The 115,343-nt window shown below is 71.1% G+C and carries 102 protein-coding genes and 1 tRNA gene (2 of these 103 cut by a window edge); 43 read left to right on the forward strand and 60 right to left on the reverse strand.

All coding sequences use genetic code 11. From position 1 onward, the window contains the following. From glgX to BA175_RS08120, 4 genes are all read left to right on the forward strand, one after another. A protein-coding gene (glgX, locus tag BA175_RS08105; protein ID WP_069170616.1) for a glycogen debranching protein GlgX crosses the window boundary here: on the forward strand, positions 1-1,653 show its 3' portion. 582 nt of this gene lie to the left of the window's left edge; 1,653 of the gene's 2,235 nt are visible here — the last part of the coding sequence; its start codon lies off the left edge, out of view; its stop codon occupies positions 1,651-1,653. A gap of 286 nt (positions 1,654-1,939) precedes the next feature. Further along, positions 1,940-3,871, forward strand: coding sequence for an ABC transporter ATP-binding protein (locus BA175_RS08110; protein ID WP_254667835.1), 1,932 nt, complete (start codon positions 1,940-1,942; stop codon positions 3,869-3,871). Next, positions 3,868-5,739, forward strand: coding sequence for an ABC transporter ATP-binding protein (locus BA175_RS08115; protein ID WP_069170617.1), 1,872 nt, complete (start codon positions 3,868-3,870; stop codon positions 5,737-5,739). The genes BA175_RS08110 and BA175_RS08115 overlap by 4 nt, the downstream gene beginning before the upstream one ends. Before the next feature lie 383 nt (positions 5,740-6,122). Beyond that, positions 6,123-8,165, forward strand: coding sequence for a M4 family metallopeptidase (locus tag BA175_RS08120; RefSeq protein WP_069170618.1), 2,043 nt, complete (start codon positions 6,123-6,125; stop codon positions 8,163-8,165). Positions 8,166-8,288: 123 nt separating this feature from the next. On the opposite strand, the gene BA175_RS08125 is transcribed toward BA175_RS08120, so the two are convergent. Beyond that, on the reverse strand, positions 8,289-10,079 hold the full coding sequence (locus BA175_RS08125) for an ATP-binding SpoIIE family protein phosphatase (RefSeq protein WP_069172004.1): 1,791 nt from the start codon (positions 10,077-10,079) through the stop codon (positions 8,289-8,291). A gap of 195 nt (positions 10,080-10,274) precedes the next feature. Next, positions 10,275-12,953, reverse strand: a complete 2,679-nt coding sequence (glgP, locus tag BA175_RS08130; protein ID WP_069170619.1) for an alpha-glucan family phosphorylase — start codon at positions 12,951-12,953, stop codon at positions 10,275-10,277. Positions 12,954-13,654: 701 nt separating this feature from the next. On the opposite strand from glgP, the gene BA175_RS08135 reads away from it, so the two are divergent. The 4 genes from BA175_RS08135 to glgB all read left to right on the forward strand — a co-directional run bounded on the left by BA175_RS08135 (position 13,655) and on the right by glgB (position 21,786). Beyond that, on the forward strand, positions 13,655-15,736 hold the full coding sequence (locus tag BA175_RS08135; protein ID WP_069170620.1) for an alpha-1,4-glucan--maltose-1-phosphate maltosyltransferase: 2,082 nt from the start codon (positions 13,655-13,657) through the stop codon (positions 15,734-15,736). After that, the gene (gene treS / locus BA175_RS08140; RefSeq protein WP_069170621.1) at positions 15,733-17,439 is read left to right on the forward strand and encodes a maltose alpha-D-glucosyltransferase; all 1,707 of its coding nucleotides are present in this window, start codon (positions 15,733-15,735) and stop codon (positions 17,437-17,439) included. Before BA175_RS08135 ends, treS begins: the two co-directional genes overlap by 4 nt. Before the next feature lie 249 nt (positions 17,440-17,688). Continuing rightward, on the forward strand, positions 17,689-19,125 hold the full coding sequence (locus BA175_RS08145; protein ID WP_069170622.1) for a maltokinase N-terminal cap-like domain-containing protein: 1,437 nt from the start codon (positions 17,689-17,691) through the stop codon (positions 19,123-19,125). 54 nt (positions 19,126-19,179) lie between these two features. After that, positions 19,180-21,786, forward strand: a complete 2,607-nt coding sequence (gene glgB, locus BA175_RS08150) for a 1,4-alpha-glucan branching enzyme (RefSeq protein ID WP_079159453.1) — start codon at positions 19,180-19,182, stop codon at positions 21,784-21,786. A 247-nt stretch (positions 21,787-22,033) separates the two neighbouring features. On the opposite strand, the gene BA175_RS08155 is transcribed toward glgB, so the two are convergent. Beyond that, the gene (locus tag BA175_RS08155; protein ID WP_069170623.1) at positions 22,034-23,284 is read right to left on the reverse strand and encodes a hypothetical protein; all 1,251 of its coding nucleotides are present in this window, start codon (positions 23,282-23,284) and stop codon (positions 22,034-22,036) included. Positions 23,285-23,930: 646 nt separating this feature from the next. Between BA175_RS08155 and BA175_RS08160 the strand changes: the two genes are divergently transcribed. After that, positions 23,931-24,992 (forward strand): hypothetical protein, encoded by a 1,062-nt coding sequence (locus BA175_RS08160; RefSeq protein ID WP_069170624.1) that lies wholly within the window; start codon positions 23,931-23,933, stop codon positions 24,990-24,992. A 56-nt stretch (positions 24,993-25,048) separates the two neighbouring features. Here the strand turns inward: BA175_RS08160 and BA175_RS08165 are convergent, their stop codons facing one another. The 4 genes from BA175_RS08165 to BA175_RS08170 form a co-directional block, all read right to left on the reverse strand. Next, complete coding sequence (locus tag BA175_RS08165; RefSeq protein WP_254667836.1) at positions 25,049-26,248, reverse strand: methyltransferase domain-containing protein; 1,200 nt, start codon at positions 26,246-26,248, stop codon at positions 25,049-25,051. Between the two features lie 2 nt (positions 26,249-26,250). Then, on the reverse strand, positions 26,251-26,388 hold the full coding sequence (locus tag BA175_RS31085; protein WP_175420771.1) for a hypothetical protein: 138 nt from the start codon (positions 26,386-26,388) through the stop codon (positions 26,251-26,253). 111 nt (positions 26,389-26,499) lie between these two features. Beyond that, on the reverse strand, positions 26,500-26,628 hold the full coding sequence (locus BA175_RS32105; protein ID WP_302622486.1) for a hypothetical protein: 129 nt from the start codon (positions 26,626-26,628) through the stop codon (positions 26,500-26,502). 103 nt (positions 26,629-26,731) lie between these two features. Beyond that, positions 26,732-26,944, reverse strand: coding sequence for a hypothetical protein (locus BA175_RS08170; RefSeq protein ID WP_069170625.1), 213 nt, complete (start codon positions 26,942-26,944; stop codon positions 26,732-26,734). A 773-nt stretch (positions 26,945-27,717) separates the two neighbouring features. Here BA175_RS08170 and BA175_RS08175 point away from each other — a divergent pair. Both BA175_RS08175 and BA175_RS08180 read left to right on the forward strand, forming a co-directional pair. After that, positions 27,718-28,542, forward strand: coding sequence for a helix-turn-helix domain-containing protein (locus BA175_RS08175; protein ID WP_069170626.1), 825 nt, complete (start codon positions 27,718-27,720; stop codon positions 28,540-28,542). 11 nt (positions 28,543-28,553) lie between these two features. Beyond that, complete coding sequence (locus BA175_RS08180) at positions 28,554-28,763, forward strand: DUF397 domain-containing protein (RefSeq protein WP_069172007.1); 210 nt, start codon at positions 28,554-28,556, stop codon at positions 28,761-28,763. 153 nt (positions 28,764-28,916) lie between these two features. Here the strand turns inward: BA175_RS08180 and BA175_RS31090 are convergent, their stop codons facing one another. The 3 genes from BA175_RS31090 to BA175_RS08195 form a co-directional block, all read right to left on the reverse strand. Further along, positions 28,917-29,147: a DUF6119 family protein gene (locus BA175_RS31090; protein WP_069170627.1), complete on the reverse strand. Its 231-nt coding sequence runs from the start codon at positions 29,145-29,147 to the stop codon at positions 28,917-28,919. Between the two features lie 293 nt (positions 29,148-29,440). Beyond that, positions 29,441-29,782, reverse strand: coding sequence for a thioredoxin (gene trxA / locus BA175_RS08190; protein WP_069170628.1), 342 nt, complete (start codon positions 29,780-29,782; stop codon positions 29,441-29,443). After that, complete coding sequence (locus tag BA175_RS08195; protein WP_069170629.1) at positions 29,779-30,198, reverse strand: MerR family transcriptional regulator; 420 nt, start codon at positions 30,196-30,198, stop codon at positions 29,779-29,781. Before BA175_RS08195 ends, trxA begins: the two co-directional genes overlap by 4 nt. Positions 30,199-30,396: 198 nt before the next feature. Between BA175_RS08195 and BA175_RS08200 the strand changes: the two genes are divergently transcribed. Continuing rightward, on the forward strand, positions 30,397-30,669 hold the full coding sequence (locus tag BA175_RS08200) for a type II toxin-antitoxin system Phd/YefM family antitoxin (protein ID WP_069170630.1): 273 nt from the start codon (positions 30,397-30,399) through the stop codon (positions 30,667-30,669). Beyond that, positions 30,662-31,114 carry a PIN domain-containing protein gene (locus tag BA175_RS08205; RefSeq protein ID WP_069170631.1) on the forward strand — a complete coding sequence of 151 codons (453 nt, stop codon included), beginning with the start codon at positions 30,662-30,664 and terminating at the stop codon, positions 31,112-31,114. The genes BA175_RS08200 and BA175_RS08205 overlap by 8 nt, the downstream gene beginning before the upstream one ends. Positions 31,115-31,206: 92 nt before the next feature. Here BA175_RS08205 and BA175_RS08210 read toward each other — a convergent pair whose 3' ends face one another. Further along, a complete protein-coding gene (locus BA175_RS08210) occupies positions 31,207-32,574 on the reverse strand; it encodes a cation:dicarboxylate symporter family transporter (RefSeq protein WP_069170632.1) in 1,368 nt (455 codons plus the stop codon). 158 nt (positions 32,575-32,732) lie between these two features. Here BA175_RS08210 and BA175_RS08215 point away from each other — a divergent pair, with 158 nt between their 5' ends. The 3 genes from BA175_RS08215 (at position 32,733) to BA175_RS08225 (ending at position 35,863) form a co-directional block, all read left to right on the forward strand. Continuing rightward, positions 32,733-34,403: a sensor histidine kinase gene (locus tag BA175_RS08215; RefSeq protein WP_069170633.1), complete on the forward strand. Its 1,671-nt coding sequence runs from the start codon at positions 32,733-32,735 to the stop codon at positions 34,401-34,403. After that, positions 34,400-35,074, forward strand: a complete 675-nt coding sequence (locus BA175_RS08220) for a response regulator (protein ID WP_069170634.1) — start codon at positions 34,400-34,402, stop codon at positions 35,072-35,074. Before BA175_RS08215 ends, BA175_RS08220 begins: the two co-directional genes overlap by 4 nt. Before the next feature lie 165 nt (positions 35,075-35,239). Further along, positions 35,240-35,863 carry a helix-turn-helix domain-containing protein gene (locus BA175_RS08225; protein WP_069170635.1) on the forward strand — a complete coding sequence of 208 codons (624 nt, stop codon included), beginning with the start codon at positions 35,240-35,242 and terminating at the stop codon, positions 35,861-35,863. A 362-nt stretch (positions 35,864-36,225) separates the two neighbouring features. Here BA175_RS08225 and BA175_RS08230 read toward each other — a convergent pair whose 3' ends face one another. Next, the gene (locus tag BA175_RS08230) at positions 36,226-37,251 is read right to left on the reverse strand and encodes an ATP-dependent 6-phosphofructokinase (RefSeq protein ID WP_069170636.1); all 1,026 of its coding nucleotides are present in this window, start codon (positions 37,249-37,251) and stop codon (positions 36,226-36,228) included. Positions 37,252-37,745: 494 nt separating this feature from the next. Between BA175_RS08230 and pta the strand changes: the two genes are divergently transcribed. From pta to pyk, 3 genes are all read left to right on the forward strand, one after another. Then, positions 37,746-39,818 carry a phosphate acetyltransferase gene (pta, locus tag BA175_RS08235; RefSeq protein WP_069170637.1) on the forward strand — a complete coding sequence of 691 codons (2,073 nt, stop codon included), beginning with the start codon at positions 37,746-37,748 and terminating at the stop codon, positions 39,816-39,818. A gap of 41 nt (positions 39,819-39,859) precedes the next feature. After that, the gene (locus tag BA175_RS08240; RefSeq protein WP_069172008.1) at positions 39,860-41,062 is read left to right on the forward strand and encodes an acetate kinase; all 1,203 of its coding nucleotides are present in this window, start codon (positions 39,860-39,862) and stop codon (positions 41,060-41,062) included. A gap of 74 nt (positions 41,063-41,136) precedes the next feature. Continuing rightward, positions 41,137-42,564: a pyruvate kinase gene (gene pyk, locus BA175_RS08245; protein ID WP_069170638.1), complete on the forward strand. Its 1,428-nt coding sequence runs from the start codon at positions 41,137-41,139 to the stop codon at positions 42,562-42,564. Positions 42,565-42,667: 103 nt separating this feature from the next. Here the strand turns inward: pyk and BA175_RS08250 are convergent, their stop codons facing one another. From BA175_RS08250 to BA175_RS08265, 4 genes are all read right to left on the reverse strand, one after another. Continuing rightward, positions 42,668-43,990 (reverse strand): hypothetical protein, encoded by a 1,323-nt coding sequence (locus BA175_RS08250; RefSeq protein ID WP_069170639.1) that lies wholly within the window; start codon positions 43,988-43,990, stop codon positions 42,668-42,670. After that, a complete protein-coding gene (locus BA175_RS08255) occupies positions 43,980-44,537 on the reverse strand; it encodes a DUF6114 domain-containing protein (RefSeq protein ID WP_069170640.1) in 558 nt (185 codons plus the stop codon). Before BA175_RS08255 ends, BA175_RS08250 begins: the two co-directional genes overlap by 11 nt. A 94-nt stretch (positions 44,538-44,631) precedes the next feature. Further along, positions 44,632-45,273: a DUF6230 family protein gene (locus tag BA175_RS08260; protein WP_069170641.1), complete on the reverse strand. Its 642-nt coding sequence runs from the start codon at positions 45,271-45,273 to the stop codon at positions 44,632-44,634. Between the two features lie 598 nt (positions 45,274-45,871). Beyond that, a complete protein-coding gene (locus BA175_RS08265; protein WP_079159456.1) occupies positions 45,872-46,852 on the reverse strand; it encodes a tetratricopeptide repeat protein in 981 nt (326 codons plus the stop codon). Between the two features lie 317 nt (positions 46,853-47,169). Here BA175_RS08265 and BA175_RS08270 point away from each other — a divergent pair, with 317 nt between their 5' ends. Further along, complete coding sequence (locus BA175_RS08270; RefSeq protein WP_069170643.1) at positions 47,170-47,853, forward strand: TetR/AcrR family transcriptional regulator; 684 nt, start codon at positions 47,170-47,172, stop codon at positions 47,851-47,853. On the opposite strand, the gene BA175_RS08275 is transcribed toward BA175_RS08270, so the two are convergent. The 5 genes from BA175_RS08275 to BA175_RS08295 all read right to left on the reverse strand — a co-directional run bounded on the left by BA175_RS08275 (position 47,829) and on the right by BA175_RS08295 (position 51,501). Beyond that, positions 47,829-49,529: an acyl-CoA mutase large subunit family protein gene (locus BA175_RS08275; RefSeq protein ID WP_069170644.1), complete on the reverse strand. Its 1,701-nt coding sequence runs from the start codon at positions 49,527-49,529 to the stop codon at positions 47,829-47,831. The genes BA175_RS08270 and BA175_RS08275 overlap by 25 nt on opposite strands. Before the next feature lie 83 nt (positions 49,530-49,612). After that, a complete protein-coding gene (locus tag BA175_RS08280; RefSeq protein WP_069170645.1) occupies positions 49,613-49,945 on the reverse strand; it encodes a DUF3817 domain-containing protein in 333 nt (110 codons plus the stop codon). A gap of 77 nt (positions 49,946-50,022) precedes the next feature. Then, positions 50,023-50,532, reverse strand: a complete 510-nt coding sequence (locus tag BA175_RS08285) for a MarR family winged helix-turn-helix transcriptional regulator (RefSeq protein ID WP_069170646.1) — start codon at positions 50,530-50,532, stop codon at positions 50,023-50,025. 328 nt (positions 50,533-50,860) lie between these two features. Then, the gene (locus BA175_RS08290; RefSeq protein ID WP_069170647.1) at positions 50,861-51,154 is read right to left on the reverse strand and encodes an MTH1187 family thiamine-binding protein; all 294 of its coding nucleotides are present in this window, start codon (positions 51,152-51,154) and stop codon (positions 50,861-50,863) included. Next, the gene (locus tag BA175_RS08295) at positions 51,151-51,501 is read right to left on the reverse strand and encodes a DUF3817 domain-containing protein (RefSeq protein ID WP_069170648.1); all 351 of its coding nucleotides are present in this window, start codon (positions 51,499-51,501) and stop codon (positions 51,151-51,153) included. The genes BA175_RS08290 and BA175_RS08295 overlap by 4 nt, the downstream gene beginning before the upstream one ends. A 209-nt stretch (positions 51,502-51,710) precedes the next feature. Between BA175_RS08295 and BA175_RS08300 the strand changes: the two genes are divergently transcribed. The 4 genes from BA175_RS08300 (at position 51,711) to BA175_RS08315 (ending at position 54,341) form a co-directional block, all read left to right on the forward strand. Further along, complete coding sequence (locus BA175_RS08300) at positions 51,711-52,340, forward strand: AIM24 family protein (RefSeq protein WP_069170649.1); 630 nt, start codon at positions 51,711-51,713, stop codon at positions 52,338-52,340. Next, a complete protein-coding gene (locus BA175_RS08305; RefSeq protein WP_069170650.1) occupies positions 52,340-52,990 on the forward strand; it encodes an AIM24 family protein in 651 nt (216 codons plus the stop codon). Before BA175_RS08300 ends, BA175_RS08305 begins: the two co-directional genes overlap by 1 nt. Continuing rightward, positions 52,987-53,769 carry an AIM24 family protein gene (locus BA175_RS08310; RefSeq protein ID WP_069170651.1) on the forward strand — a complete coding sequence of 261 codons (783 nt, stop codon included), beginning with the start codon at positions 52,987-52,989 and terminating at the stop codon, positions 53,767-53,769. The genes BA175_RS08305 and BA175_RS08310 overlap by 4 nt, the downstream gene beginning before the upstream one ends. Before the next feature lie 95 nt (positions 53,770-53,864). Further along, the gene (locus tag BA175_RS08315; protein ID WP_069170652.1) at positions 53,865-54,341 is read left to right on the forward strand and encodes a MarR family winged helix-turn-helix transcriptional regulator; all 477 of its coding nucleotides are present in this window, start codon (positions 53,865-53,867) and stop codon (positions 54,339-54,341) included. Between the two features lie 216 nt (positions 54,342-54,557). Here BA175_RS08315 and meaB read toward each other — a convergent pair whose 3' ends face one another. Next, on the reverse strand, positions 54,558-55,529 hold the full coding sequence (gene meaB / locus BA175_RS08320) for a methylmalonyl Co-A mutase-associated GTPase MeaB (protein ID WP_069170653.1): 972 nt from the start codon (positions 55,527-55,529) through the stop codon (positions 54,558-54,560). A 30-nt stretch (positions 55,530-55,559) separates the two neighbouring features. Continuing rightward, positions 55,560-56,762: an acetyl-CoA C-acetyltransferase gene (locus BA175_RS08325; RefSeq protein ID WP_079159457.1), complete on the reverse strand. Its 1,203-nt coding sequence runs from the start codon at positions 56,760-56,762 to the stop codon at positions 55,560-55,562. A 295-nt stretch (positions 56,763-57,057) separates the two neighbouring features. Between BA175_RS08325 and mce the strand changes: the two genes are divergently transcribed. The 7 genes from mce (at position 57,058) to BA175_RS08360 (ending at position 67,040) form a co-directional block, all read left to right on the forward strand. After that, on the forward strand, positions 57,058-57,486 hold the full coding sequence (gene mce, locus BA175_RS08330; protein ID WP_069170655.1) for a methylmalonyl-CoA epimerase: 429 nt from the start codon (positions 57,058-57,060) through the stop codon (positions 57,484-57,486). Positions 57,487-57,730: 244 nt separating this feature from the next. Next, a complete protein-coding gene (gene scy / locus BA175_RS08335; RefSeq protein ID WP_069170656.1) occupies positions 57,731-61,558 on the forward strand; it encodes a polarized growth protein Scy in 3,828 nt (1,275 codons plus the stop codon). Between the two features lie 352 nt (positions 61,559-61,910). Then, positions 61,911-62,849, forward strand: coding sequence for a cellulose-binding protein (locus tag BA175_RS08340; protein ID WP_069170657.1), 939 nt, complete (start codon positions 61,911-61,913; stop codon positions 62,847-62,849). 85 nt (positions 62,850-62,934) lie between these two features. Next, entirely contained in the window at positions 62,935-63,939 is a 1,005-nt protein-coding gene (locus BA175_RS08345; RefSeq protein WP_069170658.1) for an ATP-binding cassette domain-containing protein, read from the forward strand. 5 nt (positions 63,940-63,944) lie between these two features. Continuing rightward, positions 63,945-64,724, forward strand: coding sequence for an ABC transporter permease subunit (locus BA175_RS08350; protein WP_069172009.1), 780 nt, complete (start codon positions 63,945-63,947; stop codon positions 64,722-64,724). 295 nt (positions 64,725-65,019) lie between these two features. Continuing rightward, a complete protein-coding gene (locus tag BA175_RS08355; protein WP_069170659.1) occupies positions 65,020-66,171 on the forward strand; it encodes an ABC transporter ATP-binding protein in 1,152 nt (383 codons plus the stop codon). Further along, complete coding sequence (locus BA175_RS08360) at positions 66,168-67,040, forward strand: ABC transporter permease subunit (RefSeq protein WP_069170660.1); 873 nt, start codon at positions 66,168-66,170, stop codon at positions 67,038-67,040. The genes BA175_RS08355 and BA175_RS08360 overlap by 4 nt, the downstream gene beginning before the upstream one ends. An 11-nt stretch (positions 67,041-67,051) precedes the next feature. On the opposite strand, the gene BA175_RS08365 is transcribed toward BA175_RS08360, so the two are convergent. Further along, positions 67,052-67,381 (reverse strand): ATP/GTP-binding protein, encoded by a 330-nt coding sequence (locus BA175_RS08365; protein WP_069170661.1) that lies wholly within the window; start codon positions 67,379-67,381, stop codon positions 67,052-67,054. 212 nt (positions 67,382-67,593) lie between these two features. On the opposite strand from BA175_RS08365, the gene BA175_RS08370 reads away from it, so the two are divergent. Then, complete coding sequence (locus tag BA175_RS08370) at positions 67,594-68,625, forward strand: LLM class flavin-dependent oxidoreductase (RefSeq protein WP_069170662.1); 1,032 nt, start codon at positions 67,594-67,596, stop codon at positions 68,623-68,625. A 97-nt stretch (positions 68,626-68,722) separates the two neighbouring features. Here BA175_RS08370 and BA175_RS08375 read toward each other — a convergent pair whose 3' ends face one another. After that, positions 68,723-69,115 carry an SCO5389 family protein gene (locus BA175_RS08375; protein ID WP_014154035.1) on the reverse strand — a complete coding sequence of 131 codons (393 nt, stop codon included), beginning with the start codon at positions 69,113-69,115 and terminating at the stop codon, positions 68,723-68,725. A gap of 264 nt (positions 69,116-69,379) precedes the next feature. Between BA175_RS08375 and nucS the strand changes: the two genes are divergently transcribed. Beyond that, positions 69,380-70,051 (forward strand): endonuclease NucS, encoded by a 672-nt coding sequence (gene nucS, locus BA175_RS08380; RefSeq protein WP_069170663.1) that lies wholly within the window; start codon positions 69,380-69,382, stop codon positions 70,049-70,051. A 159-nt stretch (positions 70,052-70,210) separates the two neighbouring features. Here nucS and BA175_RS08385 read toward each other — a convergent pair whose 3' ends face one another. From BA175_RS08385 to BA175_RS08395, 3 genes are all read right to left on the reverse strand, one after another. Beyond that, positions 70,211-72,700 (reverse strand): ATP-binding protein, encoded by a 2,490-nt coding sequence (locus tag BA175_RS08385; RefSeq protein WP_069170664.1) that lies wholly within the window; start codon positions 72,698-72,700, stop codon positions 70,211-70,213. Positions 72,701-72,913: 213 nt separating this feature from the next. Beyond that, positions 72,914-73,237 carry an STAS domain-containing protein gene (locus BA175_RS08390; protein WP_069170665.1) on the reverse strand — a complete coding sequence of 108 codons (324 nt, stop codon included), beginning with the start codon at positions 73,235-73,237 and terminating at the stop codon, positions 72,914-72,916. Positions 73,238-73,467: 230 nt separating this feature from the next. Next, positions 73,468-74,316, reverse strand: a complete 849-nt coding sequence (locus BA175_RS08395) for a 3-hydroxyacyl-CoA dehydrogenase family protein (protein ID WP_069170666.1) — start codon at positions 74,314-74,316, stop codon at positions 73,468-73,470. A gap of 423 nt (positions 74,317-74,739) precedes the next feature. Here BA175_RS08395 and BA175_RS08400 point away from each other — a divergent pair, with 423 nt between their 5' ends. Further along, on the forward strand, positions 74,740-75,312 hold the full coding sequence (locus BA175_RS08400; RefSeq protein ID WP_069170667.1) for a cob(I)yrinic acid a,c-diamide adenosyltransferase: 573 nt from the start codon (positions 74,740-74,742) through the stop codon (positions 75,310-75,312). Here BA175_RS08400 and BA175_RS08405 read toward each other — a convergent pair whose 3' ends face one another. Continuing rightward, positions 75,313-75,897, reverse strand: coding sequence for a hypothetical protein (locus BA175_RS08405; RefSeq protein WP_069170668.1), 585 nt, complete (start codon positions 75,895-75,897; stop codon positions 75,313-75,315). Positions 75,898-76,048: 151 nt separating this feature from the next. Between BA175_RS08405 and BA175_RS08410 the strand changes: the two genes are divergently transcribed. From BA175_RS08410 to BA175_RS08420, 3 genes are all read left to right on the forward strand, one after another. Further along, positions 76,049-77,245, forward strand: a complete 1,197-nt coding sequence (locus BA175_RS08410; RefSeq protein ID WP_069170669.1) for a sensor histidine kinase — start codon at positions 76,049-76,051, stop codon at positions 77,243-77,245. Beyond that, positions 77,242-77,892 (forward strand): response regulator, encoded by a 651-nt coding sequence (locus tag BA175_RS08415; RefSeq protein ID WP_069170670.1) that lies wholly within the window; start codon positions 77,242-77,244, stop codon positions 77,890-77,892. Before BA175_RS08410 ends, BA175_RS08415 begins: the two co-directional genes overlap by 4 nt. Before the next feature lie 170 nt (positions 77,893-78,062). Then, a complete protein-coding gene (locus BA175_RS08420; protein WP_069170671.1) occupies positions 78,063-79,949 on the forward strand; it encodes a glycoside hydrolase family 18 chitinase in 1,887 nt (628 codons plus the stop codon). A 248-nt stretch (positions 79,950-80,197) separates the two neighbouring features. On the opposite strand, the gene BA175_RS08425 is transcribed toward BA175_RS08420, so the two are convergent. The 24 genes from BA175_RS08425 to BA175_RS08540 all read right to left on the reverse strand — a co-directional run bounded on the left by BA175_RS08425 (position 80,198) and on the right by BA175_RS08540 (position 105,680). Then, positions 80,198-80,644 (reverse strand): DUF2550 domain-containing protein, encoded by a 447-nt coding sequence (locus BA175_RS08425; RefSeq protein WP_069172010.1) that lies wholly within the window; start codon positions 80,642-80,644, stop codon positions 80,198-80,200. Positions 80,645-80,785: 141 nt separating this feature from the next. Further along, positions 80,786-81,160, reverse strand: a complete 375-nt coding sequence (locus tag BA175_RS08430; protein WP_069170672.1) for a F0F1 ATP synthase subunit epsilon — start codon at positions 81,158-81,160, stop codon at positions 80,786-80,788. Between the two features lie 109 nt (positions 81,161-81,269). Then, positions 81,270-82,712, reverse strand: a complete 1,443-nt coding sequence (gene atpD, locus BA175_RS08435) for a F0F1 ATP synthase subunit beta (RefSeq protein WP_069170673.1) — start codon at positions 82,710-82,712, stop codon at positions 81,270-81,272. After that, positions 82,712-83,653, reverse strand: a complete 942-nt coding sequence (locus BA175_RS08440) for a F0F1 ATP synthase subunit gamma (protein WP_069170674.1) — start codon at positions 83,651-83,653, stop codon at positions 82,712-82,714. Before BA175_RS08440 ends, atpD begins: the two co-directional genes overlap by 1 nt. A 3-nt stretch (positions 83,654-83,656) precedes the next feature. After that, complete coding sequence (gene atpA / locus BA175_RS08445; protein WP_069170675.1) at positions 83,657-85,228, reverse strand: F0F1 ATP synthase subunit alpha; 1,572 nt, start codon at positions 85,226-85,228, stop codon at positions 83,657-83,659. A 145-nt stretch (positions 85,229-85,373) separates the two neighbouring features. Then, positions 85,374-86,189, reverse strand: coding sequence for a F0F1 ATP synthase subunit delta (locus BA175_RS08450; protein WP_069170676.1), 816 nt, complete (start codon positions 86,187-86,189; stop codon positions 85,374-85,376). Further along, on the reverse strand, positions 86,186-86,731 hold the full coding sequence (locus BA175_RS08455) for a F0F1 ATP synthase subunit B (protein ID WP_069170677.1): 546 nt from the start codon (positions 86,729-86,731) through the stop codon (positions 86,186-86,188). Before BA175_RS08455 ends, BA175_RS08450 begins: the two co-directional genes overlap by 4 nt. Before the next feature lie 42 nt (positions 86,732-86,773). Continuing rightward, positions 86,774-87,019: an ATP synthase F0 subunit C gene (atpE, locus tag BA175_RS08460; RefSeq protein WP_069170678.1), complete on the reverse strand. Its 246-nt coding sequence runs from the start codon at positions 87,017-87,019 to the stop codon at positions 86,774-86,776. A gap of 75 nt (positions 87,020-87,094) precedes the next feature. After that, positions 87,095-87,910, reverse strand: a complete 816-nt coding sequence (gene atpB / locus BA175_RS08465; RefSeq protein ID WP_069170679.1) for a F0F1 ATP synthase subunit A — start codon at positions 87,908-87,910, stop codon at positions 87,095-87,097. Between the two features lie 227 nt (positions 87,911-88,137). Further along, positions 88,138-88,575 (reverse strand): hypothetical protein, encoded by a 438-nt coding sequence (locus BA175_RS08470; RefSeq protein WP_069170680.1) that lies wholly within the window; start codon positions 88,573-88,575, stop codon positions 88,138-88,140. A 262-nt stretch (positions 88,576-88,837) separates the two neighbouring features. Continuing rightward, the gene (locus BA175_RS08475; protein ID WP_175420781.1) at positions 88,838-90,223 is read right to left on the reverse strand and encodes an MraY family glycosyltransferase; all 1,386 of its coding nucleotides are present in this window, start codon (positions 90,221-90,223) and stop codon (positions 88,838-88,840) included. An 84-nt stretch (positions 90,224-90,307) separates the two neighbouring features. Then, a complete protein-coding gene (glyA, locus tag BA175_RS08480; RefSeq protein WP_069170682.1) occupies positions 90,308-91,606 on the reverse strand; it encodes a serine hydroxymethyltransferase in 1,299 nt (432 codons plus the stop codon). Between the two features lie 158 nt (positions 91,607-91,764). After that, positions 91,765-92,406 carry an arsenate reductase/protein-tyrosine-phosphatase family protein gene (locus BA175_RS08485; RefSeq protein WP_069170683.1) on the reverse strand — a complete coding sequence of 214 codons (642 nt, stop codon included), beginning with the start codon at positions 92,404-92,406 and terminating at the stop codon, positions 91,765-91,767. Next, entirely contained in the window at positions 92,403-93,050 is a 648-nt protein-coding gene (locus BA175_RS08490) for an L-threonylcarbamoyladenylate synthase (RefSeq protein WP_069170684.1), read from the reverse strand. Before BA175_RS08490 ends, BA175_RS08485 begins: the two co-directional genes overlap by 4 nt. A gap of 70 nt (positions 93,051-93,120) precedes the next feature. Continuing rightward, positions 93,121-93,966 carry a peptide chain release factor N(5)-glutamine methyltransferase gene (gene prmC, locus BA175_RS08495; protein WP_069170685.1) on the reverse strand — a complete coding sequence of 282 codons (846 nt, stop codon included), beginning with the start codon at positions 93,964-93,966 and terminating at the stop codon, positions 93,121-93,123. Between the two features lie 66 nt (positions 93,967-94,032). After that, positions 94,033-95,109: a peptide chain release factor 1 gene (gene prfA / locus BA175_RS08500; RefSeq protein ID WP_069170686.1), complete on the reverse strand. Its 1,077-nt coding sequence runs from the start codon at positions 95,107-95,109 to the stop codon at positions 94,033-94,035. A gap of 134 nt (positions 95,110-95,243) precedes the next feature. Beyond that, the gene (gene rpmE, locus BA175_RS08505) at positions 95,244-95,468 is read right to left on the reverse strand and encodes a 50S ribosomal protein L31 (RefSeq protein WP_069170687.1); all 225 of its coding nucleotides are present in this window, start codon (positions 95,466-95,468) and stop codon (positions 95,244-95,246) included. Positions 95,469-95,955: 487 nt separating this feature from the next. Then, on the reverse strand, positions 95,956-98,013 hold the full coding sequence (rho, locus tag BA175_RS08510; protein ID WP_069170688.1) for a transcription termination factor Rho: 2,058 nt from the start codon (positions 98,011-98,013) through the stop codon (positions 95,956-95,958). A 398-nt stretch (positions 98,014-98,411) separates the two neighbouring features. Continuing rightward, entirely contained in the window at positions 98,412-99,329 is a 918-nt protein-coding gene (gene thrB / locus BA175_RS08515; protein ID WP_069170689.1) for a homoserine kinase, read from the reverse strand. A gap of 458 nt (positions 99,330-99,787) precedes the next feature. Continuing rightward, entirely contained in the window at positions 99,788-100,858 is a 1,071-nt protein-coding gene (gene thrC / locus BA175_RS08520; protein ID WP_069170690.1) for a threonine synthase, read from the reverse strand. A gap of 6 nt (positions 100,859-100,864) precedes the next feature. Then, complete coding sequence (locus tag BA175_RS08525; RefSeq protein ID WP_175420782.1) at positions 100,865-102,166, reverse strand: homoserine dehydrogenase; 1,302 nt, start codon at positions 102,164-102,166, stop codon at positions 100,865-100,867. 95 nt (positions 102,167-102,261) lie between these two features. Further along, positions 102,262-103,653 carry a diaminopimelate decarboxylase gene (gene lysA, locus BA175_RS08530; RefSeq protein ID WP_069170691.1) on the reverse strand — a complete coding sequence of 464 codons (1,392 nt, stop codon included), beginning with the start codon at positions 103,651-103,653 and terminating at the stop codon, positions 102,262-102,264. Between the two features lie 24 nt (positions 103,654-103,677). Continuing rightward, positions 103,678-104,856 (reverse strand): ArgS-related anticodon-binding protein NrtL, encoded by a 1,179-nt coding sequence (gene nrtL / locus BA175_RS08535; RefSeq protein ID WP_069170692.1) that lies wholly within the window; start codon positions 104,854-104,856, stop codon positions 103,678-103,680. Positions 104,857-105,197: 341 nt separating this feature from the next. Then, positions 105,198-105,680: a response regulator gene (locus BA175_RS08540; protein ID WP_254667837.1), complete on the reverse strand. Its 483-nt coding sequence runs from the start codon at positions 105,678-105,680 to the stop codon at positions 105,198-105,200. Between the two features lie 136 nt (positions 105,681-105,816). Between BA175_RS08540 and BA175_RS08545 the strand changes: the two genes are divergently transcribed. Then, positions 105,817-105,888 (forward strand) — tRNA-Arg (locus BA175_RS08545). A 410-nt stretch (positions 105,889-106,298) separates the two neighbouring features. Here the strand turns inward: BA175_RS08545 and BA175_RS08550 are convergent. Beyond that, on the reverse strand, positions 106,299-106,640 hold the full coding sequence (locus BA175_RS08550) for a type II toxin-antitoxin system VapC family toxin (RefSeq protein ID WP_368073312.1): 342 nt from the start codon (positions 106,638-106,640) through the stop codon (positions 106,299-106,301). 287 nt (positions 106,641-106,927) lie between these two features. After that, positions 106,928-107,611 carry an ATP-binding protein gene (locus BA175_RS08555; protein ID WP_254667838.1) on the reverse strand — a complete coding sequence of 228 codons (684 nt, stop codon included), beginning with the start codon at positions 107,609-107,611 and terminating at the stop codon, positions 106,928-106,930. A 200-nt stretch (positions 107,612-107,811) separates the two neighbouring features. Between BA175_RS08555 and BA175_RS08560 the strand changes: the two genes are divergently transcribed. From BA175_RS08560 to BA175_RS08570, 3 genes are all read left to right on the forward strand, one after another. Next, the gene (locus BA175_RS08560; RefSeq protein WP_069170695.1) at positions 107,812-108,696 is read left to right on the forward strand and encodes a helix-turn-helix domain-containing protein; all 885 of its coding nucleotides are present in this window, start codon (positions 107,812-107,814) and stop codon (positions 108,694-108,696) included. Beyond that, positions 108,693-108,896, forward strand: coding sequence for a DUF397 domain-containing protein (locus tag BA175_RS08565; protein ID WP_069170696.1), 204 nt, complete (start codon positions 108,693-108,695; stop codon positions 108,894-108,896). The genes BA175_RS08560 and BA175_RS08565 overlap by 4 nt, the downstream gene beginning before the upstream one ends. A gap of 411 nt (positions 108,897-109,307) precedes the next feature. Beyond that, a complete protein-coding gene (locus tag BA175_RS08570; protein WP_254667839.1) occupies positions 109,308-109,943 on the forward strand; it encodes a hypothetical protein in 636 nt (211 codons plus the stop codon). Positions 109,944-110,044: 101 nt separating this feature from the next. Here BA175_RS08570 and BA175_RS08575 read toward each other — a convergent pair whose 3' ends face one another. Beyond that, on the reverse strand, positions 110,045-110,362 hold the full coding sequence (locus BA175_RS08575) for a helix-turn-helix domain-containing protein (protein WP_069170697.1): 318 nt from the start codon (positions 110,360-110,362) through the stop codon (positions 110,045-110,047). Further along, the gene (locus tag BA175_RS08580; RefSeq protein WP_069170698.1) at positions 110,359-110,721 is read right to left on the reverse strand and encodes a type II toxin-antitoxin system RelE/ParE family toxin; all 363 of its coding nucleotides are present in this window, start codon (positions 110,719-110,721) and stop codon (positions 110,359-110,361) included. Before BA175_RS08580 ends, BA175_RS08575 begins: the two co-directional genes overlap by 4 nt. 118 nt (positions 110,722-110,839) lie before the next feature. On the opposite strand from BA175_RS08580, the gene BA175_RS32295 reads away from it, so the two are divergent. Continuing rightward, entirely contained in the window at positions 110,840-111,214 is a 375-nt protein-coding gene (locus BA175_RS32295; RefSeq protein ID WP_438947322.1) for a DUF397 domain-containing protein, read from the forward strand. Positions 111,215-111,300: 86 nt separating this feature from the next. Here the strand turns inward: BA175_RS32295 and BA175_RS08585 are convergent, their stop codons facing one another. Further along, positions 111,301-113,157 carry a DUF262 domain-containing protein gene (locus BA175_RS08585; protein WP_069170699.1) on the reverse strand — a complete coding sequence of 619 codons (1,857 nt, stop codon included), beginning with the start codon at positions 113,155-113,157 and terminating at the stop codon, positions 111,301-111,303. Between the two features lie 428 nt (positions 113,158-113,585). On the opposite strand from BA175_RS08585, the gene BA175_RS08590 reads away from it, so the two are divergent. Beyond that, positions 113,586-113,846: a hypothetical protein gene (locus tag BA175_RS08590; RefSeq protein WP_254667840.1), complete on the forward strand. Its 261-nt coding sequence runs from the start codon at positions 113,586-113,588 to the stop codon at positions 113,844-113,846. A gap of 511 nt (positions 113,847-114,357) precedes the next feature. Here the strand turns inward: BA175_RS08590 and BA175_RS08595 are convergent. Beyond that, positions 114,358-115,089, reverse strand: a complete 732-nt coding sequence (locus BA175_RS08595) for a DUF7873 family protein (RefSeq protein WP_069170700.1) — start codon at positions 115,087-115,089, stop codon at positions 114,358-114,360. A gap of 76 nt (positions 115,090-115,165) precedes the next feature. Then, on the reverse strand, positions 115,166-115,343 hold the final stretch of the coding sequence (locus BA175_RS08600) for a DUF488 domain-containing protein (protein ID WP_069170701.1). 359 nt of this gene lie beyond the right edge of the window; the window shows 178 of its 537 coding nt (coding positions 360-537); the start codon falls outside the window, past its right edge; the stop codon is at positions 115,166-115,168.

Genomic DNA, 115,343 nt, shown 5'->3' on the forward strand with positions numbered 1-115,343 from the left:
TCGGTCATCTACGAGCTGCACGTCCGCGGCTTCACCAAGCTCCACCCGGACATCCCCCCGCACCTGCGCGGCACCTACGCCGGACTCGCCCACCCGGCCGCCGTCGGCCACCTCCGGCGTCTCGGCGTGACGGCCGTCGAGCTCCTGCCCGTCCACCAGTTCGCCCACGAGGACCACCTGCTGCGGCGCGGACTGCGCAACTACTGGGGCTACAACTCCGTCGGCTACTTCGCCCCGCACGCCGGCTACGCGGCGAGCGGCACGGCGGGAGGGCAGGTCGGCGAGTTCAAGAAGATGGTGCGCGCGCTGCACGCCGCAGGCATCGAGGTCATCCTCGACGTGGTCTACAACCACACCGCGGAAGCCGGCGAACTCGGCCCGACGCTCTCCCTGCGGGGCATCGACAACCGCGGCTACTACCGCCTGCAGCCGGACGCCCGCCGCTACGCGGACTACACCGGCTGCGGCAACACCCTGGACGTCGTGCAGCCGCAGGTCCTGCGGCTGATCACGGACTCGCTGCGCTACTGGGTGACGGAGATGGGGGTCGACGGGTTCCGCTTCGACCTCGCGGCGGCCCTCGCCCGCTCGATGCACGACGTCGACATGCTCTCCCCGTTCCTCGCGGTGATCGCCCAGGACCCGGTGCTGCGCCGGGTCAAGCTGATCGCCGAACCCTGGGACGTCGGCAACGGCGGGTACCAGGTGGGCGCCTTCCCACCCCTGTGGACCGAGTGGAACGACCACTACCGCGACGCCGTACGGGACTTCTGGCGCGGCGCGCTGCCCGACGTACGGGACCTCGGCTACCGGCTCACCGGATCCAGCGACCTGTATGCCTGGGGCGGCAGGCGCCCGTACGCATCGGTCAACTTCGTCACCGCGCACGACGGCTTCACCCTGCGCGACCTCGTCAGCTACACCCACAAGCGCAACGAGGCCAACGGCGAGGGCAACCGCGACGGCACCGACGACAACCGGTCCTGGAACTGCGGCGCCGAGGGCGAGAGCGACGACCCGGAGGTGAACGCCCTGCGCCTGCGGCAGCTGCGCAACCTCCTCACCACGCTGCTCCTGTCGACCGGGGTGCCGATGCTGGTCGCGGGCGACGAGATGGGCCGTACGCAGGGCGGTAACAACAACGCCTACTGCCAGGACAACGAGGTCGGCTGGCTGGACTGGTCGCTCCTGGAGCAGCCCCGGTGGCGGGGGCTGACCGAACTGACCGCCCGGGTGCTGGCCCTGCGCCACGCCCACCCGGTGCTGCGGCGGCGCGCGTTCTTCACCGGTACTCCCCAGGCCCCGGACGGGCTGCGGGACCTGGCGTGGTTCACCCCGCGGGGGACGGAGATGACGGAGGACGACTGGTTCGCACCCGCGGCGACGCTCGCCCTCTACCTCTCCGGCCGTGACATCCCCGGCCGGGACGCCCACGGCGGGCAGATCACCGACGACAGCTTCCTGGCGGTCCTGCACGCCGCGCACACCCCGTGCGACTTCAGCCTCCCCGGCGCCCCGTGGGCCCGGACGTACGAACTGGTGCTGGACACCTCGCGGGAGGACCAGTCGGCCGCGCCCGGGACGGTGCACCGGGGCGGCACGGCACTGGGTGTGCCGGCGCGGTCGGTGCTGCTGTTCCGGGTGACCGGGTGAGCGGCGTGGTGGCAGCCGGGCCGCCCCCGGGGCCGGGCCGCCGACCGCCGGCCCGGGCCCGCAGAAGCCCGCCCCGGCGACGACGGCCCGCCCGCGCCGTGCGCGCGCACCCCACCACGTCGGTGGCCGGCGGGCCCCCGGCCGGCGCCTCGGGCGGAGAGGCCCGGCATCCACCCGCACACCCGCACCGGCATCGGCCGACCGGCTGACGCGGGCGTACGACCCGCTCGCGGCGACCGGAAAAGCACGTGAGGGATGTCAGTGGTGAACCATAGGCTCGCTCGTGATGCCCGAAAAAAGTGCAGAGCCCACGGACCGGTCCGCCGTGCGCTCCCTCCTGCGTCTGTGGCCCTATGTCCGACCCGTCCGGGCGCGCTGGTTCGGCGCCGCTCTCGTGGCGGTCCTGGCGTCGTGTCTCGCCCTGGTGATCCCGCTCGTCCTGAAGTGGATGGTGGACGGCCCGGTCGCGGACCGTGATCCGGGCGGGGTGTGGCTGGGCGCGCTCTACCTGCTGCTCCTGGGGCTCGCCGAGGCCGGGCTGTTCGGGCTGCGGAGGTGGCTGGTGGCACGGCCGCTGGCGGGGGTGGAGGCGGCGCTGCGCGCGGACCTGTACCGGCATCTGCAGCGGCTGCCCGTGGCGTTCCACGACCGCTGGCCTTCGGGGCAGCTGCTGTCGCGCGGGACCACCGACCTGATGCTGCTCCGGATGTTCCTGGCCTTCCCCCTGACCTTCCTGCTGGTCAACACGACGACGATCCTCGTGGGTTTCGTCATCCTGTTCGCCCAGGAGTGGTCCCTCGGGCTGGTGCTGCTGGCTCCGGCGGTTCCTCTGGTGATCCTCTGCTCCGTCTTCGAGACGAAGTACTCCCTGGTGGCGCGGCAGGCGCAGGACCAGGTCGGCGATCTGACGACGGTCGTCGAGGAGAGCGTGCTGGGCATCCGCATCGTCAAGGGGTTCGGCCGGCACCGCAGCCAGGCGCGCGCCTTCCACGCGCTCGCCGGGCGGCTGCGGGCCACGGAGCTGGGCAAGGCACGGCTCCTGGCGGGGATCTGGGCCCTCATCACCGCCATCCCCGAACTGGCGATCGGCGCCGCGCTGGTGCTCGGCACGATCGAGGTCGCGGACGGCGGTCTGTCGGCGGGGACGCTCGTCGCCTTCCTGTCGACGGCGCTGGCGCTGCGCTGGCCGGTCGAGTCGATCGGCTTCCTGCTGGCGATGAGCCAGGAGTCCGCGACGGCCGCCGACCGCTTCTTCGAGGTCATGGACGTGGCGCAGGAGCAGGCCCCCGGGAGCGCGGGCACCGCCTCGGCGGCGGGCGGTCCGGGGATCGTCTTCGAGGGGGTCGAGTTCCGCCATCCCGACGCGGCGCCCGGCTCCCCGCCCGTACTGGCCTGCATCGACCTGCACATCCGGCCCGGCGAGACGATGGCTCTGGTGGGGGCGACGGGTTCGGGCAAGACGACCCTGACGGCGCTCGTCCCCCGGCTGCACGAGGTCACCGGGGGACGGATCCTCCTGGACGGCGAGGACATCGCGGGGATGGAACGGTCCCGGCTGCGCGAGCTGGTGTCCGTGGCCTTCGAGGAGCCGACGCTCTTCTCGGCGACCGTCGGGGAGAACGTGCTGATGGGCGCGGAGGACGCGGGCGAGGAGGAGCTGCGCCGGGCCCTGTCGGTCGCGCAGGCGGACTTCGTGTACGACCTTCCCGACGGCATCGGCACCCAGGTCGGTGAACAGGGGCTGAGCCTGTCCGGCGGCCAGCGCCAGCGCCTGGCGCTCGCCAGGGCCGTGGTGGGCGAACCCCGATTCCTGGTGCTCGACGACCCGCTGTCCGCCCTGGACGTGCACACGGAGGCGCTGGTGGAGGCGGCGCTGCGGCGTGTGCTGGAGCGGACGACGGCGATCGTCGTGGCCCACCGGCCGTCCACGGTGATGCTGGCCGACCGGGTGGCGCTGCTGTCCGGGGGCCGGATCAGCGCGATCGGGACCCATCAGGAGCTGCTGCGCGGCAACGCCGAGTACGCCTGGCTGATGTCGGGCGCGGAAGGTGCGGAAGGTCCCGCGGGCGCGGAAGCCGCGGGCGGCGGCGTGGACCGTGCGGAGGCCGCCGGCGGCGCGGGCCCGGAGGAAGCGAAGGGTGCCGCGGGCACGGGACGCCCGGTGGACACCGGCGCCCGCGCCGTGGTCACCACTGCCGAGGAGGGCAGCATCCGATGACCAGTACCACCACCGACGGCCGGGCCGTCGCCGACGAGGACCTGCCGGGAGAGGGGGCGCCCCCGCCGTCCGGCACCGGCGACCCGTTCGACCGGGACGCCCTGCCCGCCCCTCGCGGGGCGACCCGGGCGCTGCTGACCTCACTGCTGGCACCGCTGCGTGCCCGGGTCGTCCTGGCCTCCGTACTCCTGGTGGTCCAGCAGGCCGCCGTGCAGGCGGGGCCGCTGCTGGTGGCGTACGCCATCGACAGCGGCGTCCCGGCGTTCCGGGACCACGACTACGGGCCGCTGATCGCCGTGGGTGCCGGATACGCCGTGTGCTCGGTCGGCGCCGGGCTGATGCAGTACGCGTTCATCCGGGCCGCGGCCCGGATCAACCAGGACGTACTGCTCGACCTGCGCGGCCGGATCTTCCGCCACGCACAGGCGCTGAGCGTGGACTTCCACGAGCGCTACACCTCGGGCCGGCTCATCTCGCGCTCGACCACGGATGTGGAGTCCCTGCGCGAACTGCTCGGCGAGGGGCTGCAGGAGCTCATCGGCGTCGTGCTGTCGTTCGTGTCGATCTCCCTCATGCTGCTCTGGCTCGACCTCGGGATCGGCGCGATCGCCGTGGCCTCGTTCGCCCCCCTGTACCTGCTGGTCCGCACCTACCGGCGCCGCGCGTCCCAGGCCTACTCGGCACGCTCCTCCGCGATCGCCGCGGTCATCGTGAAGTTCGCCGAGACGATGAACGGCATCCGTCCCGTGCAGGCCTTCCGCAGGGAGCGCGTCAACGACGCGGACTTCGCGGTGCTCAACCACCGCCACGAGCGGAGGAACGGCGACGCGCTGCTGGAGATGGCGCGCTACGTCGTCGGCTCCCGGCTCGTCGCCAACACGGCGGTGGCCGCGATGGTCCTGTGGGGCGCCTACCGGGTGGCCTCGGGGACGCTGGCGCTCGGGGTGCTGGCGGCGGCCGTGCTGTACCTGCGGCGGCTGTACGACCCGATCGACCGGCTCGCGATGTTCCTCAACTCCTACCAGTCCGCGGCCGCCTCGCTGGAGAAGATCGCGGGACTGCTGGCGCAGACGCCCGCCGTTCCCGAGCCTGCCTCCCCGAAGCAGCTGCCCGCCCTGGCCGGTGAACGGCCGGGCCGCGAGGTCGTGTTCGACGGCGTGCGGTTCGCGTACCGGACGGGTGGCGAGGTCCTGCCACGCTTCGACCTGACCATCCCGGCGGGCCGGACCGTGGCCGTGGTCGGCTCCACGGGCGCGGGGAAGTCGACGCTCGCCAAGCTGCTGGCGCGCTTCTACGACCCGACCGAGGGCCGGGTCCTGCTGGACGGGACCGATCTGCGCGACCTGGCCACGGCGGAACTGCGCCGGGGTGTGGTGATGGTGACGCAGGAGGCGTTCCTGTTCTCCGGCACGATCGCCGAGAACATCGCGATCGGCCGTCCGGAGGCGACCCCGGAGGAGATCGAGCACGCGGCCAAGGCCATCGGCGCGCACGACTTCATCAGCGGCCTGCCCGAGGGGTACGACACGGACGTGCGCAAGCGGGGCGGCCGGATCTCGGCGGGGCAGCGCCAGCTGGTCGCCTTCGCACGGGCGTTGCTCGCGGATCCGGCGGTGCTGATCCTGGACGAGGCGACGAGCTCGCTGGACATCCCCGGGGAGCGTGCGGTGCAGCGGGCGATGGACACGGTGCTGCACGGCCGGACGGCGGTGGTGATCGCGCACCGGCTGTCGACCGTGGAGATCGCGGACCGGGTGCTGGTGATGGAGAGCGGCCGGATCGTCGAGGACGGCACCCCGGCCGAACTCATCGCCGGTACGGGCACGTTCGCCGGGCTGCATCGCGCCTGGCGGGAGAGCCTGGCCTGACGCGGCACCGGCGAGTGGAAAACCGGCCGCCGGGAGACGGTGCGGAACCGGCCACGGCGCCGCACCGTCTCATCTGGTGGCCGCCGTCCGCTTGCCGCCCGTCTGTGCGAACGTCGCTTAATCGAACGCAATCTCAACGCACCCTGCGCGTTCTGGTCGTGCGCCCTCAGGGGCCCGTCCTACGCCACAGGGATGACACGCGGGGAAACGTCCGCTTAACGAACATGACCATTCCGCCAACGGACGAGTTCCGGCCATTGTGTTGACGCGGTCCTGACACACCCCGCCTTCTGCTGACACTCTTCCCCCGTTCCGCGCACCGCCTGCTCCGTCCGGCCGACTCACCCAGCCTGCCGGTGACCCCCCTCGCAGAAGGAGTCCGCGTGAGATCCACGCCCAGCCGTCGTGCCACCGCGACCGGCGCTCTGATAGCCGCAGCAGCCCTCCTCGCCGTCGGAGTCCAGAGCGGCGCCTCCGCCGCCCCGGCCGACGCCACCTCAGCCGCACCGGCCGCCGCCGCGAAGGGCGCCGACCCGGGCGCGCTTCCCGCGAAGCTCTCCCCCGCCCAGCGCGCCGAGCTGCTCCGCGAGGCCGACTCCACCAAGGCGGCCACCGCCAAGGAACTCGGCCTCGGCGCCACGGAGAAGCTCGTCGTCCGCGATGTGGTCAAGGACGTCGACGGCACCACGCACACCCGCTACGAGCGCACCCTCGGCGGCCTCCCGGTCCTCGGCGGCGACCTGGTCGTCTCCGAGTCCGGTACCGGCACCACGGAGGGCGTCACCAAGGCGTCACGGGCCACCAGCGCGCAGCTCAAGGCGGTCGGCACCACGGCGGACGTCGCGCCCGCCACCGCGGAGAAGCAGGCACTGACCGCGGCCCGGGCCGACGGTTCCAAGAGCACCGAGGCCTCCAAGGCCCCGCGCAAGGTCGTCTGGACGGCGAGCGGCACCCCGCAGCTCGCGTACGAGACCGTGGTCGGCGGCCTCCAGCACGACGGCACCCCCAACGAACTCCACGTGATCACGGACGCCTCGACCGGCGCCAAGCTGTACGAGTGGCAGGCCATCGAGACGGGCACCGGCAACACGCAGTACAGCGGCCAGGTCACGCTCGGCACCTCGAGCAGCTCGGGCTCGTACAACCTGACCGACTCCGCGCGCGGCAACCACAAGACGTACAACCTCAACCGGGGCACCTCGGGCACCGGGACGCTCTTCTCCGGCGCCGACGACATCTGGGGCAACGGCAGCGCGTCGAACACCGAGACGGCCGCCGCCGACGCCCACTACGGCGCCGCCGAGACGTGGGACTTCTACAAGAACGTCATGGGCCGCACGGGCATCAAGGGCGACGGCGTCGGCGCGTACTCCCGCGTCCACTACGGCAACTCCTACGTCAACGCCTTCTGGTCCGACAGCTGCTTCTGCATGACCTACGGCGACGGCAGCGGGAACCTCGCTCCCCTGACCTCGCTCGACGTGGCGGCCCACGAGATGACGCACGGCGTCACCTCCAACACCGCAGGCCTGAACTACAGCGGTGAGTCCGGCGGCCTCAACGAGGCCACCTCGGACATCTTCGCGGCGGGTGTGGAGTTCTACTCCAACACCGCCACCGACCCGGGCGACTACCTGGTCGGCGAGAAGATCGACATCAACGGCGACGGCACCCCGCTGCGTTACATGGACAAGCCGAGCAAGGACGGTGCCTCCAAGGACTCCTGGTACTCGGGTATCGGCTCCGTGGACGTCCACTACTCCTCGGGCCCGGCGAACCACTTCTTCTACCTGCTCTCCGAGGGCAGCGGCGCCAAGACCGTCAACGGGGTGTCCTACAACTCCCCGACGTCCGACGGCCTTCCGGTGACCGGCATCGGCCGGGACAAGGCGCTGCAGATCTGGTTCAAGGCGCTCACCACGAAGTTCACCTCCACCACGAACTACGCGGCGGCCCGCACCGGAACCCTCGCCGTGGCCGGTGAGCTGTACGGCACCACGAGCGCCGAGTACACCGCGGTCGCCAACGCCTGGGCCGGCATCAACGTGGGCACCCGCCCCGGTGGCGGCACCGACCCGGGCGGCACGGTCTTCCAGAACACGACCGTCAAGGCCATCGCCGACAACAGCACCACCAACGTCCCCGTCGTCGTCAGCGGCCGCAGCGGCAACGCGCCGAGCGCCCTCCCGGTCGCCGTCGACATCACGCACACCTACCGCGGTGACCTGGTCCTCGACCTGGTCGCCCCGGACGGTACGGCCTACCGGCTGAAGAACTCCTCGTCCAGCGACTCCGCGGACAACGTGGTGGCGACCTACACGGTCAACGCCTCCTCCGAGGTGGCCAACGGCACCTGGAACCTGCGGATCCAGGACGTGTACTCGGGCGACACCGGCACCTTCAACAGCGTCAAGCTCACCTTCTGAGCACCCGCACCACACGCTGAGCACGCGGCGCGCCGGGCCACCGGCCGCCCCCTCAGTACCGAACGGGCCCGGGAGAGGCAGACCTCTCCCGGGCCCGTTCCGCACGGGGCGGTCCGGTGGCGGTCAGGACGGGATGTTCTGCTCAGCCCACACGACCTTGCCGCCGGCCGTACGGCACGAACCCCACCTGCGACACAGCATGTTGATGAGCTGCAACCCCCGGCCGCCCTCGTCGCTGACGCCGGCGTGCTGGATCTGGGGCAGATCGGGCCCGGTGTCCGCGACCTCCACCGCGATCCGCTCGTCGCGCAGCAGCCGGAGGCGGCCGGGACCGCCGCCGTACCGCATGGCGTTGCCGACCAGTTCACTGACGACCAGTTCGGTGACGTCGGCGAGATCGGCCAGCCCCCACCGGGTGAGCTGGTCCGTGACCAGCCTGCGGGCGGTGGAGGCGGGATTGCCCTCCGTGGGCAGGTCCCACACCCGCAGACCTGCCTCCGGCGGCAGCTCGCAGCCCCGGGCGACCAGCAGCACCGCCTCGTCGAATCGGCCCTCGACCTGCCCCAGGAGAAGGTGCAGGCCCCCGTCGTCCAGGTCCTCCGGCGCCATCGCGCCCACGGCCGCGCGCAACCCCTCCAGCTGGACGTCCACGTCGTCGGTACGGGTCTTGACCAGTCCGTCGGTGTAGAGGACGAGCCGGCTGCCGGGCGGGGCGTGCGTCCGCAGCGGGTCGTACGGGATGACTCCGGTACCGAGCGGCGCCCCGACCGGCACGTCGAGGAACCGGGAGCCGCCCTCGCCGTCCACCAGCAGCGGCGGCGGATGGCCCGCGCTCGCGATGGTGTAGCTGGCGTCGGCCGGGTCGTAGACCGCACACAGGCAGGTGGCGACCTGGTCGTCCTCCAGGTCGCGGGTGGCCAGGTCCAGCCGGGCGAGTACCCGGTCGGGCGCGATGTCCAGCGTCATGAGCGTGCGTGCCACGGTCCGCAGCCGGCCCATCGTGGCGGCGGCCGCCACCCCGTGCCCGGTGACGTCGCCGACGACCAGTGCCGTCCGTCCGCCGGGCAGTGCCACCACGTCGTACCAGTCGCCGCCCACGCCGTGCGCGTCGGCGGCGGGCGCGTAGTGCGCGCGCACCCGCAGGCCGGGGGTGTGCGGCGTGGCGCGCGGGAGCAGGCTGCGCTGGAGGGAGAGGACGTGCTGGCGCTCGCGCCCGTAGAGGCGGGCGTTGTCCATGAACACGGCCGCCATCGCGGCGAGCTGACCGGCCAGTTCCGCGTCGGCCCGGTTGAAGGGCGGGCTGTCGCCCGCGCGTACGAAGTCGGCCGAGCCCAGCAGCACGCCGCGCGCGATCAGCGGCACGGCCAGGTAGCTGTGGACGCCCTGGCGCCGCATGGCCGCCGCCGCGCTGTCGGTCGGGGCGACGCGCTCGAAGTCCTCCTCGGTCATCCTGCTGACCAGCACGGCCTCGCCGTTGCGCAGGCAGTGGGTGGTCAGCAGGGTCTCGCGGCGCTCCCGGCGGTCGACGACCTCGCCGACCGGGGAGGGCTCCAGCTCGGACAGCGCCTCGACGGCCCGCACGGCCATGGCCCGGGTGACGGGGACGGCGCTCCCGGTGACGCGCTCGCCCTCCTCGCCGTGCAGTACGGATTCCAGCAGGTCGACGGCGGCACCGTCCGCGAGCCGGGGCACGCTGTAGGCGGCCAGTTCCTCGGCCGTCCGCTCCAGGTCGAGCGTGGTACCGATCCGCGTGCTGGCCGTGTGGAGCCAGCGCATCCGGGCGGTCGTGGTGAAGCGGTCCGCCCGCACGGCGCCGACGGTCTCCGGGTGGCGGATGTGCAACGGCCGGGCGGTGCCGCCCTGCGCGGCCAGCCGACGGGTCAGGCGTCTCGCTCGGCCTCCGCCGCCGTTCACCGTGCTGACCTCCACTCGCGCCCGGGGGCGCATCGCTGTCGCGTCGGTGGCTCGTGAGCCTCTGAGGCACCGGCAGTCATGTTAGCGAGATCACGGTGAAATCACCCCGGTCGGTTCCACCGGATACGGGCGAAAAGGAAAGCCGGACACCGGAGGGCCCGCCACCCGGCGGGTGCCGGGCCCTTTGGACGGGTGTCAGCGCAGCAGCACTCCGCCGCCCTCGACCGCCGAGGCGGCCGGGACCGTGACCAGTCCCAGCTCCGCACCTGAGGCAAGCAGCGCATGCGAGGGCAGGACCCGGACCGTGTACCCGTAGGGCCCCGTGCGGTCGAGGGCGAGAGGACCCTCGTACAGCCAGCGGTCCGCCAGGTCGTGACCGCCGGCGGGTTTCAGCGGGAAGGTCTGGGCCTCGGCGATCGCGTCACCGGAGTCGACCCGTCCGGCCACCACCTGCACCTCCACGTCCTCCGGGTCCAGGCCGCCCAGAGCGATCCGCACCCGGAGCGCGAGGGTGGAGCCCAGCTCGGCGGAGCCGCCCACCACGGTGTCGGCCGAGGCCTCCACATGGTCCACGGCCACCCGGGGCCAGGCAGCGCGGACCTTGGCCTTCCAGGCGGCGAGCTCCTGGGCTGCGGCCGGCCCCAGCGCCCGGCGGGCCAGCGCCGCGGGGGCGTAGAGCCGCTCGACGTACTCGCGCACCATGCGGCCCGCGAGGACCTTGGGCCCCAGGGTGACCAGGGTGCGGCGGACCATCTCGATCCACCGCTCCGGGAGGTCCTCGGCGTTGCGGTCGTAGAAGCGGGGGGCGACCCGCTCCTCGATCAGCGAGTAGAGGGCGCCCGCCTCCAGCTCGTCGCGCCGCTCCTCGTCGGTGGCGGAGCCGTCGGCTGTGGGGATCGCCCAGCCGAAGTCCGGTTCGAACCACTCGTCCCACCAGCCGTCGCGCACCGAGAGGTTGAGGCAGCCGTTCAGCGCGGCCTTCATCCCGCTCGTGCCGCAGGCCTCCAGGGGGCGCAGCGGGTTGTTGAGCCAGACGTCGCACCCCGGGTAGAGCTTCTGCGCCATCCCCATGCCGTAGTCCGGCAGGAAGACGATGCGGTGACGCACGCGCGGGTCGTCCGCGAACCGGACCAGCTCCTGGACGAGCCGCTTCCCTCCGTCGTCGGCCGGGTGTGCCTTGCCGGCGACGACGATCTGGATGGGGCGCGTGGGGTGGAGCAGGAGGGCCCGGAGCCGGTCGCGGTCGTGCAGCATGAGTGTCAGGCGCTTGTACGAGGGGACCCGGCGGGCGAAGCCGATGGTCAGGACGTCCGGATCGAGCACGTCGTCGATCCAGCCCAGTTCGGCGGTGCCGGCGCCGCGCCTGCGCCATGAGGCGTAGAGCCGTTTGCGGACCTCGGTGACGAGCTGCTCGCGCAGCCCCCGGCGCAGCTCCCAGATCTCCCGGTCCGGGACGGTGGTGACGGCGTCCCAGCGCCGGGGGGTGCCGGCCGGGCCGTCCCCGGCGCTCTCCCCCTGGCCGACCCCGGCGCCCGCGAGCGCGTTCTCCGCCCGTTCGGTGCCGAACTTCCTGGCGCCCAGGCGCAGGACCTCGGGGGCGACCCAGGTCGGCGCGTGCACCCCGTTGGTCACGGAGGTGATCGGCACCTCGGCGGGGTCGAATCCCGGCCACAGGCCGGAGAACATCTCCCGGCTGACGGCTCCGTGGAGCGTGGAGACGCCGTTGGCCCGCTGCGCGAGCCGCAGGCCCATCACCGCCATGTTGAAGAGGTCCGGCTCACCACCGGGGTAGGTCTCCATGCCCAGGCGCAGGATCCGGTCCACGGCGACGCCCGGCAGCTCGCCGTCGTCACCGAAGTGGCGGGCGACGAGCTGGCGCTCGAACCGGTCCATGCCGGCGGGCACCGGGGTGTGGGTGGTGAACACCGTTCCGGCCCGCACCACTTCGAGGGCGGCGTCGAAGTCCAGTCCGGTGTCGCAGAGTTCACGGATGCGCTCCAGGCCGAGGAATCCGGCGTGGCCCTCGTTGGTGTGGAACACCTCGGGGCCGGGGTGCCCGGTCAGCCGGCAGTACGTCCGCACGGCACGGACCCCGCCGATGCCGAGCAGTATCTCCTGGAGCAGCCGGTGATCGCTGCCGCCGCCGTAGAGCCGGTCGGTGACGTCGCGTTCGCCCGGCGCGTTCTCCTCGACGTCGGAGTCGAGCAGCAGCAGCGGGACACGGCCGACGTGGGCCTGCCAGATCGAGGCGTACAGCGAACGCCCGCCGGGCAGGGCGAGCACGACCCGGCCGGGGGTGCCGTCCGCTTCCCGCAGGAGGGTGAGCGGCAGCTCGTTGGGGTCGAGCACCGGGTAGTGCTCCTGCTGCCAGCCGTCACGGGACAGGCTCTGCCGGAAGTAGCCGTGACGGTAGAGCAGACCGACCCCGATGAGCGGCACGCCGAGGTCGCTGGCGGCCTTGAGGTGGTCCCCGGCCAGGATGCCGAGTCCGCCGGAGTACTGGGGCAGCGCGGCGGTGACCCCGAATTCGGGGGAGAAGTAGGCGATGGCGGCGGGGAGCTCCGCGCCCCGGCCGAGCTGCTCCTGGTACCACCTCGGGCCGTCGAGGTACTCCCGGAGGTTCTCGGACACCTCCGTGAGGCGGCGCACGAAGTGCTGGTCCCCGGCCAGCTCGGTGAGACGGGCGGCGGAGACCGCGCCGAGCAGGCGCACGGGGTCGGCGTCCGCGGGCCGCCAGCCCTCCGGGTCGGCCTCCTGGAAGAGCTGTCGGGTCTCGGTGTGCCAGGACCAGCGCAGGTTGCGGGCGAGGTCGCTGAGCGGTCGCAGGGGTTCGGGGAGGACGGGACGCACGGTGAATCGACGAATGGCCTTCACGTATCCCACCTTTACAGGGGACGTACGGATCCGAGGGGACGCACCACGGTGTGCGTCCTCTCCGTCACCCTCGACGGTAGCGGCGTGCCGCCGAACGCGGCGACGGCGCGCGACCGGCTCAGTGGGGCCGGTGCCGCACGGACCGCCCGCCCCGGGCCCGTCCGTCGCGCCGCGCGCGCCCTCCCACGCCCCCCGCGTTCCGCTTCGGCCCCGGCCGTCCCGCGCACCCCGCCGGCCCCGATCGGCCCAGGCGCCGGACGGGCTCACCTCCATCCCGGGCGATATGGCTGATTTCCCCACCTCGCGCGGTCTTGTGGCGCTTCGCACCGCACGGAAGGCTGCGGTCTGTGCGTGACGCGTCGGCCGGGGAACGGCACGCCGCGCGCACAGCGCGTGCACGGCGTGCACCCCGGAGTTAACACGCCGTCGGGTTGGCGGCGCGGAAGCGGGGGGAAGGCTTCCACCGTACCCACCCGCGCAGCGCAGCCCAGGTGCCCCGATTCCGAGCACGTGATCCTCGCGCACCTGCCATTCGAGTGCCATTCGAGTGAACGCGGACAGGAGCGGCCATGCACACAGCCCGCCAGCCGACGACCGAGCAGCTACAAAGGACGCAACCCCACCATCGCGGCGCGCGCGGTCAGCCCCTCGCACCCACTCCGCGTTCCGTGCATGCCGAGCTCCAGCCCCCAGGTGATTCCATGATCGGTCGCATTCCCGTCCTGGACGTCCGTCCGCTCGTCGACTGCGGCAGACGGCCGGCCAAAGCCGTCGCAGGCGAGACCTTCCAGGTCAGCGCCACCGTCTTCCGTGAAGGCCACGACGCGGTGGCCGCGGACGTGGTGCTGTGCGATCCGAGCGGACGGCCCGGCCCGTGGACGCCGATGCGCGAACTCGCCCCGGGGACGGACCGGTGGGGCTGTGACGTCACCCCGACGGCGGAGGGGCACTGGACCTACACGGTCGAGGCGTGGAGCGATCCGGTCACGACCTGGCGCGGCCACGCACGGATCAAGGTTCCGGCCGGTATCGACGTCGCGCTGGTCCTCGCGGAGGGCGCGGAGCTGTACGAGCGGGCCGCCGCCGGTGTGCCGAAGCGGGAGGGGCGCGAGGCGGTGCTGGCCGCCGTGGACGCGCTGCGCGACGCGGGCCGCCCGGAGGCCGAACGGCTCGCCGCCGCGCTGACCCCCGAGGTCGACGAGGTGCTCGGCCGGTACCCCCTGCGCGAACTGGTCACCGCCTCCCGGCCGATGCCACTGCTCGTCGAACGCCGGCGCGCGCTGTACGGGTCGTGGTACGAGCTCTTCCCGCGCTCCGAGGGAGCGCACCCGGAACCGGCCGTGCCCGCGAAACCCGCCCGCACACCGCGGTCGGCCGAGGCGGCGGGCGGGGGGAGCGGCCCCGCGGCGGAGGCGGGTCTCGCCGCCCCGGCCCCGCGGATGGTCAGCGGCACCTTCCGTACGGCCGCCGAGCGGCTCCCGGCCGTAGCGGCGATGGGGTTCGACGTGGTCTACCTGCCCCCGATCCATCCGATCGGCACCACCCACCGCAAGGGCCCCAACAACAGCCTCTCCCCCACCGCGGGCGACCCGGGGGTGCCCTGGGCGATCGGTTCGGCCGAGGGCGGTCACGACGCCGTCCACCCCGATCTCGGCACGCTCGAGGACTTCGACCACTTCGTGCGGACGGCCCGCACCCTGCGGATGGAGATCGCACTGGACTTCGCGCTCCAGTGCTCGCCGGACCATCCCTGGGTGACCGAGCACCCCGAGTGGTTCCACCACCGCCCCGACGGATCCATCGCCTACGCCGAGAACCCGCCGAAGAAGTACCAGGACATCTACCCGATCGCGTTCGACAAGGACATGGCCGGCATCGTCGCGGAGAGCGTCCGGGTCCTGCGGTTCTGGATGGACCGCGGCGTACGCATCTTCCGTGTCGACAATCCGCACACCAAGCCGGTCGTCTTCTGGGAGAAGGTGATCGCCGACGTCAACCGCACCGATCCGGACGTGATCTTCCTGGCCGAGGCGTTCACCCGGCCCGCGATGATGCGCACGCTGGCCGCGGTCGGCTTCCAGCAGTCCTACACGTACTTCACGTGGCGTAACACGAAGCAGGAACTCACCGAGTACGCCCTGGAGCTCGCGGGCGAGAGTGCCTCGTACATGAGGCCGAACTTCTTCGTGAACACGCCCGACATCCTTCCCGGTTACCTCCAGGACGGCGGCCGCCCGGCCTTCGAGGCGCGGGCCGTGCTCGCCGCCACGCTCTCCCCCTCCTGGGGTGTGTACGCGGGATTCGAGCTGTGCGAGAACACCCCGGTGCATCCCGGGAGCGAGGAGTACCAGGACTCGGAGAAGTACCAACTCAGGCCCAGGGACTGGGATGCGGCGGAGCGTGAGGGCCGCTCACTGGCCCCTCTGATCACCTCGCTCAACCGGATCCGGCGTCGCCACCCCGCGCTCCAGCAACTGCGCGACGTCCACTTCCACCACGTCGACAACGGGGCGCTGATCGCCTACAGCAAGCGTTCCGGTGCGGACGTCGTCCTGGTGGTCGTCAACCTCGACCCCCACCACACCCAGGAGGCCACGGTCTCGTTGGACATGCCGCGCCTCGGCCTCGACCGGCACGAGAGCGTGCCGGTGCGCGACGAGCTCACCGGCGCCACCTATCACTGGGGCAGGACCTTCTATGTGCGTCTGGAGCCGGGTGTGACACCCGCGCACGTCGCCGTCCTGCGACCGTCCCCGCCGACCGGAGGGTCACCCACACCATGATCGTCAATGAGCCCGTCCACGACCTGTTCGAGGACACTCCCGCCAAGGACCGCGATCCCGACTGGTTCAAGCGCGCCGTCTTCTACGAGGTACTCGTCCGGTCCTTCCAGGACTCCAACGGCGACGGCGTCGGCGACCTCAAGGGTCTGACCGCCAAGCTCGACTACCTGCAGTGGCTCGGTGTCGACTGCCTCTGGCTGCCCCCCTTCTTCAAGTCGCCTCTGCGCGACGGGGGTTACGACGTCTCCGACTACACCGCCGTGCTGCCCGAGTTCGGCGACCTCGCCGACTTCGTGGAGTTCGTCGACGCCGCGCACCAGCGCGGCATGCGCGTGATCATCGACTTCGTCATGAATCACACCAGCGACCAGCACGACTGGTTCCAGCAGTCCCGCACCGACCCCGACGGGCCGTACGGTGACTACTACGTCTGGGCCGACGACGACAAGCAGTTCCCGGACGCGCGGATCATCTTCGTCGACACCGAGACGTCCAACTGGACGTTCGACCCGGTGCGCAAGCAGTACTACTGGCACCGGTTCTTCTCGCACCAACCCGATCTCAACTACGAGAACCCGGCCGTGCAGGAGGAGATCATCTCGGCCCTGCGCTTCTGGCTGGACCTCGGCATCGACGGGTTCCGGGTGGACGCCGTCCCGTACCTCTACCAGCGCGAGGGCACCAACTGCGAGAACCTCCCCGAGACCCACAACTTCCTCAAGCGGGTCCGCAAGGAGATCGACGCCAACTACCCGGACACCGTGCTGCTCGCCGAGGCCAACCAGTGGCCGGAGGACGTCGTCGACTACTTCGGCGACTTCCCGGCCGGCGGCGACGAGTGCCACATGGCGTTCCACTTCCCGGTGATGCCGCGGATCTTCATGGCCGTCCGGCGCGAGAGCCGCTACCCGGTCTCGGAGATCCTGGCGAAGACCCCGGAGATCCCCTCCGGCTGCCAGTGGGGCATCTTCCTGCGCAACCACGACGAGCTCACGCTCGAGATGGTCACGGACGAAGAGCGCGACTACATGTACGCGGAGTACGCCAAGGATCCGCGCATGCGGGCCAACATCGGCATCCGCCGCCGCCTCGCCCCCCTGCTGGACAACGACCGCAACCAGATCGAGCTGTTCACCGCCCTGCTGCTGTCCCTCCCCGGCTCGCCGATCCTCTACTACGGGGACGAGATCGGGATGGGTGACAACATCTGGCTCGGTGACCGCGACGCCGTACGCACCCCGATGCAGTGGACCCCGGACCGCAACGCCGGCTTCTCCTCCAGCGATCCGGGGCGGCTCTACCTCCCCACGATCATGGACCCGGTCTACGGGTACCAGGTCACCAACGTCGAGGCGTCCATGGCCTCACCGTCCTCACTGCTCCACTGGACACGGCGGATGATCGAGATCCGCAAGCAGAACCCGGCCTTCGGCCTCGGCTCGTACAGCGAACTGCCGTCGTCGAACCCGGCGGTCATCGCCTTCACCCGCGAGTACAAGGACGACCTCGTGCTGTGCGTCCACAACTTCTCGCGCTTCGCGCAGCCGACGGAGCTCGATCTGCGCGCCTTCGACGGGCGTCATCCGGTGGAGCTGATCGGCGGGGTCCGTTTCCCCGCGGTCGGACAGTGGCCCTACCTGCTGACCCTGGCCGGGCACGGTTTCTACTGGTTCCGGCTGCGGAAGGACGTTCCCGTCGGCTGACCGAACCGGTCGGCCGGCCGGCGGCGCCTCGCCTTCCGGCGCCGCCCGCGGGGCGGTTTCCGCCGCCCCGCACGGGGCACTCTCCCCCATATCGAGCTCTTCCGGGCTCCCTCCGGGCCCTTCGGGCCCATTGATCGAGTCCGTACGGACCATCCTCTCCCGACACGTCCCGCACAGCCGGACAGCCATTGCCGCAATCCGGGACACTCTTCGCATCCTGTGGTGTGCCCGGGGAAAGGACGCGATGCCATGTCGGAGGCTGCATCCACTCGAGTCGCCCTGGCGAAGAGCACAACAACGACACAGTCGACGAGACGAAGTCCCGCGAGCGCCTCGGGCACGACGGCGCTGCTGCCGTCACTCGTCCCCCTGCTCCACGAATGGCTGCCACGGCAGCGCTGGTTCGCGGGCAAGGGCCAGCCGGTCACCGGCTTCTCCCTCGTCGCGGCCACCGAGATACTGCCGCTGGACGCCTCCGCCGCGGGCCCCGGCCTGCTGCATCTGCTCGTCCGCGCCCACCAGCCGAGCCGTACCCCGCAGTCGCACGAGGACTGCTACCAGCTCCTGCTCGGCGTGCGCACCACACTGCCGCCGCGGCTGGCCGGGGCCCGCATCGGGCAGGTCGCGGACGGCCCGCTGGCCGGCCGCACCCTGTACGAGGGCCTGCACGACCCGCGCGTCGCCGACCTGTTGCTGGAACGATTCCGTAACCCGGGTTCGCTCGGCCACCTCACCTTCGAACAGGCCGTGCCGATCCCGGCGGGACTGCCCCCGCGCGTCCTGGACACCGAGCAGTCCAACTCCTCGCTGGTCTACGGCGACGCCTACATCCTGAAGATCTTCCGGCGGGTCTTCCCCGGCATCAACCCCGACCTGGAGCTGCCTCTCGCACTCGGCCGCGAGGGGTGCCGCCGGGTGCCCGCCCCGGTCGCCTGGTTCGAGGCGGAGACCCCTGAGCCGCTCACCCTCGGGGTGTTGCAGCCGTTCCTGCGCGGAGCCGCGGACGGCTGGCAGCTCGCCCTGGCCTCGCTCACGGCGGGACGCGACTTCGTGCCCGAGGCGCACGCGCTGGGCCGGGCCACGGCCGAGGTCCACACGGCCCTGGCGGCGGCCCTGCCGACACCCGCGCTCGCCCAGGAGCGGACCGGCCACCTGGTGGCCGGGATGATCGAGCGGCTGGAGAGCGCCGCGCAGGCGGTCCCGGCCCTCGTGCCGTACGTACCGGGGCTGCGCACCGCCTTCGACGCCGTCGCCGCGCTGGGCCGTACGGGAAAGGGATGGGCCGCGCAGCGGATCCACGGCGACCTGCACCTGGGGCAGACCCTGCGCGGGCCGGACGGTTTCTGGTCGCTCATCGACTTCGAGGGCGAACCGGCCCGTCCGCTGCACGAGCGCCGCAGCCCGCAGCCGCCGGTACGTGACGTCGCGGGCATGCTCAGGTCCTTCGACTACGCGGCCCGCTCGCACCGGCCGTGGAACCCCGAGTGGGCGGCCCGCTGCCGTGCCGCGTACTGCGAGGGCTACGCCCGGGCGGCGGGCACCGACCCGCGCGGCGAACCGGAGCTGCTGCGCGCCCACGAGACCGACAAGGCGGTGTACGAGGTCCTGTACGAGGCCCGGCACCGCCCCGACTGGCTGCCCGTCCCGATGGCCGCGATCCACCGCCTGGCCGGCACGCCCGTGTGACCCTCCCCTCCCCTCCCTCACGCCCGTCCCCCACCCCCCGAGGAGGCAGTCCCTGTGACCGCCCGCAAGCCGTCCCGCACGTCGCCCGAGTCCGCTCCCGAGCCCGTCGAGGTCCCGCCCGCCGCGCCGCCCGTGACCGCCGAGGTCGGCGCGCCGTCCTCCGACACGCCACCGCCCGCCAAGCGCAGGGCGAAGCGCACCACCGCCGCCAAGACCACCGCGGCCGGCAGGGCCACCACCGCCAATACCCGCGCGGGTACCAGGACCACCGCCGCCAAGGCCCCCGGCACCACGTCAGCGGGTGCCGGAACCGCGGCCGCGAAGGCCACGGCCGCCGGGCGCCTCCCCGCCGACCGGCCCGTCCCCCGCGACGCGCCCGCCGCCGCCGGAACCCCGGCCGTTCCTGCGCCGGAGCCCGCCGCCACCGGCACACCGCCCCGTCCCCGGCGCGGCGGTGGGAGCAAGGACGCCCTTCCGGCCGCGGCTCTGGCCGACACCGACCGGAGCCGGCTCCTCGCCGGTGAACACCATGCTCCGCACGACGTCCTGGGCGCCCACCCCGCCCGGGGCGGGGTCGTCGTCCGGGTCCTGCGCCCCTTCGCCCGCTCGGTGACCGTGCTGGCGCAGGACGTGCGGGCCGAGCTGCAGAACGACGGCGACGGCTTCTTCTCCGCCGTCCTGCCGATGCCGTCCGTGCCGGAGTACCGCCTGCTGGTCGCCTACGACGACAACGAGATCGAGGTGGAGGACCCGTACCGCTTCCTGCCGGCGCTCGGTGAGCTCGATCTGCACCTGATCGGCGAGGGCCGGCACGAGGAGCTCTGGCGGGCGCTCGGCGCACAGCCGATGGAGCACCAGGGTGTGCCGGGCACCCGCTTCACCGTCTGGGCTCCGAACGCGCGCGGCGTCCGTGTCACGGGCGACTTCACCTACTGGGACGGCACGGCCTTCCCGATGCGCTCGCTGGGTTCCACGGGGGTGTGGGAGCTGTTCCTCCCCGGGGTCGGCGAGGGGGCCGTCTACAAGTACGACATCTGCCGGCCCGACGGTTCGCACACCCTGCGCGCCGACCCGATGGCCCGGCACACGGAGGTGCCGCCCGCGACGGCCTCGGTGGTGACGGCCTCGCACCACGTGTGGCAGGACGGGGACTGGATGGCGCACCGGGGCGACCGGCCGGTGCACGAGTCCCCCTTCTCGGTCTACGAGGTGCATCTCCCCTCCTGGCGGCCGGGCCTGAGCTACCGTGATCTCGCGGCCCAGCTCCCCGCCTACGTGCGGGAGCTCGGCTTCACCCACGTCGAGCTGATGCCGGTCTCGGAGCACCCCTTCGGCGGCTCCTGGGGTTACCAGGTCACCGGTTTCTACGCGCCGACGTCCCGCATGGGGACCCCGGACGACTTCCGCTTCCTGGTCGACGCCCTGCACGGGGCGGGCATCGGCGTCCTCATGGACTGGGTGCCCGCGCACTTCCCGCGCGACGACTGGGCCCTCGCCGAGTTCGACGGCCGCCCGCTGTACGAGCACTCCGATCCGAGGCGGGCGGCACACCCCGACTGGGGCACCCTGGAGTTCGACTACGGCCGCACCGAGGTCCGCAACTTCCTGGTCGCCAACGCCACGTACTGGTGCGAGGAGTTCCACATCGACGGCCTGCGGGTCGACGCCGTGGCCTCGATGCTCTACCTCGACTACTCGCGCGAGGACGGCCAGTGGACGCCCAACGAGTACGGCGGCCGGGAGAACCTGGACGCGGTGGCCTTCCTCCAGGAGATGAACGCGACCGTCTACCGGCGCAATCCGGGCGTGGTCACGATCGCGGAGGAATCGACCGCCTGGAGCGGCGTCACCCGCGCCACGCACGACGTCGGGCCCGACGGACTCGGCGGCCTGGGCTTCGGGCTGAAGTGGAACATGGGCTGGATGCACGACTCGCTGGTGTACATGTCGAAGGAACCGGTGCACCGCAAGTACCACCACGACGAGATGACGTTCTCGATGGTGTACGCGTACAGCGAGAACTACGTGCTGCCGATCTCGCACGACGAGGTGGTGCACGGCAAGCAGGCCCTGGTCTCCAAGATGCCCGGCGACTGGTGGCAGCGGCGCGCCGACCACCGTGCCTACCTCGGCTTCATGTGGGCCCACCCCGGTAAGCAACTCCTGTTCATGGGCCAGGAGTTCGCCCAGGGCGCCGAATGGTCCGAGAGCCACGGCCCCGACTGGTGGCTGCTGGACGAGACGTACGAGGCCTCCGCCGACCACCGGGGCGTCCGCACGCTGGTCACCGACCTGAACGCGGTGTACGGGGCGCTGCCCGCGCTCTGGCAGCGCGACACGTCCCCGGAGGGTTTCTCCTGGATCGACGGCGGCGCGGCGGAGGACAACGCGCTCTCCTTCGTGCGCTACGACGCGGACGGCTCACCGCTGATCGCGGTCTGCCACTTCTCGCCGGTGGTGCGGCACGACTACCGCATCGGCGTGCCGGACGGCCCCGAGGCGTGGGCCGAGATCATCAACACGGACGCGGCACGGTACGGCGGCGGCGACGTGCGCAACGAGGGCCCGCTGAAGCCGGAGGCGGCACCGTCCCACGGCAGGGACACCAGCATCACGCTGACGCTCCCGCCGCTGGCGACGGTGTGGCTGCGGCCGGCCTGAGGGGCGGCGCGGGGCGACACATCCGGTCATCCCGGAGTGCCGCCCCGGCTCCTCCGCAGACGCAGGTGGCCGGACCCCGAGCCTAACGCGCACCACGCCGGAGGCCGTCGACACCTCGACGCAGGAGTCTCCCTCGCTGCTGTTGCTGTAGCTGCCTGGGCGTGCAGCACCACCCCCGCGGGGCGTCCTTCGAGGGCGACCGCACCGCCCCCAGGCCGTACGGCACCCCCGTTCGGCCGACCGGCGGTCAGGGGGCCTGGACGTAGCAGGTGTAGGAGCCGGCGACCGTCGTCCTCGTCCCGCCCGCGCCCGGCGTCCGGCCGACCAGGACCGAGACGGTCACGCTGGACTCCCCCACGAAGCTGAACCCCTCCGCATAACGGCCGCCGCGCCGCCAGTCCTGCGGCGCGGCGGTGTAGGCACGCCCGCACTGCTCCCTCGCGTAGGTGTCACCGTTCACGGTCTCCTGCTTGCCGGGGAGGCTCCGGTCCACCTTCACCTGGGCCAGCACCCGCAGATCATGTCGGTCCGCGCAGTCGACGGGCCGCACAATCGCCTCGGAGCCCAGTCCGGTGTCGCCGGTGGTGGCGCACCGTCCGCCCTTCAGCGTGCCGACGAAGACCAGCACCTTGCCGGCGTCCTCGACCGGTTCTCCGCCCTTCCCCGGCCTCCCGTCCTTCACGGGCTCGCCGAAGGCCGAGAGGCTGTACGCCGCACGCAGCGTCCGCACATCGCCAAGGAGCTTCCGCTCGTGCAGCCGGTCCAGTACGGGAGCGAGGTCGGCGGTCGCGGAGGCCAGCCGCCCGACGGCGTCCAAGCGCACCGTCAGCCGGACGGGCTCTGTCCCCCAGCCGTCCGGGATGCGCTGGAAGTCACGCGGAAGCAGTTCGGCCGCCACCTCGGGGAGCGCGGTCACCCGGTACACCCGACTGCCGTCCTCCTGCCGCTCGGGCCGCTCCCGGGGGATCACCCGGGGCACGAGATCCGCGAGGGTGCCGCTGTAGGGCGCCGCGTCCCCGGCGGCATGCGCGGCGATCACACCGGTGGCCTCGCCCAGCCGGTTGACGGCCTCGGGCGTGTACTTCAGCCAGGCGGACCTGCCGTGCCGGACGTAGACGTCGTCACCGGCGGTGGCCATCACCTGCCCGCCCTGGGGAGCGGCACCAAGAAGCTTCAGGGTGTCCTTCGAGACGTTCCGGCCGGCGCTGAGGCCGATGTTCGCGCGTGACGTCCCGCTCGCGTAGTCCTGGCTCCCCCGCGCCCGGTACACGGCGTCACCGCCCGCCGTCCCGTACGTCAGGGTCGACACGAAGGCTGCGGTACCCGCCCCGCGCGTCGCGTCCGTCGCCGCCTGGAACTGCTCGGCGAGCGGCTGTCCGTAGACCGCCTTCCCCGCCTCGGCCTTGTCCGCCGTGCCGCATCCGGCCATCCCGATGATGACCGGCAGCAGCAGCGCGAAGGCCGCTCCCCGGTGTCGTACGGTCTTCAGTATCCCCACCCCTTGTGCCTGTTCAGGACAGTGATACTCCTTCGCCCTCACCCCCACGACACCAGCACGGAATGATCACACCGCACACACGCGGAAGGCCGGGTCCGCCCCGGGCAGACGGATGCGGCCGGTACGGGAGTCCCGTACCGGCCGCATCACAGGCTCTACGCTCGGATCCGCGAGATGGTGTACCGATCCCTTCAGCCACATCGCATCGAGTTGACTGGACACGTCCCCGGAGGGCTTCAGCTGGATCGACGGCGGCGCGACGTGGAGGAGAATGCGCTCTCGTTCGTCGAGCTCCGGGCTTCGAGAGCCGATGCGGGCTCCGGGGTCCGAGCTGCGGGACCGACCGGCTCACTCTTTCGTGGGTACACGGAGGGGGCCCGGCCCGGCGCTCGAGCTCCGGGATCCGGCGGCCGGGATGCGGGCTCCGGGATTCGAGCGCTCTTGGTCAACCGGTAGGGGAAAGAAGGGGGTTGGGAAAACCTCCCCACCCTCCCCGCCCCGTCACGACCAGCCGGTATGACTAAATGTGATCAGCTTGCCACGTGACGTCACACCTGCTTACGGCGCCTCCGACGAAACGACCCCGACACGGTGCGACCAACACCGGGCCGGGGTCTCACCCCAAGATCGAACGGAAGACGATCTCGTGGCTACCGAGCACCCTAGTCCCGCCCTGCGCGCCCCTGCATCCTCCCGCCCGTACCCGAAGGCCCACCGCGGCTACGGCAAGCGCTCGGTCCCGGACCAGCGCCCGCCGCACGCCGACGACTTCGCGCCGCTGCCCGAGCGTGAGCGCCACATCGCGGGATACGTCGACCACCTCCCCGACGGCGCGGCCATGGACATCAAGACGTTGGCCAAGCACCTTCCGCTGTGCGGTCAGATGGCCGTCGGCAGCGCCCTCAGGGCCCTGACCGTCGCCGGTCACCTGCGGCGCGCACAGGGCCAGGCAGGCGAGGGCGAGAGCCGCTGGGTCACCCGCACGTACTGGTCCCGCACCGCCCGGGACAACGAGTGGTGGGACGCCTTCGTCAAGGCCGAGAACACCCGGGCCGCCCAGGAAGCCGCAGCGCTCCCGGCCGTGTCCCCGCCGCCGTGCTCCCCGCCCCCCACCGACGAACCCCCCGCCGCGCCGCCCGCGCCCCAGCCCGCGCCCGCCGTGCCCGCCGTGCCCGCCGCGCCCGCCGTGCCCGCCGTGCCCGCCGTGCCCGCCGTGCCGCAGCAGCGGGCCTCCGAGCCCACCCCGGACGGCCCCTCGCCCGCCTATCTGGCCTTGGCCCGACTCGGCCGCGACGAGCCCCGGTTGGCCCTCTCCGGCGCCGACTGCACCGCCTTGGAGGAGTTGGCCACCGCCTGGCTGGACCGGGGCGTGACCACGGACTACCTCACCCACGCCCTCACCGCCGGGCTCCCCGACCGGGTCGACTCCTCCGTCGGCTTCGTCCGCCGCCGCCTCCGCGACAAGATCCCGCCCCGCCTGCCCGCAGCCTCGGCCCCGGCCGTATCCGGCGCCCCCGTACGCCGTCTGATGATGGAGTGCACCGAATGCGGCACACCCGGCTCCTCCGCGGCACTCCCCGACGGCCTCTGCCGCCCCTGCCGCACGCCCGCCTCCGGAGCGGCCCCGGAGGCTCCCGCCGACCCGCCCACCGAACGTGACATCCACGCCCTGGTCGGCAACCTCCGCGAGCTGCTGAAAGCCCCCTGAGCGCAACGCGCCGAACGGGCGTCAGGGAGCCGGAGGGCCGGTACGACGGCTCTACTTCACTCGTTCCGCGCGCGAGGCCCCGGAGCCCACCGGGGCACAGGGTTGGCCGGAGCGTCGAGCCAGACCACGTGGCCGCGGTGATCCACGGTGAGGCCGAACCGGTCGAAGTCCGGTTGGCCCTGCTGGTACCACCACCGCCACGCGGCCTCCAGTTCACGCCACAGGTCGCGACGCCCTGACTGCACGACGCGGAAGGAGGTCTCCCCGCTCGTGTAGTCGGCCGACGCCCAACTCGTCCTTCCCCTGTCGAACAGCCACAGCCGGTAGGAGTCCTCCCGTACGTCCGACACACGGCAGAACATGTCCGGGACCTGCACACCGATCGCGAACATGTGGATCCACTCGCCCACGTCGTCGGGTGACAGTGTCGTCCTGGACTCCACGCCGCCGGCGGGCCAGAGGTCCTCGTCGAGGAAGTCGCTCGCGGGCGGCAGGTTCTTCCTCTGCTCGCGGAGCCGCATGAAGGCGGACGAGCCGACGAACCGGCCGGTCAGCACTCCGGCCTCCGTGACCGTGAGCCTGGCCACCGCCTCGCCCCCGTACACAGGCCCCCACGGGGCCACGATCACCGCCCCCGGTTCGGTCTGGCCCACCCACCGGCCCGGAATGCTCCCGACCGAGCACGTGGCGATGATCCGGTCGTACGGCGCGTCCTTGCCGTAGCCCCGCGCGCCGTCGCCGACGATGGCTTTCGGGTGGAAATCCGCAGCCATGAGCCGGGCGCGGGCCGTGGCTGCGATCCGCTCGTCCACCTCGACCGTGACGACGTTCATGTCTCCGAGCCGGTGGCACAGCAGAGCGGCGTTCCAGCCCGTGCCCGTGCCGACCTCCAGCACCCGGTGACCGGCCTCGACGTCCAGCGCCGCGAGCATGGAGAACACCATCGTGGGCATCGAGTTGGAGCAGGACGGCGTACGACCCCGGCCAGGGCCCGTGTGCTTCCCGTCATCCCACTGTGTCGTGATCGGAGCATCCGTGTACACGGTCTTCCACCACAGTTCCGGGTCCTCCGACCGAACCACCTGGTCGTCCTGGCGGTTCGCTCCCGCTCTCCCCGGCCAGATGACATCCGGGACGAAGAGGTGACGGGGCACCGCCTTGAAGGCCGGCAGCCAGTCGGAAGCCAGCACACCCTTTTTCATGAGCCCGGAGGCCAGCCCGTCAGGACCGGCCTCCGACATCGTCTTCTCGGACACGGTCAGCGCCCGTCCGCCGGTGTCTGCCCGTCGCTGCTGTTACCGCCTTCGTCGGAGCCACCTCCGCCGTGCTTGTTACCCGAGTCGCTGTCGTCCTGCGGGTTTCCTCCGTCGGCCTGGAGCATCCAGAACGGGCTCATAGAGGTGTCCTCTCGGTGTTTCGTCGAATCGTTCTCTTGCGACCCGCCCTGCCGAGGGCGGGGTGGGGCCCCGCCTCCCCGGCGTCGTACCGAGCACCGGGAGGCGGGAGATCAGGGGATGGCGGTGTCCTTCGCGGCGAAGTGGTCCCGGACCATGCGGTCCAGCTCGGCGATGCAGGCCTCGCAGCCGTACATCGGCGCGTCCATCCCGCGTGACGAGACGGGCCCGAGCCACGTCACCAGCAGTCCTGAGCCTCGGCAGTACAGCCAGCACCTGCCTGCCACCCACTGCCGGCCGCCCGTTTCGGACCGGCCAGGACTCGGCCGGGCCCAGGGGGCGGAGTCATGCGAGGGCAAGACAACCCGGACAGTTCACGGCGCGAGTCCATACGTCCTTCTCGTCACCGGCCTCACCGGCACCGCATACCGACGTCACCTCACGAGAGCGCTCGGGGTCATCGAACGGGCCGGTGAGTTTGTGCACGGTCATCACGTCCTCCCCGACCGTGCCCGCCGCCCACACCGGCGTCTCCTCGGATTGCACCTTCGTGCTCATGTCCCGCCTTTCTGCCGTTGCCTGTCTAGCCTTCCGACCGCCACCAACTGCTGTTCATCCGCATCGGTTGCGGGTCGGATTCTCCGGAAGTGGACGCGCCACGCGGGACCGACCAAGGGGCTCATTTCGTTGAGAGGGGCGCATCCACATCCCGAACCGTGCCCGGGGATTGTCGTAGTGCCGATCGAAGATGACCGGCCTCACGTCGATCGCTTCCGGTCCGGCGGAAGCGAGTGCGCATTTCACGCTTCGCGGTCGGTTCGCCACGGGATTCTTCGCCCTCACTCCCGGTCGGCTCTACGGTGCGGATGGTTTGCGATCTCCTCGTTGCAACTCCGGACCGTGACGACGCTCCCTGCCGCATGCGCTGACACTCGCTGCCGCTTCAGCGCCCCGCACACGTCGCAACCCTCCACAGGCACGGGCTCCGGGGCAGGCGCGTAAAGCGCCGGTACAGCCGTGGGGTCACTCACCGTTCGAACTCCCTTCCGTAGTCCGACCTCGACCTCCTTGAGCACGTGCGTGCTCGGCATGGCGTATCCGGTGCGTGGTACCCAGTCCGGGACCAGTCGCCAGAACGCATCCGCATCGATCGGCGCGACCGGCTCGTCCGCGTCGCTGCGGCGTTGCCGGGCGGTGGGTGACCGGGGAGTGTGCTTCCAGGGCACGACCCACTCCTCTCTGTAGTCGCATCGCTACGGGGCCCGCCCAGCGTGACGTAGAGTCAGGAGCCCTTCAACTGGGCAATACAGAAGGAAGGATTGGGCGGCGGAATGGTCAACCGCAAGGAATTGGACCCTGGGAGCAGCCCTCGAGCAGCCTTTGGCGCCCACCTGCGCAGGTTGCGGGAGGATCGAGGCTGGAATCAGGAAGAGCTGGCCGAGAAGCTGGCATATTCCGGTCAGCATATTTCGGCTGTCGAAACCAGCCGGAAGCCGCCGACTCTCCCCTTCTCCCGCAAAGCCGATCTCGTCTTCGGCATCACCGGTTCCGCCGATTCGCTCGAGCGCGAGTGGCGCGACATGCGACACGGCTCGCTACTGGAAGGCTTCCCCGAGTACGTGGGACATGAGGGCCGAGCAGTAGAGATTCGGCTGTTCGAGATCGGGATCATTCCCGGCCTGCTTCAGACACCGGATTACGCACGGGTGTTGGCGAACAGCGCCGTGCGGCGGGGTGCCATCACGCCTGAGCAAGCGGATGAGCGCGTTTCGTTCCTGGCGGAGCGACAGGCGGCGCTGGTGCGGCACCAGCCACCCATGATGTTCGTGACCATGGACGAAAGCTGCCTCCGTCGGCCCGTTGGCGGGTCCTCGGTCATGGCAGCCCAGCTGGAGCGTCTGGTCGAGTTCGCCGAGCTGCCGAACACGGTGCTACAGGTGGCACCGTTCGAGATAGGCGCACGACGCACGTTCGACCTGCCCGTCAACCTCTTGACGCTGCCGGATCGGTCCGTGATCTGCTATGCCGAGTCGCAGGCTCAGGGGCACCTGGACCGAGAGAGTACGTCCGTGATGCCCATGCTGACGGCCTACCATCAGCTCCAGGCCGAAGCACTGTCGCAAGCGTCATCCGTGACCATGATCAGCCAGTTGTGAAAGGGCACCACGTGACCACCGAATCCCCCCGCTGGTTCAAGTCCTCGTACAGCAACAACGGCGGCAACTGCATCGAGGTCGCCGCCAACCTCGTCGTCTCGCACGGCGTGGTTCCCGTGCGTGACTCCAAGGACCCGAGCGGCCCAGTTCTGCACTTCGCCGCCTGCGCGTTCGCTTCGTTCGTCGCCGACGTGAAGGCCAGGGAGTCCGCCATCATCTGATCTGCTCCAGGCACCCGACCAGAACCCCGCCGCTCCACCAGCTTCGGAGCGGCGGGGTTCTTCGCTCGGCGAGGTCACACCACGACAACGGGGAACCGGCCTGCACCCTGCGGCCTCCACCAGGCGCGGCCGGTGTCCGCCAGGACGGTCCCGTCAGGCGTAGATCGGTACCACCTCGACCCTGGCCCCCATCCCCTGCAGCGCCAGCGCGGTCTGCAGCAGGGACACCTGGGAGAAGGCGAACAGTGAACCCGCGGTGATCGAGACGCCGTACTTCAGGCGGATGGCCAGGACGACGGTCGGCGTGGCCAGGATGTCCTCGGGCCGCAGATCCGAGCGCAGCCCGGCGACGCGGGCGAGGAACTTCCTCAACGTGATGCTCACGCCGGGCGGAGTGGTGAAGGTGCCCGACTTCGGGGTCGCGGCGCTGCTCGGTACCGGCGGCGCTCATCCGTATCTCACGCAAGAGGGGATGACCGTGGGCACTTCCGGCCTACATGTCCCCCACGCTGGTCGATGCGACACTCCGCTATCGCGGGACGGACACGACCGCGCTCGCGGGCATCGAGGATTTCGTGAAGCGCCTGAATCGCTTCGACAGAGCGTAGGGGGCCAGCTGTTCGGGCAGGTTCCCCCGCATGGACAGCTGGCCCGGCGGCCTCTGAGTCGGCCTGGTCTCAAGCCGCCGGGAGCACGTCCTCGAGCTCCTGGAGCAGCCTGCGCTTCGGGCGGGCGCCCACCATCGACTTGACCGGTTCCCCGCCCTGGAACACCATCAGCGTCGGCATCGAGAGGACGGCGTAGCGGCTCGCGATGCCCGGGTTGGTGTCCACGTCGATCTGGACGACCTTCAGGCGGCCGGCCTCCTCGGCGGCGATCGCGCTCAGTACAGGAGCGAGTTGGCGGCAAGGGCCGCACCAGTCCGCCGTGAACTCGACGAGGACGGGGAGCTCCCCGTCCAGGACCTCGGCATCGAACGTCGTGTCGGTGACCTCGGCTACACCTTCTGCGTGGATCATCTGCCCTCGTTCTCCCAGTTGAGTTCGCATCGTGGTTCGGGGCCGCCCGGCAGATCGGCGGAAGCCTCCAGTTCGGCGCGGGCCAGCTGGGTGCCCACTTCCGTACGGACCGACTGGAGTTGGGCGATGAGTGCGTCCAACTCGCCCAGCTTGCGCCGGTAGACCGCCAGCGAGGTCGGGCAGGCGTCGCCGGCCGGGTGGCCGGCGCGCAGGCAGTCGACGAAGGGACGGGTCTCCTCCAGGTCGAACCCGAAGTCCTGCAGGGTCCGTATCTGCTGGATCAGCCGCAGATCGGCCTCGTCGTACGTGCGGTAGCCGTTGTCCGCCCGGCGGGCGTGCAGCAGTCCGCGTGATTCGTAGTACCGCAGCGTCCGTGTCGTCGTCCCGGCGCGTTCGGCCAGCTCCCCGATTCGCATACCGCGACCGTATTCCTTGACGTTCGCGTCAAGGCAAGGGCTTGACCCCGTCCACGGGTACGAAGTCCACATCCGCGATCCCCGCGGCAACGGTCCGGGCACCCAGGGCGGTGCGTCCACCATGCCGTCGTCCACATCCCGTACGGCTGAGAACCGGAGGTCCGGGCGCCTGTGTAGAACGAGTAGTACGCTGACTCCATGAACGACAGCAGCGAGGTCCCGCTCCGCGAGCTGAATCAGCAGACCTCGCGGGTCATGGCCCGCGTACAGGCCGGCGAGACGGTCACGATCACGAAGGACGGCGTTCCCATAGGGGACATCGTCCCCCGGGGTCTGCCTCTGGGGAGACCCGCGTACCCCTTCCGCACAGACCCCATGGGGCCGCTGGACCTTCCCGACCTGGGCGGGCCCGAACTCTCCGACGACGAGATCGACGCCACGCTGCGGGGCCTGGGCCGGGTCGATGACTGACATCCCCGTCGCGATCGCCGATACGAACGCGCTGTACCGCCTCTTCACCCCCAAGGACCCCCGCCACGGGGCGCACAGAGAAGCGCTGAGCAAGGTGGGGCACCTCGTTGTGCCCCCGATGGTGCTGACCGAACTGGATCACCTGCTGACCTCGAAGATCGGGGCGGGCGCCTCCATGAACGCACTCGACTTCGTGGCACGCCAGGTCGAGGTCCGCCGCTTCGAGCTCCCGGACGTCGCGTCCCACCTGCGGAGCACCATGGCCGTCATGCGCGGGTACCAGGACGCCGACAACGGCCGGGGGGTCGGCCTGACCGATGCGATGAACGTCGTACTCGCCGCCGCCTACCGCACAGCCGATCTCTTCACCTCCGACCGGCGCTTCAGGATCATGCGCCCGCTCACCGGCCACGCCGCGTTCCGGCTCCTGCCTGACGATCTGTGAGCCGGTGTGTCCTGGAAGCACCCCGAGCCATCCCGGGAACACAGGTACGGCCGGTACGGGAGTCCCGTACCGGCCGTACCTGTGTTCAGGCGTTACGCCTTGACGAGCGAGGGCTGCTGCTCCTCGCCGTCCCGGGCGTCCGGGACGTGGGGTTCGCCGCCGTGGGCGTCGTCCGTCATCGTCTTCTCGTCGAAGGGGAGCGCGCCGGAGAGGACCTGGTCCACGCGGGCCCGGTCGATCTCCTTGGTCCAGGTGCCGACGAGCACGGTGGCCACCGCGTTGCCCGCGAAGTTGGTGAGGGCGCGGGCCTCGCTCATGAAGCGGTCGATGCCGACGATCAGACCGACGCCGTCGACCAGTTCGGGGCGGTGCGACTGGAGGCCGCCCGCGAGGGTGGCCAGTCCGGCGCCCGTGACGCCCGCCGCTCCCTTGGAGGCGATCACCATGAAGACCAGCAGGGAGATCTGCTCACCGACGCTCAGCGGGTCGCCGGTCGCGTTGGCGATGAACAGCGAGGCCATCGTGAGGTAGATCGCGGTGCCGTCGAGGTTGAAGGAGTATCCGGTCGGCACGGTGATGCCGACGACGGGCTTGCTGACACCCATGTGCTCCATCTTGGCGATCAGCCGCGGCAGGGCCGACTCCGAGGAGGACGTGGACAGGATGAGCAGGAACTCGCGGCCCAGGTACTTCAGCAGGGTGAAGATGTTGACCCCGGCCACCAGCCGCAGGATCGCCCCCAGGATCACGAAGACGAAGACCGCGCAGGTGACGTAGAAGCCGATCATGATGATCGCCAGCGACTTCAGCGCGTCCACGCCGGTCTCGCCGACCACCGCGGCCATCGCGCCGAACGCGCCGACCGGGGCGACCCACATGATCATGGCGAGGATGCGGAAGACGAGGCGCTGGATGTGGCCGATGCCCCGCAGGACCGGTTCGCCGGCCGAGCCCATGGCCTGCAGGGCGAAGCCCGCCAGCAGCGCGACGAGCAGGGTCTGCAGCACCTCGCCCTCGGTGAAGGCCGAGACCATGGTGGTCGGGATGATGCCGAGCAGGAAGTCCACGGTGGACTCGCTGGCGCCCGAGGCCTGCTTCTCCCCCGCCGCACGCGCGGCCTCGGTGAGGTGGAGGCTGGAGCCGGGCTCCAGGAGGTTTCCGACGACCAGGCCGATGGCCAGGGCAACGGTCGACATCACCAGGAAGTAGCCGAGGGCCAGACCGCCGACGGCGCCGACCTTGGCGGCCTTGCGCACGGAGCCGACGCCCAGCACGATCGTGCAGAAGATGATCGGTGAGATCATCATCTTGATGAGGCTGACGAAGCCGGTCCCGATGGGCTTGAGCTCCACGGCCAGGTCGGGGGCGGCCAGTCCCACCGTGATGCCCAGCACCACGGCGGCGATCACGGCCAGGTAGAGATAGTGCGTACGGTCCCGTCGTGCGGCTGTCTCTGCCACGGGAGCCCTCCTCGGCTGTCTGCGGTCCCTCCCCCGTCCCTGGGGGCCCCGGTGACTATTCACCCCCCTGTGACGGCCGTCACCCTTGCGTTCATATCGTTCACAGACGCTTTCGAGCCACCTTGGGCCGATGCGTGCCGCACGGCAGACTGGATGCCATGCGCCTTCCCCGTACCCGCCCCCGCAGCCTGGCCGGCCAGCTCTTCGCGATGCAGGCCCTGCTGGTGGCCCTGGTCGTGGCCGGATGCGCCTTCTTCGCCTACGCCTCGGGGCGGGCCCGGGCGGAGGAGACCGCCGCCCGCCAGGTGCGGGGGGTCGCCCTCGCGATGGCCGGATCTCCGTCCGTACGTGAGGCGATCCGTACCCCCGATCCGTCCGCCGCACTCCAGCCGTACGCGGAACGGGTCCGGGCGGACACCGGCATCGCCTTCATCACGATCATGGACACGGCCGGTGTCCGCTGGACACACCCGGACCCCTCCCAGATCGGCAGGTCCTTCATCGGGCACACCGAGCAGGCCCTGCGCGGCGAGACGTTCACGGAGACGTACACCGGCACGCTGGGGCCCTCCATACGGGTGGTCACGCCGATCCGCGACGGCGGCCGGGTCGTCGGGCTGGTCAGCGCGGGCATCACCGTCGAGCGCGTCTCCACCCAGGTGCGGGAGCAGCTCGGCGCGCTGGCCGCCGCGGCGGGCGGCGCCCTGGCGCTCGGTGGGCTCGGTACGTACGTCATCAACGCCAGGCTGCGGCGGCACACGCACGGGATGAACGCCCAGGAGCTCAGCCGGATGCACGACTACCACGAGGCCACCCTGCACGCGGTGCGGGAGGGGCTGCTGATGCTGGACGGGCGGCGCCGTATCGCGCTGATCAACGACGCCGGCCGGGAGCTGCTGGGGCTCGGTCCGGACGCGGTGGGACGGACGGTCGACCAGCTGGCACTGCCCGCGCCGCTGACCGGGGCGCTCCTGGCCTCGGGGCCACGCGTCGACGAGGTCCATCTGACGGCGGACCGGGTGATCGTCGTGAACACCAGTCCCGTGGTCGGCGGCGAGCGGCGCGGCACGGTGGTGACCCTGCGGGACCACACGGAGCTGCAGGCGCTGTCCGGGGAGCTCGACTCCGAGCGCGGTTTCACGCAGGCGCTCCGGTCGCAGGCGCACGAGGCCGCGAACCGGCTGCACACCGTGGTGTCGCTGATCGAACTGGGCCGGGTCGAGGAGGCGGTGGAGTTCGCCACGGCGGAGCTGGAGCTGGCGCAGGTCCTCACCGACCGGGTCGTCGGCGCGGTCGGTGAGCCGGTACTGGCCGCGCTGCTGCTCGGCAAGGCGGCACAGGCGAACGAGCGCGGTGTGGAACTGGTGCTCGGGGAGGACAGTCTCATCGACGACGGGGCACTGCCGTGTTCGCTCGCACCGCGCGACCTGGTGACCATCCTCGGCAACCTGATCGACAACGCGGTGGAGGCCTCCTCGGACGCGTCGACGGGAGGCGCCGCGGCGGCGGGGGGCGGCGACGGATCCGTGCCGGCGCAGCGTGGCGCGACGCGGGCCCTGGTCACCGTCACCGCGCTGACCGACGCGGACGGTCTGCTGCTGCGGGTGGCGGACACGGGCGGGGGCATCGGCCCGCAGGACGCCGACGAGGTGTTCGAGCGCGGCTGGACCACACACGGCGCGGGACGCGGCCTGGGGCTGGCGCTCGTACGGCAGGCCGTCCACCGCAACGGGGGGACGGTCGCTCTGGGGCGGTCCGCGGACGGCGGCGCGGAGTTCACGGTACGGCTTCCCCTGGCGGGCCGCCCGGCGCGGGTGGTCACCGCATGATCCGGGTGCTGATCGTCGAGGACGATCCCGTCGCCGCGGACGCCCATCAGCTGTACGTGGGCCGGGTCCCCGGTTTCGAGGTGGCCGCCGTCGCCCACACCCGGGCGGCGGCCGTACGCGTGCTGGACCGGATGCCGGTGGACCTGCTGCTGCTGGACCTGTACCTGCCCGACGGGCACGGGCTGCAGCTACTGCGCTCGCTGCGGGCCGCGGGGCACGGTGCCGACGTGATCGCGGTGACGTCGGCGCGGGATCTGGCGGTGGTGCGGGAAGGGGTGTCGCTCGGCGTCGTGCAGTACGTGCTGAAACCGTTCACCTACCCCACCCTGCGCGACCGGCTCGTGCGGTACGCCGAGTTCCGGGCGGCGGCCGGTGAGGCCAGCGGCCAGGACGAGGTGGACCGGGCTCTGGCCGCTCTGCGGGTCTCCCGGCCGGCCACGCTGCCCAAGGGGCTGAGCGGGCCGACCCTGGAGGCGGTGACCACGGCGCTGCGGGCGTCCGCGGAGGGGCTGACGGCCTCGGCCGCCGGGGAGGAGCTGGGCATCTCCCGGATCACCGCGCGCCGCTATCTGGAACATCTGGTGGCGGCCGACCGTGCCGAGCGGCGGCCCAGCTACGGTCAGGTGGGCCGGCCCGAGCTGCACTACCGATGGGTGGCCGAAACTCGCTGATCCGTCCGGGGCCCCCAGCGCGGGTCCACTAGGAGGATCGCACGAAGGGTGAACTGTTAAGAACAGCCTGTAGCCAGGGCGTTCTCCACCTTCTACGGTGGGGCCGTGCACCCCACTCCACCCTTCAACGCCCCCGCCGCGCGCCGACTCCGCGAGGCGCTGGGAATGGCTCCCGGACATGTTGCGTACGGGCTCGGCGCCCAGTACGGACTCCGGATCACCGCGGAGACGGTGATGGCCTGGGAGCGCGGAGTCGCGCTGCCCGGCGAACGCGAACTGACCGCCCTCGCAGGCGTGCTGTGGTGTGCGCCCGGTGAACTGCTGGCCGACGCGAGCACCTTGCGCGAACACCGTGTGGCACGGAACGTCTCGGTGGACGAACTCGCGCGGACACTCGGCATGACGGCCGCCGCGTATCTGCGCGTCGAGGAGTCGGGCCGCTGGCGCGGCAACGAGCGCCAGGCCGCGGCCCTCCGCGAGGCGCTGGACCTGTCCGCGGCTCAGTTCCTCACGGTCACCGGCCGGAACGAGGAGCTGGGCGAGCTGCTGACCAGGGCGGTGACCACGCGCTGGCAGGCGTATGTTCGGCCGGTGGCCAAGCTCGTCCCGCTGGACCGGGTCCTGGTGCAGAACGTGCTGGAGCAGTTGCACACCGACTACCAGTCCCTGATGGTGTCGACACTGAGCTGGGACACGGCGGGCCGGGACCGCTCGGGGACGACGGGCGAGGCGGGGCGGAAGTTCCTGGGCCGGGTGGTCGAGCGGTTCTGGCACACGGCGGGCATCTGACCCGGCCCGGCCTGCTCGGGCCGGGCCGGGCGGCCGGGCGGGAAACAGGCCGGGAGGAAACGGGCGGGGGCGGACGGGGGCCAGGCCGGGCGCACGCCGACCGGGCGCGCGCCGACCGGAGGCCCCCCCCCGGCGGCCCACCGCGGGCCCGCACGGCGCTTGCGCCCCGGTGGCGGGCGTCACCGGCAAGCCCGTGCCGCCCGGGAAGTCCGGGACCGGCCAGAAGACCGACTCGGCCTCGTACATCCGGCCGGGCGCACAACGACCGGCGGCCCACCGCGGGCCCGCACGGCGCTTGCGCCCCGGTGGCGGGCGTCACCGGCACCGACAGGCCCGTGTCCCCGGGGAAGACCAGGAACCGGTCAGAAGACCGACTCGGCCTCGTACATCCGGCCGATCGGCACGGTCTTCAGCCGGGTCACGGCGTCCGCGAGCGGGGCCATCACGATGTCGGTGCCGCGCAGCGCCGTCATACGGCCGAAGTCTCCGCGGTGCACGGCCTCGACCGCGTTCCAGCCGAAGCGCGTCGCGAGCACCCGGTCGTACGCGGTGGGGGTGCCGCCGCGCTGCACGTGGCCGAGGATGACCGGCCGGGCCTCCTTGCCGAGGCGCAGTTCCAGCTCGGTGGCGAGGCGGTTGCCGATGCCCTGGAAGCGCTCGTGGCCGAACTGGTCGATCTCACCCTTGGCGTACGGCATGGAGCCCTCGGCCGGATGCGCGCCCTCGGCGACACAGATGACGGCGAACTTCTTGCCCCGCGCGAAGCGTTCCTCGACCATCTTGACCAGGTCGTCGACCTGGAAGCGCCGCTCCGGCAGGCAGATGCCGTGGGCGCCGCCTGCCATGCCGGACTCCAGCGCGATCCAGCCCGCGTGGCGGCCCATGACCTCGACGACCATGACCCGCTGATGCGACTCGGCGGTGGTCTTGAGACGGTCTATGGCCTCCGTCGCGACACCCACCGCCGTGTCGAAACCGAAGGTGCGGTCGGTCGCGGAGATGTCGTTGTCGATCGTCTTCGGGACACCCACGACGGGCATTCCGGCGTCCGACAGCATCCGGGCCGCGGTCAGCGTGCCCTCGCCGCCGATCGGGATGAGGGCGTCGATGCCGTAACGCCGGGAGAGCTCCTCGCAGTTCTCCGCGGCTTCGCGCAGCCGGTGACGCTCCAGCCGGGCCGAGCCCAGGATCGTACCGCCACGGGCCAGGATGCCGCTGACCGCATTGAGGTCGAGGGGGCGGAAGTGGCCGTCGAGGAGGCCCTTGAACCCGTCCTCGAAGCCGATCACTTCGTCGCCGTGCCCCACGACCGCGCGGTGCACGACCGACCGGATCACGGCGTTCAGGCCGGGGCAGTCCCCGCCTGCGGTGAGAATTCCGATGCGCATCCTGCTCTGTCTCCTGCTCGCTGAGGGCGGTCCCGTAGTCCCTGGTGGATCAGCGCACGGCGTCGGACGGCGGAGTGCGCCTCCCGGGCCGGGGGGCACCGCGCGAGGCGGAGACACGTCCGCATACCGGATGTATCCGGGCGTTCCGGCGACGCGGCGAGGCGCCGGGGCTGTCGCCACGCGCCCGCCGAGGGGTTACGGGACAGCCCATGGTGCCAGGCCTCCGGGGGCCCCGCGTGGAAACACCCGTACCGTGAGCCGTCACGATTGTCCCACGCCGTCCGGGGCACCCGCGCTTCCGGCTTCCGTGGGCCGCTGCGGCGGTGGGGCCCGGGGCGGCCCCGCGCGGGTGCTTCCCACCGGGCGACGGACCTGCCCCCGTAGGTATCGTCGAGGGGGCAATGCCGGGGCGCGTCCCGACTGTGGCGTCATCTGCCCGGAGGGCAGGTGGACCTTCGGGACAGACTCTGGCCGGACAGGACGGGAGAGCACGCGTGGCGCGCAGCGTGTACGTGACCGGGATCGACCGGGGAGACGGCCGTCAGGTCGTCGACCTGGGAGTCATGGAGCTACTGACGCGTCAGGTCGACCGGGTCGGTGTCTTCCGGCCGCTGGTCCACGACGGGCCGGATCGGCTGTTCGAACTGCTGCGGGCCCGCTACCGGCTCTCGCAGAGCCCGGAGACCGTCTACGGCATGGACTACCACGAGGCGTCCGCGATCCAGGCGGAGAAGGGGACCGACGAGCTCGTCTCCCGGCTCGTCGAGCGCTTCCACCGGGTGGCCCGCGACTACGAGGTGGTACTGGTACTCGGCAGCGACTACGCCGCCACGCAGCTCCCGGACGAACTGGCGCTCAACGCCCGGTTCGCCAACGAGTTCGGCGCCTCGGTGATCGCCGTGGTCGGCGGCCAGGGCCAGGACGCGGAGTCCGTGCGCTCCGAGACGCGCAACGCCTACCGGGCCTACTCCGGGCTCGGCTGCGATGTCCTGGCGGTCATCGTGAACCGGGTGGCGTCCGAGGTCCGCGAGGAGCTCGCGGAGCACCTGGCGGCCACCCTCCCGGTCCCCTGTTCGGTCCTCCCCGACGATCCGGCCCTCTCGGCGCCCACCGTCGCCCAGATCACCTCCGCGCTCGGCGGGACGGTGCTGCTGGGCGACGACTCGGGGCTGGCGCGCGACGCGCTGGACTTCGTCTTCGGCGGCGCGATGCTGCCCAACCTCCTCAAGGCGCTCACCCCGGGCTGTCTCGTCGTCACCCCCGGCGACCGGGCCGACCTGGTCGTCGGCTCGCTCGCCGCGCACAGCGCCGGCACCCCGCCGATCGCGGGCGTCCTGCTGACCCTGGACGAGCGCCCCGGCGAGGAGATACTCAGGCTGGCCGCCCGCCTCGCACCGGGAACCCCGGTCGTCGCGGTGGCCGGCGGCTCCTTCCCCACCGCGGGCGAGCTGTTCGCCCTGGAGGGCAAGCTGAACGCGGCGACGCCCCGCAAGGCGGAGACGGCACTCGGCCTCTTCGAGCGCCATGTGGACACCGGCGCCCTGCTGGAGCGGATCTCGGTGGCCCGCAGCGGCCGGGTCACCCCCATGATGTTCGAGCACGAACTCCTCGAGCAGGCCCGCGCCGACCGCCGCCGTGTCGTCCTCCCGGAGGGCACCGAGGAACGCGTCCTGCGCGCCGCCGACGTGCTGCTGCGCCGCGACGTCTGCGACCTGACCCTCCTCGGCGACGTGGACGTCATCCGTAAGAAGGCCGCGGACCTCGGGGTCGATCTCGCCGGGACCCAGCTGATCGACCCCCGGACCTCCGAGCTGCGCCAGGGCTTCGCCGAGCAGTACGCCCTGCTGCGCGCGCACCGCGGAGTGACGGCCGAGCTCGCCTACGACATCGTCTCGGACGTCAACTACTTCGGCACGCTGATGGTCCAGGAGGGTTTCGCGGACGGCATGGTCTCCGGCTCGGTGCACTCCACCGCGGCGACGATCCGCCCGGCGTTCGAGATCATCAAGACGAAGCCGGGGGCCTCGATCGTGTCCTCGGTCTTCTTCATGTGCCTCGCCGACCGCGTCCTGGTGTACGGCGACTGCGCGGTCAACCCGGATCCGGACGCGGAGCAGCTCGCGGACATCGCGGTCCAGTCGGCGGTCACCGCGGCCCGCTTCGGCGTGGAGCCCCGGATCGCGATGCTGTCGTACTCGACGGGCTCCTCGGGCACGGGCGCCGACGTCGACAAGGTGCGCCAGGCCACCGAGCGGGTGCGCGTCTCCCGGCCGGACCTGCGGATCGAGGGCCCCATCCAGTACGACGCCGCGGTCGAGCCGAGCGTCGCCGCGACCAAGCTCCCGATGTCGGAGGTCGCGGGCAAGGCGACCGTGCTGGTCTTCCCGGACCTCAACACCGGCAACAACACGTACAAGGCGGTGCAGCGTTCGGCCGGCGCCGTCGCCGTGGGCCCGGTGCTGCAGGGGCTGCGCAAGCCGGTCAACGACCTGTCGCGCGGGGCTCTGGTGCAGGACATCGTGAACACGGTGGCCATCACGGCGATCCAGGCGCAGGACGAGAAGTGACCCCGACGACCCCCGATCTCCCCAGCGAAGGTTCGCGCTCCATGACTGACCCCCACCGCGTACTCGTACTCAACTCCGGCTCCTCGTCGGTGAAGTACCAGCTCCTGGACATGCGCGACCGGTCGCGGCTGGCGACCGGCCTGGTCGAGCGGATCGGTGAGGCGACCTCCCGGCTGGTGCACACACCGGCCGCCGGCCAGGTCCGCGAGCGGACCGGCCGGATCGCCGACCACGAACAGGCGCTGAAGGCCGCCGCCCGGGAACTCGCGGCCGACGGGCTCGGCCTGGACTCCCCCGAGCTCGCGGCGATCGGGCACCGGGTGGTGCACGGCGGGCTGAGGTTCTCGGAGCCCACCGTCATCACGGACGAGGTCCTGACGGAGATCGAGCGCCTGGTACCGGTGGCCCCCCTGCACAATCCGGCGAACATCACCGGCATCCGCACCGCCCAGGCACTGCGCCCCGACCTGCCGCAGGTCGCGGTCTTCGACACGGCCTTCCACACGACGATCCCGGAGCACGCGGCGCGGTACGCCATCGATGTGGCGACCGCGGACGCGCACCGCATCCGCCGCTACGGCTTCCACGGCACCTCGCACGCCTACGTCTCGCGCCGGACGGCGGAGCTGCTGGACCGGCCCGTGGCGGACGTGAACGTGATCGTGCTGCACCTGGGCAACGGCGCCTCGGCCTCCGCGGTGGCGGCCGGCCGGTGCGTGGAGACGTCCATGGGACTGACCCCCTTGGAAGGGCTGGTCATGGGTACACGTTCGGGGGACATCGATCCGGCGGTCACCTTTCACCTGAAGCGGGTGGCGGGGATGTCGGCCGACGAGATCGACGTCCTGCTGAACAAGAAGAGCGGTCTGGTCGGCCTGTGCGGCGACAACGACATGCGGGAGATCCGGCGCCGGGTGGACGAGGGCGACGAGCGCGCGGCGCTCGCGTTCGCCATCTACGTCCACCGGCTGAAGAAGTACATCGGCGCCTATTCGGCGGTCCTCGGCCGGGTGGACGCCGTGGCCTTCACGGCGGGGATCGGGGAGAACTCGGCTCCGGTGCGGGAGGCTGCGATCGCGGGACTGGAGGGCTTCGGTCTCGCGGTGGACCCGGTCCGCAACGCCGCACGGTCCGGCGAACCGCGGCTGATCTCCCCCGAGGGCGCGGGGGTGGCCGTGGCCGTGGTGCCTACGGACGAGGAGCTGGAGATCGCCGGCCAGACCTTCGCACTGGTCCACAACTGAGCGGACCCGCGCCCCTTTGTATCTTCCACCAGACGGAATATTCCGCAGCGAAACAAACCGATAGGATCCGCCCCATGCGCCGTTCCAAAATCGTCTGCACCCTCGGTCCCGCCGTCGACTCCCATGAGCAGCTCGTCGCTCTGATCGAGGCCGGCATGAGCGTGGCCCGTTTCAACTTCAGCCACGGTACCCACGAGGAGCACCAGGGCCGTTACGACCGGGTCCGCAAGGCCGCGGCCGAGACCGGCCGCGCGGTGGGCGTGCTCGCCGACCTCCAGGGCCCGAAGATCCGCCTCGCGAAGTTCGCCGAGGGTCCCGTCGAGCTGGTCCGCGGGGACGAGTTCGTCATCACCTCCGAGGACGTCCCCGGTGACAAGTCGATCTGCGGCACCACCTACAAGGGCCTGCCCGGTGACGTCGCCAAGGGCGACCCGATCCTGATCAACGACGGCAACGTCGAGCTCAAGGTCGTCTCGGTGGACGGCCCCCGGGTCACCACGATCGTCATCGAGGGCGGTGTCATCTCCGACCACAAGGGGATCAACCTCCCGGGTGCGGCGGTCAACGTCCCCGCGCTCTCCGAGAAGGACGTCGACGACCTGCGGTTCGCCCTGCGGATGGGCTGCGACCTGGTCGCCCTCTCCTTCGTGCGGGACGCCGAGGACGTCAAGGACGTGCACAAGGTGATGGACGAGGAGGGCCGCCGCGTCCCCGTCATCGCCAAGGTCGAGAAGCCGCAGGCCGTCGAGCACATGGAGGGCGTCGTCGCCGCCTTCGACGGCGTCATGGTCGCCCGCGGTGACCTGGCCGTCGAGTATCCGCTCGAGAAGGTCCCGATGGTGCAGAAGCGCCTCATCGAGCTGTGCCGCCGCAACGCCAAGCCGGTGATCGTGGCGACCCAGATGATGGAGTCGATGATCACCAACTCGCGGCCGACCCGCGCGGAGGCGTCCGACGTCGCCAACGCGATCCTGGACGGCGCGGACGCCGTCATGCTGTCGGCGGAGTCCTCGGTCGGCGCGTACCCGATCGAGACGGTCAAGACGATGTCGAAGATCGTCGTCGCCGCCGAGGAGGAGCTGCTCTCCAAGGGCCTCCAGCCGCTGGTTCCGGGCAAGAAGCCGCGCACGCAGGGCGGTTCGGTCGCCCGCGCGGCCGCCGAGATCGCGGACTTCCTGGACGGCAAGGCCCTGGTCGCGTTCACCAAGTCCGGTGACACGGCCCGCCGCCTGTCCCGCTACCGCGCCGCGCAGCCGATCCTCGCCTTCACCACCGAGGAGGCCACGCGCAACCAGCTCGCACTGAGCTGGGGCGTCGAGTCCTACGTCGTCCCGCACGTGGACAACACGGACGCCATGGTCGACCTGGTGGACGCGGAGCTGCTGAAGCTGAAGCGCTACAACGACGGCGACACGATGGTCATCACGGCCGGTTCGCCCCCCGGCGTCCCCGGCACCACCAACATGGTCCGGGTGCACCACCTGAGCGGCGAGCGCGCCTGACCTCCCCGTACGGCGTGAGCTGTGGGCCGTCCCCCTCGCGGGGTACGGCCCACAGCTCTGTGCGGCTCCCGTACGGGTCCTGGGTGCGGCCGGCCACGTGTCCCTAGCCGTTGCCGCCGGTGAAGTAGTTCTGCAGGCCGGGTACCTTGAGCGAGCCGCCGAACTGACCGGCCTGGGTCACCTTGACCTGGGTGAAGAACGCGAACGGCACGTTCAGCGGCGGCGGGGAATCCGGGCTGAAGGTGATCGGGATGATGCCGAAGAGGTTGCCCTTCAGCTCCTCCGTGTACATCGTCACCGTGCCGTTGCGGATGGTGGAGGTCGAGCCCTCACGCGCCTTGACGTGACCGGTGGTGCCGGCCGGGCCCTTGGTCAGCTGGTGCAGATCCTTGATGTCGATGGTGGCGGTGAACTTCAGCACCTTCTTGACGGAGCCGTCGTACGTCTTCACCTCGACGATGCCCGCGTAGTCGAGCCCGTTGAGCGTGAGCAGCGAGCTCTCCAGGATCCACGGGTCGTCCGGGAGCAGCGGGATGCCCTGCTCCAGGTCGGCCGCGGCGAGCGCCTCGGGGTCGGCGGTCGGGCAGGGGAAGCGCGGTTTGGCGCCGTCCGGGATGTCCTCGTCCTTCACCGGGTCGAGGCCCTTGACGTCGTCCGTCAGCTCCTCGACGTCCTTGCCGGCCTTGTCGGCCGCCTCGCGGATGGCCCGGGCGGTCCGCTCCGCCTCTGCCTCCGCCTTGTCCGCGACCTTCCCGGCGGAGAGCTCCGGCGTCCGCGGGGTGGGCTCGGGCTCCGCCGGGGCCGTGTCCTGCGGCGCCGGGGACTGCGTGGTGGCCTCGGGGGACGGGCTCGCCGTCTCCTGCGTGGTCCCACCGAGGAGGTTCTTCAGCGCGTCACCGACGCCCAGCGGGTCGAGCGGGTTCGTCGACGTGCCGGTGGTGGGAGCCGGCTCGGGCTCCGTCGCGGCCTCGGTGCCGGCCGTAGCGTCCGCGGAGGGCCTGCCCGGGCTCGTGGAGGCGGAGGAGTCCGGGGCCGCGGTCGTGTCCTCGCCCGGCTCCGCACCCGGCGCGGGCTTCCCGTCCTCGCCGGTGCCGCCCGAGGGCGTGGTGCTCGGCGAGGGAGTGGCGCTCGGCGTGGGCGTCTCCTCCGGCTCGGCCGATTCGCTCGGCTCGTCGGAGCGGGTCACGCAGGGGCCGGGAGCGAACGGGATGTCGGTGCTGTCGTCGGCCATCGCGAGCCGGGGGGTGAGCCCCATGCCCACGAAGACGGCGGTCGGCATCGCGGCCAGCGCGAACGCCTTCTTGCCGGTCGGCATGTTCAGCTTCGTCAGCAGCGACTTCCGGGGAGCGGCGTGGCGCGGTCCTCTCCGCGCGCCCGGGCCGCCCTCCGCGGAGGTGTTCGCCGGCTGTACCTCGTCACCCCGCACGATGCCGTCCTCCTTCGGCGTCCGACACCGGGTCGAACCCGGCTGTCTGCTGCTGGGGAACGGCCGCGCCCTGGAACACGTCCCCGGGACGCCCGCCCTCCGGCCGCGCCGTCGGGGCGAGCGCACCGGCCGGGACCTCGTCCCCGGCGGGGTCGCCCGGGGCCCAGGAGACGGACAGGGCCCCACCGAGAAGGGCGAACACGAAGCCGATCAGGAAGCCGCCGATGTTGGCGACCGGTATGGAGATCAGGGCCAGCAGGATCGCGGCGACACCGGCGAACACCCGGACGATGTGGTGGAACCACATCGTGAGGCCCAGCGTGATGAGCAGGACTCCGATGATCAGCGACCCGGCACCGGCGGTGGTGGACATCGCGATCGTCATGTTGCCGAGGTGCATGTTCGCGTACGGGAAGTACGCGATGGGTACACCACCCAGAATGGTGAACAGACCCGCCCAGAACGGCCGGTTACCCCGCCAGGTGCGGAATCCCCGCCGGTAGACGGTGAGGTAGTGCTCGTTCTGCCCTGTGGACTCGGGGCTCATGGAAAACAGCTCCCTGGAACCGGTACTGCCGTGAGAAGAGAGGGGTGGGCGGCCGAAGGCCCGCACAGGGCACTCCGGCCACCCGGGCGAGTGCTTAGAAGCACTCCTTGACGCCCTTGTGCAGCCTCAGGCTCAGGTTGCTGAGCTTGAAGGTACCGGCGGTGGTCGCCCACGCCGTCTGCTTCACGTCGGACAGCGTGGCCACCTTGGCGCGCTGCGCGAAGCCGTTCGGGTTGACGGCCTTCTCCGTACCGGCCTGGATGCCGGGCTTGCCGACCGAGCCGGCCGCGACGCCGATGTCGATCTGCTCGAAGTACGCGTCCGTGTCGAGCTGGGCGACGTCCAGGTACAGGTTGGTCGCCTCGACCGGCTTCTTCGGGTCGGTACCCGCCTTCAGCTGAAGGCTGACGCTGCCGAGACCGAAGGGCAGGTCGGGGGTGACCACCGACTGGCACATGTTGGTGATCGTGGCCTTGCTGAAGCCCGACACGGCCACCGGGTGCGCCGCGTCGTTGCCCTTGAGGTCCTTTCCGACAGCGACGCTGCCGTACTGGACGAAGTCCTCACCGACGAGCTTGTCGGTGGAGACCTTGAAGCTCTGGCCGGAGACGCTGAACGACGCGGCGAGCGCACCCTGCGCCAGTCCGACACCGACAGCGGCGGTCGCGACGACGCTCGGCACCATGACCAGAGCGAAGCGCTTCCATCTCGTCCCACCGCGAACCTGGGAACTCATTGATTTCCTCCTTCTCGGACGTACATCTCCGGTACGGGCAGGGTGCCCGCCCTGGGATGGGAGAAGTGCTACGTCCTCGGGAAGGAGAGCGCCCGGACCGGAGGCGTGTACCGCATCCGAGTCACCGGCGATCACCCCCGAGCGACAGCCACTGGCCGCGCTTCTGCGCAGCCGGTTCGGACAGGCCCCGCCCAGGGGCGGGAACCCCCCTGTCCGCGATCGGCGGCACCGCCGCCGACCACCCGGTGGGGACCCAACAGGCCGCCGTCACCGACTGGCGGCCGGGATACGGGTATTGGACCGAGCGTGGCCGATCGTGGTGCATTCCCGGCCGCGACACAAGGGGGGTCGTTACTCGCTAGTAACGACCCGATAACCGGGGTGCGACAGAGGGACACCTTCCGGGCACACAGGGTGGCATCAAAGGGACACCCGTACAGGGCGATTGACACACGTAACCGGACAGATCCCGGGGGCTGCTTTACTGCCAGTAACAGCCCGCGCAAGTGTCAAGATTTGGTAAAGCGCAGGCGTCCGTTGTCGTTCACCCGGGAAAACGGCCGCGGCGCCCGGCGGGCGCCGCGGCCGTGTTGTCACATCAGAACAAGACGCGCGCCAGGGCGGTCCGCGCGGCGGCGACCCTGGGGTCCTCGGGTCCGATGACCTCGAAGAGCTCCAGGAGCCGCACCCGCACCGCGTCCCGGTCGTCGCCGGACGTGCGGCGGACCGTCTCGACGAGCCGGCCGAAGGCGTCCTCGACGTGCCCGCCCACGAGGTCGAGGTCGGCGGCGGCCGTCTGCGCGGCCGGATCGGCCGGGTTGTCCGCGGCCTCCTTGCGCACCTGCTGCGGGTCCATGCCCGCGACCCGGCCGAGGAGTTCGGCCTGGGCGAGGCCCAGCTTGGCCTCGGTGTTGGCCGGGTCGTCGGAGAGCACGTTCTTGTACGCCCGGACGGCGCCGGCGAAGTCGTTGGCGTCCAGCGCCTGCGCGGCGGCCTCCAGCAGCGCGTCGTACGGTCCCGCGGGCACCTCGGCCGGGGCGGCGTCCGCGGCGGCGCCGGGCTCGGCGTCCTGGTCCACCACGAGCCCCGTGAGGCCGAACCGCTCCTCGCCGACCTGGATGAGCTGGTCCAGCGTCTGACGGATCTGGCTCTCGGGAGCCGCACCCTGGAAGAGCGGGAGGGCCTGCCCGGCCACCACGGCGAAGACCGCCGGGATGCCCTGGATGCCGAACTGCTGCATCAGCATCTGGTTGGCGTCGACATCGACCTTGGCCAGCACGAAGCGGCCGTTGTACTCGGCGGCGAGGCGCTCCAGGAGCGGACCGAGCTGCTTGCACGGCTCGCACCACTCGGCCCAGAAGTCGATGACGACGGGCACCTCGGTGGAGCGCTGGAGGACGTCGGTCTCGAAGCCGGCCTCGTCGACGTCGATCACCAGTGAGGCGGGGGGCACTCCGCCGCCGCCACCCTGCCGGGCCGACTGCGCGCGGGCCTGCTCCGCCTTCGCCTTGGCCTCGCCGGCCGCCTTCACAGCGGCGAGGTCGACGACGCCGCTCATGGACATGTTCCTAGGCTGCATACGTACATCCTCCCCCCTGGGCGCACCGTTGCGAAAAGCGATCCGCGAACCGCCTCCGCCCACCGCCACGCCGGTGTGCGGGGCGCGCGGACGGATACGGCTCCGAGGCCCTGGAAACCCCGTACTTCTGCGCCGGGTCCCCACCCGGCCCTGTGGCTGTCGATCGGTCGTGGCGTCACGGCGGGCGAGCCGCCGTCCTTACGCTACGACCCGTAGCGTAACTGCACGCACCCCCTCCGGGGCAAGAGCACCCGGTGATCTGTCTCACGCGCACCGGGGCCGGTCAGCGGTACTTACCGGCCGGTATGGTTCGCCGCATGCCCAGCGACAGCCCCCCGGAACCCGCCCGATCGGGACGCCCCCGCAGCGTCGCGGCCGATGCCGCGATCCTGGAGGCGACCCGTGCGTCGCTGGTGGACCTCGGCTGGTCGAAATTGACGATGGGTGATGTGGCCATGCGGGCCGGGGTCGCGAAGACGACCCTGTACCGCCGCTGGGCGGGGAAGAACGAGCTGGTCGTGGACGCGGTGGCGGTCCTCTTCGACGAGCTGGAACTCCCCGATCTGGGGAGCCTGGAGGCCGATGTCGAGGCCGTCGTCCTGCAGTTCGCCGCCCTGCTGGAACGGCCGGAGACGAAGACCGCGCTGATGGCGGTCGTCGCGGAGGCGACCCGGGACGAGGCACTGCGCGACCGGATCAGGAACTCGATCGTGGCGCGGCAGAAGCGGCTGGTCCTCGAGGGCCGCGAGCGCGCCCAGAAACGCGGGGAGCTGCCCCCCGAGCCGGACAGGGCGGTGGCGGACCGCACCGCCGACCTGATCTTCGACGTGATCGCCGGAGCCGTGGTGCACCGGGCGCTGGTGAGCGCCGAGCCCGTGGACTGCGTCTGGGCCCGGCACTTCACCCGGCTGCTGCTCTCCGGACTGGGAGCTGCGTCCGGCCGGCGCGACGGGGAGGGCCGGACGCCCGGGCGGCGTCAGAAGCCGGGCGGCTCCGTGTAGACACCCCACTCGTCGCGCAGGACACCGCAGATCTCGCCGAGGGTCGCCTCCGCGCGCACGGCCTCCAGCATCGGGCCGATCATGTTCGACCCGTCCCGGGCGGCGGCCAGCATCGCGTCGAGCGCGCCGCGGACCCGCGCGTCGTCGCGGGCCTCCTTGCGCCCGCCCAGCGCGCGGACCTGCTCACGCTCCACCTCGTGGCTGACCCGGAGGATCTCCAGGTCGCCGGTGACGGAACCGTGGTGCACGTTGACGCCGACGACCCGCTTCTCGCCCTTCTCCAGCGACTGCTGGTAGCGGAAGGCGGATTCGGCGATCTCCCCGGTGAACCAGCCGTCCTCGATGCCGCGCAGGATGCCGGAGGTGATCGGCCCGATGGGGTGCTTCCCGTCGGCGTGGGCCCGGGTGCCGCGCTCCTTGATCTGCTCGAAGATCTTCTCGGCGTCCGCCTCGATGCGGTCGGTGAGCTGTTCGACGTACCAGGAACCGCCCAGCGGGTCGGCGACGTTGGCGACGCCGGTCTCCTCCATGAGCACCTGCTGGGTGCGCAGGGCGATCTCGGCCGCCTGCTCGGAGGGAAGGGCGAGGGTCTCGTCCAGGGCGTTGGTGTGCAGGGAGTTGGTGCCGCCGAGTACGGCGGAGAGCGCCTCGACGGCGGTGCGCACGACGTTGTTGTACGGCTGCTGGGCGGTGAGCGAGACTCCGGCGGTCTGGGTGTGGAAGCGGAGCCACTGCGCCTTGTCGGTCTTCGCGCCGTACGTCTCCTTCATCCAGCGGGCCCAGATCCTGCGGGCGGCGCGGAACTTGGCGATCTCCTCGAAGAAGTCGAGGTGCGCGTCGAAGAAGAAGGACAGGCCGGGGGCGAAGGTGTCGACGTCGAGACCGCGGGAGAGACCCAGCTCCACATAGCCGAAGCCGTCGGCGAGGGTGTAGGCGAGCTCCTGCGCGGCCGTCGCCCCGGCCTCGCGGATGTGGTACCCGGAGACGGAGAGCGGCTTGTACGCCGGGATGTCGCGGGCGCAGTGCTCCATCAGGTCACCGATGAGGCGCAGGTGCGGCTCGGGCTGGAAGAGCCACTCCTTCTGGGCGATGTACTCCTTGAAGATGTCGGTCTGCAGGGTGCCGTTGAGCACGCCCGGGTCGACGCCCTGGCGTTCGGCGGCGACCAGGTACATGCAGAAGACGGGGACGGCGGGGCCGCTGATCGTCATCGAGGTGGTGACGTCGCCGAGGGGGATGTCCTGGAAGAGGACCTCCATGTCCGCCGCGGAGTCGATGGCGACGCCGCAGTGGCCGACCTCGCCGAGCGAGCAGGGGTCGTCGGAGTCCCGTCCCATCAGCGTCGGCATGTCGAAGGCGACACTGAGACCGCCGCCGCCGTTGGCGAGGATGGTCTTGTAGCGCTCGTTGGTCTGCTCGGCGTTCCCGAAGCCGGCGAACTGGCGGATGGTCCAGGTACGGCCGCGGTAGCCGGTGGGGTACAGGCCCCGGGTGAACGGGTACTCGCCGGGCCAGCCGATCCGCTCGAAGCCCTCGTACGTGTCCCCGGGGCGAGGCCCGTACACGGGCTCCACCGGGTCTCCGGAGAGGGTGGTGAAGTCCGCGTCACGCTTGCGGGCCTTGTCGTAACGGGCCTGCCAGCGGTGGCGGCCTTCCTCGATCGCGTCAGCGTCCATACGCACAAATTTACTAGGACGTCCTAGTAAATGTCGATGGCAAACCGCCCGGCGCTTCGCGCGGGGCGGTTGTGCGGTGCCCGTCAGACCTTGACGGCCTGCGCGGACCCGTCGGCGATCAGCGGCTCGACCTCCTGGACCACCTTGCGCTCGACGAAGAACGCGGCGGTCGGGATCGTGCCGGAGATCAGCACCCAGAGCAGCTTGCCGACCGGCCACTTCGCCTTGGAACCGAGGTCGAAGGCGAAGATCAGGTAGATGATGTAGAGGACACCGTGGACCTGCGAGACGACGAGCGTCAGACCCTCACCGGTGTCGAAGCCGTACTTGAAGATCATGCAGACACACAGGATCAACAGCATGACGGCGGTGACGTAGGCCATCACCCGGTAGCGGGTCAGCACACTGCGTTTCATGGCATCGAGCGTAACCGGACGGCCGGGGCGATCTTGCGGCGCCCCGGCCCCTGCCACCCGCGCCCCGTACGGCGCGCTCACGCGTCGTCGAAGTCCTGCGCGGCCACCCGCAGCGGCCGGAGCATCGCGAAGATCTCGGCACACTCCTCCTCGTCGTAGACGCCCAGCCCGAAGTCCATCGCCATGAGGTCCTGGCTGGCCGCCTCGACGACCTCGCGGCCCTTGTCGGTGATGGAGGCGAGGGTGCCGCGCCCGTCGTTCGGGTTGGGGCGCTTGGCGACCAGTCCGGAGCGCACCAGCCGGTCGACGGTGTTGGTGACGGACGTCGGGTGGACCATCAGGCGCTCGCCGATCTTGGACATCGGCAGCTCACCGGCCTGCGAGAAGGTGAGCAGGACCAGGGCCTCGTACCGGGCGAAGGTCAGCCCGTACGGTTTGACCACCGCGTCCACCTCGGCGAGCAGGATCTGCTGCGCACGCATGATCGAGGTGATCGCCCCCATGGAGGGGACCGGTCCCCAGCGCCGCTGCCAGAGTTCCTCGGCGCGGGCGATGGGATCGAAGGGCAGGCTGAGCGGCTTCGGCACGGCACGACCATACCCACTGGTCACATGCCGGTCAGCCCCGTCTCGTACTTCGGTACCGGACGCTCTCCCCCACCGCCTCACCCGTCCCCGCGCCCCTGCCGGTACGGCGCGCGGCCGGTCCGCACACCGCGGCGGTACGGGCACCAGGCGCTTCACGCCCGCGCCGCGGCCGGCAGGTCACCGGTGGGCGGCGGCCTCGGCGCACCGGCGCGCGGGACGCCGCCCTGCCGGGACCGCAGCCGCACGGCCCGGGGCCCGGGACGGCCATGTGCCGCCGGGCCGTCGGCGCGGCGGCACAGCGGCGGGAGCGCCCGCCGCGGCCGGGTGCTCAGTCCGCCAGGTGGCGTTCGACCGTCTCGACCTTGGAGGTGAGGCCGTCGGTGACACCCGGCCGGATGTCGGCCTTCAGGACCAGGGACACGCGGCCGGCGCGGGCCTCGACCGCGGCGACGGCCCGCTTGACGACGTCCATGACCTCGTCCCACTCGCCTTCGACCGAGGTGAACATCGCGTCGGTGCGGTTGGGCAGGCCGGACGCGCGGACGACCCGTACGGCGTCCGCGACGTACTCACCGACGTCCTCGCCGACACCGAGCGGGCTGACGGAGAAGGCGACGATCATGCGCTCACCACCCCTTCACGGCGGGCGCGGGCGGCGATGACGCCGTCGGCCTCGTACTTCTTGAGCAGCTTCTCGCCGTAGAGGCCCCCGAACGGCACGACCGCGAGGAGGAAGAACAGGGCGACGCGCTTGAAGGGCCACTTGGCCTTGACCCACACGTCCAGCAGGAACACCAGGTAGATCGTGAAGAGGAGGCCGTGCAGCGCGCCGAGGGGCGGCATCAGGAAGTCGATGTCCGAGACCCGCATGAGCAGCGAGCCGAAGATGAGCAGCGCCGGGAAGGAGAGCGCCTCGGGAAGCGAGATGAGGCGCAGCCGGTGCAGGGCGGAAGCGGTCTTGATGTCCACGAGGGCACCTTCGGTGGGAGGGGCGTGTCGGCTTGTGAACGCAAGCACAAGCACAGCCATTGTGGCATCGCCCCCGGCCCGCCGTGGCGCGGGGTCCACGGCGGGTCGCCGCGGCACGTATCGGCTCATATCAGGGCCGGGCAGGGGTGCGGATCCTCCCTGGGGACCTGTCCCCGGGGCCGCACGGCGGCTACGGTCGCCTCGTGGCGATGTTCCGACTCCAAGGCAGGACGCTGGCCGTCGACCTGACCGGCGACGCCGTCAAGGCGAAGAACGGCTCGATGGTCGCGTACGACGGCCGGATGGCCTTCAAGAAGATGACCGGCGGCGGTGAGGGGATCCGCGGCATGGTGACCCGCCGGCTGACCGGCGAGCAGATGGCGATGATGGAGGTGAAGGGGCAGGGCACCTGCTGGTTCGCCGACCGTGCCGGCGAGATCAACCTGGTCACGCTGCACGGCGAGACGCTGTACGTCGAGGCGAGCAACCTGCTGGCGGCCGACGCGGGGCTGCGCACCGGCACCACCTTCACGGGGCTGCGGGGCGGGGCCACCGGAAACGGCCTGTTCACCACGACCGTCGAGGGGAGCGGCCAGGCGGCGATCATGTCGGACGGTTCGGCCGTGGTCCTGCGGGTGACGCCCCAGTACCCGCTCAACGTCGACCCGGGCGCCTACATCGCGCACCAGGGCGATCTGCGGCAGCACTTCCAGTCCGGGGTGAGCTTCCGTACGTTCATGGGCGAGGGCTCCGGCGAGTCCTTCCAGATCCGCTTCGAGGGCGACGGCCTCGTCTACGTGCAGCCGAGCGAGCGGAACACCGTCGGGGGCGATGTCTGATGCCGTTCACCGAGATCAACTCGAAGATGGTCGAGGCGAGGGTGCTGCCCGGCCGGAAGATGTACAGCCAGCGCGGGGCGATGCTCGCCTACCGGGGCGACGTGTCGTTCACCCCGAACATCCAGGGCGGGCAGGGCGGCCTGGCCTCCATGATCGGCCGGCGCGTCGCCGGTGAGGCGACCCCGCTGATGACGGTCGAGGGCGACGGCACGGTGTTGTTCGGCCACGGCGGTCACCACATCCAGGTCGTCGAACTGGCCGGCGACACCCTCCACGTGGAGGCGGACCGGCTGCTCGCCTTCGACGGGACGCTCCAGCAGGGCACGATGTTCATGGGCTCGCAGGGCGGCGTGATGGGCATGGTGCGCGGCCAGGTGACCGGGCAGGGCCTGTTCACGACCACCCTCACGGGCCATGGGGCGGTCGCGGTGATGGCCCACGGCGGGGTGATCGAGCTGCCGATCACCCCGGGCCGCCCGGTGCACGTGGACCCGCAGGCGTACGTCGCGCACCACGGAGAGGTGACCAACAAGCTCTCCACGGCGCTCGGCTGGCGCGACATGGTGGGGCGCGGCTCCGGGGAGGCGTTCCAGCTGGAGCTCAGCGGCAGTGGTGCGGTGTACGTCCAGGCGTCGGAGGAGAAGCTGTGAGCACCCCTGTGATCTTCGACCCGGTGACGCTGCCGTCGGACGACAACGTCAACGCGTACACCTTCTGCGTGGAGCTCAAGGGGAGCCAGTGGTTCCTGCAGAAGGGCAAGATGATCGCCTACTACGGGCGGATCGACTTCAACGGCATCGGGCACGGCCGTTTCGAGCGGCTGATCCGTACGAGCTTCCACTCCCCGCTCCACGCGAGCGACTGGGTGGTGGCCGAGGGCAGCGGGAAGATGCTGCTCGCGGACCGGGCCTTCGACGTGAACTCCTTCGACCTGGAGGACGGCAACCTCACGATCCGGTCCGGCAATCTGCTCGCGTACCAGCCCTCGCTGGCGCTGAAGCAGTCGATCGTGCCGGGCTTCCTGACCCTGATCGGCACGGGGAAGTTCGTGGCCGCCTCCAACGGCCCGGTCGTCTTCATGGAGCCGCCGATCCGGGTGGACCCGCAGGCCCTGGTGGGCTGGGCGGACTGCCCCTCGCCGTGCCACCACTACGACCACGGGTACATGACGGGCGTCATGGGCGGCCTGCGGTCCCTGACCGGGATCGGCGGCACGTCGGGCGAGGAGCACCAGTTCGAGTTCGTCGGCGCGGGTACGGTGCTGCTCCAGTCCACCGAGACACTGATGGCCGAGCAGGCGACGGGTCTCACCCCGCACGAGCCGGGGGTGCCGGGCGGCGGGCAGCACTCACCGGGGGCGGGTCAGCACGGGTCCACCCCGCGCATGCCCGGTCAGCTGGGGGACCTCCAGCGCCGCTTCGGTCTGTGAACGGTACTCTGCGGAGTGTGACACGAGGTCGCGCGTGCCCGTTCTCACACCACCCGAATTCGTCCGGCTTTCAACTTCTTAGGTAGAATCCATACATGGAGACCGAGACGGCCACCCGCTGGCTGACCGATGCGGAGCAGTGCGCCTGGCGTACCCACCTGGATGTCGCCAGACTGCTGACACACCAGCTGGAGAAGGACCTCCAGCCGTTCGGGCTGACCATGAACGACTACGAGATCCTGGTCAACCTCTCGGAGTCGGACGACCAGCGCATGCGGATGAGCGATCTCGCCGGCGCCACCCTTCAGTCCAAGAGCAGGCTCTCCCACCAGATCACCCGCATGGAGACCGCGGGACTGGTGCGGCGCGAGCACTGCGAGTCGGACCGGCGCGGGCTGTTCGCAGTCCTGACCGAACTGGGTGCCGAGACCATGCGCAAGGTGGCGCCGCACCATGTCGAGTCGGTGCGCAGGCACTTCATGGACCTGCTGTCGCCCGAGGCGCTCGCCGAACTGCACGCGGCCCTGACCCCGATCGCGGACCACCTGCGCGGCCGGCGCGGCAAGCCCTGACACGACGGCCCGCCGAACCCCCGCCGGATCGACGTGACGGCCCGGAGGACGGACGCCGCGCCGCTCCGCGGGGCCGTGGGGCGGGCCGCCGCGGGCACCGGCGCCCCTGGGCGGCCGGTGGACGGCTCGTCCCCGGCTGCCGGCCCGGCGGGGACCACGGGGACGGCGCCGCCCCCGTGCCGGCTTCCCGGGCGGCCCGCACGCCGCCCGGGGCCGTCAGTCCCGTGCCGGGCTGCCGGTGAGCCCCGCGACCAGTTCGTCCGCCGCCGCGTACGGGTCCAGCGACCCGGCGGTGATCCGTTCCGCGAGCGCGTCCAGCCGGCGGTCGCCGTGCAGGTCCGCGATCTTCTCGCGCAGCGCGGTGACGGCGATCGTCTCGACCTCGCGGGCCGCCCGCGCGGTGCGCCGCTCGGCCAGGACGCCGTGCTCCTCCATCCACGCCCGGTGCTTCTCGAGCGCCTCGACGACCTCGTCGACGCCCTCGCCCCGGGCCGCGACCGTCTTCACGATCGGCGGCCGCCAGTCGCCCGGCCCGCGGGACTCCCCCAGACCCAGCATGTGGTTGAGCTCGCGGGCGGTGGCGTCGGCGCCGTCCCGGTCGGCCTTGTTCACGACGTACACGTCGCCGATCTCCAGGATCCCGGCCTTCGCCGCCTGGATGCCGTCGCCCATGCCCGGGGCGAGCAGCACGACGGAGGTGTCGGCCTGGGAGGCGATCTCCACCTCCGACTGGCCCACCCCCACCGTCTCCACGAGGATCACGTCGCAGCCCGCCGCGTCGAGCACCCGGATCGCCTGCGGTGCCGACCAGGCGAGACCGCCGAGGTGGCCGCGGGTGGCCATCGAGCGGATGTAGACGCCCGGGTCGGAGGCGTGCTCGGACATCCGGACCCGGTCCCCGAGGAGCGCGCCCCCGGAGAACGGCGACGACGGGTCGACGGCCAGCACCCCGACCCGCCTGCCCGCCTTGCGGTAGGCGGAGACCAGCGCCGAGGTGGAGGTGGACTTGCCGACGCCCGGCGATCCGGTCAGGCCGACGACGTACGCGTGGCCCGCCAGGGGGGCCAGGGCCGCCATCACCTCGCGGAGCTGGGGCGAGGCCCCCTCCACCAGGGAGATGAGCCGGGCCACCGCACGCGGCCTGCCCTCGCGCGCCTGTTCCACCAGGGTGGGGACGTCCACCTTCACGCTCGGTCTCCTCGCTCTCGTACGGTGTGACTACTTGCCGGGGACCCGGATGATCAGCGCGTCGCCCTGACCGCCGCCGCCGCACAGCGCCGCCGCTCCGGTGCCGCCGCCGCGCCGCTTGAGCTCCAGCGCCAGGTGCAGGACCACCCGGGCACCCGACATGCCGATCGGGTGGCCGAGAGCGATCGCGCCGCCGTTCACGTTGACCTTGTCCGAACTGACGCCGAGGTCCTTCATCGACTGGACCGCGACGGCCGCGAACGCCTCGTTGATCTCGATGAGGTCGAGGTCCTCGACGCCGATGCCCTCCTTCTTCAGGGCGTGACGGATGGCCTGCGACGGCTGCGACTGGAGCGAGTTGTCCGGGCCGGCCACGTTGCCGTGGGCGCCGATCTCGGCGATCCACTCCAGACCCAGCTCCTCGGCCTTGGCCCTGCTCATGACGACGACCGCGGCGGCGCCGTCCGAGATCTGCGAGGAGGTGCCGGCCGTGATCGTGCCGTCCTTGGAGAAGGCGGGGCGCAGCTTGCCGAGCGATTCGGCGGTCGTCTCCGGGCGGATGCCCTCGTCCTTCGAGAAGAGGACGGGCTCGCCCTTGCGCTGCGGGATCTCGACCGGGGTGATCTCGGCCTCGAAGAGGCCGTTCTTCTGGGCGGCGGCGGCGCGCTGGTGCGACAGGGCGCCGATCTCGTCCTGCGCGGCGCGGTCCAGGCCCAGACGGGTGTTGTGCCTCTCCGTGGACTCGCCCATCGGGATGTTGTCGTAGGCGTCGGTCAGGCCGTCGTACGCCATGGAGTCGAGCATCTCGATCGCGCCGTACTTGTGGCCCTCACGGGACTTCGGCAGCAGGTGCGGGGCGTTGGTCATCGACTCCTGGCCGCCGGCGACCACGACGTCGAACTCTCCCGCGCGGATCAGCTGGTCGGCGAGGGCGATGGCGTCGAGGCCGGACAGGCAGACCTTGTTGACGGTGAGCGCGGGGACGTTCATCGGGATTCCGGCCTTGACCGCCGCCTGCCGCGCCGGGATCTGCCCTGCCCCGGCCTGGAGCACCTGGCCCATGATCACGTACTCGACCTGGTCGCCGCCGATGCCCGCGCGGTCCAGCGCGGCCTTGATGGCGACGCCGCCGAGGTCGGCGCCGGAGAAGCTCTTCAGGGAGCCGAGGAGCCGGCCCATGGGCGTCCGCGCGCCCGCGACGATCACTGAGGTGGTACCGGTCGTTCCTGACATGAGGCGCAGCCCCTTGGGATCGGTTGTGAACGAGGGTGGGGAGGGGCCGGCACATGAGGAGCGGCGTCACGGGGCCGGTCACGCACGTCTGCGGCGTTGTCGTCGGTCGCCATGGCTCCGCCATGACTCCCTCCTCCGCCTTGCATCCGCACGCATCCGGCCCCGCTCCTTCTCCCACTCCTCATGTGCCGGTCCCTCCGCTCGAATGTACTGAGCGGTACCGCGCCCGTCATCCGGCAGTGGGTGTGATCGCGCGCACGTTGCGTAACCATCCCCGGGGCGCTGCACTGGTTCCATGCTGACGCGAATCGACCACATCGGAATCGCCTGTTTCGACCTCGACAGGACGGTGGAGTTCTACCGCGCGACGTACGGGTTCGAGGTGCACCACACCGAGGTCAACGAGGAGCAGGGGGTCCGGGAGGCCATGCTCAGGATCAACGGGACCTCGGACGGCGGTGCCTCGTACCTCCAACTGCTGGAGCCGACCCGTGAGGACTCCGCCGTGGGCAAGTGGCTGGCGAAGAACGGTGAGGGCGTGCACCACATCGCCTTCGGCACCGCGGACGTCGACCAGGACGCCTCGGACATCCGCGGCAAGGGGGTCCGGGTGCTGTACGACGAGCCGCGGACCGGATCGATGGGGTCCCGGATCACCTTCCTGCACCCCAAGGACTGCCACGGCGTCCTCACGGAACTGGTCACCGCCAGGGACGAGCACTGACCGACCCGTACCCGGCCCGGTAGAGTGGGTGGTTCCGGGCCGGGGCCGGGCCGGGGCCGCACCGCGTTCCCACCGCTGATCTGTCACCATTCCCCGGGGGGACCGTTCGTCCGGCGAGCGGTACTCGTTCGGAGAATTGCGACCAGGGTTGGGGTCCCCCCTGCTCAGTGGGTCATCCCCTGCTCGAACGAAGTTGAGAGCTTGGGGAAGAAATTGAGAGCTCGGGGAAGGATGGGACCGCGCAGTGCGGGGCTACGAGAGCCAGCAGAGCCACCGAGCTGACGACGACCATCTCTCGCGGTTCGAAGCCGAGATGGACCGGCTGAGGACCGACCGGGAGAAGGCCGTCCAGCACGCCGAGGACCTCGGCTACCAGGTCGAGGTCCTGCGTGCCAAGCTGCACGAGGCCCGTCGCACCCTCGCGACCCGTCCCGCGCACGACGGCACGGACTTCGGCTACCAGGCCGAGCAACTCCTGCGCAACGCCCAGATCCAGGCCGACCAGCTGCGCACCGACGCCGAGCGCGAACTGCGCGAGGCCCGGGCGCAGACGCAGCGGATCCTGCAGGAGCACGCGGAGCACCAGGCGCGTCTGCAGGCGGAGTTGCACACCGAGGCGGTCCAGCGGCGTCAGCGCCTCGACCAGGAACTGGCCGAACGCCGGCAGACCGTCGAGTCCCACGTCAACGAGAACGTCGCCTGGGCCGAGCAGTTGCGGGCCCGGACGGAGTCCCAGGCCCGCCGGCTCCTGGACGAGTCCCGCGCCGAGGCCGAGCAGTCGCTGGCCGCCGCCCGCGCCGAGGCGGCCCGGCTCGCCGACGAGACCCGACGGCGCCTCAACGCCGAGGCGGAGGCGGCACGTTCCGAGGCCGAGGCCACACTGCTGCGGGCCCGCCGGGAAGCGGAACGGCTGATGGCCACCGCCTCCACCCAGGCGCAGGAGGCCACCGCCCACGCCGAGCAGCTGCGCTCGACGGCCACCGCCGAGACCGACCGGACGCGGCAGCAGACCGCGGAGCTCAACCGCACGGCCGAGCAGCGCGTGCAGGAGGCCGAGACCCGGCTGCGCGAGGCCCGCCTGGAGGCCGAGAAGGTCGTCGGCGAGGCGAAGGAGGCCGCGGCCAAGAGGCTGGCCGGCGCCGAGTCGCAGAACGAGCAGCGCACCCGTACGGCCAAGTCGGAGATCGCCCGGCTGGTCGGGGAGGCCACGAAGCAGGCCGAGGCCCTGAAGGAAGAGGCCGAGCAGGCACTGGCCGATGCCCGGGCGAAGGCCGAGCGGCTGGTCACCGAGGCGGCGGAGAACGCCCGTACGGTCGCCGCCGAGGACGCGGCGGCCCAGCTCGCCAAGGCCGCGCGCAGCGCCGAGGAGGTCCTCACCAAGGCCTCCGAGGACGCCAGGTCCACGACCAAGGCGGCGGCCGAGGAGGCCGACCGGATCCGCCGCGAGGCCGAGGCCGAGGCGGACCGGCTGCGCGGCGAGGCCGCCGAGCAGGCCGACCAGCTCAAGGGCGCGGCCAAGGACGACACCAAGGAGTACCGGGCCAAGACGGTCGAGCTGCAGGAGGAGGCGCGCCGGCTCCGTGGCGAGGCGGAGCAGCTGCGGTCCGAGGCCGTCGCCGAGGGTGAGCGCATCCGCGGCGAGGCCCGCAGGGAAGCGGTCCAGCAGCTGGAGGAAGGGGCCCGCACCGCCGAGGAGCTGCTGACCAAGGCGAAGACGGACGCCGAGGAGCTGCGGACCTCCGCGGGCGCCGAGGGCGAGCGGGTACGCGCCGAGGCCGCCGAACGCGCCGCCACGCTCCGTAAGCAGGCCGAGGAGGCCCTGGAGCGCAGCCGCGCGGAGGCGGAGAAGCTCCGTGCCGAGGCCGAGGAGCAGGCAGCCGCTCTGACGTCGGCCGCGGAGGAGGCCGCCGGGAAGCTGCGCGAGGAGACCGAGCGCGCGATCGAGGCCCGCAAGGCCGAGGCGGCCGACGAGCTGGCCCGGATGCGCTCGGAGGCCGAGTCCCGCCTCGCCTCCGCCGAGGAGACGCTCGGCAAGGCGCGTACGGAGGCCGAGCGGGTCCGCCGGGAGACGAGCGAGGAGTCCGAGCGGCTGCGCGCGGAGGCCGCCGAACGGCTGCGCGGGCTGCAGGAGCAGGCCACGACGGAGGCCGAGCGGCTGCGCGACGAGGCCGCCGCCGACGCCGCGGAGTCCCGCGCCGAGGGTGAGGCCGTCGCCGTCCGGCTGCGCACGGAGGCCGCCACCGAGGCGGAACGGCTGAGGACGGAGGCGCAGGAGAGCGCCGACCGGGTGCGGTCCGAGGCCGCCGCCGCGGCCGAGCGGGTCGCGGCGGAGGCCGCCGAGGCCCTCTCCGCCGCCCAGGAGGAGGCCGGCCGGCGCCGCCGCGAGGCCGAGGAGACGCTGGGCAGCGCCCGTGCCGAGGCGGAGCAGGAGCGCGGGCGCGCCCGCGAGCAGAGCGAGGAACTCCTCGCCTCCGCCCGCAAGCGGGTCGAGGAGGCGCAGGCCGAGGCCCAGCGGCTGGTCGAGGAGGCGGAGCGCCGGGCGGCCGAGATGGTCTCGGCGGCCGAGCAGACCGCCCAGCAGGTACGCGACTCCGTCGCCGGGCTGCAGGAGCAGGCCGAGGAGGAGATCGCCGGGCTGCGGTCGGCCGCCGAGCACGCGGCGGAGCGGACGAGGACCGAGGCGCAGGAGGAGGCGGACCGGGTCCGGGCCGACGCCCACGCCGAGCGCGAGCGGGCCGCCGAGGACGCCGGCCGGATCCGCCAGGTGGCGCACGAGGAGTCGGAAGCCGCGAAGGCACTGGCCGAACGGACGGTCTCCGAGGCGATCGCCGAGTCGGAGAAGCTGCGTTCGGACACCTCGGAGTACAGCCAGCGGATGCGTACGGAGGCGTCCGACGCCCTCGCCTCCGCGGAGCACGACGCCTCGCGCGCACGGGCCGAGGCCCGTGAGGACGCCAACCGGATCCGGTCCGAGGCGGCGGCGCAGGCCGATCTGCTCGTCGGCGAGGCGACGAGCGAGAGCGAGCTGATCCGCGCCGAGGCCGCCGAGCAGGCGGAGCGGTTCGTGGGCGAGGCGACCGACGAGGCGGAACGGCTACGGGCGGAGGCGGCGCAGACCGTCGCTTCCGCGCAGGAGCACGCGGCCCGCACCCGCGAGGAGGCCGAACGGCTGCGCGCCGAGACGGAGTCCGCGGCGGACCAGCTGCGTGCCGAGACGGAGTCCGCGGCGGAGCAACTGCGCGCCGAGGCCCGCCAGGAGGCGGACCGGGTGCTGGACGAGGCGCGCGAGTCCGCGGCGAAGCGCCGTGCCGACGCGGCCGAGCAGGCCGACCAGCTCGTCGCCAAGGCCCGGGAGGAGGCGTTGCGCGCCGCCACCGAGGCCGAGGAGCAGGCCGACAGGATGGTCGGCGCGGCGCGCAACGAGGCGGTCCGGATCACCTCGGAGGCCACCGTCGAGGGCAACTCCCTGGTGGAGCGGGCCCGTGCGGACGCGGACGAGCTGCTCGTCGGTGCGCGCCGGGACGCCACGGCCACCCGGGAGCGTGCGGAGGAGCTCCGGACCCGTCTGGAGGCCGAGATCGAGGAGCTGCACGAGCGGGCGCGGCGCGAGACCTCGGAGCAGATGAAGACGGCGGGCGAGCGTGTCGACAAGCTGATGAAGGCGGCGACGGAGCAGCGCGCGGAGGCCGAGGCGAAGGCAAAGGAGCTGCTGGCCGACGCGAATTCGGAGGCGAGCAAGGTCCGGATCGCGGCGGTGAAGCGCGCGGAGTCGCTCCTCAAGGAGGCCGAGACCAAGAAGGCCGAACTGACCCGTGTGGCCGAGAAGCTGCGCTCCGACGCCGAGGCCGAGGCCAAACGGATCGTCGACGAGGGCCGTCGTGAACTGGACCTCCTGGTCCGCCGGCGCGAGGACATCAACACGGAGATCTCACGCGTCCAGGACGTGCTGGAGGCGTTGGAGTCCTTCGAGGCTCCCGCCGTCCCCGGCAAGTCCGCCAACAGCGGCACGGGGGCCGTCAAGACGGGCGCCACGGCGGGCAACCGGGCGGGTGGCAAGGCGTCGGATGGGTAAGGATCGTCCCGCGGTTCCCGGTGGATCGGCGCGCGGCGTCGGATGCGGTGCGTCGCACGGCGGAGGGACGTCCGCATACCGGATGTACGGGAACGTTCCCCCGACGCGGCGAGGTGTCGCAGCCTCGTGCCCACCGCGCAGTGCGGGACGGCCGTCAGGCACTGCTCACCGGCCGGACCGCGCCGGGTAATTTGCCATGAACATTCAACCCTTCGGTGACAAGTACTCCGCGGGGCAGCCACTCAAAAGGGGTGTCATTCTCCATATCAAAGCGGCATCTTCACGTTGACACGCCGCCCGGACCCCTAGGATTCCTTCCAACACCTCACCGGTCTCATTCGACAGGAACCCCATGAGCGACCCTTCCTCCCCCTTCGGCTTCGAGCTCGTGCGACGTGGATACGACCGCGGTCAGGTGGACGACCGCATCACCAAGCTCGTCGCCGACCGTGACAGTGCTCTCGCCCGCATCACCTCTCTGGAGAAGCGGATCGAGGAGCTCCACCTCGAGACGCAGAACGCCCAGGCCCAGGTCAACGAGTCCGAGCCGTCCTACGCCGGGCTCGGCGCCCGCGTGGAGAAGATCCTCCGCCTCGCCGAGGAGGAGGCGAAGGACCTGCGTGAAGAGGCCCGCCGCGCCGCCGAACAGCACCGCGAGCTGGCCGAGTCGGCCGCCCAGCAGGTGCGCAACGACGCGGAGTCCTTCGCCGCGGAGCGCAAGGCCAAGGCCGAGGACGAGGGCGCACGCATCGTCGAGAAGGCCCAGGGCGAGGCGGGCACGCTGCGCAACGACGCCCAGAAGGACGCCCAGCAGAAGCGCGAGGAGGCGGACGCCCTCTTCGAGGAGACCCGCGCCAAGGCCGCCCAGGCCGCCGCGGACTTCGAGACGAACCTCGCCAAGCGCCGCGACCAGTCGGAGCGCGACCTCGCCTCCCGCCAGGCGAAGGCCGAGAAGCGTCTCGCCGAGATCGAGCACCGCGCCGAGCAGCTCCGTCTGGAGGCGGAGAAGCTCCGCACGGACGCCGAGCGCCGGGCCCGTCAGACGGTGGAGACCGCGCAGCGCCAGTCCGAGGACATCGTGGCCGACGCGAACGCCAAGGCCGACCGGATCCGCAGCGAGTCGGAGCGCGAGCTCGCGGCGCTCACCAACCGCCGCGACTCGATCAACGCCCAGCTGACCAACGTCCGGGAGATGCTGGCGACGCTGACCGGTGCCGCGGTGGCGGCCGCCGGTTCGCCGTCGGACGACGAGCCCGCCACCCGCGGGGTGCCGGCCCAGCAGAGCCGCTGACGCCGCGTACATCAGCTGTACCCTTTGCGCGCCCGGTTCCACCCGTGTGGTGGCGCCGGGCGCGCGGGCGTTCTAGCGTGATCGCATGATCGAGCTCGACGGCCTCACCAAACGCTTCGGCAACAAGGTTGCCGTCGACGACCTGTCATGCCGGGTCAGACCGGGCATGGTGACGGGCTTCCTCGGTCCGAACGGGGCGGGCAAGTCCACCACCATGCGCATGATGCTCGACCTCGACAACCCGACCAGCGGCTCGGTCCGCATCGACGGCAAGCACTACCGCGAGCTGCGGGAGCCGCTGAAGCACATCGGGGCCCTGCTGGAGGCCAAGGCGATGCACGGCGGCCGCAGCGCGTACAACAACCTCCTGTGTCTGGCGCAGAGCAACCGCATCCCGGCGAGCCGGGTCTCGCACGTGCTCGACATGGTCGGGCTGGGCGCGGTGGCGAAGAAGAAGTCGAAGGGATTCTCCCTCGGTATGGGCCAGCGGCTGGGAATCGCCGCCGCGCTGCTCGGTGATCCGGAGATCCTGATGTTCGACGAACCGGTCAACGGCCTGGACCCCGAGGGAATCCACTGGATCAGGAATCTGATGAAGGCGCTCGCCGCGGAAGGCCGGACGATCTTCGTCTCCTCGCACCTGATGAGTGAAATGGCCCTCACCGCCGATCACTTGATTGTGATCGGCCAGGGCAGGCTGCTCGCCGACACCTCCATGGCCGACTTCATCCACGAGAACTCCCGCAGCTTCGTGCGGATGCGCTCCCCGCAGCAGGAGCGGCTGCGGGACGTGCTGCACGGGGCGGGGATCGTGGCGGCCGAGACCGGCGACGGCGCCCTGGAGATCGACGGCGCGGCACCGGAGGCACTCGGTGAGCTCGCGGCCGGACACGGGATCGTGCTGCACGAGCTCAGCTCCCAGCGCGCTTCGCTGGAGGAGGCCTTCATGCAGATGACCGCGGGCGCCGTGGAGTACCACGCCCACTCCGAGCGCGAGGGTGCCCAGCCGCCGCCGGTGGGACCGCACTGGGGCGACCGATGGACCGGGCAGGCCGGTGCCGGGTCCGGCGACGGCCCGAAGGGGGCGTGACGGGCATGGCCTCGGTATCCGCCGTCCTGAATTCCGAGTGGACCAAGATCCGCACGGTCGCGTCGACCACCTGGACCCTGATCTCCGCCTTCGTGGTCACCGTCGCGATGGGCGCGGCGCTCAGCGCCCTGCTGAACGCCCAGTTCGACGACCTGCCGGCCGCGGAGCAGGCCACCTTCGACCCCACGTTCGTCAGCTTCTCCGGCATGGTCCTGGGCCAGCTGGCGATGGTCGTCTTCGGCGTCCTGGTGGTCGGTACGGAGTACAGCTCCGGCATGATCCGCACCTCGCTCGCGGCCGTCCCGCAGCGCGGCTCGTTCCTGTTCAGCAAGATCGCGGTGGCCGGCGCGCTGGCCCTGGTGGTCGGGCTCGCCACCAGCTTCGTGACCTTCTTCCTCAGCCAGGCCCTGCTGGGCGAGCACGGTACGGACATCGGCGCGGAGAACGTGCTGCGCGCCGTCTTCGGCGGCGGCGTCTACATGGGGCTGATCGCGGTCTTCTCCATGGGTGTGGCGGCGATGCTGCGCAGCTCCATGCTGTCGCTCGGGATCCTGATGCCCTTCTTCTTCCTCGTCTCGCAGATCCTCTCCGCGGTTCCGGGCGCCAAGAGCGTGGCGCGCTACTTCCCCGACCGGGCCGGATCCAAGATCATGCAGGTGCTGCCCGACGCCATGAACAGCGATCCGGCACCCTACGGGCCGTGGGGCGGGCTCGGCATCATGGTGCTGTGGGTGGTGGCCGCGCTGATCGGCGGGTACCTCGTCCTGCGGAAGCGGGACGCCTGAGAGCCTGTGGGGTGACCTGGGACCGGAAAGCGGACGCGGTCCGGCGCGTGCGATCCCGAGGCGCCGGACCGCCCGCGTGGCGGAGCTACGTGGGCGTTCCGGCAACGCGGGAAGCGTGCGTGCCGAAGCGTGGCCGCTCGGTCAGAGGTCATCCCACAGGCTCTGAGCCCCACGCCGCACCGCCGCGACCGCTTGGCCGTAACAGGTACCGCCTGGTTATCCTCCTAACTCTTACGGGGGTGCGCGGCCGACCGGCCTGTCGCCCCGACGACAGACACGTCGATGGGGCTGGAGAATGATCGAGGCAGTCGGCCTGACGAAGCGCTACGGCGCCAAGACGGCCGTGCACAACCTTTCCTTCCAGGTGCGGCCGGGAGCGGTCACGGGCTTCCTCGGCCCCAACGGGTCGGGCAAGTCCACCACCATGCGCATGATGCTCGGCCTGGACCGGCCGACCTCGGGCCATGTGACGATCGGCGGTCACGCCTTCCGGAGCCTCCCCAACGCGCCGCGTCAGGTGGGCGCTCTGCTGGACGCCAAGGCGGTGCACGGCGGGCGCAGCGCCCGCAACCACCTCCTGTGCCTCGCCCAGCTGGCCGGTATCCCGGCCGCCCGGGTGGACGAGGTCCTCGGTGTCGTCGGCCTGCAGGACGTCGCCAAGAGGCGGTCCAAGGGCTTCTCGCTCGGCATGGGCCAGCGGCTCGGGATCGCGGCGGCGCTGCTCGGTGACCCGCAGGTGCTGCTCTTCGACGAGCCGGTCAACGGACTCGACCCCGAGGGCATCCTGTGGGTGCGCAACCTGATGAAGCGACTGGCGTCGGAGGGCCGTACGGTCTTCGTCTCCAGCCACCTGATGAGCGAGATGGCGGTGACCGCCGACCATCTGATCGTGATCGGGCGGGGTCAGCTGCTCTCCGACATGAGCGTCAAGGACTTCATCTCCGCCAACTCCGCGGACTTCGCCCGGGTGCGCGTCTCCACGGACCGGCCGGAGGGCCGGGAGAAGCTGACGGCCTCGCTCACCGAGGCGGGCGGCCGGGTCATGCCGGAGGCCGACGGGGCCCTGCGGGTCACCGGTCTCGGGCTGCCCCGGATCAGCGACCTGGCGCACGCGGCGGAAGTGCGGCTGTGGGAGCTCTCCCCGCATCAGGCCTCCCTGGAGGAGGCGTACATGCGGATGACGCAGGCCGCCGTGGACTACCGTTCGACGGCCGACGCCAAGGCGGGACTCCAGCCGCCGCCCGGTTACGGGGCTCCCGGGCTGCCCGGCCACGTCGCGCCGCCTCCGCCCGAGGTGCCGCAGCAGGGCTGGTACGCCCCGCCGCCTCCCGGACAGAACCCCTACGCCGCACCCGCCGCGCCTCACGGACCCGTACCGGCGGCCGGGACCGCTCCGGCGGCACCCGCAGATCCGACCACGCGCGAGACCAGCGAGGACCCCCGATGACGACACCGGCCACCCCGCCGCCGCAGGCACCCGGACAGCCCTTCCAGCAGCCGCAGCAGGGCCTGGGCGGCCCGGCGGGCACCTACGCCTCGCCGATCCCGGTGCGCAGCCCCGGCCTGGGCGACGCGATCGCGTCCGAGTGGACGAAGATCCGCTCCGTGCGCTCCACGATGTGGACCCTCGGGGTGATGATCGTGCTGCTGCTCGCGGTGGGGCTGCTCTCGGCCTTCGCCGTCGGTGCCTCGGACGCGGAGCTCGAGGACACCCCGGTGCTGAGTCTCGGCTTCTTCGGCGTCCTGCTCGGTTCGATCTGTGTGATCACCCTGGGCGTGCTGACCATCTCCTCGGAGTACGGCACGGGCATGATCCGTACCACGCTGACCGCCTGCCCGAGCCGCTCCCGGGTACTGATCGCGAAGTCCGTCGTCTTCTTCCTGCTCACCTTCTCGATCACCGCGGTGACGACGGGGATCGTCGGCCTGCTGCAGACGGCCATGCTGGGCGGCGCGACGCCCGGCGGGGACGACTGGCTGCGCGCCACGGTGGGGGTGGCTCTCTACGTGGCGACGCTCGGGCTGCTCTCGCTCGCCGTCGGCGCGCTCGTCCGGCACTCGGCCGGGGCGATCACCCTCATGATCGCCGTGGTCCTGCTGCCGCTGGTGCTCGCGATGTTCATGTTCTCGCCGAGCCTGGCCGACCTGCAGCAGGCACTCCTCGAGTACTCGATCCCCAGCCAGCTCGCCGCGTTCTACGACGCCTCGGTCACCCCGTCGGGGCCGTCCGGCTGGGAACCGCTGTGGATCGTCCTCGGGGTGACGGCCGTCGCCATGACCGGCGCCTTCGCCTCCCTGGACCGCCGGGACGTCTGAGCCGCCCGGCCTCAGTAGCGCGGAGCGTTCCTGGACCGCTGCACCCGTGTGGTGCGGCGGTCCTTGGCGTTCCAGCAGGCCTTGTGCCAGTGCCTGCGGTCGTCGATGCCGCCGAATTCCGGCCAGGCGACCAGGTGCGGGACGCCGGAGGGGATCTCCTGGTCGCAGCCGGGGCAGCGGTAGCGCTTGCCCGCGGCGCTCGCACCGCTCACCGGGCGCACCGACCACTCCTCGCCCTGCCAGCTCTCGGTGGCCCCGCCCCCGCCGTACCGCCCGGCCGCCTCTCGTGCGTTGCCGGTGGGGCTCTCGCCGCCTCGGGGGCGGTTGCGGCGCGGGGACACGGGACACCTCACGGGGCGCGGTACGGGCAGTTCCCGTCCAGCGTAGAGCCCCGTGCGGCCGGCCGGTGCCCGCCGGTGACGGGGGTGTCCCGAGGGACGGAGGGGTTAGCGGAAAATCGCAACAACTTCCCCCGTGGGCCGTGCCTTTGGCACGTGTCGGGCGTTGTTGCCGGTAGGGGGAGCCGCGTCGGGCCGTAAGGAGGGAGAAGGCGATGCGCGTGGGAACGTTCGTTCTGGCAGCACAGTTTCCCGGCCAGGGACAGGGCGAGGCCCTGCTCCGGGCCGTCCGGTCCGCGGAGGTCGCGGAGGAGTCCGGGCTCGATGCGGTCTGGCTGGCGGAACACCATTTCGTGCCGTACGGCGTGTGTCCCTCTGCCGTCACCCTGGCCGGGCTGCTGCTCGGCCGCACCCGCCGGATCCAGGTGGGCACCGCGGTGAGCGTCCTGTCGACGCAGCACCCCGTCTCCCTCGGCGAGCAGGCCGCGCTGCTGCATCTGACCAGCGGCGGACGCTTCGTCCTGGGGGTGGGACGCGGGGGGCCGTGGGTGGACCTGGAGGTGTTCGGCGGGGGTCTGGACGCCTACGAGAAGGGCTTCCCCGAATCGCTGGAGCTGCTGCTGGAGTGGCTCCACGAGCCCCGGGTGGCGGGGAGCGGCGAGCGCTACGGCTTCCGCGAGGTGGCCGTCGTGCCCCGCGCGGACGAGATCCTGGGGGACGGCCCCGCCGCCCCGGAGGTGATCGTGGCGTGCACGTCGCCGAAAAGCGTGAAACTCGCCGCCGAAAAGGGTTTGCCGATGCTGCTCGGAATGCACTGCGACGACGAGGAGAAGGCCGGCATGGTCGCCCTGTGGCGTTCCGCCGCCCGCGAGGCCGGTCAGCCGGCCGAGGTGGCGGAGCGGATCGGACATGTGTCCGCAGGGGTGGCCCAGGTCGCCGACGGGCCGGGCGAGGCCGCCGAGACGCTCGTGAAGGCGATGCCGGGCTGGCTGCGGCAGGGGCTGGAGGCCCATGTCACGGTCGACGGCAGACACCGCGTGATGCGGGACCCCGTCGCGTACACGGAACTCCTGTGCGGTCTGCACCCGGTGGGGCCGCCCCGGTTCGCCGCGGACCGGCTCGCGGCCACGGCGGAGCGCACGGGCATCACCCGCTTCGCCCTCCTGGTGGAGGGGTCGGGCGACCTCGCGGCGACCGAGGAGAACGTACGGCGGATCGGCACGGAGGTGCTGCCCCTGCTGACGTGAGGCGGGCATGCGGGTGACCCTGGTGGTGCGGTGGTGCGGGGGCTGCCGCCCCGGAGCCAGTTGCACCTCCCGCGGCCCGAAGCGGCAGCAGAAGCGCTCAGCAGTCCCGTAGTTCGGGTGACTGATTGAGCAACTGCCCCCTCACCGACGTGAATCGGGCCAGCCGCTCGTCGACCGAGGCGTCCAGCGGGAACACCGCGACGCGGTGGCAGTTCTGGAATGCCAGACGCACTCCGAAGTGCCGCTGCAGCGCGCCGCGTATCGCATCACTCGCGAGCGCGCGCAGCAGCTGACCACGTGCCTGCTCGTCCGGCGGAGGCGTCTGGTTGTCGGCGAACTGTCCACCGTCCACCTTCAGCTGGGCCACCAGGGAGCTGATCATCTCCCATGCGTAGGGCAGGGAGGTCCGGACGCAGTCGACGAAGTCGGCTTCGTCGACCTCGCCTCGCTCGGCCTGTTCCAAGAGGGCCGGTGAGACGTCGAGCGACATGGGTTCTCCTCTCGCGACCCCGGCGGGTCACCGGGGCCTTACGGGCAGGGAAGGGGGTCGGCGACGCTGTGTGCACAGACGACGACCTCCTGCTTCCACGGTAAGGGCGCAGTCCGGGCCGCACCAGGAGATTGGGAACACAACCGGCCACTGACGAAGTGGTCGCAAAGGCGGACAAGCCCGAAGGGCGTACGTCAAGGGCCGTACCGGCCGTCCGGCCCGCGAATCGCGCCGGACGCCGGTGGTCGAGTAGCGTTGCCGACCATGCGTCTCGTCATCGCCCGTTGCTCCGTCGATTACGCGGGCCGGCTCACCGCCCACCTGCCCTCCGCCCCCCGTCTGATCCTCGTGAAGGCGGACGGCAGCGTCTCGATCCACGCCGACGACCGGGCGTACAAACCTCTCAACTGGATGTCACCGCCGTGCACCCTGAAGGAGGGCGCCGACGGCAGCGAAGGCGTCTGGACCGTGGTGAACAAAGCGGGCGAGAAACTGATCATCACCATGGAGGAAGTCCTCCACGACTCGTCCCACGAGCTGGGGGTGGACCCCGGGCTCATCAAGGACGGGGTGGAAGCGCACCTCCAGGAACTGCTCGCCGACCGCATCGAGACACTCGGCGACGGTTACACCCTGATCCGCCGTGAGTACCCGACCGCCATCGGCCCGGTGGACATCCTGTGCCGGGACGCGGACGGCGGGACCGTGGCCGTGGAGCTCAAGCGGCGCGGCGACATCGACGGCGTGGAGCAGCTGACCCGGTACCTGGACCTCCTCAACCGGGACCCGCACCTGGCGCCGGTACGGGGCGTCTTCGCGGCGCAGGAGATCAAGCCGCAGGCACGGGTGCTGGCGACGGACCGGGGCATCGGGTGCCTGGTACTCGACTACGACGCGATGCGCGGTATCGAGGACGACAAGCTGCGTCTGTTCTGACCCAGGGCGGGCGGCTTCCGCCGGGCGTCCCGGGCGTTCCCGGGCGGCCCACCGCGGGCGGTCGCCCCGGTCCGGCGGTCGCGGGCTCGGGTGCCCCGGGGCGGCCGTCCTGGTCCGCCGGACGGGCCGGGTTGCGGCGCGTCCGGCGGTTCCCGGGTCTCAGGCGACGGCCGGGGTGGCGTCCGAGGGGCTCTCCGGTCCCGTACCGGCGTCGGAGGCCGTCGCCGACTCCGCGGGGCCGCTCGCCGAGTTGGTGGTCTCCGGCCCGGTCGCCGTCTCGCTGGGAGCCGGCTCCGTCGTGCTCTCGCTGGGGCTGGGTTCCGGCGAGGTCGCCGGGGGTGAGCTGGTCGGCGTGGTGGTCGGCCTGGTCGGCTTCACGGTGGGCGACGGATCCCCGGACGCCGGCGGGTCGCTGGGGCTGCCGCTGGAGGAGTCCGTCGGCTCCGGGCTCTCCTCGGGGCTCGACGTACCGGGGGACGGTGTCGCGCTGCCGGAGGGGACGGCGCTGTCCGGGGCTCCCGGGGAGACGGCCCCGCCCGCCGGGCCGTCTCCGGAGACCGGGTCTTCGGCCGGCTCGTCCGTGGGGGGCCCGTCCTGTCCGGCCTCGTCCTCGGTGACCGACTGCTCGGTCGTGACGTCGCGGCCCTCGGGATCCTCGCCGCCGGACGTCACGCCCAGCGTCACCATGGTGCCCAGCACGGCGGCCAGCAGGGCGCCCGCGCCCACCGCGGCCAGATTGCGCCGGGCGCTCAGGAACACCCGCGGAAGGCCGCCGGGGACCCGGGCCGGGGCCCGGGCGGCAGGGGGCGGAGGCACCTGCCGGGAGACCAGGGTGTGCGGTTCCTCGATGTGACGGGGGAAGAGCGGCGGGGCGGCCGGCACCCCGCCGGGCGGCAGGGCGTGCGGGACCTCGGCCGCCAGGACGCCGGCGCCCGGGGCGGGCGTGCCCGAGCGGTCCTCGACGAGGGCCAGCGCCCTGCGTCCCGCCACGGCCCCCGCCTTGTCGGCGAGCGCGCCCCGCATCCCGATGGACGCCTCCAGCTCCGCCCTGGCCCGGTCGAGGTGGCCGGCGCAGAGCGCGAGAACGCCCAACTCGTGGTGGAAGTAGGCCTCCTCGGCCACCTCACCGGCGATCCTGGCGGCTTCCTGGCCGATCCTGAGGGCCTTCTCCCAGGCGCTCCAGTGCATCCCCGCCGCGAACGCCGGAGAGGCGCTGCGGGCCAGCAGGACGGCCACGCCGGCCTGGCCCCCCGCTTCGCCCGGCAGGAGGGGTGCCATCGAGGCGAGGAGGGCGTCCGCCTCGGCGACGGCGCGCTCCGGGGTGACGGACGGGTGCCCCGCCCACCAGGCGTAGTGCTGGGCGGCGCTGCGGGCGCGCGCCGCCGCGTCGTCGCCGTAACCGCCCGCCTCCAGCTGGGCCAGCACCCCGGCGGCCAGCCGGTAGCGCGGGCCTGCCGGTGAGAGCAGACCGCACTGGGACAGTTCGCCCAGCGCGGCATCGGCGTGGGTGTCCCCCACGAGGGCCGGCAGGTGGGCCTGGTGCGGTACTTCCCCGCCCAGCGCGACGGCGAAGTGCAGGGTCTCGCGGGCCGCCTCGCTCAGCCGGGAGGCGAGCAGCGCGGCGGGAGCCGCGCCCTCACCCAGGCTGGGCAGGGGCGGGTCCTTCGGCTCGATCCGGCCGAACGGCGTGTCGGCGGGTTCGTCGTCCTCGGGACCGTGGGGGGACTGCGGGTCGGCGCGCATCTCGTCGCGCTGGCGCAGCAGGGCCCCGGCCTGGACGAAGCGCAGCGGCAGCCCTTCGGACTCGAACCACAGGTCGCCCGCCCAGTTGGCCTCCTCGTCGGTGAGGGCGCGCTCCACGACGTGTTCCAGGAGCTCGAGCGAGGTCCCGCGCCCCAGACCGGAGAGGAAGACCTCTTCGAGGTCCGTGTCGGCGGCGGGGGTGGGCACCTCCGCCGTCGCGGCGAAGAGGAACGCGCACTCGGGTGTGGCGTCCAGGAGTTCCTGCAGGGCCGCGCCGCCCAGCTCCAGGTCGTCGAGCACGACGACGGCGCCGATGCCGTGGAGCAACGCCAGGAGCCCTTCGCGGTCGGGGCGGTACAGCGGAGCCTCGTAGACGGTCTCGAAGAGGCCGTACAGCAGGTCCGTGACGGTCCGCTTGTGCCCCGAGAGCCGGACGACCCCGTCGGGGGCCAGGTCGGCGCAGTCGGCGGCGACGGCGTTCAGCAGGGCCGTGCGACCGGAGCCGGCGGGGCCGGTGAGCCGCACCGAGCGACCTCGCGCCAGCAGCCGTACGAGCCGCTCACGCTCGTCCTGGCGCTCGAGGAGCGGCAGCCGGGGCGCGGGCGGCCCCGGCGGTACGGGCGGGGCCGCGGCACGCTCCCGCTCGGCGCGCTGCGCGGCGGTGCGGCGCACGGGGGTCGGGGGCTGCTCCCCGGGCCGGCACGGCTCGATCTCGCTGCCGTCGACCGGGTTGACGGTGAGCAGGAAGCTGCCCGATGTCAGCCGCACCGTGCGGGACTGCTGTGCGGCCTGGTGCCCGAAGTCCGGCGTGAGCGCCTCACGGGACTGCCGCCGCGGTTCGGTGGCGTCCTCGGAGCGGTCGTCCTCACGGCCGTACTCTTCCGGTTCCCGGTTGGTCGGGTCCATCGTCAAGTCCCCCAGACGCGTAGCGCGGTTGCCCACCCGGCCTCGTACGCCCTGCTGTCGCTTCCGGTCCGGTGTCCGCCCGTGGGTCCGTGAACCGGCAGACGGCCGAAACCCTAAACCTTCGCACAGTATCGGTGCACCGGCGGGGGGCCGCACCGCCCAGCCCGTCACGTTCTCATGAGGATTGTGCGTGAATCGGCGCGGGAACAGCTTTCAGACGCGCGGCAGGGCGTCTGCGGCGATTCCGCCCTCGATGGCCAGAATGCGATGCAGTCGCGTCGCGACGAGCAGGCGCTGCATCTGCGGCGGGACGCCGCGCAGTACCAGCCGACGGCCCGCCCGGCCCGCCCGTCGGTGCGCACCCATGATGACGCCGAGTCCGGTGGCGTCCCAGGAGTCCAGTTCGGTCAGGTCCAGTACGAGGTCGCCCCGTCCGTCGTCGACGGCCGCGTGCAGAACCGTACGGGCGTCCGCCGCGCTTCGGACGTCGAGGCGGCCCCCGACGACCATCTCGGCGTGGTCGCCCCTGATGTGCATATGCGCTCCCCGGATGACTCCGCAGCAAGGTCGGTCTGTCTGAAAACTCTTCCGTCTCCGCACCAAGTGACTGCCGCAACGACACGGAAGTTGCCGTCTGTGAGCGAACCGATACCGAATTCACCCCGAGGGGTGAACGCGGGTTCACCGGATCAGTGGGATCCGGGCACCGCATCCCACGGGATCCCCGGCCGCTGACGGCACATCGACAGCCGGGGACCCGGTAACGATCAGTAGGTGTAGAAGCCCTGCCCGCTCTTGCGGCCGATGTCACCTGCGTCGACCATCCGGCGCATCAGCTCCGGGGCGGCGAACTTCTCGTCCTGCGACTCGGTGTAGATGTTGCCCGTGGCGTGCAGCAGGATGTCGACGCCGGTCAGGTCCGCCGTCGCGAGCGGGCCCATGGCGTGGCCGAAGCCGAGCTTGCAGGCGGTGTCGATGTCCTCGGCGGAGGCGACGCCCGACTCGTACAGCTTGGCCGCCTCGACGACGAGGGCCGAGATCAGCCGGGTGGTGACGAAGCCGGCGACGTCACGGTTGACGACGATGCAGGTCTTGCCGACGGACTCGGCGAACTCCCGTGCGGTGGCGAGGGCTTCGTCGCTGGTCTTGTAGCCGCGCACCAGCTCGCAGAGCTGCATCATGGGGACGGGCGAGAAGAAGTGCACGCCGACGACGCGCTCCGGGCGCTCCGTCACGGCCGCGATCTTGGTGATCGGGATGGCGGAGGTGTTGGAGGCGAGGACGGTGTCCTCCCGTACGACCTTGTCGAGCGCCCGGAAGATCTCGTGCTTGACCTCGAGCTTCTCGAAGACGGCCTCGACGACGACGTCGGCGTCGGCCACGGCGTCGAGGTCGGTCGTCGTCGTGATCCGGGCGAGCGCGGCCTCGGCGTCGGCCGCCTCCAGCTTGCCCTTGGAGACGAACCTGCCGTAGCTCGCCTCGATGCCGTCGCGCCCGCGGGCCAGGGCCTCGTCGGTGACGTCGCGCAGGACGACGTCCCAGCCCGCCTGGGCGGAGACCTGCGCGATGCCGGACCCCATGAGTCCGGCGCCGATGACGGCGAGCTTCCTGGCCACGTTCGCACCCCTATGCACTGTCGACGGTTCACATGCTCTCCGGCGGAGGTTAGTACCCGTGAGGGGCCGTGGGGCGGCTAAGAGATGCGCGTCACGTCTCACATGACGGACATCACACCGGCCCACCCCATCCGGCGGCGTGCCGCGCGTAGTTGGGCCCTGCCGCCGGGCGGGGCCCTCCATGCGGTCCGGAAGGGCCGGGCCCTCCCCGGGCGCCCCGATCCTGCCGGGCCCTTCCCGGCGGGCGGGCGGCGCCCCGGCGGGCGGGCGGCGCACCGAGGGACCGGGCCGCACACCCGGGACCGCGTCCGGCCGTGCCGTCGCCCGTCGCGCCCCTGCCCGCAGGACGTGGGGGAAGGCCCGGACGGTGCCGCTCCCCCGACCGGCCGGAACGGTCCGGACGGGAGACCCTAGGCTGACCCCATGGTCAATCTGACGCGCATCTACACCCGCACCGGCGACCAGGGCACCACCGCCCTCGGGGACATGAGCCGGACCGCGAAGACCGATCTGCGGATCTCCGCGTACGCCGACGCCAACGAGGCCAACGCCGTGATCGGTACGGCGATCGCGCTCGGCAACCTGTCCGAGGACGTGGTGAAGGTTCTCGTCCGCGTCCAGAACGACCTGTTCGACGTGGGCGCGGACCTGAGCACCCCGGTGGTCCGGGACCCGAAGTACCCGCCGCTGAGGGTCGAGCAGTCCTACGTCGACAAGCTGGAGGCCGACTGCGACACCTTCCTGGAGGAGCTGGAGAAGCTCCGGAGCTTCATCCTGCCGGGAGGTACGCCGGGGGCTGCCCTGCTGCACCAGGCGTGCACGGTGGTCCGGCGGGCCGAACGGTCGACGTGGGCGGCGCTGGAGGTGCACGGGGACACGATGAACGCGCTGACGGCGACGTACCTCAACCGCCTCTCGGACCTCCTGTTCATCCTCGCCAGATCGGCGAACAAGGAGGTCGGGGACGTCCTGTGGGTGCCCGGAGGGGAGCGCTGATCAGCGCTCCCTGCGCGACGGGCCGGTGCGCCGACGGCCGCTGTCCGGCCGGTCCGGCTCCCGCTTGGGGAACAGGGTGTACGACACGGCGATGAGCAGGTTGACGCCGATCAGCCACAGCATCCTCTGCTGCCAGACACGCAGCGAACCGGTCTCCCCGTCCCCGCCGACGTACCAGATCGCCGCCTGGAGGAGGGCCGCCGCCGTCAGGGCGGCGAGCACCCAGCGGGCCGCCGTACGCCACTCGTGGGCGGCCCGCGCCATCCCGTACCTGGGGGGTTTCACGGGGGCCGGGCCGCCCGCGAAGCGGTGGGCGACCCTGGCGTCGACCCATCGGATGGTGGAGGGGCCCAGGCCCACGGTGAAGCCGATGTAGACGGCGGCCAGGCCGTGCTTCCAGTCCGGTGCGGCGCCGTTCCTCAGGTCGACGGCCGTCACCACCAGCAGCACCACCTCCAGCACGGGCTCGCACAGCAGGACGGCCGCGCCGAGTCCCGGCCTCCTCGCGGCGTACCGCAGCAGGAGTCCCGCCGCCAGCAGGACCCAGAAGCCCACCTCGCACAGGATGATCAGTGTGACGATCACGGTCGTTCTCCCTCCGGTCCCTTCCAGGCTCCCCTCCGCGGCGGCCCGTCTCGTCGTCGGCGGTGACGAGACGGGACTGCATCCTTCGATGTACTCGAGGCTCGTCCGCCGTACGGAAGCCCGGCGGGGATCCGGCGTGTTGGATGGAAGGGTGCTCTCTCTCACCCGCCCCCACCGCCACGACGTACTGCTCGCGGCGACCGGCCTGGCCGGTGGCCTTCTCCTGTGGCTGGTCGGCCTGCACCTCCAGAACGGCCGGCCGTTCTCCGCGCCCTGGACGGCGCTCCTGCCGCTCGCCGGGATGGCGTGCCTGGAACTGCTGCGCCGGAGCGCGCCGCGGACTGCGGTAGTCGCCGGCACCCTCGTCCTGGTCGCCGACCAGTTCACGCCGGGCAACCTGGCGACCGTGCTGATGTACACCGATCTCATGTACGCGGCGGTGGTGTACGGGACCCCGGCCGCCGCCCGCCGTATCCCGGTCACGGCCTTCCTGGTGACCGTGGCCGTCACGATCGGCTTCTTCGCCTGGTTCCGCACCGGGCAGGCTCTGCTGATCGGCACCGTCACCGGCATGGTGTCGTTCGCCCCGGCGATCACCGGTGTCAGTGTGCGCAACCACCGCGACGCCGCCGAGGCGGCCCGGCTGCGTGCCGACCAGACGGCGCTGCTGGCCGAGATGGACCGGGTCCAGGCCGTGACGGCCGAACGGTCCCGGATGGCCCGGGAGCTGCACGACATGGTGGCGGGCCATCTCTCCGCGATCGCCATCCACTCCACCGCCGCGCTGTCCATCGACGATCCGGGCACCTCCCGCGACGCTCTGGGCGTGATCCGGGAGAACAGCGTCATGGGGCTGGCCGAGATGCGCCGGCTGATCGGGCTGCTGCGTGACGGCAGCGGCGACGACGGGCCGAGCGCGGCGCCGACCCTCGCCTCCCTGGACGCGCTGGTCGCGCAGGCGGGGTCCACCTCCGCGGCCGACGGGCTGACCGTCACCCTGGACGACGGCCACCGGGGGGCCGGCCCGCTGCCCGCCCCGGTGGAACTGGCCGCGTACCGCATCGTCCAGGAGTCCCTGACGAACGCGCTGAAGCACGCCGCACCGGGACCGGTCGAGGTGCGGCTGGGGCGGTCGGGGGGCCGGCTGACGGTGGAGGTGAGCAGCGTGACGGGTGACCGGCCGGGCCCGCGCGCACCCGGCTCGGGCACCGGCCTCCTGGGGATGCGGGAACGGGTGGCGCTGCTCGGCGGGACGTTCGACGCGGGGCCGGTGTCCGGGACGGACGGCACCGCACGCTGGCGGGTACGGGCGGAACTGCCCGTCGGTGAAGGGAAGATCGGGCGATGACGATCCGGGTACTGGTCGCCGAGGACCAGTCGGCGGTGCGCGCGGGGCTGGTGCTGATCCTGGGCAGCGCCCCGGACATCGAGGTGGCGGGCGAGGCGGGCGACGGGGAGGCCGCGGTCCGCATGGCCCGCGAACTGCGCCCCGACGTGGTGCTGATGGACGTGCAGATGCCCCGGCTCGACGGGGTCTCCGCGACGCGGCAGGTCGTGTCGGAGGGGCTCGCGGACGTGCTGGTGCTGACCACCTTCGATCTGGACGAGTACGTCTTCGGCGCGCTGCGCGCGGGTGCCGCCGGATTCCTGCTGAAGCATGCCGACGCGCGCGAACTGATCGAGGCCGTGCGCACGGTGGCCCGGGGCGAGGGCCTGATCGCCCCGGGCGTGACGCGCCGGCTGATCGCGGAGTTCGCCGGTACGGCCCCGGTGCGCAGGCCCGGAGCACCGGAACCCGGGGCGCTCGACGCACTGACCCGGCGGGAGCGCGAGGTGCTCGTCTGCCTCGGCCAGGGCCTCTCGAACGCCGAGATCGCGGGGCGGCTGTCGATGGCGGAGGCGACGGTGAAGACGCACGTCAGCAGGCTGCTCGGAAAGCTGGAGCTGCGCAGCCGGGTACAAGCGGCGGTGCTCGCGCGGGAATGGGGGCTCTGAAGTCGGGCGGGAACTTTGGTCTGGACCTCTTGACGATTGGTCCAGACCTTCCTAATCTCACCGAACACGCACGCTGCGGTGAGTACGCCATGACAAGCGCGCTCAGGGCGACGCAGGGTTTGCAGTCCACGGACCACCCCCGTTTGTCGGACCTCACCCGAGGAGCACCGTTGAGCACCGAATCCCCCCAACGCCGTCCGAGACTCCGATGGAGACTGGGAACCGGCGGAGCCACCCGCTCCAAGGCGGTCGCGGGCTTCACCGCGCTGCTGCTGCCGCTCGCCGCCATGGTCGGGCTGGCCTCCCCCGCCGAGGCCGCGACCTCGGCGACGGCCACCTACCTCAAGAAGTCGGACTGGGGCACCGGTTTCGAAGGGCAGTGGACGGTCAAGAACACCGGCACCACCACCCTGTCCTCCTGGACGATCGAGTGGGACTTCCCCTCCGGCACCGCGGTCGGCTCCGCCTGGGACGCCACCGTCACCGGTTCCGGAACCCACTGGACCGCCAAGAACCTCAGCTGGAACGGCTCGGTCGCCCCGGGCGCCAGCATCAGCTTCGGCTTCAACGGCACCGGCTCCGGCTCCCCCACCGGCTGCAAGCTGAACGGCGCCTCCTGTGACGGCGGCAGTGTCCCCGGCGACAACGCCCCCTCCGCGCCTGGCACCCCCGCCGCGAGCGGCGTCACGGACACTTCGGTGAAGCTCACCTGGAGCGCCGCGACGGACGACAAGGGCGTCAAGAACTACGACGTCCTGCGCGACGGCGCCAAGGTCGCCACGGTCACCGGCACCACGTACACGGACACCGGACTCACCGCCGGGACCGACTACTCGTACACCGTGCAGGCCCGCGACACCGCCGACCAGACCGGTCCGGTCAGCGGTTCGGTCAAGGTCCACACCACCGGGGGCGGTACCGACCCCGGTGGTCCCGGCACCGGTGACAAGGTCAACCTCGGCTACTTCACCAACTGGGGCGTCTACGGGCGCAACTACCACGTCAAGAACCTCGTGACCTCGGGCTCCGCCGCGAAGATCACGCACATCAACTACGCGTTCGGCAACGTCCAGGGCGGCAAGTGCACCATCGGTGACGCCTACGCCGACTACGACAAGGCCTACACCGCCGACCAGTCGGTCGACGGCGTCGCCGACACCTGGGACCAGCCGCTGCGCGGGAACTTCAACCAGCTGCGCAAGCTCAAGGCGAAGTACCCCGGCATCAAGGTCATCTGGTCCTTCGGCGGCTGGACCTGGTCCGGTGGCTTCGGTGCCGCGGCCCAGAACCCCGCCGCGTTCGCCCAGTCCTGCTACGACCTGGTGGAGGACCCCCGCTGGGCCGACGTCTTCGACGGCATCGACATCGACTGGGAGTACCCCAACGCCTGCGGTCTCACCTGTGACACCAGCGGCCCGGCCGCGCTGAAGAACCTCGCCTCGGCGCTGCGTACCAAGTTCGGATCGAACAACCTGGTCACCGCCGCGATCACCGCGGACGGCTCCGCCGGCGGCAAGATCGACGCGGCCGACTACGCGGGCGCCGCCCAGTCCTTCGACTGGTACAACGTCATGACGTACGACTTCTTCGGCGCCTGGGAGGCCAAGGGCCCGACGGCGCCGCACTCCCCGCTTACCTCCTACAGCGGCATCCCGCAGGAAGGCTTCAACTCCGCGGCCGCCATCGCCAAGCTCAAGGCCAAGGGCGTCCCGGCCAAGAAGCTGCTGCTCGGCATCGGCTTCTACGGCCGCGGCTGGACCGGCGTCACCCAGGCCGCCCCCGGCGGCACGGCGACCGGCGCGGCCGCGGGCACGTACGAGGCGGGCATCGAGGACTACAAGGTCCTCAAGAACACCTGCCCGGCCACCGGCACCATCGCCGGCACCGCCTACGCCCACTGCGGCACCAACTGGTGGAGCTACGACACCCCGGCCACGATCACGTCCAAGATGGCCTGGGCGAACAGCCAGGGTCTGGGAGGCGCGTTCTTCTGGGAGTTCAGCGGTGACACCGCGAACGGCGAGCTCGTGAGCGCGATGGACAGCGGCCTCAACTAGTTCACCCGCTCCACCGCTCCGCCCCGCACAAGCGCCGGGGAGACAGGTCCGCCCCCTGTCTCCCCGGCTTTCGCGTGTTCCCAGGACTCCCACCGTGAACGCTCGGTCCCGGTCCGGGCCTGCGTCACACCCGCCCGGACGGTCCGCCCGGCGGACGGGGAAGAGACCTGCCACGACCCCGTCGGCCCTCCGCGGAACCTCCCGGCGAAGGCCGTCCCGTGCACCCGATCAGGGCCTGGCGGCCGGCCCTACGCCACGTTGACCCGCTGGCCGGGCGGTGCCGCCTCCAGCCAGGCGAGGAAACCTGTCAGCGCGTCCTCGCTCATCGCCAGCTCCAGGCGGGTCCCCCGGTGGAGACAGCCGAGCACGACGGAATCGGACAGGAGCGCCAGCTCCTCCTCGCCCTCGGGCAGCCGGCGGGCGACCACCTCGATGGCGGAACGCTCCAGGGCACGGCGGGGGCGGGGCGCGTAGGAGAAGACCCGGAACCAGTCGACGCGGTCACCGCTGTAGCGGGCCACGCCGTACACCCACCCCTTGCCGGACGGATCGGGCTCCTCGGACACGTCCCAGCGCAGGCTGCAGTCGAAGGTTCCACCGGAACGCTGGATCAGCCGCCGGCGCAGGCCGAAGACGAACAGACCCACCGCGACCAGCACGACGACCAGGCCGCCCAGCCACAGAGCGAGGACCATCTTCACCGACCTCCTCGCATCGTCGAGAAACGGATACCGAACCGAGCCGAACCGAACCGCACCTGCATCGCCTCAGCCGCGACACGGTCTGGATCACTCCAGAACGGGCCGCGGCTGAGTAAAAACTTCTCGTGGGGACGCTCAGTGCGCCGCCACCGCACGCAGTCGCACGTCGGCACGCCGCTCGGCGGCGGCGTCCGTGTCCGACTTCGCACGCTCCAGCGCGCGCTCGGCACGCTGGACGTCGATCTCGTCGGCAAGCTCCGCGATCTCGGCGAGCAGCGAGAGCTTGTTGTCCGCGAACGAGATGAAACCGCCGTGCACAGCGGCGACAACCGTCCCGCCGTCGCTCGTACGGATCGTCACCGGGCCCGATTCCAGCACACCCAGAAGCGGCTGGTGACCGGGCATGACGCCGATGTCGCCGGACGTGGTACGTGCGACAACGAGGGTGGCCTCGCCGGACCAGACACTGCGGTCCGCGGCGACCAGCTCGACATGCAGCTCAGCAGCCAAGGGTGGCTCCTCGGGTCACCACCCGGCGGTCGTGCCGGGTGTTGGGTCAATTCTACGGGGCGTGGTGAGGGGGGCGGGACACACCCACCCCCCTCGGTGAGCCGGAGGCTCAGGAGACGCCGAGCTCCTTGGCCTTGGCCTTGAGGTCGTCGATGCCACCGCACATGAAGAACGCCTGCTCGGGGAAGTGGTCGTACTCCCCGTCACAGATCGCGTTGAACGCGGCGATCGACTCGTCGAGCGGAACGTCCGAACCGTCCAGGCCGGTGAACTGCTTGGCGGCGTGGGTGTTCTGCGACAGGAAGCGCTCGACACGACGGGCACGGTGGACGACGAGCTTGTCCTCCTCGCCCAGCTCGTCGATACCGAGGATCGCGATGATGTCCTGGAGGTCCTTGTACTTCTGCAGGATCCCCTTCACGCGGCTGGCGGCCTCGTAGTGGTCCTGCGCGATGTAACGCGGGTCCAGGATGCGGGACGTCGAGTCCAGCGGGTCCACGGCCGGGTAGATGCCCTTCTCGGAGATCGGACGGGAGAGAACCGTCGTCGCGTCGAGGTGGGCGAACGTGGTGGCCGGGGCCGGGTCGGTCAGGTCGTCCGCGGGGACGTAGATCGCCTGCATCGAGGTGATCGAGTGACCACGCGTCGAGGTGATGCGCTCCTGGAGCACACCCATCTCGTCGGCCAGGGTCGGCTGGTAACCCACCGCGGACGGCATGCGGCCGAGCAGCGTGGAGACCTCGGAACCGGCCTGCGTGAAGCGGAAGATGTTGTCGATGAAGAGCAGCACGTCCTGCTTCTGCACATCGCGGAAGTACTCCGCCATGGTCAGGGCGGACAGCGCGACCCGCAGACGGGTGCCCGGCGGCTCGTCCATCTGGCCGAAGACCAGCGCGGTCTTGTCCAGGACGCCCGACTCGGTCATCTCGTCGATGAGGTCGTTGCCCTCACGGGTGCGCTCACCGACACCGGCGAACACCGACACACCGTCGTGCAGCTTCGCCACACGCATGATCATTTCCTGGATGAGGACCGTCTTGCCGACGCCCGCACCACCGAACAGACCGATCTTGCCGCCCTTGACGTACGGGGTCAGCAGGTCGACGACCTTCAGGCCGGTCTCGAACATCTCGGTCTTCGACTCGAGCTGGTCGAAGGCCGGGGCCTTGCGGTGGATCGGCCAGCGCTCGGTGATCTGCGCCTCGGCCTCCGGCTCGTTCAGGATCTGACCGAGGGTGTTGAAGACCTTGCCCTTGGTCACGTCACCGACGGGGACGGTGATGCCCGCGCCCGTGTCGGTCACCGGGGCCTGGCGGACCAGACCGTCGGTGGGCTGCATCGAGATCGCGCGGACCACGCCGTCGCCCAGGTGCTGGGCGACCTCGAGGGTCAGCGTCTTACGGGCGCCGGCCTCGGCCGGGTCGTCGACCTCGACGTGCAGGGCGTTGTAGATCTCCGGCATCGCGTCGACGGGGAACTCCACGTCGACGACCGGGCCGATGACCCGGGCGACGCGGCCCGTGGCAGCGGCCGTCTCAACTGTCGTCGTCATTACTTGTCACTCCCCGCGGACGCGTCGGCCAGAGCACCTGCACCGCCGACGATCTCGCTGATTTCCTGGGTGATTTCGGCCTGGCGGGCCGCGTTGGCAAGCCGGGAGAGGCTCTTGATGAGGTCCCCGGCGTTGTCGGTCGCCGACTTCATCGCGCGGCGGCGGGCAGCGTGCTCGGAAGCGGCGGCCTGCAGCAGCGCGTTGTAGATGCGGCTCTCGACGTAGCGCGGCAGAAGGGCGTCGAGGACGTCCTCGGCCGACGGCTCGAAGTCGAACAGCGGAAGGATCTCGTCCTTGGTCCCGCTCTTCTCCGTGCCCTCGGCGTCGGCCGCAGAGGTCACGGCGTCGAGCGACAGAGGCAGCATCCGGCCGTCGACCGCGTTCTGCGTCATCATCGAGACGAACTCGGTGAAGACGATGTGCAGCTCGTCGACCCCGCCCTCGGCCGTGTCCTTCTGGATGGACTCGATCAGGGGCGCGGCGATCTTCTTGGCGTCCGAGTACTCGGGACTGTCGGTGAAGCCCGTCCACGACTCCGTGACCTTGCGCTCACGGAAGCCGTAGTACGCGACACCCTTGCGGCCGACGATGTACGTGTCGACCTCCTTGCCCTCGGCCGCCAGCCGCTCCCGCAGCCGCTCCGCCGCCTTGATGGCGTTGGAGGAGTAGCCGCCGGCCAGACCACGGTCGCTCGTGAGGAGCAGGACCGCGGCCCGGGCCGGAGCCTCGACCTCGGTGGTGAGCGGGTGGTTGGTGTTGGAGCCGGTCGCCACCGCGGTCACCGCACGGGTGAGCTCGGTCGCGTACGGCATCGACGCCGCCACCTTGCGCTGCGCCTTGACGATGCGCGAGGCGGCGATCATCTCCATCGCCTTGGTGATCTTCTTGGTCGCGGTGACGGCTTGGATGCGGCGCTTGTAAACGCGAAGCTGAGCGCCCATCGATCAGCCCTCGCCCAGGAGCTTGCCGTCCGAGGTCTCGAACTGCTGCTTGAACGCGGCGATCGCGTCGGCGATCGACTGCAGCGTGTCGTCGGACATCTTCGCGCCCTCGGCGATGCTGGTCAGGAGGTCCTTGCGCTCGCGGCGCAGGTACTCCAGCAGCTCGCTCTCGAAGCGGCGGATGTCCTCGACCGGGACGTCGTCCATCTTGCCGGTGGTGCCGGCCCAGACGGAGACGACCTGCTCCTCGACGGGGAACGGTGCGTACTGCGGCTGCTTCAGCAGCTCGACCATGCGCTTACCGCGCTCCAGCGACGCCTTGGAGGCCGCGTCCAGGTCGGAACCGAAGGCGGCGAACGCCTCCAGCTCGCGGTACTGGGCGAGGTCCACACGGAGGCGGCCGGACACCTGGCGCATGGCCTTGTGCTGGGCGGAGCCACCGACGCGGGAGACCGAGATACCGACGTTGAGCGCCGGACGCTGACCCGCGTTGAACAGGTCGGACTCCAGGAAGCACTGGCCGTCGGTGATGGAGATGACGTTGGTCGGGATGAACGCCGACACGTCGTTCGCCTTGGTCTCGACGATCGGGAGGCCCGTCATCGAACCGGCACCCATCTCGTCGGAGAGCTTGGCGCAGCGCTCCAGCAGACGCGAGTGCAGGTAGAAGACGTCGCCCGGGTAGGCCTCACGGCCCGGCGGACGGCGCAGCAGAAGCGACACGGCGCGGTAGGCGTCGGCCTGCTTCGAGAGGTCGTCGAAGATGATGAGGACGTGCTTGCCGTCGTACATCCAGTGCTGGCCGATGGCCGAACCGGTGTACGGCGCCAGGTACTTGAAGCCGGCCGGGTCGGACGCCGGGGCGGCGACGATGGTCGTGTACTCGAGCGCGCCGGCCTCTTCCAGGGCACCGCGCACGGAGGCGATGGTGGAACCCTTCTGACCGATGGCGACGTAGATGCAGCGCACCTGCTTGTTCACGTCACCCGAGCGCCAGTTGTCACGCTGGTTGATGATCGTGTCGACGGCCAGGGCGGTCTTGCCCGTCTGGCGGTCGCCGATGATCAGCTGACGCTGGCCGCGGCCGATCGGCACCATGGCGTCGACGGCCTTGTAGCCGGTCTGCATCGGCTCGTGCACCGACTTGCGGACCATGACGCCAGGGGCCTGCAGCTCGAGGGCGCGGCGGCCTTCGGTCGCGATCTCGCCGAGACCGTCGATCGGGTTGCCGAGCGGGTCGACGACGCGGCCGAGGTAGCCCTCGCCGACGCCGACGGAGAGCACCTCACCGGTGCGCTGCACCGGCTGGCCCTCCTCGATACCGCTGAACTCGCCGAGAACGATCGCACCGATCTCGCGCTCCTCGAGGTTGAGGGCGAGACCGAGGGTTCCGTCCTCGAACTTCAGCAGCTCGTTCGCCATGGCGGAGGGCAGGCCCTCCACCTTCGCGATGCCGTCACCGGCAACGCTGACCGTACCGACCTCCTCGCGCGAGGCCGCGTCCGGCTGGTACGACTGGACAAAAGTATCCAGTGCGTCCCGGATCTCCTCCGGCCGGATCGTGAGCTCCGCCATCTGGGTTCCCTGCTCTCCTTGTTGGGCCCGAAGTTTCTCAATGGGGTCTGGGGGCGACCCCCAGGAATCTTCTGCAATTTCTGCACGGCCCAACCGGGCCGCTGTTCTTGCTCGTTCAGTTGGTGCGGTGTGGGGCTGCGCGGCGTCAGCCGGCCATCCTGCGGGTGACCTCTTCGAGGCGCTCCGCGATCGTGCCGTTGATGACCTCGTCACCGACGCGCACCGAGATCCCGCCGAGGACCTCGGGGTCCACGTCCAGGTTCAGGTGCATCTGCCGGCCGTAGATCTTCGCCAGAGCCGCGCCGAGGCGCTGCTTCTGCCGGTCGGACAGCGGCACCGCCGAGGTGACGACGGCGACCGTGCGCTCGCGGCGCTCCGCGGCGAGCCTGGACAGGGACTCGAGTCCCGCTTCCAGGCTACGTCCCCGGGGCTGCGTCACGAGACGCGTGACCACGCGCTCGGTGACCGGCTGCGCCTTCCCGCCGAGCAGGCTGCGCAGCAGCGCGCTCTTGGCGGCGGGCGTGGCCGACTTGCTGGTCAGCGCGGAGCGCAGTGCCACGTCGGAGCCGACGATCCGGCCGAACCGGAACAGCTCGTCCTCGACGTCGTCGAGCACACCCGCGCGCTGGGCCGCGGTGAGGTCGGCGGTGGCCGCCAGCTCCTCGACCGAGTCCACCAGGTCACGCGACTGCGACCAGCGGGACCGGACCATGCCGGAGACCAGGTCCACGGCTTCGCCGCTCACCTGTCCGCGCAGCAGCCGTCCGGCCAGCTCGGCCTTGGCCTCGCCGCCCTGCGACGGGTCGGTGAGGACCCGGCGCAGCGATACCTCGCGGTGGAGCAGCGCGGTGACGCCGGCCAGCTCCTCGGCGAGCTTCGCCGCGTCGACCGACGTGGAGTCGGTCAGCGCGTCGAGACGCTCGCGTGCGGCAGCCAGTGCCTCGCGGCTCGCTCCGTTCATCGGACAGCCTCGGCCTTCGCCTCGAGCTCGTCGAGGAACCGGTCGACGGTGCCGCTCTGCCGGGCGTGGTCCTCCAGGGACTCGCCGACGAGCTTGCCGGCCAGGGCGGTGGCGAGAGCGCCCACGTCCTGGCGCAGCGCGGACGCCGCTGCCTTGCGGTCGGCCTCGATCTGGGCGTGGCCGGCGGCGATGATCTCCTCGCGCTGCCGCTGACCTTCCGCCCTCATCTCCTGGATGATGACGGCGCCCTGCTCCTGCGCCTCCTGGCGCAGGCGTGCGGCCTCGTGACGGGCCTCGGCGAGCTGAGCCTTGTACTGCTCAAGAACGCTCTGGGCCTCGGTCTGAGCCGCGTCGGCCTTCTCGATACCGCCTTCGATGGCCTCGCGGCGCTCTTCCAGAACCTTGTTGATGTTCGGGAGGAGCTTCTTGGCGAGGACGCCGAAGACGATGGCGAAAGCGATCAGGCCGATGACGATCTCGGGGATCGCCGGGAGAAGCGGGTTCTGGATCTCCCCCTCGGACGCCAGTTGTAGGGCGTTCACATCAATGCCTTTCGTCGCATCGGGCAGTTGGAATGCCGCGACTTACTTGACCGGGTAGACGAAGGGCATGACGAGACCGATCAGGGCCAGCGCCTCACAGAGCACGAAGCCGAGGATCTGGTTCGAGCGGATCAGGCCGGCAGCCTCGGGCTGACGGGCGAGAGCCTGCGTGCCGTTACCGAAGATGATGCCGACGCCGACGCCGGGACCGATGGCGGCGAGGCCGTAACCGATGGAACCGAGGTTGCCCGTGATGTTGACGGCGGCGAGGGTCTCAAGAGCGGACATGCCGTTTCTTCCTTCTCTTTCAGAACCGGTGGGGGTTGGCCACCGGACGACTTTCGGGGGTGGTGCCGGGCCGGATCAGTGGTGCTCGGCGAGAGCGCCCTGAATGTAGTTGCAGGCCAGGAGGACGAACACGTAGGCCTGCAGCGCCTGGATGAACAGTTCGAAGGCGGTCATCAGGATGACCATCACGAAGGAGACACCGGCGTACGCGATGCCGATGCCGTTCAGCAGGTACCAGCTGGCGATGGTGAAGATCAGCAGCAGCACGTGGCCGGCGAACATGTTGGCGAAGAGTCGCACGGCGTGCGTGAACGGCCGGATCAGCAGGTTCGACATGATCTCGATGAGCATGACGAACGGGAGGGCCGGGCCGATCGACTTGTCGTAGCCCGAGATGTTCTTCCAGCCGCCGACGAAGCCGTGCCGCTTGAAGGTCAGGCTGACCCAGACGATGTACACGATCGCGGCCAGCGCCACCGGGAACCCGATGACCGAGACCACCGGGAACTGGGCGAGCGGGATGATGGCCCAGAGGTTCATGATCCAGATGAAGAAGAACAGCGAGACCATGAGGGGCACGTACTTCTTGCCCTCGCGCTTGCCGAGCGTCTCGAAGACCACGCCGGTGCGGATGAAGTCGTAACCCGCCTCCGCGACCATCTGCAGCTTCCCGGGCACCAGCTTCGGCTTGCTGAACGCCGCCCAGAAGAAGCCGACGACGACAACGGTGCTCAGGACCGCCAGCAGCATCGGCTTGTTGATCTCGATGCCGCCGACCGTGAACATCGGCTCGAAAACAAAGGAGTGCAGGCCAGGAGCCGGGAAGCCGCATCCGTCGAAGATGTGGCAGTCGGTCTCGAAGGCGAGCACCGTCGTCGGGTCAGCACTCACCGCGGGCTCCTTCAGCGTGGCGCATAGGTACGGCAACCTCGTTGTGTCGGCGCGGCAGGCAGCCGCTGGTCGGCACTGGACTGGTGTTACGGATGGGGGGCGGCTCAGGCATTACGCCTCGCGTAGAAGCGGGCGTCGATTCGGATCGGATGCCCGCGTCCGCAGTGCCGCAGTTGGCACCGGACGATAGCAGGGTCTCGAACGCGCGCTTATCCCGGCCCTACCCCTCACGTCGAAGACCCCGTGTTCTCGGGCTTCTTCTCCGCTGACGAGTCCGGCTCGACGTAAAGGATCTTGGTCTTCATGTGGACTCGGATCTGAGCGGCGACCCAGGTGAGGGTCGCCACGATGATCGCGGCGGCGAACGCCCTCGGGTTGAACAGCGTGGTGTTCTTGAACGCGGCGACGAAGACGAAGAGCAGCAGCAACTCGGCCGTGTAGAGCGCGAGCCCCATGGTCTGGAACAGGTGCGGCATGGACTTCGCGGTGCGCTGCAGAACGCCGAGTCCGATCCCCATGAAGAGAATCACCACCAGCGTCCCGACCGCCGCTCCGATCGCTCCCTTGCCGCCCGCGAGCACACCACTGACGGCGACGGTCACGAGACCGGCGGCAGCGGTGGGCACAGCGGTGTGGAGGAGAGTCCGGACGTCGTTGGACGGCATGGCGGTAACTCCGCTTTGCAGGGGGTGGGCAGTGGTCGTCAGGGACGAGCGTAGGCCCGGTCCGAGTCGATGCCTCGGGCCGGAGAACCGTCTCACCGGGGTTCTTCGGCTCTGTCACCGGGCTTAGTGAACGGTATCACAAACTATTTGATGAGGTCTTTACCCGAATGGTGTGCCCGCTGTCACACATGAGAGTGACTCCGCGCGTGTGTGCAGGGCATTACGGCGCATTGCGTGGTAAAGCACTTCTGCTTCCGAACCGTCAACGTGAGGAATCGGCGCGATCGCCGACAGCGAAGCGCGAACGGGGGCCGATCGCGGTCGCTCCGTTGACGCCGGACACCCCGACGGCCACGGGAGCACGATCAGGGGCCTCGGACGCCACGGGGTGGCCGCCGGGGACCTGCCGGCCCTCCGCCTCCCCGTCCGGGGCCGGCCCGTCCGCCGCCTCGCCCTGCGCGGCGGTACCGCGGCGCCGGTAACGCGGGGGCACGAACGTCTCGGCCCAGCGCGGCGCCCGCGGGGTGAAGCGCGGCATGAGCAGCAGCACCAGACCGACCGCGCTCAGGCCCACGATCACCAGGACGATCCACAGCGAGGCCGAGTGCACGGAGTAGCCGACGGCACCGAACGCGATGAGGGCGGACCAGAAGTACATGATCAGGACCGACCTGCTGTGCGAGTGCCCGATCTCCAGCAGCCGGTGGTGCAGGTGGCCGCGGTCGGCCGCGAACGGCGACTGGCCGTTCCAGGTGCGCCGCACGATCGCGAGGATCAGGTCGGCGGCCGGGATGGCGATGATCGTCAGCGGCAGCAACAGCGGGATGAAGACCGGCAGCATCGCGTGGGTCGCCTGGCGCTCACTGCCCTCGAAGAGCTTCATCGCGTCCGGGTCGACCTGCCCGGTGACGGAGATCGCGCCGGCGGCCAGCACCAGGCCGATCAGCATCGAACCGGAGTCGCCCATGAAGATCCGGGCAGGGTGCATGTTGTGCGGGAGGAAGCCCAGGCACATGCCCATCAGGACGGCGGCGAAGAGCGTGGCCGGGGCTGCGGCCTCGATCCCGTACCCGTACCAGAGCCGGTAGGTGTACAGGAAGAAGGCGGCGGAGGCGATGCACACCATGCCGGCCGCGAGGCCGTCCAGGCCGTCGACGAAGTTCACCGCGTTGATGGTGATCACGACCAGGGCGACGGTGAGCAGCGTGCCCTGCCACTGGGTCAGGGCCACCGTGCCGACACCGGGGATGGGCAGCCACAGGATCGTCAGACCCTGGATGACCATGACCGCGGCCGCGATCATCTGCCCGCCGAGTTTGATCAGGGCGTCGATCTCGAACTTGTCGTCCAGGACACCGATCAGCCAGATCAGCGCGGCGCCGGAGAGCAGGGCCCGCGGCTCGTTGGAGAGTTCGAACACGGCGTTCAGGTTGAACAGGTGGTCCGCGACGATCAGTCCCGCGCACAGTCCGCCGAACATGGCGATGCCACCGAGCCGCGGTGTCGGTTCTCGGTGTACGTCACGCGCACGGATCGCGGGCATCGCCCCGACCGCGATGGCGAACTTCCGCACAGGCCCGGTCAGCAGATAGGTAACGGCTGCCGTGACACAGAGCGTCAGCAGGTAATCACGCACGGGCTGCCCCACAGATTTCGCCGGCCATCTCAGCCCCACACCCTAGTCCCACGAACAAGGACACCGATGTACGGGTGACGGTTGCACACGCTTCGACTACTCCGGATACGGCGGATGGCGCTCGGCCAGTGCCCGGACCTCGGCCCGCAGCAGAGCCGGATCGCCCTCCCCGCGCACCGCCGCGCCGAACAGGGCGGCGATCCGTGCCATGCCGGCCTCGTCCATGCCCTGCGTGGTGACGGCCGCGGTGCCGAGCCGGATGCCGCGGCCGTCCCCGTGGGGCAGCGCGCAGGTGTCGAGGACCATGCCGGCCGCCGCGAGCCGTTCACGGGCGGTACGGCCGTCGACGCCCAGCGGAGCGGGGTCCGCGACGACGATGTGGGTGTCCGTACCGCCCGTGGTGACCTCGAAGCCCTCGGCCTGAAGGCCGGCCGCCAGGGCGCGGGCGTGCGCGACCACCTGATGGGCGTAGAGCGCGAAGGCCGGGGTGGCGGCCTCACCGAACGCGACGGCCTTCGCCGCGACGGTGTGCATCTGGGCGCCGCCCTGGGTGAACGGGAACACCGCGCGGTCGATCCGCTGCGCCAGCTCCGCGCCGCACAGGATCATGCCGCCGCGCGGTCCGCGCAGCACCTTGTGCGTCGTGGCGCAGACCACGTCGGCGTACGGGACCGGGCTGGGCGCCGCGCCCCCGGCGATCAGGCCCATGGGGTGGGCGGCGTCGGCGATCAGGTACGCGCCGGCCTCGTCGGCGATGTCACGGAACTCCTCGTAGTCGGGGTGGCGCGGGTAGGAGATCGAGCCGCAGACGATCGCCTTGGGACGGCGGGCCCGCGCCAGGGCGCGCACCTGCCCGTAGTCGATCAGCCCACTCTCGGGGTCGACGCCGTAACCGGCGAACTCGAACCAGCGGCCGGAGAAGTTCCCGGGGGAGCCGTGCGTGAGGTGTCCGCCGTACGGGAGCCCCATCGCCAGCACCGTGTCCCCGGGGCGCAGCAGCGCGGCGTAGGCGGCGAGGACGGCGGAGGAGCCGGAGTGCGGCTGGACGTTGGCGTGCTCGGCCCCGAACAGTGACGTCGCCCGGCGCACCGCGAGGCGTTCGGCGGCGTCGGCCTGCTCGCATCCGCCGTGGTGGCGGGCGCCGGGATAGCCCTCGGCGTACTTGTTGGCGAGCGGCGAGCCGAGGGCGGCGAGGACGGCGGGCGAGGTGAAGTTCTCGGCGGCGGCGAGCTGCAGCGTGCTCGCCTGGCGGCCCGCCTCCGCCAGCAGGATGCCGGCGACCTCCGGGTCCTGGCGGAGCAGTACTCCGAAGTCCTGGGGCAGGGCGCCGGCGGACGGGGACGCCGGTGGTGGCGGGGACACGGCGGCGGGTGCGGCTGGAGTGGTGACCGGCATCTGACGGCTCCGGGCCTGAGTGGGGGTGCGCTGGTGTCGGGAGCCGTCGCCCGGCCGGACCGCGGCTTCCCAGCTCCAATGTAGGCCGGGGCAGGGCGGTGTGCCCGCTGCCGTGCGGCCCCGTACGCCGGTCGGCGCACCCGTCGGTGCCGCAGCCCTCAGTGCGGGGCGCGTACGCCCGTCAGCGCGGTCACCACGGGGTCGAGGGCCTGGTTGATCTCGTCCCCGATGGAGCGGAAGAACGTGATCGGGGCACCGTACGGGTCGAAGACCTCGTCGGCCTCCGCGGTGGGGGCCAGCAGCCAGCCGCGCAGTGCCGCCGCGGCGCGCACCAGGGCGCGGGCGCGTTCGACGACGCCCTCCTCGTGGGCGTCGGGCAGCGTGGCGGGGTCTATGGCCCGCACCAGCCGGGTGAACTCCTTGAGCGTGAAGGTGCGCAGGCCGGCCGAGTGCCCCATGGAGATCACCTGGGCGCGGTGGTCACGGGTGGCGGTGAGGACGAGGTCGGCGCGGATCACGTGCTCGTCGAGCAGTTCCCGCCCGACGAAGCCGCTGGCGTCGGCGCCGAAGTCCGCGAGGACCACCTCGGCGTTGGCCTCCATGGGCGCGCCCTCGTGCCCCCAGGTGCCGGCGCTCTCCACGATCAGGCCGCCGCTGAGCGGATCGCCGAGGCGGTCCACCAGGGCATGGCGGGTCAGCCGCTCGGTGATGGGCGAGCGGCAGACGTTGCCGGTGCTGACGTGGAGGATGCGGAAGGTGTCGGGTCGTCCCGCTATGCCACGCCCCTCAGGGGCGGTCAATTGGCCACCTCGAGATCGGGTACCACCTTGCGGAGCTCTTCGACGGAGAGGGCTCCGGCCCGCAGGAGGACGGGGATCCTCCCGGTGACGTCGACGATGGAGGACGGGACGATGCCGGGGGTCGGCCCGCCGTCGAGGTAGACGGAGACGGAGTCCCCGAGCATCCCCTGGGCGGCGTCGCAGTCCTCCGGCGACGGGTGCCCGGTGAGGTTGGCGCTGGAGACGGCCATCGGGCCGACCTCCGTGAGGAGTTCGATGGCGACCGGGTGCAGGGGCATCCGGATCGCGACCGTGCCCCGGGTGTCGCCGAGGTCCCACTGGAGGGACGGCTGGTGCTTGGCCACGAGCGTCAGCGCGCCGGGCCAGAAGGCGTCGACGAGCTCCCACGCCTGCTCGGAGAAGTCCGTGACCAGGCCGTGCAGCGTGTTCGGGGAACCGATCAGGACGGGGGTGGGCATGTTGCGGCCACGGCCCTTGGCGTCGAGCAGGTCGGCGACGCCCTCGGAACTGAAGGCGTCCGCACCGATCCCGTACACGGTGTCGGTGGGCAGCACGACCAGTTCACCGCGGCGGACGGCGGACGCGGCCTCACGAAGGCCGGTCGTACGGTCGGTCGCGTCGTTGCAGTCGTATCGCCGTGCCATCAGCCGGCCTCCTCGGACGTGTGCGGGTCTGGCGGGTAGGGGTGGTCGTGCGGTCGTCGCGCGGCGGCGGTCACGGCATGGCCTTGCGGGCCGTGGCGAACCGGGGCCGGTTGTTCAGGTCGGGGTGGTCGGCCGCGTCGGCCCAGCCCCGTTCCTCGGTGAAGATCCACGGCACCTGGCCGCCCTGGGTGTCGGCGTGCTCGATGACGACGAGTCCGCCGGGGCGCAGCAGGCGGTGCGCGGTGCGCTCGATGCCGCGGATGGTGTCGAGGCCGTCCTCGCCGGAGAAGAGCGCCATCTGCGGGTCGTGGTCGCGGGCCTCGGGCGCCACGTACTCCCACTCGGTGAGCGGGATGTACGGCGGGTTGGAGATGACCAGGTCGACCTGTCCGTCGAGCTCCGGGAGGGCGCTCAGGGCGTCCCCGCGGTGGATGGTGACCCTGGACCCCTCGGCGTTCTTCCGGGTCCACCTGAGGGCGTCCTCGGACAGCTCCACACCGTGCACGCGTGAGCGCGGCACCTCCTGGGCCATCGCGAGGGCGATGGCGCCGGATCCGGTGCAGAGGTCGACGATCAGCGGTTCGACGACGTCCATGGCGCGGACGGCGTCTATCGCCCAGCCGACGACCGACTCGGTCTCCGGCCTGGGCACGAAGACACCGGGGCCGACCTGGAGTTCCAGGTAGCGGAAGAACGCCCGGCCGGTGATGTGCTGGAGCGGCTCGCGGGCCTCGCGGCGGGCGATCGTCTCCCAGTAACGGGCGTCGAAGTCGGCGTCCGGCACACGGTGCAGCTCGCCCCGCTTGACGCCGTGCACGAAGGCGGCGAGTTCCTCGGCGTCGAATCGCGGCGAGGGGACACCGGCGTCGGCCAGCCGCTGGGTGGCCTGGGCCACCTCGGCGAGCAGCAGGTTCATCGCGGATCTCCGTACGGGTTCACGGGGTGGGCACGGTTCGGCCCGGCCGGCGGTCGCCGGCCGGTCCTACGCGGCGGCGAGCTTGGCGGCCGAGTCGGCGTCGACACAGGCCTGGATGACGGCGTCGAGGTCGCCGTCGAGGACCTGGTCCAAGTTGTACGCCTTGAAGCCGACCCGGTGGTCCGAGATCCGGTTCTCCGGATAGTTGTACGTCCGGATCTTCTCGGAGCGGTCCACCGTGCGGACCTGGCTGCGGCGTACGTCGGAGGCTTCCTGCTCGGCCGCCTCCTGGGCGGCGGCCAGCAGCCGGGAGCGCAGGATGCGCATGGCCTGCTCCTTGTTCTGGAGCTGGCTCTTCTCGTTCTGGCAGGAGGCGACGACGCCGGTCGGCAGGTGCGTGATGCGCACCGCGGAGTCGGTGGTGTTGACGGACTGGCCGCCGGGGCCCGAGGAGCGGTAGACGTCGATGCGCAGGTCGTTGGCGTGGATCTCGACGTCGACCTCCTCCGCCTCCGGGGTGACGAGCACACCGGCGGCCGAGGTGTGGATGCGGCCCTGGGACTCGGTGGAGGGCACGCGCTGCACCCGGTGCACCCCGCCCTCGTACTTCATCCGGGCCCAGACGCCCTGGCCGGGCTCGGTGGCGCCGTTGCCGCCCTTGGTCTTCACGGCGACCTGGACGTCCTTGTAGCCGCCGAGCTCGGACTCGGTGGAGTCGATGATCTCGGTCTTCCAGCCCACGCGCTCGGCGTAGCGCAGGTACATGCGCAGCAGATCGCCGGCGAACAGGGCGGACTCGTCGCCGCCCGCGCCCGCCTTGATCTCCAGGAGCACGTCCTTGTCGTCGCTGGGGTCGCGCGGGACCAGGAGCAGCCGGAGCTTCTCCGTGATCTCCTCGCGCTGCTTCTCCAGGACCTTGACCTCGGCGGCGAAGTCCGGGTCGTCCGCGGCGAATTCGCGGGCGGTCCCGATGTCGTCACCGAGCCGCTTCCAGGTCCGGTACGTGGAGACGATCGGGGTCAGCTCCGCGTAGCGCTTGTTGAGCTTGCGCGCGTTGGCCTGGTCGGCGTGGACCGACGGGTCGGCGAGCTTCTTCTCGAGATCGGCGTGTTCGCCGATCAGTTCCTCGACCGCCTCGAACATCGGGGGCTCCTGGTTCCGTGCGTCTGCGTCTGCGGGCCTGCTGGACGGCCTGCCGCCCCGGGGGCGGTACAGCCGGAAAAACGCCGGCCCCGGCGCCCCCGCAAGAGGGAGCCGGGAACCGGCGCAGTGGCTCGCTACTTGGCGGCGGAGCCGGCGGCCTTGCCGAAGCGGGCCTCGAAGCGGGCCACGCGGCCACCGGTGTCGAGGATCTTCTGCTTGCCCGTGTAGAACGGGTGGCACTCGGAGCAGACGTCGGCGCGGATCGCGCCGCCCTCGAGGGTGCTCCGGGTGGTGAACGACGCACCGCAGGTGCAGCTGACCTGCGTCTCGACGTACTGGGGGTGAATCTCGCGCTTCAAGGTGTCTCCTAGTTTCGGGAGGGCTCCGGGTCGTACGCGCGGATTGCGCGTCCGTGAACCGGGGCCGACGTACCAGTCTGCCAGCGACCGGCCGTATCTCCCAAAACGAGAGGCGGGCCCCCGCTATTCCCCCGTCGCGGAGGAACGGTGCGCGCCCGTGCGGTGACGGAACACGCCCGTCATGTACGACGACGTCCGCCGCCTCTGCCCCGTCGCCGGCGGACCTCGCGGGGCGGAGGCCGGGAGCGGCTCGTCGCCCGGACGCCCGCCCCCGTCCGTCAGGCCGCCCTTCCCCTCATGGAGCGTCCGTTGAGGGTCGGCGGGGCCGTACTCCACGGGCGGGGTGACCTCTCGTGGGCCGGGGCGAGGCTGTCGAGGCCGTCCGCACGGACGTGGAGGCCGCGCCGCGAGAGGGCCGCGGGTGTACGCACGACTGCCCCCGTCACGGGCGTGACGGGGGCAGTGGCGCGCTGAGACCGGTGGGACGTCAGTCGTTGCCGTTGCCCGGCGCCGGTGTCGTCTTCTGGATCTGGAGCAGGAACTCCGCGTTGGACTGCGTCTTCTTCATCCGGTCGAGCAGCAGCTCGATGGCCTGCTGCTGGTCGAGCGCGTGGAGCACCCGGCGCAGCTTCCAGACGATGGCCAACTCGTCGCTGCCGAGCAGGATTTCTTCCTTACGGGTGGAGGACGCGTCGACGTCCACCGCCGGGAAGATGCGCTTGTCCGAGAGCTTCCGGTCGAGCTTGAGCTCCATGTTGCCGGTGCCCTTGAACTCCTCGAAGATCACCTCGTCCATGCGCGAGCCGGTCTCGACGAGCGCGGTGGCCAGGATGGTCAGCGAGCCGCCGTCCTCGATGTTGCGCGCGGCTCCGAAGAAGCGCTTCGGCGGGTACAGCGCGGTCGAGTCGACACCACCGGACAGGATGCGGCCGGAAGCCGGTGCCGCCAGGTTGTAGGCGCGGCCCAGACGGGTGATCGAGTCCAGCAGGACGACCACGTCATGGCCCAGCTCCACGAGGCGCTTGGCGCGCTCGATGGCCAGCTCGGCGACGGTGGTGTGGTCCTCGGCGGGGCGGTCGAAGGTCGAGGAGATGACCTCGCCCTTCACCGACCGCTGCATGTCGGTGACCTCTTCCGGACGCTCGTCGACCAGGACGACCATCAGGTGGCACTCGGGGCTGTTGACCGTGATCGCGTTGGCGATCGCCTGCAGGATCATGGTCTTGCCGGTCTTCGGCGGGGCCACGATCAGGCCGCGCTGGCCCTTGCCGATCGGGGCGACCAGGTCGATGATCCGGGTGGTCAGGACGTTGGAGTCGGTCTCCAGCCGGAGCCGGTCCTGCGGGTACAGCGGGGTCAGCTTCTGGAACTCGGGGCGGCCACGGCCGGTCTCCGGGGCCATGCCGTTGACCGAGTCGAGGCGGACCAGCGCGTTGAACTTCTCGCGGCGCTCGCCGTCCTTGGGCTGGCGCACCGCGCCGGTGACGTGGTCACCCTTGCGCAGGCCGTTCTTGCGGACCTGGGCGAGGGAGACGTACACGTCGTTCGGTCCCGGCAGGTAGCCGGAGGTCCGGATGAAGGCGTAGTTGTCGAGGATGTCGAGGATGCCCGCGACGGGGATCAGGACGTCGTCGTCGGCGACCTGGACGTCGGTCGCGAACTCGTCGCGGCCACGACGGCCCCGGCGGTCGCGGTAGCGTCCGCGGCGTCCGCGCCGGCCGCCCTCGTCGTCGTAACCGTCGTCCTGCTGGCCGCCGCCCTGCTGGCCCTGGCTCTGGCCCTGGCCGCCGCCCTGCTGACCCTGACGGCGTCCGCCGCCCTGGCCCTGGTCGTCGCCCTTGCCGCGCCGGTCGCGCTGGCGGTCCCGGCGGTCGCCGCGCTCCTGGCGGTCACCGCGGTCCTGGCGGTCGCCGCGGTCGCGCCGGCCGTCCTGGCGGTCACCGCGGCGGCCCTCGGCCGTGTCGACGGCGGCTTCGGCCTTGGCCTCGCCCTTCGCCTCGGCGCGCTCGTCACCACGGTCCTGACGGGCTTCGGCGGCCTTGGGCTCGGCCTGCGCCTCCGCCTTGGTCTCCGTCTTGGTCTCGGGGCTGCCCGCCTGGGCGGTCGCCCGGCGGCGACGGCGCTCACCGGTGGGCTGCTCGTCGCTGGCCGGCTGACCGGGGATGTCGATCTGCTGCTGGGCGGCGGCCTTCTCGGCCGGTGCCGCGGCGCTCTCGTCGCCGGTGCGCGTCTTGGACGTGGCGCGCCTCTTGGGCTTGGTCTCGGCTTCCGCGGCGGCGGGGGCCTTGGAGGCGGTCCTGGAGGCGGTGCCTCCGGCCTGCGCCTCCTTGATGACCTCGATCAGCTGGCTCTTGCGCATCCGCGCAGTACCCCTGATGCCGAGGCCGGACGCGACCTGCTGCAGCTCGGCCAGGACCATGCCCTCGAGGCCGGTGCCGGAGCGGCGGCGCCGTGCGGTGGTGCCAGTGGCAGCACCTTCGGCGGGCGCGGAGCTGTCGACGCTCTTGTCGGCAGTGACGCCCATCAGATCGGTGGTGTCGCTCACGAAGGGTCCTTCCCTGGAGCGGACGTCGGCCTTCTGGCTCGGCGACCGGTTGTGCTGTCCGACTGCGGTCTGTTGATCGTGTCGATCGCGGACCGTGCCGGGGCGGTGGTCCGCCGGGTACGGCGGAGAGATGAATGTGCGGGGTTCCGGCGCGAGATCCCCCTGCTCGGCCCACTCCTGGACAAGCGAGAGGGTGTCGTGCCGGTTCCGGAGCGTGCTCGAAAGCTCAGGCAGGCTGCTCAGGCAGTCGGGGAGGCTCCCGGAAGAGTGGTGGTCCCTAAGGGGGACACGAAGCAACGCGCCACAAAGACGTCGATTGCTGACTTGAGGTTAACACTACCGGCTCCAACAAACATTCCCCCTCTCGTGCACCGGCAATCACGTGCGCTCAGGTGCGGCTACGCGGCGAGCGGCAGCACACTCGCGCCCGCGGCGTCGAGGGTGAGCCGGTTCGCGGCCCATCCCTCGCCGGCCAGTCGGGCCACCTTGTCGGCCTCGCCCTCCTCCGTCAGCGCGAGCACCGTGGGCCCGGCGCCGGAGATGACGGCGGGGACGCCGTCCGCGCGCAGCCGGCCGACCAGTTCCACGCTCTGCGGCATCGCGGGCCCCCGGTACTCCTGGTGGATCCGGTCCTCGGTGGCGGCGAGCAGCAGTTCGGGCCGCCTGGTCAGCGCCTCCACCAGGAGGGCCGCGCGTCCGGCGTTGGCCGCGGCGTCCACATGGGGGACGGTGCGCGGCAGCAGGCCGCGGGCGGTCTCGGTGAGGACCGGTGTCGCGGGGACGAAGACCACCGGGACGACGGTGCCGGCGGGGTCCATCCTGATGGCCCTGGCGGCTCCGCCGTCCATCCAGGCCAGGGTGAAACCGCCGAGCAGGCAGGCGGCGACGTTGTCGGGGTGGCCCTCGATCTCGGTCGCCAGCTCCAGCAGCGCGGCGTCGTCGAGGCGGGCGTCCCCGCCGGTCGTCACGGCGCGGGCGGCGACGATCCCGGCACAGATGGCCGCGGAGGACGAGCCGAGCCCCCGGCCGTGCGGGATGCGGTTGGCGCAGACGATCTCCAGCCCGTGGGGCTGCCCGCCGAGCAGGTCGAAGGCCGTGCGCAGGGAGCGTACGAGCAGGTGGTTCTCGTCGCGGGGCAGCGTCGTGGCGCCCTCACCCGCGATGTCGATGTGCAGTCCGGAGTCGGCGACCCGGACGACGACGTCGTCGTAGAGCCCGAGCGAGAGGCCGAGGGCGTCGAAACCCGGACCCAGGTTGGCGCTGGTAGCGGGGACGCGCACCCGGACGGCGGCGGCTCGGAACGCGGGACCGGCCATCGGTTGGACGACTCTTCCTGTACGGCGGCGGGGATGGTGGTGCGGGGTGGTGTCGTGCGGGCGGTGTCGTGCGGGTACTTCGACGTGCGTGGGGGTGCCGTGGTGCGGGGCGGGGTGTCCGGAGGTCACTACGGCGACTGCACCGCGGCGCGTGCGGCGGGGCGGGTTGAGTACAGCTTATCGAAGGAAGGTTCTGTGGCGACATAGGGCGCACAGGAGGCGCACGAGGCGTGTCGCACGCCGCCTCTGCGCTCTTCGCCCCTCGGGGCGGCCGGACGGCCGGGGCACCGGCCAGGGCCGGTTCCGGGACCCCGCCTGCCCGGTGACGCCCGGCCCGCGCACCCGCCGCGTTCTGGGCATCGCCCCGGCACCTCCGGTACCGGGGCGATGCCCCGTCCGTCCCGCGATCGGCGCACCGGAGGCGGTGCGCCGATCGGCCGGGATGTGTGGGACAGCCCTCAGACGAGGCCCAGTTTCCGGGCCGCGGTGGTCGCGTCGACCGGTACCGTGACCGGCTGCGGGGCGCCGGCGACGGCCCAGTCGGGGTCCTTGAGGCCGTTCCCGGTGACGGTGCAGACGATCTTCTGACCGGGGTCGACCTTGCCCTCCGCGGCGGCCTTGAGCAGACCGGCCACCGAGGCGGCCGACGCGGGCTCGACGAAGACACCCTCCTGGGAGGCCAACAGGCGGTAGGCGGACAGGATCTGCCGGTCCGTCACCTCGTCGATGAAGCCGCCCGACTCGTCCCGGGCGTCCAGCGCGAACTGCCAGGAGGCGGGGTTGCCGATGCGGATCGCGGTCGCGATGGTCGCCGGGTCCTTGACGATCTCACCGCGGACGATGGGCGCGGAGCCGGAGGCCTGGAAGCCCCACATGCGCGGGGTGTGCGTGGAGACCGCGTCTCCCGCGTACTCCTTGTAACCCTTCCAGTAGGCCGTGATGTTGCCCGCGTTGCCGACCGGGAGGACGTGGATGTCGGGGGCGTCACCGAGCGCGTCGACGATCTCGAACGCGGCGGTCTTCTGGCCCTCGATGCGGACGGGGTTGACCGAATTGACCAGCGCCACCGGGTAGTTGTCCGAGAGACTGCGGGCCAGGGTGAGGCAGTCGTCGAAATTGCCGTCGACCTGGAGGATCTTCGCGCCGTGGACGAGGGCCTGCCCCATCTTGCCGAGCGCGATCTTGCCCTGCGGCACGAGGACGGCGCAGACCATTCCGGCCCGCACCGCGTACGCGGCGGCGGAGGCGGAGGTGTTGCCGGTGGATGCGCAGATGACGGCCTGCGCGCCCTCCTCCTTGGCGCGGGTGATCGCCATCGTCATGCCGCGGTCCTTGAACGAACCGGTGGGGTTGGCGCCCTCGACCTTGAGGTGCACCTCGCATCCCGTGCGCTCGGAGAGGACCTGCGCCGGGACGAGCGGCGTGCCACCCTCACGGAGGGTGACGACCGGCGTCGTGCTCGTGACCGGAAGCCGGTCCCGGTACTCCTCGATGATGCCGCGCCACTGGTGGGTGCCGTTGCTGGTCATGGGTCCTTACTCCCCTTCAACACGCATGATGCTGGCGACACCGCGCACGGTGTCCAGCTTGCGCAGCGCCTCGACGGTCCCCGAGAGGGCCGCGTCGGGCGCGCGGTGGGTGACGACGACGAGGGATGCCTCGCCGCTGCCGTCCTGGCGGACTTGCTGGCGGACCGTATCGATGGATACGTCCTGTTCGGCGAAGACCGTAGCGACCTGGGCGAGTACGCCAGGCTTGTCGGCCACGTCGAGACTGATGTGGTACCGCGTGACGACGTCGCCCATGGGGCTGACCGGCAGACGCGTGTACGCGGACTCACCCGGGCCGGTGGTCCCGGCGAGGATGTTGCGGCAGACGGCGACCAGGTCACCGAGAACCGCGGACGCGGTCGGGGCGCCGCCCGCGCCGGGGCCGTAGAACATGAGCTGCCCGGCGGCCTCGGACTCGACGAAGACCGCGTTGTACGCCTCGCGGACGGAGGCCAGCGGGTGGCTGAGCGGGATCATCGCGGGGTGCACGCGGGCGGTGACGGACCTGCCGTCGGCGGCCCGCTCGCAGATGGCGAGGAGCTTGACGGTGCAGCCCATGCGGCGGGCCGAGGCGATGTCCGCGGCGGTGACCTCGGTGATGCCCTCGCGGTGCACCTCGCCGATCCTGACCCGGGTGTGGAAGGCGATCCCGGCGAGGATGGCGGCCTTCGCGGCGGCGTCGAAGCCCTCGACGTCGGCGGTGGGGTCGGCCTCGGCGTACCCGAGGGCGGTGGCCTCGTCGAGCGCCTCGGAGTATCCCGCCCCGCTCGTGTCCATCCTGTCGAGGATGAAGTTGGTGGTGCCGTTGACGATGCCGAGGACCCGGTTGACCTTGTCCCCGGCGAGGGACTCGCGCAGCGGCCGTACGAGCGGGATCGCGCCGGCCACGGCCGCCTCGTAGTACAGGTCCCGGCCGTGCTGCTCGGCGACGGCGTGCAGCGCGGAGCCGTCCTCGGCGAGCAGCGCCTTGTTGGCGGAGACGACGCCCGCGCCGTGCTCGAAGGCGGTCGTGATGAGGGTGCGGGCGGGTTCGATGCCGCCGATGACCTCGATGACGACGTCGATGTCACCCCGTTTGACCAGGGCGGTCGCATCGGTCGTGATCAGTGCGGGGTCGATGCCCTCACGCACCTTGGAAGGCCGGCGGACGGCCACACCCGCGAGCTCGACCGGCGCGCCGATGCGCGCGGCGAGGTCGTCGGCGTGCGTCGTCATGATGCGCGCCACCTCTGAGCCGACCACTCCGCAGCCCAGCAGCGCCACCTTCAGCGGACGCGTACGCATCATCCGACCTCGTTTCTCATACTTCCGGTGTGTGGACCAGTCTCACTCACCGGACGGGGGTTTCTGCCACCCGTCCGGATTTTGAGACGTGAATTTCATCAGCCGACATCGAGACGCAGGAGATCTTCCTCCGTCTCACGCCGGACGATCACGCGCGCCCTGCCGTCACGCACAGCGACGACGGGCGGGCGCAGGGCGTGGTTGTAGTTGCTCGCCATGGACCGGCAGTACGCGCCGGTGGCGGGGACCGCGATCAGGTCGCCGGGCGCCAGGTCTGCCGGCAGGAAGGCGTCCTTGACCACGATGTCCCCGCTCTCGCAGTGCTTGCCGACGACGCGGACGAGCATGGGTTCGGCGTCGGAGCTGCGCGAGACGAGGGCCACGCTGTACTCGGCGTCGTACAGCGCGGTGCGGATGTTGTCCGACATGCCGCCGTCGACGCTCACGTACGTGCGCAGGCCCTCCAGCGGCTTGATGGTGCCGACCTCGTAGAGCGTGAACGCGGTGGGGCCGACGATCGCGCGGCCCGGCTCGACGGAGATGCGCGGGGTGGCGAGCCCGGCCGACTCGCATTCGCGGGTCACGATGTCGCTGAGGGCCTTGGCGATCTCGTGCGGCTCGCGGGGGTCGTCCTCGGAGGTGTACGCGATCCCGAGGCCGCCACCGAGGTCGATCTCGGGGAGTTCGACGCCGTGTTCGTCGCGGACCGCGGCGAGCAGCTGCACCACGCGCCGGGCGGAGACCTCGAAGCCGGCCATGTCGAAGATCTGCGAGCCGATGTGCGAGTGGATGCCGATGAGTTCGAGCCCGTCCAGGGTCAGTGCCCTGCGGACGGCTTCGGCGGCCTGGCCGTCGGCCAGCGCGATGCCGAACTTCTGGTCCTCGTGCGCGGTGGCGATGAACTCGTGGGTGTGCGCCTCGACACCGACGGTGACCCGGATCTGTACGCGCTGCCGCTTACCGAGCCGCTGCGCGGTGTGGGAGACGCGGACGATCTCCTGGAAGGAGTCGAGTACGATCCGCCCGACGCCCGCTTCGACGGCCCGCTCGATCTCGGCGACCGTCTTGTTGTTGCCGTGGAAGGCGATCCGGTCGGCGGGCATCCCGGCGTCCAGGGCGGTGGTGAGTTCCCCGCCGGAGCACACGTCGAGGTTCAGGCCCTCCTCCGTGAGCCAGCGCACGACGGCGCGCGAGAGGAAGGCCTTGCCGGCGTAGAACACATCGGCGTCGGGGCCGAAGGCGTCCGCCCAGGCGCGGCAGCGCGCCCGGAAGTCACTCTCGTCGAGGAAGTACGCAGGGGTGCCGAACTCCTCGGCCAACCGGGCAACTTCGATCCCCCCGACGGTGAGCGCACCGTCCTGGTCGCGGGTGACCGTACGGGACCACACCTTCTCGTCCAGCACGTTGAGGTCGGTGGCCGGGGCGATGTAGTGGCCCTCGGGGAGGACGTCGGCGTGGCGGGGTCCGGCGGGGTGTGCGGATCGGCTCATCGTTCTGCTCTGTTCTCTCGGGTCTCAGAGGTGTTCGGGCGCGCTGATGCCGAGCAGGGACAGGCCGCCTGCGAGCACCGTCCCGGCGGCTTCGGCAAGAGCCAGCCGGGAGCGGTGGGCGGCCGAGGGTTTCTCGTCACCGACGGGGAGCGGCGGGCAGGCGTCGTGGAGGTCGAAGAAGGCGCGCGCCACCGTTTCGAGGTGCCGGGCGAGCCGGTCGGGCGCGTGGTGGCGTGCGGCGGCGGCGAGCACCCCGGGGTGGTCGGCGAGGGCGGCGTGCAGCGCGGGGGCGTCGACGTCCGCGTCGTACGCGGCGGTGAGACCGAGGCGCTCCCCCTCGCGGAGAAGCGCGCGGGTGCGGGCGTGGGCGTAACGGACCAGGAAGAGCGGGTTGGCCTCCGTCTGGACGAGGAGGTCACCGCCGAGCGGGGCGCGGTCGTGGCCGGCGGGCCGCAGCAGACCCCACCGGGTGGCGTCGGCGCCCAGCCGCTCCAGCAGTGCGTCCGCCGTGGCCCCGGCGGGGACGGGACGGATCTCGGCGCTCTCCTCGGCCCCGACCGGGACGGGACGGATCTCGGCGCTCTTCTCAGCCCCGACCGGGACGGGACAGATCTCGGCGCTCTCCTCGGCCCCGACCGGGACGGCACGCTCTTCGGTCCGCTCCACGGTTCCGGCGCCCGGGGCGACGTGGAGGCCGAGCCGGTCCCAGCCGGGTCCGGGCTCCCGCGCGCAACCGATGAGCACTTGGTCGCCCTGGGTGCGCAGCAGGTGCCCGACGCTCTGGGCTACGACCGCCGACCGGATCTCGCGTGGGTGGTGGAGCCGCCGGAGGGCCCCCGCACCGGTGGTGACCCATCCGTAGCGGAGGCCCCGCCCGGCAACCTCGCGGACGCGGGCGGCGCGGGAGGCGGCGTCGGCGGAGGCGTCGAGCGTGAAGTTCAGGAAACCGGGCCCGGTGATCTCGACCCGTCCGATCCCGGGGGCACCGACGACCCGTTCCCGCAGGATCTCGGCCACACCCCGCGGGGGGAGCCCCGCGGGCCCCGCCAACTGGAGGGCGACGGCACAGGCGTAGTCCCCGCTGCCGCCGGGCCGCGTCCTCTCCACTCGCACGCGCGCGGGCACGGGCGCGCGCAGGGCGTCCTCGTCGACCGCGCGGCGCACAGCGTGCAGCACGGTCGAGGAGAGGTCGGCGGGGGTCACGGGACAAGCGTAGGGGAGGGAGGGGGTCACTTCGCCAACCGGTTTCGCGATGCGGGCAACCGCCCGCGTCCGGGCGCGACCGGGGCCGCAGCAGGACGGCGGCCGACAGCGCGGTGCGCGCAGCCGCCGGTATGGGGACGCGGCCGGTTGTCCAGGTTCGGGCGCGGGCACCGGGAAGGGCCGCCCGGCGGAAACCCGGCGTCCGGCTGCGGGCACTCCGCCGACGGCTGGGCGCGGCCGACGGCCGGGCGTCCGGGAGGACAGTGGGCAGGGTCGCGGCGCGGACAGCCGCCTCTCGCGCAGGGCGCGGGTGGGTGGGCGCGGGCCCCCAGCCGGTCCGGTCACCCGGCAGCGCTCCCCGCCCTCCCGGCCCCGCGACAGCCGTCGAGCGGCGGCGGATCGCCCCGGTGCGCGAGCCGGCGCACCATCCGTACGAGCTCCCCCGGCTCGAACGGCTTCGCCAGGAAGGCGTCCACCCCGGCGGTCACGCCGGAGTCCACCTCGCACGGCGTGCAGGCACTGACGACGGCGACGGGGAGATGGCTGGTACGCGGATCGGAACGCAGCCGGACAGCGGTCTGTATGCCGTCGAGCCGCGGCATGACGACGTCGAGCGTGATCACGTCCGGGCAGACGCGGTGCACGAGGTCCAGACACTCGACGCCGTCGGCCGCGGTCACTACCTCGAAGCCCTCCAGCTCGAGGTTGACCCTGATCAGCTGCCGGATGGCCTCGTTGTCGTCGACAACAAGCACACGGCCGTACGCCCCTGGCACCCTTCGAGAGTAGGTCGGCCGGAGGGGCTGCGTCCGGGTTTTGCCCACTTCCGCCCCCCGGAGTGCGACCGTCGTCGACTTCGGGGCGGCCTCACTCCGGAGCCGACGACGCGCAAAACCTGTTCCCGGCCACCCTGTCGGAGCTGGTAGGGTTTCACTCGTCGCCGCCGAGCGCAGCGACATCGCCCCCGTAGCTCAGGGGATAGAGCATCGGCCTCCGGAGCCGGGTGCGCAGGTTCGAATCCTGCCGGGGGCACTTCGCAGGAAGTGCCGAAAAGACCCTCTGATCAGTGGAAACGCTGATCAGGGGGTCTTTTCCATGTGTCGGCGTGCCCTGAAGCTGAGGTGGTCCCCCGCCGGGGGCTCGGGTCACCCTCGGGCGCACGTACTCTTCCGCCGCGCATCCGGGTGGCCCGAGGAAGAGATGACGCCACTCCTCCGGGTGTGCTGGAACTCCGTTGCAGGCTCGACGAGTGACACCCCGAGGTGGCCCAGGTGTACGGCAGTGATTCCGCCGCCCCCTGCACCGGTTACCGCATCACCCGGCAGTACAAGCTCTTCCGGCCGTCGAGGACATGCGCGCCCGGCGACCCGCTCCAGCCGCGCGTCGCGGGAGTCGGGACGGCAGGCGCCCGCCGTCCCGACTCCCGAGGGACGGCGTACGGGTCAGACCCGCACGGTCCGTACGTCGTACAGCGGGATCCAGGCGTTCCGGGTGACCAGGACCATCTCTTCGGCCTGCGCCTGCGCGACGCGTATCCGGTCGAAGGGGTCGGTGTGCACCATCGGCAGCCGGCCCGCACGCACCCCGTGGGCAGCCATGACGGGCACACTGGTCAAAGGCAGGTCGCGCACCTGCTCCGCCAGTTCGCCCAGCCCTTCGAGCTCGCCGAGGTACTGCTCGACGGTGATCTCCCAGGGGGACACCGCACTGATGTACACGGCAGGCTCGGTGTCGATCAGGTACTTGACCCGGCCGGGCAGTTGTGGGCATCGGCCATCCACCACAGGACGACGCGGGTATCGAGCAGCAATCTCATCAACGCATCGCCATCGCTTCGGCGAAGCCGGTACGGGGTCGTCGAGGCCCGCGGGGATACGAACGCGTCCCCGAAGCGAGCCACGGCCCTGGCGGAGCACCGGCGCCCGTGCGGGGAGCGGCCTCCGCACCGGTTCACCTGCCTCGCCGACCACGACGAGTCGGCGGTCGATCATCTGCAGCAATGTGCCGGTGAACCGGGGCCGGGCCCACGCCGTACGGCACCTCCGCCGACGTAACCTCTCCCGCAGCCACCTCACGACGTACTCACCGGGCCCGCCGCGGGCCGAGTCCGACTCCCGACTGCACGGGCGCCCTCGGCGTGCACTCCCCCGATCCGCACAGTCACCGGTTCTCCGGCTTGCAGCCGCAGGGCGGGGCCTTCGTCCAGGCCGACGATGACGGAAAGCCCACCCGAGGCGTACCGCTCACTCCGCACGCTGCGGACCGTTCGCCAGGCTCCTCCGACTCGTACGCTCTGACCGGCCCGGATGGTTACTGCCGCGATGTCCGTCCTTCCGGGCAGCGGGACGATGCCCGGGGCCAGCAGTTCAGCCCACACCGTCTTGCCGATGCCGTCCTGCCGTTCGTCCACCCCCCAGCGGTGGGCCAGGGCCTCCACGAGCAGCAGTCCACGCCCCGTCGTGGCCAACTCGCCGGGCCGTTGCACCACCGGCCGCCCCTCTCCCGCGTCACTCACCTCCAGCCGCAGCAGCCCACCACGCCCCCGGCATTCGATCCGAACCCCGATCATCCGGTCCTCGGGTACCTGGACGTGCAGGGCGTTGGTCACCAGCTCGGAAAGCACCAACTCCCCCGCCTCGCACACCGTTTGTGCAGCCCGCCACTCGCCGAGCGAGGCGCGCAGGACCGCTCGCGCCCTCGAGACGCTGCTGCGGCTGCGCACCAACTTGAACTTCACCTCGCACGGTTCACTCACGCCTGCTCCCAGAGGGTTGCGGTTCGGTCGGAGCCCCTTGCGAACGCGCACCATCCGCAACGCAGGGCGTCGTTGCCGACGCAAGCAGAATGGGCGAGCACGGAGCGAAACTGCAACGTTGCTGATAGCTTCAGCACCTTTTTTCACTCTTTCGGGAAACCTCGCCCTCTCCGAGCAGCCACTTTGATAGAGGTGGGTCCATGCACACGAAGAGCGCCACGGCAAACCCGTCAACCGTTCTTGGTCGCCAACTCGGAGACGAGTTGCGTCGATTGCGGGAGGCGGCCGGACTGACCACCACTCAGGCAGCCGATGCTCTCGACTGCACCAAGGGCAAGATCAGCCGGATCGAGAACGGACGCGTGGCTGTCCGTCTACCCGACCTCACCGCGATGCTCCACGCCTACGCGGTCTCGGACGACGAGGTCCGCGAGCGCCTCACCTCGCTTGCCCGCAAGGCCAATCGCAGGCGGCGGGAGGGCTGGTGGAACCAGTACGGTGACGTGCTTGCCGACACGTATCGCGACTACATCGCCCTGGAGGCCATGGCCGGGTCGATCCGGACGTTCCAGGCCCAACTCGTGCCCGGCCTGCTCCAGACTCCGGAGTACATTCGGGCAGTGACGGTTGCTTCTCGGCAATGGCAGTCAGCGGACGAAATCGAGAAGTTCGTGCAGGTGCGCCTGGCTCGACAGGAGCGCCTGTACTCCGACAACCCCCTACAGCTGTGGGCCGTGGTGTCGGAGGCTGTACTTCTTCAGCAGGTCGGCGGCTCACACGTCATGAACGCGCAGTTGACACACCTGTTGGCCAGTTCCGAGCGCCCCAATGTGACCATCCAGGTCCTGCCGTTCTCCCGTGGAGCCCATGCGAGTATGTTCGGCCCGTACGTAGTCCTGGGCTTTCCCGAGGAGGGCGCGCTCGAGGTGGTACTGGCGGACAACCCGTCGGGTTCCATGTGGTTGGAGCGGGAAACGGATGTGTCCCGCTACCAAGAGCTGTTCGACGCCGCGCGCACATCAGCGCTCTCGCCGATCGAGTCCCGGGCTGCCATCCATCGCCGGGCCAAGGAGCATCAACCATGAACAGCGCACACCCAAGCACGCCGGACCTGTCGGGCGCGAGGTGGCGCACCAGCACGTACAGCGGCGGCAACAACGAGTGCGTCGAGGTCGCCCCCGGCCTCCCCCATCTCGTTCCCGTCCGCGACAGCAAGCGCCCCGCCGGCCCCGTCGTCGTCTTCGGCCACGACGCCTGGCGTGGTTTCGTCGGCGGGCTGGTCTGACCCCGGGGAGCCCTGCACGGGTGGCCCCGGGCGCTTCCCAACCACCTCCCGCGCCATCTGCCCGTTCAGGACCACCTCCACACCACAGTCGTCGCCCATGAATGCGATGGGGCGGGCAGCAGCGTCAAGCACCTCTGTCTAGTGCCGCGGCAGGCAACGTTTGCCCGTCAAGGAGCGGCGTCGGGTGCGTGCTCTCGGCGTGCCGGCCGGAAGTCCTTGTACTGGACGTACTTGGGCTTTCGGCCGGTGCGGCGAGAGTGCGTGCCGGGCGTCGCGACGGGGCGAACGTTGCCTGTTGCGGCACTAGGGGGGTACGCCCCCACCGGAATGCCCAGCCCGCGCCGGACGAGCCTGGGCGCGAGGGGGGCCGGACTGCCTGTCGTGAGCAGCGGGAAGCGCGATAGAGGACCGATGAAGAACATCAGGAAGACCGGACCGGGCGAGCCGCCCGTACGCCGCCGTCGCATGCCTGTCTCCGTCGTCGTCCTGTCGGCGCTTCTCGCCTGCGCCGCCGCCACGATCGGCCTGGTCTCCTGCGTCACGGAAAGGGTCTCCTCGGACCTGCTGGACAAGGAGATGACCTGCTGCTGGGAAGACGGTGCTACGCCTGCCTGGATGAGCGACCGGATGGGCATTCGCATTCCGGGCACGGCATCGGACCGTCGCGCGGGCTACAAGGTCGGGGAGCGTCACGACACCGGTCTGCTGTCCTTCGTCCTCCCGACCGCCGAGGCGGAGACGTACACCGGCCGGCTCATCCCGGACGGCACCGAGATGATCAAAAATATCCATCCCGAGGAGAAGGACTACCGCCCTGCGGCAGCGTTCGGTCACCTCGGGCTGGCTGAGCCGGAAACGCCGGTCCAGGGCCTGCGGAGAATCAGCCTGTGCCCGGACGACCTCGCGACCCCGGAGGGCAGGTACCTCCGACGCTGCGTCGACCTCTTCGCCCATGAGTTCACACCGGGCACCACGCGGATCTACGTCCGGTCGACCATCGAACCGTCCGTGACGCCCCCACCCGCGCCCGCGAGTAAGGCCCCGTAGTAGCGCTGAGGGGCATGTCACGTCCGTCGGGTCTACGGCATGTTGCGGCTCCCCACGCGGGGGAAGCCTCAGGGTGGGCCGGAGGGGGAGGTGCGCCGCTGTCAGGCGATGGCGGAGATGTCTCCGTCGTCGAAGTAGATCGCCTGATGCAGACGCCCACCCAGAGCGGCCGCGAAACGGGCAAGGACATCCTGCCCTGAGACGTTGCCGCGTTCGATCTGCGACACCCGCCCCTTGGTAATGCCCATCCGGTCGGCCACCTGCTGCTGCGTGAGACCTCGTGCCCGCCGCAGTTCCGCCAGGCGACGCCCGGTGACTTCGGCCAGAAGCTCCTCCTTGCCCGCGCGCACGGCCTCCTCGCCGCCGACGCGCGCAATATGCTCGGCGCGGATGTCCAGCCAGCGCGTGTACCCGCTCACGGTTGCCCTCCTTCTTCCTGAGCCCGTTCCTTTTCGTACGTCTCATGACGCTGCTCGGCCAGGGGAATCGCTTCCCGGTACCACTCATTCCATCGGCTCGCCTTGCCTCCCGCAACCAGCAGAATGCTGCATCGCCACGGGTCGAAAGCGAACAGGATCCGCACCGTGCCAGGACGTAACTCCTTCAGGTTGGCCATCGACGAGCCATGGATGGTGTCCACCAGCGGGCGTCCCAGCCCTGGGCCTCCCTCCGCCAATGCATCCAGCGCCTGCACCACCCGGGCAAGAGTCTGACCGTCGAGACCGCTGATCCACTCACGCACCGCGTCCGCGAGGAAGATCTCCCACTCTTTGTCCACAGAGCGAGTAGAGCCATTCCTATACTCCGAAGCGCACGAAGACGTAGTCGGTGCGGAGACGGATCCTCGGGTCGTAGCTCCTGGTGACGGAATGCGGGGCGTACGCGAAACACTGGCCATGGCGAGGTGGCGCACCAGCACGTACAGCCGTGGCAATAACGAGTGCGTCGAGGTAGCCGGCAACCTCCCCCACCTCGTCCTAGTCAGCGACAGCAAGCGTCCCGCCAGCCCCGTCGTCGCCTTCGGCCACGACGCCTGGCGTGCGTTCGTCGGCGGGCCGGTCTGGCCCCGGACAGCCCCGCGCGGGTGGCCCGGACGCTTCCCACCACCCGCAGACCATCTGCCCATACCGAGGCCCCGTAGGGCACTGCACGCGTATCTCGACTGGTCGACCAGTGGCTCGCCGCTGCGACCTGGGGTCACCGCCCTCCGCGCGCCGTCGCAGGGGCAACAGCGCGGCGGAGTCGTCCTCCTGGACAAGCCTCTCTCGTAGGACTGTCGGCACAGCCGAAGGGCATGATCCCGGAGCTGCGGCGTGCCGAACAAGGGGGCCTGCGGCGTGTGCCTGCGTGTCGGGTATCAGCGCTCCGCGGGAGACGGGACGCCGTTCTGCAGGTCGTTCTCAGCCGCCTGGATCGCCTCCCCGGGCCGCTGCCCCGGAATGTGGTCGTCGACCACCGGCTTTCCCATCGCCGTGGCGATGTGTTCCTGAAGCACCCTCCGCCGCTTCTCGAAGAAGGCGTCGAAGTCGTCGGCCCGCATCAGCCCGGGGTCCGCGAGGTGCGTCTCGACGCGCCGCTCCACACTCTCCGGGCTGGTCTCGGCCGCCTTGGCGAGCCGCTGCAGATAGTCGGACGGCGCGTGGCCACCGATGATCCGGTTGGTCCGTGCCGTCAAGGGAGCCTTGTTGACGATGGAGTTGTAGACGGAACGCTCGTGTCCGTTCTTCTGGCACCACGCCTGCGGGAAGATGTGATGGATGTCCATCGTCTCGTCGAAGTAGACGCTCACCTCCGCCTTCTCCCCCGTACGCCAGTCCGTTGCGCCCGCCTTGAGCAGGAGCGCGTAGATCCCCTTGTAGGCGGCGCTCTGCCGAGTACGCAGGGTCAGCAGGCGGCTGGCCGCGAACTGAGCCTGGGTGACCGTGCGGGGTTCCTGCGTCGATCCGCGGATCCAGTCGACGACGTCGGGGAGGTCGAGGTTGAACCGGGTCTCGGTGGTGCCGCCGTACAACTCGCCGAACACCCCGCACCAGTACCAGCGGGCCAGCTTCTCCTGCGCACCCGCGGTCTCCGCGTCCTTGCCGGCGAGGGCCAAGATCGCCGCGAGGGGGATGAGCTGCGTGCCGTACGGCAGGAACCGGGTGTCGAAGACGAACTGCTGGCGCAGGAATTTGGCGGCGGCCTTGAAGCCGGCGACGACATCGGGGGCGTACCGCCGGTAGTCCTCCAGGCCCAGCACGAGCATCTCCTTGCGCTTGCACCCGATGCGCGGCAGACGTTCCTCGTCCGTGCCGGCCTCCTCCTCCCGGCGCCGCCGCTCGGCAGTGGCGAGGAGAGTGACCGCCTGGAGGAAGTCGGTGTTGGAGACGTCTTCCAGGATGGCGTATTCGGGCGCTTCCCAGGCGGAACGGCACTCGCGCCAGTGGCGTCGCAGATCGAACTCGTCGGCGGCGTACGTCGCCGTCAGCAGCTCGAAGACGGTGAGGGTGACTCCCCCCGTGTTGACCTTCTCGAAGACCTGGCAGACCGCCTGCCGTGGAGTGCCCCTGCCGAGTTCGATGACCGGGAAGTGGTAGAGGTCGAACGACTTGATGAAGCTGTCGCGGAAGCGGTACCAGAGCTCCATCGCGTCCGGTGCGAAACTGCAGTGGCGGGCGAAACCGTCGCCCCATGAGTTGTCGAAGAGACTGTGCAGCGGGAAGACGCGGTGCTGGTACTCCAACTCCCGGGTCGAATAATCCTCCAGGATCTCGCCCCGGAAGTTGACCACCTTGCGCGCGGGCGGAATGAAGCGGATCGCCTCCTCGCGATCCTCGTTCTCGTCGAGCGCCTTGACCATGTCGACGTAGAACCAGCCGCTCACCCGGCGTTTACGCTCGTCCTGGGTCTCCACCGGGCTGTTCATCGCGAGCGACTGGAACAGCGACGTGAGCCGCTGCTGTCCATCCAGAATCAGCGACTCCGGTTGCGCCTGCCCGCTCGGGGACGCTCCCTCGATCGGCCTGTACTTGAACCGGACATCTCCGCCGCCCTGGAGCAGCATCACCGTCCCGATCGGGTAGTTGAGAGACACCGAGGCCAGCAGACTCGCGATGTTGGGCCAGGGCCAGACCCAGCCACGCTGGAATTCAGGCAACTGAATCTTCCCCGCCCCGACCTGCCCCAGCAGATCCCGCAAGGGCCGCTTGTCGATGCTGAAGGTCTCTGTCGCCACATCTTCTCCTTGTGCACCACAACACGTGCGTCGGCGCCGGCTCATCGGGGACGAGGGGGTGGAGCGCTCAGGAATCGCCCGGCTTCGATCCCGTCGGCCACCGGCTCATGACTTACCTCTCCCACCCTGCCCGAGCCTCTGCGCTTCGTCCTCCTTCTTGGTCATTTTGCCCCCGGAGCCGAGACGCCCGGGCCGGAACTCAGCGTGCGGGAAGCAGCGGTGAAAGGAACCGGCTCGGCTCACCGTGCCAGGTGAAGGCGAGTGCGTCACAGGCCCGGGTGGCCGGGACGAAGAGCAACGAGCGCGCCCGGTGCGGTTCGCACCGGTGGCGGCTCGGATCAGTACGTTCCCACGCGTCCACGGAGGTGCGGGGCACAGAGCCCCTCGGCCCCCCACACCGGTGATGATTCGGCAGCGATACTCCCGAGATGACCTGCTGCTGGGAGATGAAGGACTACCGCCCTGCGGCAGCGTTCGGCCATCTCGGCCTGCCCGAACCGGAGATGTTCGTCAAGGGCCTGCGGAGAACCAGCCTGTGCCCGGACGACCTCGCGACCCCGCAGGGCAGGTACCTCCGACGCTGCGTCGACCTCTTCGCCCATGAGTTCACACCGGGCACCAAGCGGATCTACGTCCGGTCGACCATCGAACCGCCCGTGACGCCACCACCGGCGAGCAAGGCTCCGTAAGGGTGGTCCCGGCCGCCGTGCACCTCTCGGACCGCGGAAGACGCCGGACGTGGTGGAGGCCGGACGTGGCGGGGCCCGGGAGTCGTATCCAGCTCCCGGGCCCCTGGGGTTGCCACCCAATTGCGCGTGCCAGCACCGTTTAAGAGTGCGGATCAGTCGTCAGACCGTCGCGTTCTTCCATTGAACTACCGCGCCGTGCAGAGGCGCAGGCCGGATTCGAACCAGCACTCGACGGTGTGCGTCCGTACTCGGTCGGTCTGGCAATCGGCGGCGATACTGAAGCTGGAGCGAGAGTCTGAGTGTGATCGCGGCTGCCTCTGCCATGTTGGGCCACCCCGGCGTGTGGAGCCGGGGGGAGGACTCGAACCTCCACCGTCACCGCGTCTTCAGGCTGAACGTCAGTTTCAGCTTGCGCTCATCACCCGAGGCGGACCTCATTCCGCCTCGCGCATGGTGCGCACCCCCACGACATGCGCGGGGGCGTTCTGTGGGTGCCGCCTCGCGCCCGGCCTCAGCCGAACAGGTAGCCGAACACCGCGTCGCCGACCCGCCGGTCGGTGACCTCGACGCCGTTGGCCTCCTCACGGGCGAACTTCACCGCGTGCTGGAGCTTCTCGACCCGGTCCAGCAGTTCGTTGACCCGCCGGGCCGGCAGCGCCCCGGAGTACTTCACGGTGGTCCAGTACCCGATCGGCACGTCCTCGTAGTACACGTCGACCTGCGCCGGGTGCTTGTCGGTCGCCTCGGCCTTGACGTGGTTGCGCGGGACCTTCTTCGTACGGATCGTGCGGACCGGGTCGGTCCTCCACCAGTCCGTCGACGGGTCGGGCGACCACGACTCGGAGGCGTCGAGCGTCGGGAGCTTCTTCACGAAGGTGTGCAGGTCGGTGAGCTGCTTCTCCAGGAAGAGGAGGTAGCTGACCGGGACCTCGGCCACGACCGTGCGACCGTCGACGGTGACGTCCGCACGGGCCGAGCAGTTGGCCCAGTCCTTCGTCGCGGTCACGTCGAACAGCCGGGTCAGCGACGCCGACATCTCCCGCAGTACGTCCTCGGCCTGGACCTGCACCCGTGTCGACTCGGGCGGCAGCTGCTCGCCCTCCTCGTCCTTGGGCTGGTACGTACGCGAGATACCGGCCAGATGTACGGGCTTCTGCACCTTGTGGTGGGCCGCGGTGATGTCCTGGAGCGACTTGCTCTTGACACCCTTCTCCACGGCGATGATCTGGTTGAGCTTCGCCACTTCGCCCCCTTCGAATGGCAGGAACCTACCGCACGGACGTCGCGCACCCGTACGGTTTTACGCTCCGTGAGGGGCGCTACGGTGCCGGGTACGTCACCCGCCCGTCGACGCCGACCTGCGGCTCGGCACCCCAGGCGCCCAGTTCGTGGAGGCGCGTCCCGTCCCCGTCCATGATGTGGAGGACCCTCCAGCCACGGGCGGTGAGCGTGTTCGCGATCAGGAGGCGGTGACAGCGCCACGGCATCGGCTCGCCG

It is taken from the genome of Streptomyces griseus (genome assembly GCF_001715295.1).
Lineage (GTDB): Bacteria > Actinomycetota > Actinomycetes > Streptomycetales > Streptomycetaceae > Streptomyces > Streptomyces griseus_G.

Bases quoted from the DNA above. Each gene is read 5' to 3' on its own strand.
- BA175_RS08110 (WP_254667835.1), top strand. From the start codon at position 1,940: ATGCCCGAAAAAAGTGCAGAGCCCACGGACCGGTCCGCCGTGCGCTCC.
- BA175_RS08115 (WP_069170617.1), top strand. From the start codon at position 3,868: ATGACCAGTACCACCACCGACGGCCGGGCCGTCGCCGACGAGGACCTG.
- BA175_RS08135 (WP_069170620.1), top strand. From the start codon at position 13,655: ATGATCGGTCGCATTCCCGTCCTGGACGTCCGTCCGCTCGTCGACTGC.
- treS (WP_069170621.1), top strand. From the start codon at position 15,733: ATGATCGTCAATGAGCCCGTCCACGACCTGTTCGAGGACACTCCCGCC.
- BA175_RS08145 (WP_069170622.1), top strand. From the start codon at position 17,689: ATGTCGGAGGCTGCATCCACTCGAGTCGCCCTGGCGAAGAGCACAACA.
- BA175_RS31085 (WP_175420771.1), bottom strand. From the start codon at position 26,388: ATGAGCCCGTTCTGGATGCTCCAGGCCGACGGAGGAAACCCGCAGGAC.
- BA175_RS08170 (WP_069170625.1), bottom strand. From the start codon at position 26,944: ATGAGCACGAAGGTGCAATCCGAGGAGACGCCGGTGTGGGCGGCGGGC.
- BA175_RS08175 (WP_069170626.1), top strand. From the start codon at position 27,718: ATGGTCAACCGCAAGGAATTGGACCCTGGGAGCAGCCCTCGAGCAGCC.
- trxA (WP_069170628.1), bottom strand. From the start codon at position 29,782: ATGATCCACGCAGAAGGTGTAGCCGAGGTCACCGACACGACGTTCGAT.
- BA175_RS08195 (WP_069170629.1), bottom strand. From the start codon at position 30,198: ATGCGAATCGGGGAGCTGGCCGAACGCGCCGGGACGACGACACGGACG.
- BA175_RS08200 (WP_069170630.1), top strand. From the start codon at position 30,397: ATGAACGACAGCAGCGAGGTCCCGCTCCGCGAGCTGAATCAGCAGACC.
- BA175_RS08205 (WP_069170631.1), top strand. From the start codon at position 30,662: ATGACTGACATCCCCGTCGCGATCGCCGATACGAACGCGCTGTACCGC.
- BA175_RS08215 (WP_069170633.1), top strand. From the start codon at position 32,733: ATGCGCCTTCCCCGTACCCGCCCCCGCAGCCTGGCCGGCCAGCTCTTC.
- BA175_RS08220 (WP_069170634.1), top strand. From the start codon at position 34,400: ATGATCCGGGTGCTGATCGTCGAGGACGATCCCGTCGCCGCGGACGCC.
- BA175_RS08225 (WP_069170635.1), top strand. From the start codon at position 35,240: ATGGCTCCCGGACATGTTGCGTACGGGCTCGGCGCCCAGTACGGACTC.
- BA175_RS08230 (WP_069170636.1), bottom strand. From the start codon at position 37,251: ATGCGCATCGGAATTCTCACCGCAGGCGGGGACTGCCCCGGCCTGAAC.
- BA175_RS08240 (WP_069172008.1), top strand. From the start codon at position 39,860: ATGACTGACCCCCACCGCGTACTCGTACTCAACTCCGGCTCCTCGTCG.
- pyk (WP_069170638.1), top strand. From the start codon at position 41,137: ATGCGCCGTTCCAAAATCGTCTGCACCCTCGGTCCCGCCGTCGACTCC.
- BA175_RS08255 (WP_069170640.1), bottom strand. From the start codon at position 44,537: ATGAGCCCCGAGTCCACAGGGCAGAACGAGCACTACCTCACCGTCTAC.
- BA175_RS08260 (WP_069170641.1), bottom strand. From the start codon at position 45,273: ATGAGTTCCCAGGTTCGCGGTGGGACGAGATGGAAGCGCTTCGCTCTG.
- BA175_RS08265 (WP_079159456.1), bottom strand. From the start codon at position 46,852: ATGCAGCCTAGGAACATGTCCATGAGCGGCGTCGTCGACCTCGCCGCT.
- BA175_RS08270 (WP_069170643.1), top strand. From the start codon at position 47,170: ATGCCCAGCGACAGCCCCCCGGAACCCGCCCGATCGGGACGCCCCCGC.
- BA175_RS08275 (WP_069170644.1), bottom strand. From the start codon at position 49,529: ATGGACGCTGACGCGATCGAGGAAGGCCGCCACCGCTGGCAGGCCCGT.
- BA175_RS08280 (WP_069170645.1), bottom strand. From the start codon at position 49,945: ATGAAACGCAGTGTGCTGACCCGCTACCGGGTGATGGCCTACGTCACC.
- BA175_RS08290 (WP_069170647.1), bottom strand. From the start codon at position 51,154: ATGATCGTCGCCTTCTCCGTCAGCCCGCTCGGTGTCGGCGAGGACGTC.
- BA175_RS08300 (WP_069170649.1), top strand. From the start codon at position 51,711: ATGTTCCGACTCCAAGGCAGGACGCTGGCCGTCGACCTGACCGGCGAC.
- BA175_RS08305 (WP_069170650.1), top strand. From the start codon at position 52,340: ATGCCGTTCACCGAGATCAACTCGAAGATGGTCGAGGCGAGGGTGCTG.
- BA175_RS08315 (WP_069170652.1), top strand. From the start codon at position 53,865: ATGGAGACCGAGACGGCCACCCGCTGGCTGACCGATGCGGAGCAGTGC.
- BA175_RS08325 (WP_079159457.1), bottom strand. From the start codon at position 56,762: ATGTCAGGAACGACCGGTACCACCTCAGTGATCGTCGCGGGCGCGCGG.
- mce (WP_069170655.1), top strand. From the start codon at position 57,058: ATGCTGACGCGAATCGACCACATCGGAATCGCCTGTTTCGACCTCGAC.
- BA175_RS08340 (WP_069170657.1), top strand. From the start codon at position 61,911: ATGAGCGACCCTTCCTCCCCCTTCGGCTTCGAGCTCGTGCGACGTGGA.
- BA175_RS08345 (WP_069170658.1), top strand. From the start codon at position 62,935: ATGATCGAGCTCGACGGCCTCACCAAACGCTTCGGCAACAAGGTTGCC.
- BA175_RS08350 (WP_069172009.1), top strand. From the start codon at position 63,945: ATGGCCTCGGTATCCGCCGTCCTGAATTCCGAGTGGACCAAGATCCGC.
- BA175_RS08355 (WP_069170659.1), top strand. From the start codon at position 65,020: ATGATCGAGGCAGTCGGCCTGACGAAGCGCTACGGCGCCAAGACGGCC.
- BA175_RS08360 (WP_069170660.1), top strand. From the start codon at position 66,168: ATGACGACACCGGCCACCCCGCCGCCGCAGGCACCCGGACAGCCCTTC.
- BA175_RS08370 (WP_069170662.1), top strand. From the start codon at position 67,594: ATGCGCGTGGGAACGTTCGTTCTGGCAGCACAGTTTCCCGGCCAGGGA.
- BA175_RS08375 (WP_014154035.1), bottom strand. From the start codon at position 69,115: ATGTCGCTCGACGTCTCACCGGCCCTCTTGGAACAGGCCGAGCGAGGC.
- nucS (WP_069170663.1), top strand. From the start codon at position 69,380: ATGCGTCTCGTCATCGCCCGTTGCTCCGTCGATTACGCGGGCCGGCTC.
- BA175_RS08385 (WP_069170664.1), bottom strand. From the start codon at position 72,700: ATGGACCCGACCAACCGGGAACCGGAAGAGTACGGCCGTGAGGACGAC.
- BA175_RS08390 (WP_069170665.1), bottom strand. From the start codon at position 73,237: ATGCACATCAGGGGCGACCACGCCGAGATGGTCGTCGGGGGCCGCCTC.
- BA175_RS08400 (WP_069170667.1), top strand. From the start codon at position 74,740: ATGGTCAATCTGACGCGCATCTACACCCGCACCGGCGACCAGGGCACC.
- BA175_RS08415 (WP_069170670.1), top strand. From the start codon at position 77,242: ATGACGATCCGGGTACTGGTCGCCGAGGACCAGTCGGCGGTGCGCGCG.
- BA175_RS08425 (WP_069172010.1), bottom strand. From the start codon at position 80,644: ATGGTCCTCGCTCTGTGGCTGGGCGGCCTGGTCGTCGTGCTGGTCGCG.
- atpD (WP_069170673.1), bottom strand. From the start codon at position 82,712: ATGACGACGACAGTTGAGACGGCCGCTGCCACGGGCCGCGTCGCCCGG.
- BA175_RS08440 (WP_069170674.1), bottom strand. From the start codon at position 83,653: ATGGGCGCTCAGCTTCGCGTTTACAAGCGCCGCATCCAAGCCGTCACC.
- atpA (WP_069170675.1), bottom strand. From the start codon at position 85,228: ATGGCGGAGCTCACGATCCGGCCGGAGGAGATCCGGGACGCACTGGAT.
- BA175_RS08450 (WP_069170676.1), bottom strand. From the start codon at position 86,189: ATGAACGGAGCGAGCCGCGAGGCACTGGCTGCCGCACGCGAGCGTCTC.
- atpE (WP_069170678.1), bottom strand. From the start codon at position 87,019: ATGTCCGCTCTTGAGACCCTCGCCGCCGTCAACATCACGGGCAACCTC.
- BA175_RS08470 (WP_069170680.1), bottom strand. From the start codon at position 88,575: ATGCCGTCCAACGACGTCCGGACTCTCCTCCACACCGCTGTGCCCACC.
- glyA (WP_069170682.1), bottom strand. From the start codon at position 91,606: ATGCCGGTCACCACTCCAGCCGCACCCGCCGCCGTGTCCCCGCCACCA.
- BA175_RS08490 (WP_069170684.1), bottom strand. From the start codon at position 93,050: ATGGCACGGCGATACGACTGCAACGACGCGACCGACCGTACGACCGGC.
- prmC (WP_069170685.1), bottom strand. From the start codon at position 93,966: ATGAACCTGCTGCTCGCCGAGGTGGCCCAGGCCACCCAGCGGCTGGCC.
- prfA (WP_069170686.1), bottom strand. From the start codon at position 95,109: ATGTTCGAGGCGGTCGAGGAACTGATCGGCGAACACGCCGATCTCGAG.
- thrB (WP_069170689.1), bottom strand. From the start codon at position 99,329: ATGGCCGGTCCCGCGTTCCGAGCCGCCGCCGTCCGGGTGCGCGTCCCC.
- thrC (WP_069170690.1), bottom strand. From the start codon at position 100,858: ATGACCAGCAACGGCACCCACCAGTGGCGCGGCATCATCGAGGAGTAC.
- BA175_RS08525 (WP_175420782.1), bottom strand. From the start codon at position 102,166: ATGATGCGTACGCGTCCGCTGAAGGTGGCGCTGCTGGGCTGCGGAGTG.
- lysA (WP_069170691.1), bottom strand. From the start codon at position 103,653: ATGAGCCGATCCGCACACCCCGCCGGACCCCGCCACGCCGACGTCCTC.
- BA175_RS08560 (WP_069170695.1), top strand. From the start codon at position 107,812: ATGCACACGAAGAGCGCCACGGCAAACCCGTCAACCGTTCTTGGTCGC.
- BA175_RS08565 (WP_069170696.1), top strand. From the start codon at position 108,693: ATGAACAGCGCACACCCAAGCACGCCGGACCTGTCGGGCGCGAGGTGG.
- BA175_RS08570 (WP_254667839.1), top strand. From the start codon at position 109,308: ATGAAGAACATCAGGAAGACCGGACCGGGCGAGCCGCCCGTACGCCGC.
- BA175_RS32295 (WP_438947322.1), top strand. From the start codon at position 110,840: ATGGCGAGGTGGCGCACCAGCACGTACAGCCGTGGCAATAACGAGTGC.
- BA175_RS08590 (WP_254667840.1), top strand. From the start codon at position 113,586: ATGACCTGCTGCTGGGAGATGAAGGACTACCGCCCTGCGGCAGCGTTC.